The 115343-nt window shown below is 31.2% G+C and carries 114 protein-coding genes, 2 tRNA genes, 1 other RNA gene, 7 pseudogenes and 1 riboswitch (1 of these 125 running past the window's edge); of the genes and pseudogenes, 13 read left to right on the forward strand and 111 right to left on the reverse strand.

Annotated features, from left to right (window positions below; all coding sequences use genetic code 11):
- Positions 1–661, reverse strand: a 661-nt coding sequence (locus tag CJ192_RS02955) for a GTP-binding protein (RefSeq protein WP_146001766.1), incomplete at its 3' end; no start/stop codon positions are given.
- A 136-nt stretch (positions 662–797) separates the two neighbouring features.
- Here CJ192_RS02955 and CJ192_RS02960 point away from each other — a divergent pair.
- Positions 798–873: transfer RNA gene (locus CJ192_RS02960), tRNA-Thr, on the forward strand.
- Between the two features lie 255 nt (positions 874–1128).
- On the opposite strand, the gene uraA is transcribed toward CJ192_RS02960, so the two are convergent.
- From uraA to CJ192_RS02995, 7 genes are all read right to left on the reverse strand, one after another.
- Entirely contained in the window at positions 1129–2394 is a 1266-nt protein-coding gene (gene uraA, locus CJ192_RS02965; RefSeq protein WP_102197714.1) for a uracil permease, read from the reverse strand.
- Positions 2395–2546: 152 nt separating this feature from the next.
- On the reverse strand, positions 2547–2723 hold the full coding sequence (locus tag CJ192_RS02970; RefSeq protein ID WP_004813856.1) for a 4Fe-4S ferredoxin: 177 nt from the start codon (positions 2721–2723) through the stop codon (positions 2547–2549).
- Positions 2724–2826: 103 nt separating this feature from the next.
- Positions 2827–3645, reverse strand: coding sequence for a PSP1 domain-containing protein (locus CJ192_RS02975; protein ID WP_102197715.1), 819 nt, complete (start codon positions 3643–3645; stop codon positions 2827–2829).
- Positions 3617–4444 (reverse strand): DNA polymerase III delta subunit-related protein, encoded by an 828-nt coding sequence (locus CJ192_RS02980; RefSeq protein ID WP_102197716.1) that lies wholly within the window; start codon positions 4442–4444, stop codon positions 3617–3619. Before CJ192_RS02980 ends, CJ192_RS02975 begins: the two co-directional genes overlap by 29 nt.
- A gap of 1 nt (position 4445) precedes the next feature.
- Positions 4446–4775 carry a cyclic-di-AMP receptor gene (locus CJ192_RS02985; protein WP_004813861.1) on the reverse strand — a complete coding sequence of 110 codons (330 nt, stop codon included), beginning with the start codon at positions 4773–4775 and terminating at the stop codon, positions 4446–4448.
- A complete protein-coding gene (gene tmk, locus CJ192_RS02990) occupies positions 4772–5401 on the reverse strand; it encodes a dTMP kinase (RefSeq protein WP_102197717.1) in 630 nt (209 codons plus the stop codon). The genes CJ192_RS02985 and tmk overlap by 4 nt, the downstream gene beginning before the upstream one ends.
- A 95-nt stretch (positions 5402–5496) precedes the next feature.
- Positions 5497–6141, reverse strand: a complete 645-nt coding sequence (locus tag CJ192_RS02995; RefSeq protein WP_102197718.1) for a 50S ribosomal protein L25 — start codon at positions 6139–6141, stop codon at positions 5497–5499.
- Positions 6142–6295: 154 nt separating this feature from the next.
- On the opposite strand from CJ192_RS02995, the gene tpx reads away from it, so the two are divergent.
- A complete protein-coding gene (gene tpx, locus CJ192_RS03000; protein ID WP_004818296.1) occupies positions 6296–6808 on the forward strand; it encodes a thiol peroxidase in 513 nt (170 codons plus the stop codon).
- Between the two features lie 100 nt (positions 6809–6908).
- Here the strand turns inward: tpx and CJ192_RS03005 are convergent, their stop codons facing one another.
- From CJ192_RS03005 to CJ192_RS03065, 13 genes are all read right to left on the reverse strand, one after another.
- Positions 6909–7535, reverse strand: a complete 627-nt coding sequence (locus tag CJ192_RS03005; protein WP_102197719.1) for a lipid II:glycine glycyltransferase FemX — start codon at positions 7533–7535, stop codon at positions 6909–6911.
- Positions 7536–7553: 18 nt separating this feature from the next.
- Complete coding sequence (locus tag CJ192_RS03010) at positions 7554–8765, reverse strand: carboxylate--amine ligase (protein ID WP_102197720.1); 1212 nt, start codon at positions 8763–8765, stop codon at positions 7554–7556.
- Positions 8766–8838: 73 nt separating this feature from the next.
- Positions 8839–9633, reverse strand: a complete 795-nt coding sequence (locus tag CJ192_RS03015; RefSeq protein WP_102197721.1) for a bifunctional 5,10-methylenetetrahydrofolate dehydrogenase/5,10-methenyltetrahydrofolate cyclohydrolase — start codon at positions 9631–9633, stop codon at positions 8839–8841.
- 48 nt (positions 9634–9681) lie between these two features.
- Positions 9682–11442, reverse strand: a complete 1761-nt coding sequence (locus tag CJ192_RS03020) for a C40 family peptidase (RefSeq protein ID WP_102197722.1) — start codon at positions 11440–11442, stop codon at positions 9682–9684.
- Between the two features lie 281 nt (positions 11443–11723).
- Positions 11724–12059, reverse strand: an RNA gene (gene rnpB, locus CJ192_RS03025) — RNase P RNA component class A.
- A gap of 38 nt (positions 12060–12097) precedes the next feature.
- The gene (locus CJ192_RS03030) at positions 12098–12865 is read right to left on the reverse strand and encodes a Nif3-like dinuclear metal center hexameric protein (RefSeq protein ID WP_102197723.1); all 768 of its coding nucleotides are present in this window, start codon (positions 12863–12865) and stop codon (positions 12098–12100) included.
- The gene (locus CJ192_RS03035; protein ID WP_102197724.1) at positions 12855–13538 is read right to left on the reverse strand and encodes a tRNA (adenine(22)-N(1))-methyltransferase; all 684 of its coding nucleotides are present in this window, start codon (positions 13536–13538) and stop codon (positions 12855–12857) included. The genes CJ192_RS03030 and CJ192_RS03035 overlap by 11 nt, the downstream gene beginning before the upstream one ends.
- Positions 13539–15377 carry an RNA polymerase sigma factor RpoD gene (gene rpoD, locus CJ192_RS03040; RefSeq protein ID WP_102197725.1) on the reverse strand — a complete coding sequence of 613 codons (1839 nt, stop codon included), beginning with the start codon at positions 15375–15377 and terminating at the stop codon, positions 13539–13541.
- Positions 15378–15402: 25 nt separating this feature from the next.
- Positions 15403–17064: a DNA primase gene (dnaG, locus tag CJ192_RS03045; protein WP_102197726.1), complete on the reverse strand. Its 1662-nt coding sequence runs from the start codon at positions 17062–17064 to the stop codon at positions 15403–15405.
- A gap of 287 nt (positions 17065–17351) precedes the next feature.
- Positions 17352–18725: an aldehyde dehydrogenase family protein gene (locus CJ192_RS03050; protein ID WP_102197727.1), complete on the reverse strand. Its 1374-nt coding sequence runs from the start codon at positions 18723–18725 to the stop codon at positions 17352–17354.
- 87 nt (positions 18726–18812) lie between these two features.
- The gene (locus CJ192_RS03055; protein WP_102197728.1) at positions 18813–20681 is read right to left on the reverse strand and encodes a PTS fructose transporter subunit IIABC; all 1869 of its coding nucleotides are present in this window, start codon (positions 20679–20681) and stop codon (positions 18813–18815) included.
- Complete coding sequence (gene pfkB, locus CJ192_RS03060) at positions 20672–21586, reverse strand: 1-phosphofructokinase (protein ID WP_102197729.1); 915 nt, start codon at positions 21584–21586, stop codon at positions 20672–20674. Before pfkB ends, CJ192_RS03055 begins: the two co-directional genes overlap by 10 nt.
- On the reverse strand, positions 21583–22272 hold the full coding sequence (locus CJ192_RS03065) for a DeoR/GlpR family DNA-binding transcription regulator (protein WP_102197730.1): 690 nt from the start codon (positions 22270–22272) through the stop codon (positions 21583–21585). The genes pfkB and CJ192_RS03065 overlap by 4 nt, the downstream gene beginning before the upstream one ends.
- A 111-nt stretch (positions 22273–22383) precedes the next feature.
- Here CJ192_RS03065 and CJ192_RS03070 point away from each other — a divergent pair, with 111 nt between their 5' ends.
- On the forward strand, positions 22384–22725 hold the full coding sequence (locus CJ192_RS03070) for a phage holin family protein (protein ID WP_004818294.1): 342 nt from the start codon (positions 22384–22386) through the stop codon (positions 22723–22725).
- A 30-nt stretch (positions 22726–22755) separates the two neighbouring features.
- Here CJ192_RS03070 and CJ192_RS03075 read toward each other — a convergent pair whose 3' ends face one another.
- Positions 22756–23022, reverse strand: a complete 267-nt coding sequence (locus tag CJ192_RS03075) for an acylphosphatase (protein WP_102197731.1) — start codon at positions 23020–23022, stop codon at positions 22756–22758.
- 111 nt (positions 23023–23133) lie between these two features.
- On the opposite strand from CJ192_RS03075, the gene CJ192_RS03080 reads away from it, so the two are divergent.
- The 3 genes from CJ192_RS03080 (at position 23134) to CJ192_RS03090 (ending at position 26435) form a co-directional block, all read left to right on the forward strand.
- Positions 23134–25671 (forward strand): heavy metal translocating P-type ATPase, encoded by a 2538-nt coding sequence (locus CJ192_RS03080; RefSeq protein WP_102197732.1) that lies wholly within the window; start codon positions 23134–23136, stop codon positions 25669–25671.
- On the forward strand, positions 25671–25943 hold the full coding sequence (locus tag CJ192_RS03085; protein WP_004818286.1) for a metal-sensing transcriptional repressor: 273 nt from the start codon (positions 25671–25673) through the stop codon (positions 25941–25943). Before CJ192_RS03080 ends, CJ192_RS03085 begins: the two co-directional genes overlap by 1 nt.
- A gap of 72 nt (positions 25944–26015) precedes the next feature.
- Positions 26016–26435 (forward strand): Asp23/Gls24 family envelope stress response protein, encoded by a 420-nt coding sequence (locus CJ192_RS03090; protein ID WP_004815317.1) that lies wholly within the window; start codon positions 26016–26018, stop codon positions 26433–26435.
- A 41-nt stretch (positions 26436–26476) separates the two neighbouring features.
- Here CJ192_RS03090 and CJ192_RS03095 read toward each other — a convergent pair whose 3' ends face one another.
- Positions 26477–26977, reverse strand: a complete 501-nt coding sequence (locus CJ192_RS03095) for a QueT transporter family protein (protein ID WP_004818284.1) — start codon at positions 26975–26977, stop codon at positions 26477–26479.
- Positions 26978–27149: 172 nt separating this feature from the next.
- Here CJ192_RS03095 and CJ192_RS03100 point away from each other — a divergent pair, with 172 nt between their 5' ends.
- The 3 genes from CJ192_RS03100 (at position 27150) to CJ192_RS03110 (ending at position 29067) form a co-directional block, all read left to right on the forward strand.
- The gene (locus CJ192_RS03100) at positions 27150–28043 is read left to right on the forward strand and encodes a C39 family peptidase (RefSeq protein WP_102197733.1); all 894 of its coding nucleotides are present in this window, start codon (positions 27150–27152) and stop codon (positions 28041–28043) included.
- Positions 28044–28099: 56 nt separating this feature from the next.
- A tRNA-Lys gene (locus CJ192_RS03105) sits at positions 28100–28175 on the forward strand.
- Between the two features lie 154 nt (positions 28176–28329).
- Positions 28330–29067 carry an ECF transporter S component gene (locus tag CJ192_RS03110; protein ID WP_102197734.1) on the forward strand — a complete coding sequence of 246 codons (738 nt, stop codon included), beginning with the start codon at positions 28330–28332 and terminating at the stop codon, positions 29065–29067.
- A gap of 40 nt (positions 29068–29107) precedes the next feature.
- On the opposite strand, the gene CJ192_RS03115 is transcribed toward CJ192_RS03110, so the two are convergent.
- The 15 genes from CJ192_RS03115 to CJ192_RS03185 form a co-directional block, all read right to left on the reverse strand.
- Positions 29108–29413 carry a DUF4298 domain-containing protein gene (locus tag CJ192_RS03115; RefSeq protein WP_102197735.1) on the reverse strand — a complete coding sequence of 102 codons (306 nt, stop codon included), beginning with the start codon at positions 29411–29413 and terminating at the stop codon, positions 29108–29110.
- Between the two features lie 82 nt (positions 29414–29495).
- Positions 29496–30434 carry an L-lactate dehydrogenase gene (locus tag CJ192_RS03120; protein ID WP_004817662.1) on the reverse strand — a complete coding sequence of 313 codons (939 nt, stop codon included), beginning with the start codon at positions 30432–30434 and terminating at the stop codon, positions 29496–29498.
- An 86-nt stretch (positions 30435–30520) separates the two neighbouring features.
- Positions 30521–31048, reverse strand: a complete 528-nt coding sequence (locus CJ192_RS03125) for an NUDIX hydrolase (RefSeq protein ID WP_102197736.1) — start codon at positions 31046–31048, stop codon at positions 30521–30523.
- An 88-nt stretch (positions 31049–31136) separates the two neighbouring features.
- Complete coding sequence (locus CJ192_RS03130; RefSeq protein WP_004815304.1) at positions 31137–31934, reverse strand: formate/nitrite transporter family protein; 798 nt, start codon at positions 31932–31934, stop codon at positions 31137–31139.
- Positions 31935–31989: 55 nt separating this feature from the next.
- Positions 31990–32253: a DUF1294 domain-containing protein gene (locus CJ192_RS03135; RefSeq protein ID WP_102197737.1), complete on the reverse strand. Its 264-nt coding sequence runs from the start codon at positions 32251–32253 to the stop codon at positions 31990–31992.
- Positions 32243–33130 carry an alpha/beta fold hydrolase gene (locus tag CJ192_RS03140; protein ID WP_102197738.1) on the reverse strand — a complete coding sequence of 296 codons (888 nt, stop codon included), beginning with the start codon at positions 33128–33130 and terminating at the stop codon, positions 32243–32245. The genes CJ192_RS03135 and CJ192_RS03140 overlap by 11 nt, the downstream gene beginning before the upstream one ends.
- Positions 33131–33248: 118 nt before the next feature.
- Complete coding sequence (metF, locus tag CJ192_RS03145) at positions 33249–34100, reverse strand: methylenetetrahydrofolate reductase [NAD(P)H] (protein ID WP_102197739.1); 852 nt, start codon at positions 34098–34100, stop codon at positions 33249–33251.
- Positions 34084–36351: a 5-methyltetrahydropteroyltriglutamate--homocysteine S-methyltransferase gene (metE, locus tag CJ192_RS03150; protein WP_102197740.1), complete on the reverse strand. Its 2268-nt coding sequence runs from the start codon at positions 36349–36351 to the stop codon at positions 34084–34086. Before metE ends, metF begins: the two co-directional genes overlap by 17 nt.
- A gap of 129 nt (positions 36352–36480) precedes the next feature.
- Positions 36481–37392 (reverse strand): LysR family transcriptional regulator, encoded by a 912-nt coding sequence (locus tag CJ192_RS03155; RefSeq protein WP_102197741.1) that lies wholly within the window; start codon positions 37390–37392, stop codon positions 36481–36483.
- 21 nt (positions 37393–37413) lie between these two features.
- A complete protein-coding gene (locus CJ192_RS03160) occupies positions 37414–38604 on the reverse strand; it encodes a cation:proton antiporter (protein WP_102197742.1) in 1191 nt (396 codons plus the stop codon).
- 47 nt (positions 38605–38651) lie between these two features.
- A riboswitch (Fluoride riboswitch) is annotated at positions 38652–38724 on the reverse strand.
- Between the two features lie 23 nt (positions 38725–38747).
- A complete protein-coding gene (gloB, locus tag CJ192_RS03165; protein WP_102197743.1) occupies positions 38748–39434 on the reverse strand; it encodes a hydroxyacylglutathione hydrolase in 687 nt (228 codons plus the stop codon).
- 241 nt (positions 39435–39675) lie between these two features.
- Entirely contained in the window at positions 39676–40575 is a 900-nt protein-coding gene (sdaAA, locus tag CJ192_RS03170) for an L-serine ammonia-lyase, iron-sulfur-dependent, subunit alpha (protein ID WP_102197744.1), read from the reverse strand.
- The gene (sdaAB, locus tag CJ192_RS03175; protein WP_004817657.1) at positions 40575–41240 is read right to left on the reverse strand and encodes an L-serine ammonia-lyase, iron-sulfur-dependent subunit beta; all 666 of its coding nucleotides are present in this window, start codon (positions 41238–41240) and stop codon (positions 40575–40577) included. Before sdaAB ends, sdaAA begins: the two co-directional genes overlap by 1 nt.
- Positions 41241–41363: 123 nt before the next feature.
- Entirely contained in the window at positions 41364–42095 is a 732-nt protein-coding gene (locus tag CJ192_RS03180) for a YwaF family protein (protein WP_102197745.1), read from the reverse strand.
- Between the two features lie 78 nt (positions 42096–42173).
- Positions 42174–43121, reverse strand: a complete 948-nt coding sequence (locus tag CJ192_RS03185; RefSeq protein WP_102197746.1) for a serine hydrolase — start codon at positions 43119–43121, stop codon at positions 42174–42176.
- 154 nt (positions 43122–43275) lie between these two features.
- On the opposite strand from CJ192_RS03185, the gene CJ192_RS03190 reads away from it, so the two are divergent.
- Complete coding sequence (locus CJ192_RS03190; protein WP_102197747.1) at positions 43276–44283, forward strand: potassium channel family protein; 1008 nt, start codon at positions 43276–43278, stop codon at positions 44281–44283.
- Positions 44284–44501: 218 nt separating this feature from the next.
- Here CJ192_RS03190 and CJ192_RS03195 read toward each other — a convergent pair whose 3' ends face one another.
- The 3 genes from CJ192_RS03195 to CJ192_RS03205 all read right to left on the reverse strand — a co-directional run bounded on the left by CJ192_RS03195 (position 44502) and on the right by CJ192_RS03205 (position 52512).
- On the reverse strand, positions 44502–45461 hold the full coding sequence (locus CJ192_RS03195) for an alpha/beta fold hydrolase (protein ID WP_244897272.1): 960 nt from the start codon (positions 45459–45461) through the stop codon (positions 44502–44504).
- 204 nt (positions 45462–45665) lie between these two features.
- A complete protein-coding gene (locus tag CJ192_RS09260) occupies positions 45666–51197 on the reverse strand; it encodes an InlB B-repeat-containing protein (RefSeq protein ID WP_102197748.1) in 5532 nt (1843 codons plus the stop codon).
- Between the two features lie 709 nt (positions 51198–51906).
- Positions 51907–52512 carry a CadD family cadmium resistance transporter gene (locus tag CJ192_RS03205; RefSeq protein ID WP_102197749.1) on the reverse strand — a complete coding sequence of 202 codons (606 nt, stop codon included), beginning with the start codon at positions 52510–52512 and terminating at the stop codon, positions 51907–51909.
- A 1836-nt stretch (positions 52513–54348) separates the two neighbouring features.
- Here CJ192_RS03205 and CJ192_RS03215 point away from each other — a divergent pair.
- Both CJ192_RS03215 and CJ192_RS03220 read left to right on the forward strand, forming a co-directional pair.
- Entirely contained in the window at positions 54349–54798 is a 450-nt protein-coding gene (locus CJ192_RS03215; protein ID WP_102197750.1) for a CopY/TcrY family copper transport repressor, read from the forward strand.
- A gap of 19 nt (positions 54799–54817) precedes the next feature.
- Positions 54818–56920 (forward strand): heavy metal translocating P-type ATPase, encoded by a 2103-nt coding sequence (locus CJ192_RS03220; RefSeq protein WP_102197751.1) that lies wholly within the window; start codon positions 54818–54820, stop codon positions 56918–56920.
- 204 nt (positions 56921–57124) lie between these two features.
- On the opposite strand, the gene CJ192_RS03225 is transcribed toward CJ192_RS03220, so the two are convergent.
- The 40 genes and pseudogenes from CJ192_RS03225 to CJ192_RS03395 form a co-directional block, all read right to left on the reverse strand.
- A complete protein-coding gene (locus tag CJ192_RS03225) occupies positions 57125–58801 on the reverse strand; it encodes a recombinase family protein (RefSeq protein WP_102197752.1) in 1677 nt (558 codons plus the stop codon).
- 91 nt (positions 58802–58892) lie between these two features.
- Positions 58893–59054, reverse strand: coding sequence for a hypothetical protein (locus tag CJ192_RS03230; RefSeq protein ID WP_035111374.1), 162 nt, complete (start codon positions 59052–59054; stop codon positions 58893–58895).
- Between the two features lie 682 nt (positions 59055–59736).
- Positions 59737–59823, reverse strand: a pseudogene (locus tag CJ192_RS09425) (phage replisome organizer N-terminal domain-containing protein); the annotation flags it as partial.
- Positions 59824–59894: 71 nt separating this feature from the next.
- Entirely contained in the window at positions 59895–60827 is a 933-nt protein-coding gene (locus CJ192_RS03235) for a helix-turn-helix domain-containing protein (protein WP_102197753.1), read from the reverse strand.
- Positions 60824–62215: an ATP-binding cassette domain-containing protein gene (locus tag CJ192_RS03240; protein ID WP_102197754.1), complete on the reverse strand. Its 1392-nt coding sequence runs from the start codon at positions 62213–62215 to the stop codon at positions 60824–60826. The genes CJ192_RS03235 and CJ192_RS03240 overlap by 4 nt, the downstream gene beginning before the upstream one ends.
- The gene (locus tag CJ192_RS03245) at positions 62209–62904 is read right to left on the reverse strand and encodes an energy-coupling factor transporter transmembrane component T (RefSeq protein ID WP_102197755.1); all 696 of its coding nucleotides are present in this window, start codon (positions 62902–62904) and stop codon (positions 62209–62211) included. Before CJ192_RS03245 ends, CJ192_RS03240 begins: the two co-directional genes overlap by 7 nt.
- On the reverse strand, positions 62904–63485 hold the full coding sequence (locus tag CJ192_RS03250; protein WP_102197756.1) for an MptD family putative ECF transporter S component: 582 nt from the start codon (positions 63483–63485) through the stop codon (positions 62904–62906). The genes CJ192_RS03245 and CJ192_RS03250 overlap by 1 nt, the downstream gene beginning before the upstream one ends.
- Before the next feature lie 10 nt (positions 63486–63495).
- On the reverse strand, positions 63496–65217 hold the full coding sequence (locus CJ192_RS03255; protein WP_102197757.1) for an ABC transporter ATP-binding protein: 1722 nt from the start codon (positions 65215–65217) through the stop codon (positions 63496–63498).
- Entirely contained in the window at positions 65214–66962 is a 1749-nt protein-coding gene (locus tag CJ192_RS03260) for an ABC transporter ATP-binding protein (RefSeq protein ID WP_102197758.1), read from the reverse strand. Before CJ192_RS03260 ends, CJ192_RS03255 begins: the two co-directional genes overlap by 4 nt.
- Before the next feature lie 380 nt (positions 66963–67342).
- A pseudogene (locus CJ192_RS09365) lies at positions 67343–68077 on the reverse strand (phage replisome organizer N-terminal domain-containing protein).
- 84 nt (positions 68078–68161) lie between these two features.
- Positions 68162–68773, reverse strand: coding sequence for a class I SAM-dependent methyltransferase (locus tag CJ192_RS03270; protein ID WP_102197760.1), 612 nt, complete (start codon positions 68771–68773; stop codon positions 68162–68164).
- 203 nt (positions 68774–68976) lie between these two features.
- Entirely contained in the window at positions 68977–69504 is a 528-nt protein-coding gene (locus CJ192_RS03275) for a PcfB family protein (RefSeq protein WP_102197761.1), read from the reverse strand.
- A 183-nt stretch (positions 69505–69687) separates the two neighbouring features.
- A complete protein-coding gene (locus CJ192_RS09270; protein WP_167627190.1) occupies positions 69688–69861 on the reverse strand; it encodes a hypothetical protein in 174 nt (57 codons plus the stop codon).
- A gap of 511 nt (positions 69862–70372) precedes the next feature.
- A complete protein-coding gene (locus tag CJ192_RS03285) occupies positions 70373–72103 on the reverse strand; it encodes an ABC transporter ATP-binding protein (RefSeq protein ID WP_102197762.1) in 1731 nt (576 codons plus the stop codon).
- Positions 72104–72117: 14 nt separating this feature from the next.
- Entirely contained in the window at positions 72118–73839 is a 1722-nt protein-coding gene (locus CJ192_RS03290; RefSeq protein ID WP_102197763.1) for an ABC transporter ATP-binding protein, read from the reverse strand.
- A gap of 9 nt (positions 73840–73848) precedes the next feature.
- Positions 73849–74430 carry an MptD family putative ECF transporter S component gene (locus CJ192_RS03295; RefSeq protein WP_094202952.1) on the reverse strand — a complete coding sequence of 194 codons (582 nt, stop codon included), beginning with the start codon at positions 74428–74430 and terminating at the stop codon, positions 73849–73851.
- Positions 74431–74448: 18 nt separating this feature from the next.
- Positions 74449–76614: an ATP-binding cassette domain-containing protein gene (locus CJ192_RS03300; RefSeq protein WP_102197764.1), complete on the reverse strand. Its 2166-nt coding sequence runs from the start codon at positions 76612–76614 to the stop codon at positions 74449–74451.
- 4 nt (positions 76615–76618) lie between these two features.
- A complete protein-coding gene (locus CJ192_RS03305) occupies positions 76619–77245 on the reverse strand; it encodes a TetR/AcrR family transcriptional regulator (RefSeq protein ID WP_072537644.1) in 627 nt (208 codons plus the stop codon).
- A 98-nt stretch (positions 77246–77343) separates the two neighbouring features.
- Complete coding sequence (locus CJ192_RS03310; protein WP_219721365.1) at positions 77344–77826, reverse strand: DUF4368 domain-containing protein; 483 nt, start codon at positions 77824–77826, stop codon at positions 77344–77346.
- Positions 77796–78026 (reverse strand): annotated as a pseudogene (locus CJ192_RS03315) (recombinase zinc ribbon domain-containing protein); the annotation flags it as partial. The pseudogene CJ192_RS03315 and the gene CJ192_RS03310, both read right to left, overlap by 31 nt.
- A 52-nt stretch (positions 78027–78078) precedes the next feature.
- Positions 78079–78252: a hypothetical protein gene (locus CJ192_RS09275; protein WP_180960882.1), complete on the reverse strand. Its 174-nt coding sequence runs from the start codon at positions 78250–78252 to the stop codon at positions 78079–78081.
- Between the two features lie 73 nt (positions 78253–78325).
- Positions 78326–79960 (reverse strand): MobQ family relaxase, encoded by a 1635-nt coding sequence (gene mobQ, locus CJ192_RS03320; RefSeq protein WP_102197765.1) that lies wholly within the window; start codon positions 79958–79960, stop codon positions 78326–78328.
- Positions 79961–80353: 393 nt separating this feature from the next.
- Positions 80354–80644, reverse strand: coding sequence for a DUF3847 domain-containing protein (locus CJ192_RS03325; protein WP_002840797.1), 291 nt, complete (start codon positions 80642–80644; stop codon positions 80354–80356).
- 84 nt (positions 80645–80728) lie between these two features.
- The gene (locus tag CJ192_RS03330) at positions 80729–81223 is read right to left on the reverse strand and encodes a hypothetical protein (protein WP_035137264.1); all 495 of its coding nucleotides are present in this window, start codon (positions 81221–81223) and stop codon (positions 80729–80731) included.
- Between the two features lie 130 nt (positions 81224–81353).
- A pseudogene (locus CJ192_RS09565) lies at positions 81354–81458 on the reverse strand (DUF3847 domain-containing protein); the annotation flags it as partial.
- Between the two features lie 143 nt (positions 81459–81601).
- Entirely contained in the window at positions 81602–81991 is a 390-nt protein-coding gene (locus CJ192_RS03335; RefSeq protein WP_060790067.1) for a bleomycin resistance protein, read from the reverse strand.
- Positions 81992–82010: 19 nt separating this feature from the next.
- Positions 82011–82169, reverse strand: a complete 159-nt coding sequence (locus CJ192_RS09370) for a CD1845 family protein (RefSeq protein ID WP_002841074.1) — start codon at positions 82167–82169, stop codon at positions 82011–82013.
- 102 nt (positions 82170–82271) lie between these two features.
- Positions 82272–82604: pseudogene (locus CJ192_RS03345) on the reverse strand (23S rRNA (uracil(1939)-C(5))-methyltransferase RlmD); the annotation flags it as partial.
- Positions 82605–82667: 63 nt separating this feature from the next.
- Positions 82668–83147 (reverse strand): Csac_0668 family 2Fe-2S cluster-binding (seleno)protein, encoded by a 480-nt coding sequence (locus CJ192_RS03350; protein WP_102197767.1) that lies wholly within the window; start codon positions 83145–83147, stop codon positions 82668–82670.
- Positions 83148–83290: 143 nt separating this feature from the next.
- Positions 83291–85135 (reverse strand): heavy metal translocating P-type ATPase, encoded by a 1845-nt coding sequence (locus CJ192_RS03355; protein ID WP_244897274.1) that lies wholly within the window; start codon positions 85133–85135, stop codon positions 83291–83293.
- 15 nt (positions 85136–85150) lie between these two features.
- The gene (locus CJ192_RS09550; RefSeq protein WP_003145146.1) at positions 85151–85372 is read right to left on the reverse strand and encodes a cation transporter; all 222 of its coding nucleotides are present in this window, start codon (positions 85370–85372) and stop codon (positions 85151–85153) included.
- Between the two features lie 145 nt (positions 85373–85517).
- Positions 85518–85886 (reverse strand): ArsR/SmtB family transcription factor, encoded by a 369-nt coding sequence (locus CJ192_RS03360; protein ID WP_003145044.1) that lies wholly within the window; start codon positions 85884–85886, stop codon positions 85518–85520.
- Between the two features lie 165 nt (positions 85887–86051).
- Positions 86052–86147, reverse strand: a pseudogene (locus tag CJ192_RS09435) (DUF1413 domain-containing protein); the annotation flags it as partial.
- Between the two features lie 386 nt (positions 86148–86533).
- Positions 86534–86833, reverse strand: coding sequence for a hypothetical protein (locus tag CJ192_RS09570; RefSeq protein ID WP_316071357.1), 300 nt, complete (start codon positions 86831–86833; stop codon positions 86534–86536).
- Positions 86834–86950: 117 nt separating this feature from the next.
- Positions 86951–87142, reverse strand: a pseudogene (locus CJ192_RS09575) (recombinase zinc ribbon domain-containing protein); the annotation flags it as partial.
- Positions 87143–87157: 15 nt separating this feature from the next.
- Positions 87158–88099: a recombinase family protein gene (locus tag CJ192_RS09580; RefSeq protein ID WP_425319619.1), complete on the reverse strand. Its 942-nt coding sequence runs from the start codon at positions 88097–88099 to the stop codon at positions 87158–87160.
- Positions 88089–88505, reverse strand: a complete 417-nt coding sequence (locus CJ192_RS03380; RefSeq protein WP_102197769.1) for a recombinase family protein — start codon at positions 88503–88505, stop codon at positions 88089–88091. The genes CJ192_RS09580 and CJ192_RS03380 overlap by 11 nt, the downstream gene beginning before the upstream one ends.
- Positions 88505–90061: a recombinase family protein gene (locus tag CJ192_RS03385; RefSeq protein ID WP_102197770.1), complete on the reverse strand. Its 1557-nt coding sequence runs from the start codon at positions 90059–90061 to the stop codon at positions 88505–88507. Before CJ192_RS03385 ends, CJ192_RS03380 begins: the two co-directional genes overlap by 1 nt.
- 59 nt (positions 90062–90120) lie before the next feature.
- Positions 90121–90330, reverse strand: a complete 210-nt coding sequence (locus CJ192_RS03390; protein ID WP_102197771.1) for an SHOCT domain-containing protein — start codon at positions 90328–90330, stop codon at positions 90121–90123.
- A 167-nt stretch (positions 90331–90497) separates the two neighbouring features.
- Positions 90498–91343 carry a SinI family restriction endonuclease gene (locus CJ192_RS03395; protein WP_219721366.1) on the reverse strand — a complete coding sequence of 282 codons (846 nt, stop codon included), beginning with the start codon at positions 91341–91343 and terminating at the stop codon, positions 90498–90500.
- Between the two features lie 113 nt (positions 91344–91456).
- Here CJ192_RS03395 and CJ192_RS03400 point away from each other — a divergent pair, with 113 nt between their 5' ends.
- Positions 91457–92836 carry a DNA cytosine methyltransferase gene (locus CJ192_RS03400; RefSeq protein WP_102197772.1) on the forward strand — a complete coding sequence of 460 codons (1380 nt, stop codon included), beginning with the start codon at positions 91457–91459 and terminating at the stop codon, positions 92834–92836.
- 141 nt (positions 92837–92977) lie between these two features.
- On the opposite strand, the gene CJ192_RS03405 is transcribed toward CJ192_RS03400, so the two are convergent.
- The 30 genes from CJ192_RS03405 to CJ192_RS03545 form a co-directional block, all read right to left on the reverse strand.
- On the reverse strand, positions 92978–93787 hold the full coding sequence (locus CJ192_RS03405; protein WP_102197773.1) for an N-acetylmuramoyl-L-alanine amidase: 810 nt from the start codon (positions 93785–93787) through the stop codon (positions 92978–92980).
- Positions 93788–94189 (reverse strand): phage holin family protein, encoded by a 402-nt coding sequence (locus CJ192_RS03410; RefSeq protein WP_102197774.1) that lies wholly within the window; start codon positions 94187–94189, stop codon positions 93788–93790.
- Between the two features lies 1 nt (position 94190).
- The gene (locus CJ192_RS03415; protein WP_102197775.1) at positions 94191–95549 is read right to left on the reverse strand and encodes a hypothetical protein; all 1359 of its coding nucleotides are present in this window, start codon (positions 95547–95549) and stop codon (positions 94191–94193) included.
- 4 nt (positions 95550–95553) lie between these two features.
- Positions 95554–97410 carry a hypothetical protein gene (locus CJ192_RS03420; protein ID WP_102197776.1) on the reverse strand — a complete coding sequence of 619 codons (1857 nt, stop codon included), beginning with the start codon at positions 97408–97410 and terminating at the stop codon, positions 95554–95556.
- On the reverse strand, positions 97410–97772 hold the full coding sequence (locus tag CJ192_RS03425) for a hypothetical protein (RefSeq protein ID WP_102197777.1): 363 nt from the start codon (positions 97770–97772) through the stop codon (positions 97410–97412). Before CJ192_RS03425 ends, CJ192_RS03420 begins: the two co-directional genes overlap by 1 nt.
- Entirely contained in the window at positions 97772–100999 is a 3228-nt protein-coding gene (locus CJ192_RS03430) for a phage tail tape measure protein (protein ID WP_102197778.1), read from the reverse strand. Before CJ192_RS03430 ends, CJ192_RS03425 begins: the two co-directional genes overlap by 1 nt.
- Positions 101000–101081: 82 nt before the next feature.
- Positions 101082–101435 (reverse strand): hypothetical protein, encoded by a 354-nt coding sequence (locus tag CJ192_RS03435; RefSeq protein WP_102197779.1) that lies wholly within the window; start codon positions 101433–101435, stop codon positions 101082–101084.
- Positions 101435–101812, reverse strand: coding sequence for a hypothetical protein (locus tag CJ192_RS03440; protein ID WP_102197780.1), 378 nt, complete (start codon positions 101810–101812; stop codon positions 101435–101437). Before CJ192_RS03440 ends, CJ192_RS03435 begins: the two co-directional genes overlap by 1 nt.
- Before the next feature lie 77 nt (positions 101813–101889).
- Positions 101890–102054, reverse strand: coding sequence for a hypothetical protein (locus CJ192_RS09280; protein WP_002834868.1), 165 nt, complete (start codon positions 102052–102054; stop codon positions 101890–101892).
- A 17-nt stretch (positions 102055–102071) separates the two neighbouring features.
- Positions 102072–102428 (reverse strand): hypothetical protein, encoded by a 357-nt coding sequence (locus tag CJ192_RS03445; protein WP_102197781.1) that lies wholly within the window; start codon positions 102426–102428, stop codon positions 102072–102074.
- Positions 102428–103024, reverse strand: coding sequence for a major tail protein (locus CJ192_RS03450; protein WP_102197782.1), 597 nt, complete (start codon positions 103022–103024; stop codon positions 102428–102430). Before CJ192_RS03450 ends, CJ192_RS03445 begins: the two co-directional genes overlap by 1 nt.
- Complete coding sequence (locus CJ192_RS03455; RefSeq protein ID WP_102197783.1) at positions 103017–103343, reverse strand: hypothetical protein; 327 nt, start codon at positions 103341–103343, stop codon at positions 103017–103019. The genes CJ192_RS03450 and CJ192_RS03455 overlap by 8 nt, the downstream gene beginning before the upstream one ends.
- Entirely contained in the window at positions 103336–103716 is a 381-nt protein-coding gene (locus tag CJ192_RS03460; protein ID WP_070611488.1) for an HK97 gp10 family phage protein, read from the reverse strand. Before CJ192_RS03460 ends, CJ192_RS03455 begins: the two co-directional genes overlap by 8 nt.
- Entirely contained in the window at positions 103713–104045 is a 333-nt protein-coding gene (locus tag CJ192_RS03465) for a phage head closure protein (protein ID WP_102197784.1), read from the reverse strand. The genes CJ192_RS03460 and CJ192_RS03465 overlap by 4 nt, the downstream gene beginning before the upstream one ends.
- Positions 104045–104317: a head-tail connector protein gene (locus CJ192_RS03470; RefSeq protein ID WP_102197785.1), complete on the reverse strand. Its 273-nt coding sequence runs from the start codon at positions 104315–104317 to the stop codon at positions 104045–104047. Before CJ192_RS03470 ends, CJ192_RS03465 begins: the two co-directional genes overlap by 1 nt.
- A 10-nt stretch (positions 104318–104327) precedes the next feature.
- Positions 104328–105518, reverse strand: coding sequence for a phage major capsid protein (locus CJ192_RS03475; RefSeq protein ID WP_102197786.1), 1191 nt, complete (start codon positions 105516–105518; stop codon positions 104328–104330).
- A 4-nt stretch (positions 105519–105522) separates the two neighbouring features.
- Positions 105523–106209: a head maturation protease, ClpP-related gene (locus tag CJ192_RS03480; protein ID WP_102197787.1), complete on the reverse strand. Its 687-nt coding sequence runs from the start codon at positions 106207–106209 to the stop codon at positions 105523–105525.
- Positions 106196–107308, reverse strand: coding sequence for a phage portal protein (locus CJ192_RS03485; protein WP_244897275.1), 1113 nt, complete (start codon positions 107306–107308; stop codon positions 106196–106198). The genes CJ192_RS03480 and CJ192_RS03485 overlap by 14 nt, the downstream gene beginning before the upstream one ends.
- A 209-nt stretch (positions 107309–107517) precedes the next feature.
- The gene (locus CJ192_RS03490; RefSeq protein WP_060802115.1) at positions 107518–107703 is read right to left on the reverse strand and encodes a DUF4177 domain-containing protein; all 186 of its coding nucleotides are present in this window, start codon (positions 107701–107703) and stop codon (positions 107518–107520) included.
- 325 nt (positions 107704–108028) lie between these two features.
- A complete protein-coding gene (locus CJ192_RS09590; RefSeq protein WP_102197789.1) occupies positions 108029–108274 on the reverse strand; it encodes a glycine zipper domain-containing protein in 246 nt (81 codons plus the stop codon).
- On the reverse strand, positions 108259–109848 hold the full coding sequence (locus CJ192_RS03500) for a terminase large subunit (protein ID WP_102197790.1): 1590 nt from the start codon (positions 109846–109848) through the stop codon (positions 108259–108261). The genes CJ192_RS09590 and CJ192_RS03500 overlap by 16 nt, the downstream gene beginning before the upstream one ends.
- 97 nt (positions 109849–109945) lie before the next feature.
- Positions 109946–110233 carry a transcriptional regulator gene (locus tag CJ192_RS03505; RefSeq protein ID WP_102197791.1) on the reverse strand — a complete coding sequence of 96 codons (288 nt, stop codon included), beginning with the start codon at positions 110231–110233 and terminating at the stop codon, positions 109946–109948.
- Between the two features lie 14 nt (positions 110234–110247).
- The gene (locus CJ192_RS03510; protein WP_102197792.1) at positions 110248–110622 is read right to left on the reverse strand and encodes a DUF7698 family protein; all 375 of its coding nucleotides are present in this window, start codon (positions 110620–110622) and stop codon (positions 110248–110250) included.
- A gap of 85 nt (positions 110623–110707) precedes the next feature.
- Positions 110708–110938, reverse strand: a complete 231-nt coding sequence (locus tag CJ192_RS03515; RefSeq protein ID WP_102197793.1) for a DUF4314 domain-containing protein — start codon at positions 110936–110938, stop codon at positions 110708–110710.
- A 45-nt stretch (positions 110939–110983) separates the two neighbouring features.
- The gene (locus CJ192_RS03520) at positions 110984–112321 is read right to left on the reverse strand and encodes a DNA cytosine methyltransferase (RefSeq protein ID WP_102197794.1); all 1338 of its coding nucleotides are present in this window, start codon (positions 112319–112321) and stop codon (positions 110984–110986) included.
- Complete coding sequence (locus CJ192_RS03525; protein ID WP_102197795.1) at positions 112314–113549, reverse strand: site-specific DNA-methyltransferase; 1236 nt, start codon at positions 113547–113549, stop codon at positions 112314–112316. Before CJ192_RS03525 ends, CJ192_RS03520 begins: the two co-directional genes overlap by 8 nt.
- Positions 113546–114328, reverse strand: coding sequence for an S-adenosylmethionine synthetase N-terminal domain-containing protein (locus CJ192_RS03530; protein ID WP_102197796.1), 783 nt, complete (start codon positions 114326–114328; stop codon positions 113546–113548). Before CJ192_RS03530 ends, CJ192_RS03525 begins: the two co-directional genes overlap by 4 nt.
- Before the next feature lie 104 nt (positions 114329–114432).
- Positions 114433–114900, reverse strand: a complete 468-nt coding sequence (locus CJ192_RS03535) for a P27 family phage terminase small subunit (RefSeq protein ID WP_425319620.1) — start codon at positions 114898–114900, stop codon at positions 114433–114435.
- Between the two features lie 195 nt (positions 114901–115095).
- A complete protein-coding gene (locus CJ192_RS03540; RefSeq protein WP_004816384.1) occupies positions 115096–115302 on the reverse strand; it encodes a helix-turn-helix transcriptional regulator in 207 nt (68 codons plus the stop codon).
- Between the two features lie 9 nt (positions 115303–115311).
- A protein-coding gene (locus CJ192_RS03545; protein WP_244897277.1) for a DUF6442 family protein crosses the window boundary here: on the reverse strand, positions 115312–115343 show its 3' portion. The gene runs 292 nt beyond the window's last position; only the last 32 of its 324 coding nucleotides appear in the window; its start codon lies off the right edge, out of view; it ends in the stop codon at positions 115312–115314.

The raw sequence follows: 115343 nt of genomic DNA on the forward strand, positions 1-115343 counted from the left end.
CGTCTTCTACTGGCATTAGGAATGGTTGGTCGTTATCTCTTTCTGGGATGTCGAAGTATTCGTCTACTTCATCCATTAATTGAAGGATTTTGTCTGACCATGGGCCTTCTCCACCTTCTTGTAGTGATTTTAATGCAGATCCTACTACTACTGGTGCATTGTCTCCGTCGAATTCATATTCTGATAGTAAGTCTCTTACTTCCATTTCTACTAATTCGATTAGTTCTGGATCGTCTACTTGGTCTTCTTTGTTTAAGAATACTGCTATTTTTGGTACTCCTACTTGTCTTGCTAGTAAGATGTGTTCTCTTGTTTGTGGCATTGGACCATCTGCAGCTGATACTACTATGATTGCTCCGTCCATTTGTGCTGCTCCTGTGATCATGTTTTTAACGTAGTCAGCGTGGCCTGGAGCGTCTATATGTGCGTAGTGTCTTTTTTCTGTTTCGTATTCTACTACTGATGTGTTGATTGTGATTCCACGTTCTCTTTCTTCTGGAGCTTTATCGATGTGTTCGTAATCTACGTATTCACCTGTTCCGTATTTTTTGTTTAGAGCTTGTGTGATTGCTGCTGTTGTTGTTGTTTTACCGTGGTCAACGTGTCCGATTGTACCAATATTAATATGTGGTTTACTTCTTTCAAATGTTTCTTTACTCATTATTTCCTCCTAAATATTATAAGATTACTATACCATAAATTTTATAAATTTACTACAATTACCAATATTATACCGTCTATTATGAATAATTAAAAATTATTTGCAAAATTATTATTAAGTAGTATACTATTTTTATGCCACTTTAGCTCAGTCGGTAGAGCGCATCCATGGTAAGGATGAGGTCCTCAGTTCGATCCTGGGAAGTGGCTCCATTTTTTTGCCCATTTTTATTTTTTAACTTTTACGATTAATCAATTTTTACAATTTTCTTATAATTAAGTATTATCGTAAATTATGGTATATCTTAAAAAAATTATATATATTTTTTTCACTTATTTTTATAATTAGTTATGGATTTTCTATATTATTTTTACTTATAAATTTTTCATTTTTATAATTTTTCAAGTATTTTTTTATATAATCTAAAATAAAAAAATCAAGCCATAATATAGCTTGATTTTAAAATTTTATTGGTTTATTAAATTTAATTTTTTTAGTAGGGTCATAAAGGCTGATAGTAATACTGCTACTACTGATGCTAGAACCATTCCTTGTAGTTGGATTGATCCGAATTTTACTGATAATCCTGAGAGGCCTGCTATAAATATTACTGATGTTAAGATTAAGTTTATTGATTTTGAGTAATCTACTTTTTGATCAACTAATAATCTTATTCCGCTTGTTCCTATCATTCCGTATAATAAGAAGGTCACTCCTCCTATTACATCTCCTGGTATTGTTTGAATTAGGGCTGCTAGCGGTCCAAAAAATGCCATTATTATTGAAATTACTGCTGCCATTCCTATTACTTGCACTGAATATACTCCAGTGATTGCCATTACTCCGATATTTTCTCCGTATGTTGTTGTTGGAACTCCTCCTACAAATCCTGAAAGTGCTGATGAGAAGTTATCTGCAAATATTGACCTGTGAAGACCTGGGTCTTTTAATAAATTTCTTCCTATTATGTTACTTGTTACTACTTGGTGAGATATATGTTCACTTGTTATTACAAGTATTACTGGAAGCATTGATAGAATTGCCTCTATTGAAAATTTTGGTGCTGAAAAATTTGGAAGGGTGAATAATTTTGCTTGTAAGACTGGTGTAAAGTCAACCATGTCAAAAAATATTGCGCTTATATATCCAACTACTATTGCTATAAGGATTGGAATTGTTGAGAAGAATCCTTTAAATGCTACAGATCCTATGATTGCTGTAAAAAGTGTGATTGCAAATACTATGTAATCTTTGTAATTTGCAGAATCTGTCATCAAGTTTGCTCCGATTGATCCACCTGTTACTGTATTTCCTGCAAGTTCAAATCCTATTAAGGCTACAACTGCCCCCATAGCTGCAGGTGGTAATACTACATCAATCCATCCTATACCAAATTTATAAATTATATAGGCTAATAAACATCCTATAAGTCCGACCACAATAAAAGCACCTTGAGCATATTGAAATCCTTGACTTGCAATAATAGCGGTTCCTGGTGCTAAAAATGCAAATGATGATCCCAAATAAGCAGGTGCTTTCTTTTTGGTAAATAATATAAATAATAATGTTCCTATACCATTCATAAATAGTACAATTCCTGGATTAATTTTAAATAAAATTGGAACTAAAACACTTGCTCCAAACATTGCAAATGTGTGTTGGATAGAAAGTGGTAACAACAATTTAAACGGTAACTTATCTTCTACATGGTAAATTTTTTTAGAATTTTTCATAATGCCTCCTTTTTTATACATCAAGAGATATATTAGCAAAAATTATATGTCTTGTCAATTAAAATTTATAAGAAAATTTTTAGATATATATTATTTTTTTGCAAAATAAAAGACCCAATAAATTGGGTCCTCGTCTTTTATATGTATATATTTTATTCTGCTGGTGAGATTGCTTCTACTGGACAAACAGCTGCACATGATCCACAATCGATGCATGCATCTTCGTCGATTTCGTAAGCTGCGTCTCCTTGTTCAATTGCTTGAACTGGACATTCACCTTCACATGATCCACATGATATACATGTATTTTCATCTATTCTATAAGCCATATTATTACCTCCTAATTTGTTATATTATTATTATAGTAGTTAAATTAGTTAATGTCAAATGATATTAAATATCAATTTTCCCTCTATTTTTTAGAAGACTTTGTTAACTATTTATTTGCTTAATATCTTTTGGACAATAAGATTTTTCGACTTCTGTATCATCTTCTTCAATTTTTACCCTAATCTTGCATTTTTCTTTTACATAATTATTTTCAACAACTACACCAATACCATCTTGGGTTTGAACTTTTTGGCCTACTTTTGGCATAGCCTTTTTGGCAATTTTATAATTTTCATTTTCATATGATAGGCAGCACATAAGCCTGCCGCATAAGCCAGATATTTTATTTGGATCGAGGGTAATATCTTGCTCCTTTGCCATTTTTATGGACAAGGGCTTAAAATCATCTAGAAATCTAGCACAACAACATTTTTGGCCACAAAGACCTACACTTGCCACTAATTTGGCATGGTCTCTTACTCCAATTTGCCTTAGCTCAATTCTATTTCTATAAATAGCCGCTAATTCTTTTACAAGTTTTCTAAAATCAACCCTATTATTTGATGAAAAATAAATCATCAATTTTTTTCTATCGAAAGTAAATTCAGCTTCTATAGCATGAAGATTTAGACCTAGTTTATCTGCTTTTTCCTGGCAAATTTTTACAGCCTCTTTGGCATCTATTTTATTTTTTTCATCTTCTTTTAGGTCATTTTTATTTGCTATTCTTATAATTGGACTTAATTCACGGTCAAATTCATCTTCACTTATTTCTTTTATAGGCGTTTTTACAGTTCCTATTTCAAGACATGAGTTTGAATTTACAATGACCTTATCATCAATTTGTAAATTAAAGTCTAATGGATTGAAATAATATATTTTTCCTGCTTTTTTAAAGCTTACTCCTACTACTTTCAACATTTATCCCCTCTCTATAGATAAAAAATACGAAATTTTCAATTGCCAAATCAAAATTTACGTTATTTTTAAATCCTTTTGTTATTTCTTCTGTTTTTCTTATAATCCTATCAATAGAATCAAAAGGTAATTTTTCTATCTTTTTCAAGTAAAATAATATTTTTTTATTTTCAATAGAAATTTCCCTATAATATTTTAATTTTATCAAATTATTGAAGAAATTTGAAATTTCCATAAAAAATTCTTCCTTATAATCTTTAGCCTTATTAAAAAAATCTTTGTTTTTATAATAAAAAGATAGGTTCCCAGAAATTATTTCACTTAAAATATTGGATAATTCTTCCCTATCAACAAATTCATTTTCTTTTTCACTTTTAAAACTTATAATTTGACATCTAGACCTAATAGTCTTTAAAAGACTAAAAGAATTATTAGTAGTAAAAATGATAAGTATATAGTCTTTTGCCTCTTCTATGCTTTTTAAAAGAGCATTTGAACCTTCATGGCTTAATCTTTCACTTTCATCTATTATATAAATTTTAATTTTCCCGTTACTGGGCCTAAGATACATATCGTTTATCAAGAGCCTAACAGTTTTTATACTTATATTTTTTTCCTTCTCATCCCTTTTTATTATCTCAAAATCGGAATTTTCAGATAGCCTTGTATCTAAACCATAAGATTCAAAAACTTTTTTAGAAAATTCCAGCGCCCTATCCAAATTATAGGTTGAATTTTTAGATTCAAAGATATAGGCACTGGATAGCCTCTTGTTTTCAATTTGATTTTCTAAAATCTCCATATTAAATTCTTATATATTGGTCAACATCTAAAATAAAAATAGTAGCTCCCCCAACATTTACATCTACAGGTGCGCTAGTGGCAAGTAGTGGTGAATCAGCTGTTGGATTTATAACTGATGATTGGGTTGTTCTTTTTTTACAATTATCTTCAATTATTTTTTTTACTTCTTCAAGATTTTCTTCTTCTATACCTATAAGTAAGGTTGTATTTCCCTCTCTCAAAAATCCACCAGTTGTTGCAAGTTTAGTAACCCTATATCTCTTTTCTGTTAGTGAGTCCATCAAAAAGTTTGCATCTGCATCTTGAACTATAGCAATTAAAAGTTTCATTTTTTCTCCTTTAAATAAGTCTTAATTACATCTAAACAATTATTAACAACTGTTTCTACATCTTTATTAGCATCTATTTGGATAATTTCATCCTTAAATTTTTTAGATAAGTCAATATAACCTTCATAGGTTTTTTTGTGAAAAGAATCATCTTCATTTTCCAATCGGTCAGAAACAAAGTTTTTCCTTTTTCTATCTATAGCAGTTTTGTAATCAATATTTAAAAACAAAGTTAAATCTGTTTTTATTTCTCCAATTGCAAAATCATTAATTTTTTTAACCTCATCAATTCCAAGCCCTCTCCCAATGCCTTGATAAAGCATAGAACTTAAAACAAACCTATCACAAAGGATGATAGATCCTTTTTCTAAAAGAGGCCTTAATTTTTCATCAATTAATTGGGCCCTACTTGCAGCATAAAGCAAAGCTTCACACCTTGCTGACATTTTTATATTGTCATTATCTAAAATAATTTCTCTAATTTTTTCTGAAATTTCCGTTCCACCTGGTTCTCTAAACTTATAAATATCATAACCATCACTTAAAAGTTTATCATAAACTTTTTCCAAGACAGTAGTTTTTCCAGAACCATCTGGACCTTCAAATACAATTAATAATCCATTCATGTCTATATTATACAATAAATTGTAAAAAGAATAAAATTTCAAAAATTTTAAAAATTTGTAAAAAAAAAGACCTTAACGGCCTTTGTTTCTTAGACTTATTCTTCGTCTTCTTTTTCTTCAGTTTCATCAACAGTTGGTACGTCAGCTGCAGATTCACTATCTTCTTCTTCAACAACAACTTCTTCTTGAGGTTCTTGAAGTGAGCATACAACTTCGTCATCTTCTAATAAGATATTGATATTTTCATCTTTAGCGATATCAAGATCAGCTACTGTGAAAGCATCACCAATTTGCATTTCTGTTACTACAACTTCTGCATATTGTGGAATATACATTGGTAAACATTCAACTTCAACTGTATCAATATTTTGAACTAACACTGATGGTTCAACCCTAATATCATCTCTTCCACTTAAGTAAACTGGAACTGTAACTCTGATAGCTTCTTTAGCATTAATTGCTTGGAAGTCTACATGGAAAAATTGAGATTTGAATGGGTGCATTTGATAATCTTTAATAAGTACTGGTACTTTTTCACCATCTAAATCTAAGTCAATAATTGTAGATGTACCTGCTTGAGATAATACCTTATCAAAATCTCTTGATGTAAATTGTACATTTATATTTTCTTTATCTTTACCATATACAACACCTGGTACAATAGCTTGTTGTCTAAGTTTATTAACTTGATTTTTTCCGACAGCTTCTCTTTTTTCTGATTTTAAAACTATATCTGCCATTGTTTCCTCCTTATATAATCTAACATTTCATACTGATTAATTATACCTTATTTCAAATGATTTGACAATGTTATTCTTCTTATTTGAAAAAAATTAATAAAATATAAAAAATGGGTATATAAATATAGAAAGAATTTTCATTTAGGAGGTATAAATGACAGAAAGAAAGAAAAAATTCGGTGAAGAAGAAATTACTGTAATTGGAGAAGAACTTAAAGTAGGAGATACAGCTCCAAACTTCAAAGCTATAAATAACGACTTATCAGAATATGATTTTTACAAAGAAGAAGAAGGAAAAATAAAAATATTATCAGTAGTTCCTTCACTTGATACATCAGTATGTGAAATTCAAACAACAAAATTCAACAAGGCTGCAGCTGATATAAGCCCTGATGTTTCAATTGTTACAATTTCAAATGACCTACCATTTGCTCAATCAAGATTTTGTTCAGCAAAGGGTATAGATCAAGTAAAAACTGTTTCTGATTATAATTATTTAGATTTTGCTGACAAATATGCAACTTTAATAAAAGAATTAAAATTACAAAATAGGTCAGTATTTGTAGTAGACAAAGATAATAAATTAGTTCATGTTGAATATCTTGAACAAAATACCGAACTACCAGACTACGAAGCTGCACTCGAAGCCGCTAAAAAATTAGTTTAATAAAATAAAATCTTTAAAATCACTAATAGCTAGAGAGATCTAGCTATTTTTTTGTGAAATTTTATATAAAAAAAAGAAAACCAAAAGTTTGCTTTTAGATTTATTTTTTTATTAAAAATTTTTCATAAAGGTCCCTATCATAAACAACATCAAGTTCTCCAATATATGCTGTATATTTATTTGGATGGCAGAAATGTTCTTTATACCTATAAAGACCATCTTTTTTATCAAGTGAAAATACCCCACCAAGGTCTAATGATTTGTATACATTTTTTACACCATACTTAATTTCTTCCCATAGCATATTATAATTTGGCATTTTGTTTCTTTTTTCATTAGAACTTGCAGCATACAAGTATGTTAGGCTATCTTTGTATGGTACTACAATAGATGAGCACAAAACTTCCCCCTCATAATATGATGAGAAAATTTTACATCCATAATTTTCAACAAGCCTTTTATGATATTCTTTTGGCCTATAAGTAATGCCTTGTCTTTTGACCATAATTTCAGTAAGTTGGTAAAAATCATCTAAAGTTTTTTCATTTGTTTCTATATTAGTTTCAATTCCAGCTTTAATAGATTTTCTAATATTATATCTTCCCTTACTAGAAAAATTTTCAAATATTTTTTCTTCATCACCAAGAGACAAGTCAATTATCATATTATATCTTGGTTGGGTAAAGCTATGGATAGGATCACAAACTGACCTAAAATCATAACCCATTTTTTATATATAATTTATCTATAAGTTTTTATTAAAGTATTTAGGATAGTACTTAAGGGTAGAAATTCTTCTTCTCATATAATGTAAATACCTTTTAAAATTTTTATCCTTATCATACCATGTTGTAAATACATACCCTTTTTTTAATAATTTTAAGGCTAATTCTTTATCTTTTTTATTTACGTACTTTTTTAATACAAGGGGATCTACATAAAGCCACAGTCCTCTTTCATGTTCAAAATAACATTCTTCATATCTTTTAAAAATCAGATCATCTACTATATATTTAAGAAAATTATTGCTAGTAGAATTCATGTAAAAAGATGACCTACCCTGCCTAATATTTATTTCAAAAACTTTATACTTTCCGTCTCTCTCATCGTATTTTAAGTCAAAATTTGCAAAACCCTTATATGAAATCTCTTCCAAAAATTTCTTGTATTGCTTATAAATTTTATCATTACCAAAAGTTGCCAAAGCATTATAGTTTCCTATATTTAAAGGTAAGACTTCATCCAATAGACATTTACCAAGGCTCATCATCCTAACTTTTGATTTCGAATCAACATAAGCATTTAAAACAACCATATTAGAGCTATCACCTGGTATAAAATCTTGAACAATCATTTCACCACAGTAACCAGCCTTGTAAATTTTATCTAGGGTTTTTATAAGTTCATCTTTATTATAAATTTTATAGGCTTTTCTCTTATCTTCAAAGTAAGTATTATAATAATTTATAGAATCATTAGCCTTCAAAGCAAGTGGATAAGAAAGTTTATCCTCAACCTTTTTTATATCTTTATCAGACTTACCTTCAATAATTACAGTATCAGGATAAGCTAAATTGTATTTTTCACAAATTTCATAGAAATCTTTCTTATTTTCTAATTTTTCCTGCATATATTTATCAACACAATTTATTAAAAAATAATCCTTTAACTTATCTTTATTATTAACAATCAAAGAAGTATATTCATCAGAACAAGGTATTAAAATAAGTTGATAATCTAAATATTTTTGTTTTATTTTTATTAATTCATCAACAAAAATATCATCTTCTTCAAAATTTTCCTTTATATGTACTTCACATATTTTAGAATCTCTTGTGTCTCTCAAAGGCCTTACACCCATGCATACTGACTTTATTCCATAAAGCTCATGAGCACTCCTAGCTAGTCCATAAGCATTTAAATCTGTGCCTAATATAACTATCTTAAATTTTTTCATATAAATCTGTCCTATATCCTAATCTATCTTTAATTACTTCAATATTTATACCATAAAGAAAAATATTTTAAATTTAACTATCAAATAGTAAGCTTTCTATTAGGGACAAGGTTGTAATTGACCCTACCCCATTTTTGCAAGTAACAATATCAATATTTAAGTTTTCTAAACTATCATAATCTATGTCTCCGTACATTTTCCCATCAACAAAACTTGTACCTGCATCTATTAAAATTTGACCATCTCTAAAATAGTCTGAATTATAAAAATTTGCTTTGCCTATAGCTGAAATAAATATATCAGCCCTTTTTATTTTTTCTTTTTGATTAATAGTCTTAGAATTAAATAAAGTAACTGTAGCTTTCTTATAATTTAAATACATAGATAGGGGCTTACCAATTACATTAGTAGAGTTTGCAATTATTATATCTTTTCCCTTTAAATCAATATCCATATAATCAATAAATTTAATGATAGACCTTGCTGTTTGTGGCAAATTTTTAAAATTTTTTCCCATTATCTTTCCTAGTGAATCATACCTAAATCCATCGAGGTCATAAAAAGGCATATTTTCTCTAAGATATGCTAGGTCTGTATTGATTGATAAGGGTTGTAAGATGATAAAACCACCTATATTTTTCAAATTATTACAGTAATTCACTATATCAAGATGATTTTTATTATCATCAAAATTGCCATCTACATATTCTATACCAAATTCACTACATCTTTTTAAAATAGCATTTTTATAACTTAAAACAGAAGGATTTTTCCCTTGAGAGATTATTAATAATTTTTTATTTTTCTTAGCTATATTTATTTTTTTTATTAATTTGTTTTTAATATCTTTTGAATTTATAATTTTCATTTTATCCACCTAAAAAACACCCCGAAGGGTGTTTTAAATTTATTTTACTTAAAATATTCTTCTTGCTCCAACGCATACAGATTGATACCAAGGATCATATACGTTTCCTGTAATAACCCCTGTACTTGGATTGGATGCGTGTACAAAGTTTCCACTAGAATCTGTTACTATTCCAACGTGATCAACTGATCCACCATATGAGAATAATAAAATATCTCCTGCTTGTAAACTTGATAAACTTACAGAGTATCCATTAGTTGCTTGCTGTTGACTAGTTCTAGATATATTTACACCTACTTGCCTATAAGCATATTGAACTAACCCTGAACAATCAAATCCACTTGGTGAAGTTCCACCCCATACATATGGAGTCCCTATAAATTGACTAGCAATATTTGCAGCAGCTTGTCCACTACCTGATGCTTGTGGAGCTGGTGCTTGTTGTTGTGTTTGAGCTACAGTTTTTTGAGCTGTTACAGTATTATTTTGTTGACTTCTTTCTTGGTTGTTTGAATTATTTTGAACAACTTCTTGTGGCTTAGCTACTTCAGAATCTGATAATAAATCAGCACTAATATAACCAGTTTGTCCATTATAATTAACTTTTAACCATCCGTTAGCTAATTGTCCGCTAACCTTATCCCCCATAGTGTAATTTCCTATTACATTGTTTGAAGTTGATGCCCCATTTCTTACATTAAGGGCAGCTGTGTTAACCCAACCTGTATAAGCTTGAGATTGAACTTTATTTTCTTGTTTTACGTTAGCTGTTCTGTTTTGTGCTTGTTGATTAGTAGTTTCTTTTTTACTTTCTTCTTTTTTCTCAACTACAGTTTTTTTAACTTCTGTATTTGAAAGAAAATCTGCTGAAATATAAGAAACTTTTCCATTGTTATTAATTTTTAACCAACCATTTTGAAGTGTTCCTGATACCTTGTCTCCCTTTGTAAGAGCTCCTATTATATTAGAATTTGAATTAGCATCACTTCTAACATTTAAAGCATCAGCATTTACCCAACCAGTATAGGATATTGCTTGATTTTCTTGAGCTTTTACTTCTTCAGTATCTTGAACCTTTTCTTCTTGGGCTTTTTTAGCTTCTTGTGCCTTTAATTCTTGAGATTTTTTAGCCTCTTCTTGAGCTTTTACTTCCTCAGCCTTTTTAGCCTCTTCTTTTGCTAAGATTTCTTCTGTATTTTGTTTTTTGGTATCTTCTATAAAATTATCAGCTAAAAATTCAAGTTTTATGTAACCCTTGTCTGTTTTTAACCAACCATCTTCAACTCTTCCGCTAACCTTATCGTTTTTGTTTAAAACATCTATTACATTGTTTTCTTGGTCTGATTTAGAAGATCTTATGTTTAAAGTATCAACTGCTACAAATTTTTCTACAACTGGGCTTTCTTGTAAAACTTTATCTACAGTTACTTCTTCATTTTTCTTATCTTCTTCTTTATTTGATTGTATTTTTTCATCTACAGCTTTTACTATAGCTTCTTCACTTGATGATTCAAAAAGTGTAGGATCTGCTAAATTTCTTGATTTAGATAATTTTGCATCTTTTTTATTATCTTTTTTGTCATTAGATTTTTCTGCAAATTTTGTATTGCTAACTTCATCAGCATAGTCTTTTTTTACTTTTTTTGCAGTTGATGCATATTCTTTATCAATATAAGATACATTACTATCTAATACTTTTTTTGATTGATCTTCTTTATCTAAATTATTGATTGTTGAAGCGTAAGCTGTTGCCCCGATAGTTACTGCAGCTAACACTCCTATTGTCGATCCTATATTTTTCTTACTCATTGTATCCTCCGTCTTTAAAATTAATTATTATATCTGTTATGAAATCTAGAATAATAATATATCTTTTTGACAAAAATGTCAATAATTAGTTACAAAAAAATTACACTTTTACCTTGTATTTTTATTTTTATTTATATATTTTACAAATTATTACCAATTTATATAAAATTGTATCTTTTATTTTTTATTAATCGTTACTTTTTTTAATTTTTTATTTTATTAGTTACAAAAAACCAAATAAAAAACTACCCTTAAATATTTAAGGATAGTTAATTTTCTTAATAAAGAGTAAATCTGTAAGCCGTGTTCTGTTAAAAATAATCATCTATCTAGGCTAATTGTCACCAATTAGCTCAAGCGAACTACCATACTGGACCGTTTCGAGTAGAAATCCTAATGTCCCTTTTGTTCTTGCACCGGATGGGGTTTACACAGCATAATTATCACTAATTATCTGGTGAGCTCTTACCTCACCGTTCCACCCTTACCAAAAAATTTGGCGGTATTCTTTCTTTTGCACTTGCCTGAAGGTCACCCTTACTAGACGTTATCTAGCATCCTTACTCTGTGGTGCACGGACTTTCCTCGTCATTTGACGCGATTATTCAATTTACTCCTTAATGTATTTTATCACTTATTTTTCTTTTGTAAAGATTTAAATAAAAAATCTATATGCTTTCTTTGGTGTATTTGTGTAAATTCTAGTTGCAAAATGATTATCTAATAATTTTTCTAACATATAAATTATATGGTTTTCGCTTGCAAAATGACCTGGATCTATTATTACTATATCTTTAGAGTTATCTATTGCCTCATGGTATTTTACATCGCTTGTAACAATTACATCACATTTTTTTTCAATAGCATCTTTTATAAAATCACTTCCAGCTCCCCCACAAAGGGCAACTTTTTTTATGATTTTTTCCTTATCTCCATATAAAATCAGGCCCTTACAAGCTAATTTTTCTTTTACAAATTCTGCAAATTCTTTTGCATTTTGCTCTTTAGTATAGCCTAATCTTGCCATAGGATGGTCATTTTTTGTATCCAAAAATTCAACTCTTTCAAGCTCTAAAACTTTTGCAAAATTATCATTTACACCACCTTTAGCTGTATCTAAATTTGTGTGCATAGCAAAAACACTTATATCATTTTTTATTAATTTTTCTATTTTTTTATTATAAGCATCGGATAAATCTATTGATTTTATTGGAGAAAATATAAAAGGATGGTGGTTAATAATTAAATTACATGAATTTTCTATGGCGCTTTCTATAGCTTCATCTGTTAAATCCAAAGAAATCATTATATCTTTTAGGTCATTTTCAACATTTCCTATTTGTAAACCAGAATTATCCCACTCTTCTTGTAAATCTAGTGGAAATTTGTCTTCTAAAAATTTTATTACCTCTTTAATTTTCATGATTTCTAACCTCCTTTATTGCTTCAAGTCTTTCATTTATTAAATCAAGACCTTCTTTATCTTTAGAATATTTTTCTATATTTTCTTTAAATCTTATATTTTTCTTATAAATTTGGTCAATTCTTTTCATTACAAGGGGATTTTTTTCATGGTATATAAATTTACCAAAATAAATTTCTCCAAGGCTTAATTTTCTGTCTTTTCCATTTCTAAACCTAATTATGTCATAATGTTTTCTGCCATCTTTTATAAGAAAATCTTTATCTATATAAAAATCATTTTCATTTAAAAACTTTCTAAGTTTTTCATTTCCAATATTTCCTTCACAGATTACATAATCAAGTTTTCTTACCTTTTCTATATTTTTGGTCAAAATTTCAATTATAGTAATAGCTCCCATTCCTGCAATTACAGCAATTTGATTTTCTTTTATTTCTACCTTATCTAGCCCATCACATACTTTGGTTCTTATTGTGTTTTCTAAATTTTTATCAATCTTATCTTCTAGTTTTTTAAGGCTTTTGGCAGATATATCTGTAGCTAATATATCTTTTGATATATTATTTTTTGCTAAATATAAAGGGACTAATCCATGATCAGTCCCAATATCTATTACCCTTTTTCCTTCTTCGACTAGATTTGCAATTTTTTCTAATCTTTTAGTAATTTTCATTTATAAAAAGTCTTTCAATAATTCACTCTTATTAGGCGATTTTAATTTTCTTAATGCCTTTGCTTCTATTTGTCTAATTCTTTCACGTGTTACATCAAATTCTTTTCCAACTTCTTCAAGAGTTCTTGGAGTTCCATCAATCAAACCAAACCTTAATTGTAAAACTCTTTTTTCTCTTGCACCAAGGCAAGATAAAACATCATTTAATTGGTCTCTAAGCATAGAATAATTTGCTGCATCATCTGGATTTATAGCTGTATCATCCTCTATGAAATCTCCCAAATGGCTATCTTCTTCTTCACCAATCGGTGTTTCCAAACTTACTGGCTCTTGGGCAATTTTTCTTATTTCTTGAACTTTTTCAACTTCAATTCCCATTTGTTCTGCAATTTCTTCATTTGATGGATCACGGCCTAAATCTTGAACTAATTGTCTTTGAATCCTGACTAATTTATTTATAGTTTCAACCATGTGAACAGGAATCCTAATTGTTCTTGCTTGGTCTGCTATTGCTCTTGTAATAGCTTGTCTTATCCACCAAGTTGCATAGGTTGAAAACTTAAATCCTCTATTATAGTCGTATTTATCTACTGCCTTCATAAGACCCATATTTCCTTCTTGAATTAAATCCAAAAAGCTCATTCCGCGTCCCACATATTTTTTTGCAATTGAAACTACAAGTCTTAGGTTCGTTTCAGCAAGTTTTTGCTTTGCTCTATTTGCATCGAATATAGCCCTATTTAATCTTTTTACATCATCAGCATCAAATCCTTGGTCTTCAAAAATTTTCTTGCAAAGCTCTTTAGTTTTTTCAAATCTTTCCAAATCTTTTATAGTTGATTCTGATAAGGGTCTTTTTTCTGAAACTTGTTTAGCCTTGTTTGCAAAATTCATTAAATCATTTATCAAAAGTCTATCATTTGTTTTAAATATTTCATCCTCAGCTCCTTTTTTATAAAGGTCTGAAAATGCTAAATAAATTAACGATACAATATCATCTGATTCTTCAGATGAAACAAGTTTTCCAAAATTATCAAACAAATCACACAAGATATTAGCTTCTTTTTCGCTTAATTCTTTATCAGAAATAGATTTTTGAGCAATATTACAAATTAAAATTTTAGATTTTATAGCTTCTAATTGCTCATCAGTCAATTCTTGATTTAACATATTTTCAAATTGATTTCCAATTTCTATCAATGAATTAAGATTTGTTTGTATTTCTTCATCTATCTCCTTATTTTCAAGAATCATCTTATTAGCGCGTAATATAGTTATGGAAATATCACCATAAAAAATATCAAGGGCAAGCTTCATCTTGTTTTGCTTGGTTAATTTTCTTCCATTTTTGCTTCTTAAAGCAATATCTCCAAGCTCCATTTTCTTAGCTAAAAATATTTCCTCGTGAGCATCTAAAAGTTTAACTTTTCCAATTTCTTTTAGATACATTTTTACAGGGTCATCCAACTTTATACCAGTGATAGTTTCTTCTTGAACAATTCTTCTTTCAACTTTTTGCTTTTTAGATACTTTTTTCATATGATCTTCAAGCTTTTCATCAGAAAAATCTTCGTCTTCATCGTCAATATCATCAATTATTTCATCATCGTCTTCTTCATCCAAGACAGTTCTTTCTTCTTCAACGATTTCTATTCCATTAGATATAATTTGGCCTATAACATATTTTTTGCTTTCATCTTCCATTTCTTTAAAAGTCTCAAATGTGTAAACTTGCTTATAAGTTACAATACCATCTTGAGATTCACTAATAGATTTAAACTCATCTATTATTTCTTTTAGAAGATCATCTTCTAGCATTTTCTCGTTATCACTAGTCATAAGTCTCCCCTCCACCTTGAAGTGATTAGTCTCTATTTCTTAACTTTTTTAATAATTTCCTTCTATTTTCTAAATTTATCTTATCTTTTAACTCATTAGCTACAATTTTGTTAGACTTATCCTTTATATAGTCAATTATAAATTGATCCTCGTTTGTAAAATTTTCACTAATTTTTTCCATACCATTATTTTCTATATATGCTTTAATTTTTAATATATTTTCATCGACTAAAACTTGGTCAAAGAAATCTTCAAATTCTTTATAATCATCCCTTTGATTTAAATATAATCTTAAAGTTTCAAGTTCATTTATAGGTATAGAATATTTTTTTCTTTCTAAAAGTACACTTTGATTTTTATTATTTTTTTTAAATGAACTTTCATCAGAAAACTTCTTATTAAAAGTCTTTTTGTAGTTATCATTATACTTTAAGACAGATTCTTTTAAAGTAGATTTGTCTATATCAAAAAGTTTACTTACATTATTAACAAAAATTTCTCTTGTAAGATCCGACTTAATCGAAGCTAAAAATTCTATAAATAAATTTAATTTTTCAAATTTTTCATTTTCTTTACTTGATGCATATATATCAAGAATCTTATTATACTTGTAATTATAAACATCACTAGCTTCATCCATTTTTTTAATAAAGGCATCCCTACCATATTTTTTTACAAAATCATCAGGATCAAGACCCTTTTCAAGGCTAATAATATTGGGCTTTATTCCCTCATCTAAAAGTATTTCAATGGCCCTATCTGTAGCTTTTATTCCAGCATTATCCTCGTCATAACAAATAAATACATTTTTTGCATATCTTTTTAATAACTTAGCCTGATCGTTTGTGAGACTAGTTCCAAGGCTTGCAACAGCCTGATCTATTCCTTGATTATTTAAACCAATTACATCCATATAACCTTCGACCAAGATAATATCTTTATTAGATTGCTTTTTAAAAATATTTAAGCCATATAAGTTATATCTTTTTTTAAAAACTTCACTTTCTGGAGAATTTAAATATTTGGGCATAGTAGAATCAATACTTCTACCACCAAAACCAATAACTTTACCATAATGATTAATAATTGGAAAAATCAACCTATTTCTATACTTATCATAGTATTTTCCATTTTGGGATTTTTTAATTAAACCAAGATTTTCAATATCATCTAAAAGATAATCTTTTTCTTTAACATAAGATAGTAAATCATCCCAGGAATTTTTTGCAAAGCCAAGCATAAAAGTATTTACTATATTTGACCTAAACCCTCTGTTTTTTAAATAAATTTGTCCAGCCTTATCAGTCAGTAAATTTTTATAAAAATACATCATTATATCTTTGTTGATATCATATAGCCTATTTAATCTCTTATTTTCCCTACTAGATTTTGAATCATCTATTTTAATACCTGCCTTACTAGCCAAATATTTCATAGAATCAATATAAGAAAGACCTTCTTTGTGCATAATAAAAGAAACAACATCACCGCCTTCGCCACAGCCAAAGCAATGAAATAATTGTTTCTTGTCATCAACCGTAAAAGATGGTGTCTTCTCATTATGAAAAGGACACAAACCCTTATAGGAATTACCAGATTTTTTCAAATCTACATAATCACCAATAATCGCCACAATATCTGAATTTTCTAAAATCTCATTTTTTTTATCATCAGATATAAAAACCATTAAACCACCCCTTGATTATAGGAAATATTATACTTTTATATTTTTTTTCTTCAATAAATTAAAATAAAAAGAAAAAAGTCCTAAAAACTTAGGACTCAGGCTATTGAAAAACTAAAAAAATATCCATTTCGACTGAATGCAGTGAGCGTAGAAATCTCGTGAGATCTCTCCGTGCGTTCGTTTCACTCACTTAGTCGAGATGGTATATAGCTTAATTTTTATTTTTAAATAAAATAATGATCTACATTCATACTTTGTCTACACTCTGAATCCTAAAAACTTAGGACTTACTTAAAAATTTTTTTAATTATTTTTTCTTGAACTCTTGAATAAGGAGGATATTTTATATTTACATCAATATTATTGGACCTTATCATAATAGATTTTCTATTTGAAAAATTCATAAAACCAAATTTCCCGTGGTATCCGCCACTTCCACTTTCTCCAACACCACCAAATTCTAAATTAGGATTTGATAAATGCATAATAGTATCATTGATACAAACACCACCAGATGATAAATCATAAGTTAATCTATCAATATGGTCTTTATCCTCACTAAAAATATACATTGCCAAAGGTTTATCCATAAATTTTAATTTATTTATTAGCTTAAAGATATCATCATATTCAATTACTGGAAGAATCGGGCCAAAAATCTCCTCTTTCATAATTTTATTTGAAAAATCTACATTATTAATAATAGTAGGCTCTATCTTTAAAGTTTTTGAATTATAAAGGCCACCCGTATAAATATCTTGACCTTCCATCAAAGAAACTAACCTATCCAAAGCTTTTTTATCAATTATTCTTGGATAATCAGGATTGTCAATCGCCCTATCACCAAAAAATTCAAAAATCATTTCTTTCATAAGCCTTAAAAGTTTATCTTTTACATCCTTGTGCACTAATAGATAATCTGGAGCTACGCAAGTTTGTCCACTATTTAAAAGTTTTCCCCATATAATTCTTTTTGCTGCAAATTTTAAATTTGCACTTTCATCAACTATACAAGGAGATTTTCCTCCAAGCTCCAAGGTAACTTTAGTCAAATTTTTGCTTGCTTTTTCCATGATTTCTCTTCCAACTTTTGAAGATCCTGTGAAAAATATGTGGTCATACTTATAAGATAATAGTTCTTCATGACTTACCTTTTCATTATCTACACAATAAATAAAAGACCTATCAAAATTTTCATCTAATAATTTTTTTATAATTTTTGATGTATAAACAGCCTTTCTTGAAGTTTTTAAAATTATAGTATTTCCACTTGAAATTGCATTAACTATTGGATCTATAGCAAGTAAAAATGGATAATTCCATGGAGATATTACTAAAGTTATCCCCAAAGGTTCATATCTAGTAAATGATTTTGCGGGAGCTGCCTCTATGTTGGTAATCTCTCTTGTATCTTTCATCCAATATGATAAATTTTTTAAGGCAAAGTCTATTTCCCCATATACATTTGCAATTTCTGAAATATATGACTCAGTAGTAGACTTATTAAGATCCATCTTTAGGGCATATAAAATATCTTCCCTATATTTTTTTATTGAATTTTTTAATTTTATCAGAGCCTTTTTTCTAAAATCTTCTGTATTTGTTCTTCCTGTTCTAAAAAATATATTTTGTTCATCGATAACTTTTTTTAATTCACTCATAAAAAACCTCTCTTTGTCTTTTCTATACCCAATTTTTTCAAATTAAAAAACACCAGCCTAAGTTATCTTAAGCTGGTGAATATATAATTAAATTTCTTTTTTCTTAAAGATTCCTAATAAAATTGCTGATACTATTGAACCAATTACAAATGATCCAATAAAGAAAAGTGCTTGGTTTAATGATGACATTGCTGGTAAAACAAATATTCCACCGTGTGGTGCTGGTACACTTACATTAAATAACTGTGTAAGTCCTCCCGCTATAGCACTTCCCACAATAGATATAGGAATAATTAATTGTGGTTTTGCTGCTGCAAAAGGAATAGCTCCTTCTGTTATAAATGAAAGACCTAATAAATAATTACTTACTGCTGATTTTCTTTCATTTTCTGTAAATTTATCTTTAAAGAAAGTTGATGCAAGGGCAATCGCAATTGGAGGAACCATTCCACCTGCCATAACAGCAGCCATAAACGCCCCATCATTTGTACCAATAAAGGCACCAGTTGCAAAAGTATAAGCTGCTTTATTTATTGGGCCACCCATATCAGCAGCCATCATTCCACCTAATAAAGCTCCAATCAATACTTTATTTGTAGCTCCCATATTTGTTAACCAATTATTTAAGCCATCATTTATTCCAGTAAAGACAGGATCGATAATGAAAAACATTAAGGCGCCAGTAATTAATAAACCAAAGACTGGATAAATCAACATAGATTTTACACTATTAAGTGATTTTGGCATTTTTTCACATATTTTTTTAAGGAAGTTAATTATTAATCCTGCAAGAAAACCTCCAATTAAGCCTCCCAAAAATCCTGCACTTTCGCTAGCAAGAAATCCTGCAACCATACCTGGCATCAAGGCTGGCCTATCTCCAATTGAATAAGCAATGTATCCTGCTAAAATTGGAATCAAGAAGGAAAATGCTCCCGATCCTATTTTGTTTAAAAATGTAAAGGCAAGGGACTTATCTCCCAAGAATCTTTCTGCCAAAAATGATATAGCCATCAAAATTCCACCACCAATTACAAAAGGTAGCATGTGGCTTACACCATTCATCAAATCTTTATAAATTTCTTGTTTTAGACTAGTTTTTTCTGTAGAAACTTCTTCCACCTTACTATCACTTCCACTTGCGTGGTAAACTGAAAATTTTCCATCAATTGCATCTTTTACTAGCTCTTCACTCTTTCTAATCCCATCAGAAACTGGTCTTTGAATTAATTTTTTGCCATCAAATCTTGCCATTTCTACTTTTTTATCAGCTGCTATAATTACTGCGTCGGCATTTTTAATATCCTCGCTAGTTAGTCTATTTTTAACTCCGTCTGATCCATTTGTTTCTATCTTAATTTTTGCATTTAATTTTTTTCCAGCATTTTCTAATGCTTCCTGAGCCATATAAGTGTGAGCAACCCCATTTGGACATGCTGTTACACCAATAATGTATTTTGAACTTTCATTCTCTTCTACTGGTTTTGAAACTTCTTTTTCTTCTTCTGAATATGAATCAATTATTTCATAAACTTCATCAGGACTATTTGCTGCTTTTAATTTATCTATAAAGCCTTCTTTCAAAATCATTTTTGATAATTTCGCAAGAGTTTGAACGTGAAGATTATTTTCCCCATTTGGTACAGCGATTGAGAAAAACACAAATGAATCTTCCCCATCAAGAGCTTCATAATCTAATCCTTCTGCTTTTTTCGCAAATAAAACTGCAGGTTCTTTTACAGTATCGACTTTTGCATGTGGCATTGCAATACCTTCACCCAAGGCAGTTGAAGTCTCGCTTTCTCTTTTAATCAAGCCTTCTTTAAATTCCTCTTTACTTCCAACAATTCCCTCATCGAAAAATTTTTGAGCAATTTCATCAATAACATCCATTTTGCTTGATGATTTAAGCTCCATAATCATCAGATTTCTTTTTAATAAATCTTTTATTTGCATTCTTCTACCTCAACTTTTTCTAATATTTGATAAATTAAATTTTTTTCTGCAATATCAGGACTAAATGCTGTTGCACTTCCACAAGCAATTGCAAGTTTATATGAATCTATTTTTGAAAGCCCCTTCATATATCCATAAATATATCCTGCAACCATGCTATCTCCACTTCCTACAGAATTAATTAATTTTCCCTCAATTGGTTTTGCCTTATAAGCCATATTATTATCAACAAAGATTGATCCATCTTTTCCAAGAGATACAATTACATTTTCTGCTCCCTGATCAATCAATTTTCTAGCATATTTTATTATTTTTTCATCACTATCAATGCTATCTTCAAAAATTTCACCAAGCTCATCCTTGTTTGGTTTTACCAAGAAAGGCCTATAAGCAGATAAGTTAAATAATTTTTTCCCTGAAGTATCAAGGGCAAATCTTACATTATTCATCTCAAGTAAGTTTACAATAACTCTATAAAAATCATCTCCCAAAGATTTTGGAATTGATCCTGAAATTACTACAAAGTCATCTTCATTGAGATTATCCAAATAATTTAAAAATTCTTCAATTTCTTCTTCCTTTATTTGGGGTCCTTGAGCATTTATTTCAGTTTCTGTATCATATTTTAGTTTTACATTTATTCTTGAATCATCAGAAATTTTTGTAAACTCTTGGTCAATCCCTAGATTTTCTAATTTATTTTTAATAAATTCTCCTGTAAAACCACCTAAAAAACCAATATTTATAGACTTCGCTCCAAGATTCTTCAAAAGTTTAGAAACCATAATTCCCTTTCCACCAGGATATTTTTCTTCGCTTTTACTTCTTATGGTTTGTCCATCATCAAATCTTTCAATTCTCAAAACATAGTCAATAGATGGATTTAAGGTAAGTGTATAAATCATAGCTCCTCCGTAATTAAATCTACATCTTCAATATTACATATTTTAGAAAAATAAACCTTGCCAAACTTTGACTTATCAAGCAAAATTATAGATCTTTTAGATCTTTTTATGGCAGTATTTTTAATTATTGCTTCATTAGGATCATGGGTTGTAAATTCGCCGTTACAATATCCATTTGCCCCAACAAAGCAAAGGTCAAAATTATACTTTAACAAATTATCCAAAGTTTGCTCACCAACTACAACATTTGTTCTTGTCTTAATATTTCCACCAAGAAAAATTGTTTTTATATTATTTTTTCCTAGTTTTTCCAAATGCATAATTCCATTTGTAATAACAGTACAATCTTTTGGCAGATAATCTATAAGTTGATTTATAGTTGTTCCCCCATCAAGATAAATATATTTGCTATCAAAAATTTCTTTTGAAGCCTTCTTGGCAATTTTTATTTTACTTTCAATACATGACACAACATTTTTATCATAAGATTTTTCTTCAAATTCAATATTAGAAAGAACTGCTCCCCCATGAACTCTTTTGATATATCCTCTTTTTTCTAGATAATCCAAGTCCCTTCTTAGAGTTGATTCGCTAACATTTAAATTTGATTTTAAAATCTTATTAGAAACTTGTCTTTGTTTTTTTAAAATATTTAAAATTATTTCAATTCTTTTTTCAAATATCATTTGCTAATATTATAACGCCCTTTCATTCAAAGTCAATCATTTTCATTCATTTTCTTTCAAATGTTGACTTTATTCCATTTTCCCGTAAAATAAAAAATAAAGGAGATAATTATGAAATTACTTATTCAATGTCTAGTAAATGCTATAAGCCTATATATACTTGACCTTTTATTTTCTGGTATAAGTTTTACAGAAAATAAGGCTTTTATAATCACAGCCATACTTTTAATACTTGTTAATGCGATTATAAAACCAATTTTAAAACTTTTGTCACTTCCATTAACTATAATAACTTTTGGATTATTTTCCTTTATAGTAAATGCAATAGTTTTGGAAATTACCTTTAATCTATCAAGTGGGGCTAGTATTGATTCATTTTCTACAGCAATTTTTGCATCAATAATTCTTGCAATTATTAACCCTCTTATAGAAAATATATTTAAAAAAGATTAAGGACCTTGTTCATTCAAGGCTCCTTATTTTTTATGATAATTTAAATTTTTTTTCATCATTCTTTATTTCTTCTTCCTTTATATTTACCTTATCAATTCTAATAAACCTATCATGAGAAAGTCCATCTAAAAATATATCAATTTTTTCTTGTTCTCCTTGAACATTTACTTCAACATCTCCATCATACAAATTATAAACATCTCCTGTAAGTCCTAGTTCATTTGCAATCATAAATGATTTGTACCTAAATCCAACTCCTTGAACTCTTCCCTTAAAAATCATATTATATCTTTTCATTTTTTACTCCTTTGTAAATTTTTACCCGAAAATTTTAAATTTCTTTACAAAAAAAAAATTTATAATATAATAAAAGTATACACCCCCATAGGGTGTTAGTAAGGAGGTAAAATGAAAGAACGATTTAAGGTTACTGGAATGACTTGTGCATCTTGCCAGGCCAATGTTCAAAAGGCTGTAGAAAAACTCGGTGTTAATAGTGTAAATGTAAATCTTGTTAGCGAAACAATGAATGTTTCATATGATGAGAAGAAAATTTCCAAAGACGATATTATAAATGCAGTTGAAAAAATAGGCTATGGTGCAAGTCCAGTTAATGAAAAAAAATCTGAGGATAGTTCAAAAAATAATAATGATGAAAAAAATGTAAAAAATAGGTTAATTATTTCATTTTTATTTATGATTCCTTTGATGTATGTTTCCATGGGACATATGATTAACCTGCCCCTACCACATTTTTTACATGGTGTAGAAGGTAGCGTAAATTTTGCTTTTGTGCAATTTTTATTAACAATTCCAGTTATATTTGTAAATAGAATTTTTTATATTTCTGGGTTCAAAGGACTTATCAACAAAGCCCCAAATATGGATACCCTTGTAGGGCTTGGTTCTTTTGCAGCTGTTGTTTATGGAATTTTTGCAATATTTAGGATGGCTTATGGCCTTGGTTTTTCTAAATTAGATATTGTAGAAATGTATAGGACAAATTTATATTTCGAATCTTCTGCCATGATTTTGACTTTGATAACTCTTGGAAAATATTTTGAAAAAAGATCTAAGGGCCAAACCAAAAAATCTTTGGAAGCTTTGATGGATCTTGCTCCCAAAAAGGCAAGAATTTTACTTGATGGAGTGGAAAAAGAAATCCCTGTAGAAGATTTAAAAAAGGGTGACTTGATTATTGTAAGGCCTGGAGAATCAATAGCAGTGGATGGAATCATTAAGGAAGGATCATCCCTTGTCGATGAGTCTGCCATAACTGGTGAATCCATGCCTGTAAATAAAAATGTTGGCGACGAGGTAATTTCTGCAACAATTAACAAGCAAGGTTCATTTGTTTTTGAAGCTTTAAAAGTAGGAGAAGATACAACTCTTTCAAAAATAATTGAACTTGTTAATGAGGCAAATGAAAGTAAGGCACCAATCGCAAAACTTGCCGATAAAATTTCAGCAGTTTTTGTTCCGACTGTAATGCTTATTTCTTTAATTACTTTTATAACTTGGATGTTTTTGGGATATGGATTTGAATTTTCTTTAAACCTTGCAATATCAGTTTTAGTAATTTCTTGTCCATGTGCTTTGGGACTTGCAACTCCTATGGCAATTATGGTTGCAACAGGAAAAAGTGCAGAATATGGTTTACTATTTAAAAATGCAGAAAGTTTAGAAAATCTTCACAAGGTAGATACAATTTTACTTGATAAAACAGGGACAATAACTGAAGGTAAACCTCAAGTTACTGATATTCTTACAGATTTAGATGAAAATGAATTTTTAAAACTTGCATCATCTATGGAAATCAAAAGTGAACATCCCCTTTCAAATGCCATAAATGAATTTGCAGAAGAAAAAAATATAGAAAATATTGAAGTTTCAAATTTTGAATCAATAAGCGGAAAGGGAATTAAAGCAAGCTATAAAAATAAAATTTATTATGGTGGAAATATTTCCTTAATGAAAGAAAAAAATATTAACTTAAAATCTTACGAAAAAAAATCAGATAAACTTTCAAGCCAAGGAAAAACTTCCATGTATTTTGCTAATGAAAAAGAAGTTATAGGGATAATAGCTGTCCAAGATAGGCCAAAATCCTTATCAAAAGTTGCCATTGATGAGATGAAAAAATTGGGCTATGAAGTTAGAATGATCACCGGAGATAACGAAAAAACTGCGGAAGCTATTAGAAAATCTTTAAATATTGATTACAAATATGCAGAAGTTTTACCAGAAGATAAGGAAAAAGAAGTTAAAAAACTTAAAAATCAGGGTAAGAAAGTATTGATGGTTGGTGATGGAATAAATGATGCACCAGCTCTAGCTAGAAGTGATGTGTCTATGGCTATTGGAAATGGTACAGATGTAGCAATAGAATCTGCAGATGTAATTTTAATAAAAAACAATATTTTAGATATTGTATCAGCCATAAAACTTTCAAAAGCCACCATAAAAACAATAAAAGAGAACTTATTTTGGGCATTTTTCTATAATGTAATTGGAATACCTCTTGCAGCAGGACTCCTATATCCAAGTTTTGGCATAAAACTTTCACCAATGTTTGGAGCCTTTGCAATGAGCTTATCATCAGTATTTGTTTGCCTAAACTCACTAAGACTTAGAAATTTTAAGGCTAACTTTGAAAATGATAAAAAAATTAAAGAAATTATAGAAAATGACAATAATAAAATAAAAAAGGAGAATAAAATGAAAGAATTAAACAAAATGATAGTAAAAGTTAACAATATGAGCTGTAACCACTGCAAAAATCGTGTAGAAGAAACCCTAAAATCAATTGCAGGAATTGAAAATGCTGAAGTAAATTTAGATGAAAAGCTTGCAAATGTTGAATTTTTTGGATCAATTGATGAAAAAGAAATAGCTGATAAAATCAATGATGCAGGATATGAATTTGTTGGTATAGAGTACAAATAATGAAGGCTGATAAGGATAAAACTTTAAGGAAATTAAAAACTGTAAAAGGACAAATTGATGGCCTAATAAAAATGGTAGAAAGTGATAGGTATTGTATAGACATATCAAATCAATTAATGGCATCAATTTCTATATTAAAGAATGTGAACACCGATGTCCTCTCCTCCCACCTTGAACATTGTGTTTATCATGCCGTTGAAAACGGAAGTAAAGATGATGGAATAGAAAAAATTGAGGAAATCGAGCAAATTATAAAAAAACTATCCAAATAAATGTTTGTTTAAATATATTTAGGGTAATTATATAAGGTAATCGATTAAGATAAAAATTAAAAGGAGAAAATAATGGATAAAATTGAAAACAAAGATGTTCAAGCTGAATATGCTAATGAAGTAAGTGAATATACAATAAATGATAATGTAATTGCAAAAATCGCAAAAAAAGTTTTGGTAAAAACTGATGGTGTTTTAGAATTGAAAAAAAATGTATTTTCATCAATAGCTGATAACTTCACAGACGGAGAAAATACATCAGGAATCTCAATTGATGTTGATGATGCTAAAAACGCTGTAGTAAACACAAAAATCATCCTTGAATATGGAAAAAAAGCTCAAGAAGTTTTCGCTTCTTTAGATAGAAATATTAAAAAAGAAGTAAACTCTCTTACAGGAATAAAAGTTCAAGCTGTAAAAGCTGAAATTGTTGATGTTCTAACAAAAGAAGAATTTAAAGAAAAAAATTCTAAAGATGAAGAAGAAAAATAAGTAAATTTAAAAAGAGTGCTTAATTGCACTCTTTTTTTAATTTAAAAATTTTTAATTATATTCATAAAGCCAGTATTTCTTTCAAGAATTTTAAAAATAATAAACCCAATTACAGATACTACTATAAATTCAGAAATCATAAATTGAACTAGCATTATTATAAATGCAGTTGATGAATCTAATAGTAAATATGTACCAATAGCTGGTATAAACATAAATAAAACCGGAAATAATGATGCTATAAACAAATTTTTTTGCCTAATAATTAAGGAAAATGCTAAAAATGAAGCAAAAGTTCCAAAAATTACATCAAATACTGCAATATCTGATGCGAAATTAGCTAAAAAACATCCCAATAAAAGTCCTGGTATAAATCTTCTATTATAAAATACCAATAAAACCATAATTTCACTTAACCTTAACTGGATTGGACCATAGGCTAGTGATGGGAGCATCAATGTAATTACTGCATATAAAGCCGCAACTACAGCCGACTTAACTAAAAAATTCGTATCTTTAAAATTATATCTTTGATCAGACATATATACCTCCTTGATTTTTTTCGGATGGGTCCCAAGTAAACATCCTTTTGATATTATAGCATAAATTATATTTTTGACAAAAAAACAAAAATATAAGATGATTTTTTTATAAAATTTAAATTAATAGATTTTTAATTTTCTGATATAATAATTGATAAGAAAAGGTGAATCAATGAAAAAAATTATTTTAACATTAATCTTTATTTTTACGCTCTCTTCTTGTGGCAAAGATGAAAGCCAAATAAAAAATGAAGATTTTTCTAATACATTAAGAGACGTAGAAAAAATCACACAAAAACATATAAAAGTTGATCAAAATGCCAAGGCTAATATGGTTTCTATTATGAACGATAAAAATAATTACCAGGCGAAAATAAGAACTACTGATGAAAATGAGCTCAAATCTTATATAAATAAAAATATTCATAAAAACAAGAAATTAGAATGGGCCTTAAAAAATTTCGATAAGCTTAATCATATCGAAAAAGTTTTAATTGGAAATGATACAGATACCGTTAATTTTATTTATAATCTAAATCATGGCAAGACAAACTTTAATTTTTTTGAAGGTCAAAGTATAAATCTTGGTAGAAAAACCCCATATTACGTTCAGTGGGATGACAGGTGGGCCTATGATAAAATTATTGAAAGTGAAACCATTGGAATTTCTGGCTGTGGTCCAACTTCTATGTCCATGGTTTTATCTAGACTTTTAGATGATAAAAATATAAATCCTAGAATAATTGCCCAAGATGCAAAAAATTATATTACCCACGAAGGGATTGCTTGGAGTTTTTTTAAAGCTGAATCTGATAAGTACGGCATCAATGTTAAAGAAATAAAAAATGATGAAAAAGAAATTAAAAATGCCCTTAAAAAGGGACCCTTAGTTGTTTCTGTTCGCCATGGTTACTTTACAAATAGCGGTCATATTATGGTAATTGATTCTTATGAGGATGGGAAATTATTAATAAATGACCCAAATTCTATTAAAAATACTAAAATCAAATGGCCTTATGAAGATATTAAAGATCAAATAGCAAATGTCTGGGCATTTAGCAAATAAAAAAAATTGTTGACAAATTTATTTTGAAATGGTATTATAAATAAGTCAGCAAGTTAGTGCCATTAGCTCAGTTGGTAGAGCACCTGACTCTTAATCAGGGTGTCCAGGGTTCGAATCCCTGATGGCGCACCAATTTTAAAACGTAGATTTTTATCTACGTTTTTTTTATACTTTTTATTTTTCTACTTTTAAATTTTTAGGTTATTTTTTAGACATTTATTTTTTTTATCATATAATATTAATAGGATATGAACGACATCCATTAGGAGTTGTATCAGGAGGTAATATGAATAATAAAGAAAAAACACGTAAAATGGTTACTGTTGCAATGCTTGGAGCTATTACTATAGTTTTAGGATTGACTCCAATGGGATATATTCCCTTAGGTTTAATTAATATAACCACCATGCACATTCCAGTAATTATAGCAGCAATTTTAGAAGGCCCTTTAGTTGGTGGACTTGTAGGATTTATTTTTGGTCTTTCATCAATTGCTAATGCAATGCTTAGACCAGGTCCAATTTCATTTGTATTTTATAATCCTATTGTTTCTGTTTTGCCAAGAATTTTAATAGGAGTTTTTGCAGGACTTACTTTTAAAGGATTAAAAGATAAAAACAATGAGAAAATTAGAAAAATTTCCTTAATTTTGTGGACAATTCTTACAGGATTTTTGATTTATTTAGTATTTTATAATTTCACAAATAATGCAAAAGTTTATCAAATTGTCTTATCTATAATTATTACAATTATAGCAATTTCAATGCTTTTTTTAACTTACAAAAATAAAAATTCAAACTTATCAGTTTCCATAGCATCCTTTGTTGGAACTATGACTAATACACTTTTTGTAATGGGTTTTATTTATTTATTTTATGCAGAAAAATATGTAAAAGCCCTAGGAATTTCAGTAGATGCTGCAAGAAGCACAATTTTTGGAGCAATAATTACAAACGGTCTTCCAGAAGCTATTATGTCAATTGTTTTGGTTTCAGCAATTGTTAGGGCTGTTAGAAGAAAATAAAATTATCCCTCAGCAAATAAATGCTGAGGGATTTTTAAAATTAATTATTTTTAATTATCTTAGTCGCAAGTTCAAGCATATCTACTGCCAAATAATAATTATCACCTAGTAAATCATAAACTAAATCTTCTGAAAAAATTCCCTGACTTATTTCTGAGTCAATTTTTCCTTGGTTTGATTGGTCCAAATCATCCATATACTCTTGTGATGAATAATAATCAGAAAGTTTCTTAAAATCTTTTTGACTTTTTTTAAATTTTTCTAAAGCTTTTCTAAACTCTTCAACAGCCTTGGAATTTTTATTTAAAATTTCTTCCATTTCCTTAATTTTTTTTATATCTGCCATATTTATCTCCATCCTTTAATATTGTATTTAAATAATATACCCATAAATAAAAAACTGCCACATAATTTGTGACAGTAATTTGTTATAAGTTTGATTTATCAATTATATCTTTTAAAGTTTTGGCACTTGCTTGCATTCTTTCATTTTCTGTATCTGTAAGTGGAACTTCCAAAACCCATTTCACCCCATCTTTTCCTATAACTGATGGGACTCCGATATAAATATCATTTAGACCATATTCACCATCAAGATATGATGATGTTGAAAATACAGAATTTTGATCGTTAATAATTGCTTCAACTATTCTTGCAAGGGCCATGCCTATTCCATAAAAAGTTGCACCTTTTTTATCAATTATTTCATAAGCTGCATTTTTTACCTTATCAAATGTATCCAAAAGTTCCTTTTCATCAGTTTCGCTATGCATTTTTACCCATTCATATAAAGGCATACCACCAACATTTGTGTGAGACCAAACTGCAAATTCACTATCTCCATGCTCTCCCATTATAAATGCTTCAACACTTCTTGGATCAATTCCAATTAAATTTGCAATTTCTTTTTTAAACCTTGAAGAATCAAGAGTTGTACCTGTTCCTATAACTTTATTTGCTGGGAAATTTGAATACTTCCAAGTTGCATAAGTTAAAATATCAACTGGATTTGATGCAACCAAAAATATTCCATCAAAACCACTATCTACGATTTGTCCAATCATATCTTTAAAAATTTTAAGATTTTTTTCTATTAAATCAAGCCTAGATTCACCAGATTTTTGTGGAATTCCAGCAGTAATAACTACCACTTCTGCATCCTTACAATCACTGTAATCTGCCTTGTAAATTTGTTTCGGATTTGTAAAAGAAAGAACATCAGAAAGATCCATCGCATCTCCCTCAGCCTTTTTTTCATTTATATCAATTATTCCCAATTCTCTTCCAATACCAAGAATTGTAGAAGCATAAGCAAAAGAACTTCCTACAGCTCCATCACCTACTAAAATTACTTTACTGTCTTTCATTTTTCCTCCTTTAAAATTTATTCCTAGTCTTTTACTATGAATTCTATATTATTATACACCTTTTTAAAGGAAAATGATAATTGATATTAATAATTTTCAAATAAATTTGTATTATCTCTTAAATAAAATAATAAATTAATGTAATCTTTTTGGTAAGGAACAAATTCTCCCCTATCAATAATTTCTAATAATTGCTTTAAATTTACAAACTTGGCATCAGAAACTTCTTCTTCTTGTAGTTTTAATTTTTTTAAGTTGATATCCTTATTTTTTATGATATAAACATCGTCAATCCTAAAGCCAGTATTTATTGAGATATTTGGATAAGAATTAGAAAAATCATATTTTATACCAAGCTCTTCAAACAATTCTCTTGATGCAGAAATTTGAGAAGTTTCCCCACTTGATACAGCTCCTGAAACTGTTAAATCCCACTTATTAGGCCAAGATCTTTTGCTTTTTGTTCTTTTTTGAATTAATAACCTTCCCTTTTTGTCAAATATCAAAACGTGAATAATAAGTCTGAATAAGCCCTTAGGAACTATATCTCTTCTTTCTATAACTTTTCCAGTTTTATTTCTAAAATTATCATATAAATCTACGTATTCTTTCATAATCTTCTCCTTTGCCACTTTTCTATACTTACCCTTTTTTCAAATTTAAAAGCGGCAATATTTCTTGCCGCTTTGTAAAATATTTTTATTAATCAACAAATTTAGATTTAGTATCGTTTAGCCAAGCATATAATAGGCCTATGCAAATTCCTCCACCAAGATAGTTTCCTAAAAATGCAAATATCCATTGTCTAAGTACATTTGCCAAGGTGAAATTTTCTTTCATATTTCCAGAAAATTGTACTAGAGAAAATAATCCAAAATTTGCCACAACGTGCTCAAGTCCTATATATACAAACATAAATACAGCACTCATTATCAAAAATCCTTTGAAAGCTTGATTTTCTACAAGTACAAATGATAAAACTGCTAAATTTACAAATACATTTGCCAACAATCCTGCAAATAAAATATCCATACTTGTCTTATCTAATTTTGCACTAACAAGGCTTGTTAGAAAACTATTGGCGTCAAAGGCATTTATTGCTGAAGTAAGACTTGTCACAAATGAAACCAAATATGCCCCAATTAAATTTCCAAGAGTACAAACTAATAAAATAATAATAGCCTTTTTTAAACTAATATATTTATTATAAACTCCTGCTGTCAAAAACATCATATTTCCTGTTGCAAGTTCTGCATTTAAAAACAAAACATAACAAAGACCAATTGCAAAAATTCCTGCAAAAGCTGGCTTTGCCATAACAGGACTTAGCCCTGATAAATGATCTGCTGCTATTAAACCTGCAAGGGTTGTTAAAGTTAGAAAAATTCCTGCAAGGGCTGACCTAAAAATATATTTTAATATACTTGAGTCAAATAAATCTTCCTTCTTATTGCAAGCAGCCTTTACTTTCTTATTAAAATTACTGTTTATATTTTCCATCTTCCATCCTTTTTTCTTTATTTACCTCTAATTTTATAAGAAATCTAACAAAAAATCAACGAAATATATAAAATATTATAAATAACTGACAAATTATTATAATAGGAAGAGAAATCATAAATTTTTTGTGGCGGGTTTTGTGTTTAATGAGTCTCATAGTAATATACATAGAAAGACTTCCACCAATAAAAGCAAAAAATAAAAGTACATTTTCCCTAATTCTATTTCTCTTAAACTTTTTAGAGGCTATTTTATCATAAATTGTCAATATAAGTGAAATTATAGAAATTATAATAAAATAAATTACTTTAATTTTCATTTTTTATTAAATCTTCAAATATTTTTATAAACTTTTCTTTTTCATCAACAAAAATAGCATGACCAGAATTATCAAACTTTATAAAGTCCACCTTATTTGGAAAATATCCTATACTTTCAATAGCATCATCGATTGGAACTACCATGTCCTTATCTCCATGAATCCAAGTTACTTTTTTATCTATTTTTTCAATAAGTCCACTTCCACCCTTATTTGTATTATTATATGTAACCATAGCTAAAAGAGATTCCAAAAAACACCTTTGTTTCAAAAAATCTTCTGCCATTTTTCTCAAATCGTCGGGATTAGGATCATTTACATTATATATAGTTTGCCTAAACAAATCTTCAAAAAAATCTATATCCTTATCTTTTATTCCATTTAAAATCGGAACTGTAAAAGAATGGTCGTGTTTTATATTAAAATTTTTTAAAAAATTAGGTAGTTTTAACTTACTATCGTCATCTTTCGCCTGTTTATCTTTCGGCATTATAAATCCCTTAACACCAACAGAGGCTATCAAAATCAAATTCTTTATCAAATCAGGATAAAGACCGGCAAAATCCATAGCAACATGGCCTCCCAAAGACCAACCAGCCAGGCTGAAATTTTCTAAATTTAATTTTTGAGAAAAATATTTTAAATCTTTGGCCCAATCTGCCATTTCCTTGTGCTTATTTTCATAAGAACTTTCCCCATAACCAATTAAATCCGGGGCAAAAACTTCAATATTTTCATCAAGACTTTCCAACAAATCTTCAAAAAATTGGGAAGATGATTGGAAGCCATGAATTAAAATCACCTTATTTTCCCCTTTACCTACATGCCTATAGGCCATAGTTTCACCGTTTTCTAATTTTACTTTTTCTATTTTCATTCGATCACCTTCTATAAAAAACTATTATTATTATATAAAGAATAATAGTTTTTATCAATTTTTTAAATTCTATAAAAAAATTGCTGCAAATTTATTTTTGCAACAATTTCTTATGGGCTTATAATTTTATTAAATTTTTAATTGACTCGTGAATTTTTTCTGCTATATAAGGATTATTCATTGTATAAAGGTGGATCCCCTCAACTCCTGAGGAAATAAGATCTACTATTTGATCTACTGCATAGGCAATTCCACAATCTCTCATAGCAATTTTATCACCTTCATACCTTTTCATAATTTTCAAAAATTTTTTTGGAAGTTTTATGCCATTTAAACTTATCATTTTCTCTATCTGTTTTTTATTTATTACAGGCATAATTCCTGCTTGTATTGGCACATCAATTCCTGCCAAGTCACACATATCCCTAAACCTATAAAAATCTTCATTATCAAAAAATAATTGAGTAACAAGACTATCACAACCTGCATCAACTTTTTTTCTCAAATTTTTTATATCTTCTACTAGATTTGGACTGTCAATATGACCTTCTGGATAGGCTGCAGCCATTACATAAAAATTTCCCTTTTCTTTTATAGACCTTATTAAATCAGATGCATGGTCAAAATCACCTTTTTCATATGAAAATTTTGGTATATCTCCCCTCAAGGCTAATATTTTATTTACATTTTTTTCCTTTAAAATTTTTAATTTTCTTGTAAGTTCATCTTCACTTAAACCTATAGAAATTAAATGGGCTACTGATTCTACACCATGTTTTTTTATTTGCCCTGCAAGCTCAAAAGTTCTTTTGCTCGTATCATTTCCTGCTGCCCCATAAGTTACAGAGATTGATTCAGGTTTTAAATCTATTAACCTATCAATAGTATTATAAATTGACTCTATGGGTAAATTTTTTCTTGGCGGGAAAACTTCAAAACTTAAAACACAATCTTTACTTCCTATATTCATCTCTAAGCTCCTTACTTGCCCTTACCAAATTTTCAAGAGCCTTTACAGTTTCTTCTTCTCCCCTAGTTTTTAGACCACAATCTGGATTTACCCAAAGCTTTTTATAGTCAACTTTCTCAAGAATTTTTCTTAAAGTATTTTCAATTTCTTCAACAGAAGGAACTCTAGGTGAATGAATATCATAGACCCCAGGTCCAACTTGCGTCCTAAAATTATTTTCTTTTAAGGAGTCAAGTATTTCAAGATTTGACCTTGAAGCTTCAAAACTAATTACATCAGCATCCATTTGATCAATAGATTTTATTATGTCTGTAAATTCAGAATAGCACATATGGGTATGGATTTGGGTATTTACCTTGCAAGCTGAATGAACTAACCTAAATGCTGGAATTGCCCAATCTAAATATTGGCTGAACCAATCAGATTTTCTTAGTGGTAATTTTTCCCTAAGAGCTGCCTCATCTATTTGTATAATATTTATTCCTGCTTTTTCCAAGTCTAAAACTTCATCCCTAATTGCAAGGGCTATTTGATAAGTTGATTCTTTTACAGATATATCTTCTCTTGGAAAAGACCAATTTAAAATTGTTACAGGACCTGTTAGCATTCCTTTGATAGGTTTTTCTGTCAAAGATTTTGCGTATGATGACCATTTTACTGTAATTTCTTCTTCTCTTTTTATATCAGACCAAATTATTGGTGGTTTTACACACCTTGTACCATAAGATTGAACCCAGGCTTTTTTTGTAAACAAGTATCCTGATAAATGTTCACCAAAATATTCTACCATGTCATTTCTTTCATATTCACCATGAACCAAGACATCTAGACCCAAATCTTCTTGTAGCCTTATACATTCTTCAATTTTTTTATAATTAAATTCTTCGTATTCTTTTTTTGTTATTTGCCCATTTTTATATTTTTTCCTATTTCTTTTTACGTCTAAAGTTTGTGGGAAAGATCCTATGGTTGTTGTTGGGAATAATGGAAGATTTAATTCTTCTTTTTGTACCTCTTCTCTTTTTTCAAAAGAATCACATCTTACAAAATCTAAATCTTTTAGATTTTCTATCCTATCTTTAACCTCCCTATCACAAAGATTTTTTCTATCTTCAAAAAGTTTTTTATTATTAATAAAATCTTGATCCTTTTTATAATCTAGATCTGCTAATTTTTTCAAATCATTTAATTCTTCTAGCTTTTCATAAGCAAAGGCAAAATGTTTTTTATATTTTTCATCCAATTCATCTTCAAAATCTACCCTATAAGGAACATGAATTAAAGATGATGAGGCTTGGATTACAAAGTCTATTTCTTTTTCCTTTAATTTTTCAATTATTCCTAAAGTTTTTTCATATGAATTTCTCCAGATATTTTTTCCATTTATAAGTCCTGCAAATAAAGTTTTGCCTTTTGCAAATCCATATTTTTCAATTAAGTCTAAAGTTTTTCTTCCTTCTACAAAATCAAGACCGATTCCATCAAAGTCTAGTTCTTGCAATTGTTGGTAAATATCTCTAATATCACCAAAATAAGTTTGAAGTATTATTTTAATAGAGCCTTTTTTAGCTAAGATTTTTTGGTAAACTTCTTTAAACAAGTCAATATCTTCCTTGCTTAAATCATAAACTAGGTAGGCTTCTTCAAACTGAAGAGTTTTAAGACCAAGTTCTTGGAATTTTTCTATATAAGAAATATAAGCCTTTACAAAGTCATCTTTAAAATCATTAATATTTTTTTCTCCCTTATAATCCAATAATTTCAAAAATGTAAAAATTCCTACTATAGTTGACTTTGTTTCATAACCTAAATCTTTGGCCTCCTTGTATTGGTCAAAGGCTTTTGTAGAATTTAATTTTATTTCAGTATCATCTTCAATTTCTGCAACCATATAGTGGTAATTTGTGTTGAACCATTTTTTCATTGAAAGAGCCTTTACATCAAGTCCATCTTTTTGATAACCTCTTGCCATTGCAAAGTATGTATCGATAGCAGATAAGTTTAATTGCCTATACCTTTTAGCTATAACATTAAAGGTAAAAGCTGTATCTAAAAATAAATCGTAATATGAAAAATCATTAGATACTATGTAATCTAAGTCTTTTTGTTTTTGCAATGCATTTTTTCTAATTTCTTTTCCAACATTTTCAAGTTCAGAAAATTTTATTTCATTCCTAAAATATTTTTCTGTTGCGAATTTCAATTCTCTATTTTCTCCAATTCTTGGAAATCCAATAATAGATGTTTTCATTTTTATCTCCTTTTTGGCTAAAAAAATAAGCCATTGCTTTTTTTATTCTTTCATAAAGTATAAAGCAATTTGGCTTATTAGTGTTAATACTTATTTTCTATTATTAGATATAGTTTTTTTCTATAGCACTTATTTAGAAAAATTTTCAATATATTCTTTTAAATATTTAATATAGGATTGGCTAATAAAATCTAGTGGTCTATTTTTTAGGGAAATATAACCAATATCCATCTCTTCATTAGCATCTAATTTTTTGGCAATAATTCCTGTCCCATTTAAATCCTCTGATAAAACCCCAGATGTAATGGTGTAACCATTAAGGCCTATCATTAAATTAAAAATTGAAGCCCTATCTGTTACTACAATATTTTTGGGACTGTACTCAGTAGGAAATAATTCTTCTGAAAAATAAAAGGAATTATTTTTATCTTGCTCATATGATAGTCTAGGATACTTTTTTAAATCATCAAGTCTAATTACATCTTTTTTTGCAAGAGGATTATCTTTACAAATAAAAATATGGGGACTTGCCTTAAATATTGAATGAAATTCTAAATTTTCTCTCTCCAAAATTCCCAAAATAATATTCCTATTAAAATTTGAAAGATATATTATTCCAATTTGACTTCTAAGAGTCTTTACATCCTCAATAATTTGAGAAGTCGTAGTCTCTCTTAAAGAAAATTCATACTTTTCTTCCCCATATTTTTTAACAAGCATAACAAAGGCATTAACAACAAAGGCGTAATGTTGACTTGAAATAGAAAAAACTCTTTTGAGAACTTCTTTTTTCTTATAATTATTTTCCAAAAAATCTGCCTGTTCTACCACCGACCTAGAATAGGCCAAAAATATTTCTCCCTCTTCAGTTAAATTAACTCCCCTGTTATTTCTAGTAAATATTTTTATTCCCATTTCTTTTTCCAAATCAAACATAGACTTTGATAAGGAAGGCTGGCTTACAAGAAGGGCCTGGCTTGCCTTTGAAATTGACCCTTCCTCTGCTATGGCAATTAGATATCTTAATTGTTGTAAGGTCATAAAAACTCCTTAAATTTAAAACTAAGCTAGTAATTTTTTATAAAAATTATCGATAAAAATCGCTCCTATTGGCGCTGTTATCAAAATTCCCAAAACTGCCATTGATAAAATTATATCCCCACTAGAAAGACCATTTGCAAGTGGGACTGCACCAATTGCTGCTTGGACAGTTGCCTTTGGCATATAAGAAAAAACTGTAAATAATTTTTCTTTTTTATTTAGGCTTGATCCAGAAATTGAAATTATTGTACCCACTGACCTAAAAATTAGGGCTAAAAATACAAGAATTACTGCCAATAAACCAAGATTTGATATATAGGAAATATTTACTTCAGCTCCAACCAAAACAAACAATAATATTTCGGCAAAAATCCATAATTTTCCAAATTTTTCTGAAAGTCTACTAGAAACCTCGTCCTTTGCTTTAATTTTAAAGACACAGCTCATAGCAATAACAGCCAAAAGACCTGAAAAAGCAATCCTATTTTTCAATAAATTTTCCATAGCAACAAGTAAAAATGATATAGCAAGAATTACTATAACTTTAGTAGAATTTCTAATTAAAAGGTCTTTTTTATAAAAATATTCAAAAATATAGTATAAAATAAAGCCTATTATAGACCCAAATAAAATCCCTAATATTATAGAAACTGGCACATTAAGAAGAGAAATCAAACTTACATCTTCACCCTTTGCCATGGATAAAAATGATGAGAATAAAACCAAAACAAATATATCATCACAAGATGCACCAGCAAGAATCATTTGTGGGATTGATTTATCTACCCCTCTTTTTTCTTCAATTAATTTTACCATTCTAGGAACAACAACTGCAGGAGATACTGCAGCAAGAACTGACCCCATTAATAAGGCATCTATAGGACTTATTTTGAAAAAAATCCTTGCAAAAATAAAATATCCTAAAATTTCAAAACTTGCTGGAAGAAAGGACAACAAAACTGCAGATTTTCCAGCTTTTTTTAAATCAGAAATATCTAAAGAAAGTCCTGCCTTAATTAAAATAATAATAAGGGCAATTTGTCTAAGTTCAGCAGATATGGATAAAGTTTTAGGATCGATTAAATTTAGGACGTGGGGACCCAAAATAATTCCTGTAAAAAGCATGCCGATTAGAGCTGGTATTTTTATTTTTTTACAAATAAATCCAAGTATAAGGCCAATGATAATTATTAGGCCAAGTGATATTAACATAAATTCCTCCTTTTGGGACAAAAAAACTGATGAAATCTGTCCCTTAAATAGTTACAGAAGTCATCAGCATAAATGCGGTTTTAGATTTTTCTAAGGGAGAACTTCATTCCCTTCTAATATTATAAATTTTTTTAAATTTTAAGTCAATTTTTAATTCTTATAAATTCCTTAAATTCGTCCAAATCCTTTGCCATAAAAAATGGATTTATCAAAAATTCTTTTTCAACGCTTGTTGGAAGACTAGAAAGCCCCTTTGAAATTTTTTCCTTAGCCTCATCTATTGCCTCATCCATAATTTTATCCTTAATAATTTTTTTTGATGATTTTAAACAATCGACAGTATATTCATGGGCTGGATAAAACAAAGTATTCTTATCTAAATTTTTAATTTTTTGAACAGATTCAAATGAACTTTGATAATCTCCTGTAAATACCCTTCCACATCCTGAAGAAAATATAGTATCCCCACAAAAAAGGTTATTTTCTACTAAATATGATATATGTTCTTCAGTATGGCCATTTGTTTTTAAAACTTTAAAAATAAATCCTAGAAGTTCAAATTCATCCGAATCTTTTAGAGTTTTATCATTTAAATTTTCAGTTTCAATAGGTCCATAAACTGTAGCGTTTTTAAATTTTTCTTTCAATTCTTTTACCCCACCAACATGGTCCATATGTTTGTGGGTTAGTAAAATTGCATATAAATTTTTATCTTCTAAATATTTAAAACAAGGATAAGCCTCGCCTGGATCAATTAAAATTACATTTTTTCCCTTTTCAATTGTCCAAATATAATTATCTTCAAAAGCTCTAATAAAATTAATTTTCATATAAACTCCTCTCAAAAGACTTATACCCAAAAATGAAAATAAAAAAAAGTAGGCAAAGGCCTACTTATAGTTTTGTGATAATATCTAGTAATTAAAAATTTAAAAATAAAATTAAGCTTAACCTATCTCGACCGACCAGAGGTAGTGGAGAGATCTCTTAAACTCTTTTACTCCCTCATCTATATTCTATCAAGATATAATTTCTTTACTTTGTAAATATTTTAATATAAAATCTAATAATTTATTTATTTTCTTTTGTAGCATCATTTCCTAAAGAGAAAAATTTCTTTCTTATTCTCCTTCCGGTTTCTGTTCCTGCTATCCCACCTATTCCTGTTTCTCTTAAAGATTCTGGCAAGGTTGCTCCAACATCTCCTGCTGCCTTACAAACTTCATCAAAGGGAACAATACTTGTAATTCCTGCCATTGCCATATCTGCAGAAATAAAGGCATTAACAACTCCAGATGCATTTCTAAAAGTACAAGGATATTCTACAAGTCCTGCTATAGGATCACAAACAAGCCCTAAGACATGTAAAAAGGCAAAACTTGCTGCGTGAAAACAAACTTCTGGGCTTTGATCATATAGATAACATGCTGCAGCAGCCCCCATAGCGGCTCCCGAACCTGTTTCTGCTTGGCATCCTCCTTCAGCTCCTGCAAAGGAACCATAAAATCCAATTATTTTTCCAATTCCAATAGCTGTAAGCATGGCATCAACCATTTTTTCATCAGAAAATCCCTCTCTTTTTTTGAGAGAATATAAAATTGCTGGCAAAATTCCAGAAGATCCTGCTGTTGGGCTTGCTACAATTTCACCCATGGCTGCACTTATTTCAAGAGTTGAAAAAGCCATGGCCATAGCCTCAGTTATAAATGATCCTGTAATAGATTTTCCATTTTGAGAATATGTGTTCATTTTTTTTGCAAATCCATCGATCATTCCCATAGCTGTTTTTGTTTCATGATTTAGATTTCCAGTTGCAGACTCTTCCATTACCTTAAACATTTGCCTTAAGTTAAATAAAATATCATCCTTGTTAATTTGCGATGATTTTAATTCTTCTTCTAAAACCAAATCCTTAATATGAAGATTTCTTCTTTGACATTCTTCTATAACTTCTCCAGCTTTTCTAAACATTATCTAACCCCTTCTATATAATTTGCATAATCGTACCTATCATCATTTATAATTTGTTCAATAATACTTTTTTCAAGTTTTTCATTCAATTCAACAATTAAGGTTACCTCATCATCTGATTTAACAGTTTTCATACTTTCAATATTGTAGTCATTGGTTGCCAAAAGTTTACTGACCTTATAAATTACACCCTTTTGTTCCCTATACCTTAAAATAATTGTTGGGAATTTTCCATTATATGAAATTGCCACATCGTTTATCTCAATAATTTCAATATTTCCACCACCAATTGAAGAACCCGTTACTGATGATGTAGTTCCATCTGGATAATAAAAAACTATTTTTGCTGTATTTGGATGTACTGTTCCCAAATCATCTTTTATAAAATGATATTCAAGTCCTCTCTCATCTGCTATTTGAAAAGAATCCCTAAGTCTTTTATCATTTGGTCTAAATCCCAAAACTCCAGCGAGAAGAGCCTTATCTGTTCCGTGTCCCTTATAAGTTTGGGCAAAAGATCCATGTAAATGAAAATCTACCCTAGTAAAACCATCTTTTACAATAGAAATTGCAACTTGCCCAATTCTTGCAGCTCCTGCTGTATGAGATGAAGAAGGGCCAATCATAATCGGTCCAATTATATCAAAAACGCCGTATTCTTTCATAATACCTCCTAATTTTTCATAAAAAACCTTTGCATGCTTTATAAATATTAATAAACTTGTCATTATTATAGTACTCTTTTTCTCAAATAAATAAAAGCCAATTGATTTATTTTTCAAAATAGATCAATCGGCTAATTTTAATTTTTTAAGTATATAATAATTTAAAACAATAGAAAAATTATACAAAATCACAAGCAAAATAAAATAAATAAATCCTGGCAAAATTTCTAGTCTAGATTTAAAAATCGGACTATAAGACAAGTAGGCGTAATTTAAATTGAATTTTAAATTAACTATTTCTGTAACTAGCAAAAATATATTTACAAAATAAAACATGAATTTTAAATTTTCTTTTTTTATCTTAACCTCATCTACGAACAAAAAGAAAAGAGAGGTCCAAAATACCAAATAATGAGTTAAAAAGAAATTTACATACATTATATGTGGCCAGGAATAAGCCATTAAGTCTGGGTATATTAGTCCAATAATTCCCCCAATTAACCCCCAAAATATAGTCAAAATTTTAAAATTCTTTGAATTAAACAAAAAAGCAAAAATACCACTATAAATACTAATCCTGCAGGTATATAAAGGCAGCCCTTCGCTAATTCCATCTTTTCTTATAAAAAAGATAAAATATAAAAAACTTATTTGCTGAAAAAACAATAAAAATGTAAGTATATATTTTACTAACCTATATAGTTTTTTATTTTCTTGAATTTTTCTCCTATAAAAATAAATCAAGCTACCTACAAGTATGAATACCAAAAATAGGACAAGGTGGACCGATCCATAAGAGTTAAAAATAAATCCGTCTTCGTTTTTTCTAAAAAAATTTTCTAAAAATATTTCCATGATATCTCCTAAATATAATATAAAATATCATATAATAAATTATAAATTTAGTCTAGAAAATTTTAAACATATAATACCTTATTCATATTCCATGAAAGCCTCAGAAATTCTTTGACCTAAATTTTGCATACAAGTAAATTGTGGACCTTGGCCATGGTTAACAGGATATGGATACTGACTTAAAAAAGAAATAGCAAAAACTTTTCCACCAATACTTATAATAGCTATATCATTTTCAACCCCCTTATCAGGTATTTCTCCAGACTTTGAATATACCTTAGCATCTTTGGGTAAATTTCCTAATAATTTAAATTTTGATGTGGTATTATTTTCTCCCATAGCCTCCATCATTTTATTAGCATGATCTTTATTTACAAATTTTCCAAAATAAATATCCCTAAGAGCCATATTTAAATCTCTAGCACTTGCCATATTTTCCTTTCCTTCATGGAGCATCTTCCTATATAGTCCCGTTTTATTTTCTCCAGTAATTTTTTTTATTGTATCATTAATTTTTTGACTAGAAACTTCCATGTCATAATTTCCAATCAAATCAATCAGCCTATTTGCAGACTCATTATTAGAATCTTTTAACATCAAATAAATATCATTTTCAACATTTTTTTCATCCAAAATCCCCTCTTCAACCTGCCTATAAGCCTCAAGAGCTAGGAAAATTTTAATGGTTGATGCAGATGGAAGGCTTTCTATATTAGAATTTGAACTTTTATAAATAGAAATATCAAAATCACCATCTAAAGAATCAACAGCCACCTGCCAATCCCCTTCCAAATTTCCACACTCCTGATCGATAATTTCTTCTATTTTTTCTGATAAAGTTTTATCCTTACCTACTTCATCATCTTTTTCTTTCTTCTTCTTTTTTACATAATTATTACTGTTTTTTTCATCAATAATTATCCTCTTATTATTTTTCTTAATATTTTTATTTGTAGAATTTATAATAAAAATTGACACAATTATGATTAAAAAAATAATAAATAAATATCTTAACTTGTTTTTCATATTCTCCTCAAATTTTTTTTAATATCTAATTAAATGCTAGACTATATAAATCTAAGTGTCAAATACAATTATTTTTAAAATATTAATAACAGTTAATAAGTATTTTAGTATTTTCTAACAAATTATATTATAATCAAAGTAACGAGGAGATATTATGGAAGAGAAAAGAAAACTTAAATTTATTTTTTATGCCTTTGTTCTTTTGTTAATTATTGGCATAATTGGTTATATGAAATTATTAGAAATAGACTTTGTTGATGCCTTATATATGACAGTTATAACTATATCAACTGTAGGTTTTACTGAGTTAGGAAAAACCAGCAACCAATCTGAAATTTTTTCGGTAATAATGATATTTTTGGGAGTTGGTATAGTTGGTTATGCATTTACAACAGTTGTAGCTATGCTTGTAGAAGGAAAGTTTTTAGATTTATGGAAGGGAAATAAGATGGAAAGAAAAATCGCAGCCTTAAATAACCATTATATAATTTGTGGGTCTGGTGAACTTGCAGAAGTAATTATAAATAAATTTATAGATGAAAAATTAGATTTTGTTGTTATAACAGACAAACATGAAGACCTTGATGATTATAGTCACCATAATATTTTAGTTATAGAAGGCCATTCTACTGAAGAAGAGATTTTAGAAAAAGCCGGAGTTACAAAAGCCAAAGGCCTAATTTCAACTTTGGATTCTGAAGTTGATAACATAGTAACAGTACTTACAGCAAGAAATTTAAACAAAAAAATATATATAATAGCAAATTCTATCACAAAAGCAGGCAGTAAAAAATTATTAAAAGTTGGTGCAAACAAAACCCTATCAGCAGTTGAAATTAGTGGAAAAAGAATGGCATCTTTAATGATAAAACCTAATATAATTTCATTTTTAGATGTGGCAACAAGAATTGGAGATGTAGAACTCGACCTTGAAGAAGTAATTATAAAAAAAGACTCCTACCTTGAAAATAAAACCATACTCCAAGCTCAAATCCCCCAAAAAACAGGACTTATAGTTCTTGCAATCAAAAAATTTGAAGATAAAGAAATGATCTTCAATCCACCTGTAGACTATACTTTTAAAATTGGAGATGTTCTTATAGTTCTGGGTCGAGAAGAACAAGTTGATAAATTAAAATATTTAGGAGAAGAATTAAAATAAGGCTATTAATAAAAAAATATCCTCAGAGCGTAGAAAAAGTCAGTTTAATAATTAATCAATGATTTAAAAATAAAATTACGCTAAAACCTATCTCGACTAGATGATTGTACCTTGAGTTGGTACAATCATCCCTAAAAATTAGTGTGAGTGAAACGAACGCATGGAGAGATCTCATTAGATTTCTCCGCTCGTTGCACTCGGTCGAAATGAGAAAATTTTTAGTTTATCAACAGTCTGAGGCTATTAATAAAAAATAGCCTTTTTCTATAAGAATTCATCCCTAATAATTTTAGAAATTTCCATAAATTATCCCTAAAAATATAATGGCTTCCTTCAAGCAAATAAATCTTCCCATTTTTATTTAAAAAAGAATTTTTAGTTTCAATATATCTCCAGTCCTTCTTCCCTTTCTCTTTTTTAACAAGAATAAATATTTTTTTAATATTTTCAGGATAGGTTAAATTTTTGATCCTTTTCCAATTTTTCTCAAAATTTATCCCCTCATTCAAATTATCTTCATTTGCAAAATCCCTATAAAGCCTATAGCTTAACTGATTTTTAATCTCTTTATTATAATAATTATTACTTGCAATAAAAAAATCAGATTTAAATAAGGATATAAGCCTAATAAATCCTAGTTTATTTGCCCATTTTCTAAGATTTGGAAAAAATATATTTCCAGTATATTTTAATTGATTAGGAACTGATGTATCCATGCCAATAAAGCCAATAACTTCATCCTTGTACTTATTTAAATAATATAAAGAATAAATACCCGAAATTGAATGAGAACACAAAATATACTTTCTAAATCCCAATATTTTTATAGTCTCATGAAGTTCAGATGTAATATTTTCCACACTTCTAGATCTCCCACTTATATCAGAATCCCCATATCCAAAAGGCTCAATTGCCACCACATGAAAATCTTTAGATAATTCATCAATCAAGGGCAAAAAATCAAGTCCAGGACCAATAGTCCCATAACCAGGACTTAAAATTATTATCTTATTATTTTCAAATCCTTTTTCAACTACATTTATTTTCTTACCAAAAACTTCAATATTTTCCCCATAGTCTTTTATTTTATCTTTTTCCTTAAACAATAAAAATTTATTAAGTAAAAAATTCAAAAAAATAAAAATTAATATTATTAATAAAAGTTTAAAAATCACCATAAAATTCACCCTAAAATATATTTCTAAAAATTTTATACCCAAATTTAAAAGTATAATATGACAGATTTTCCTAAAATTAATCTAGTATATTAATTATTATTATACTTATATATTTTTATATAAATTTAAAATAACTTAAAAAAAGCGATGAGTAAGATAGACTAGCTAGCTTACTTCATCGCTTTTCTCATTTAATAAAATTTATTATTTTTTTCTTTTTTTACTTGCAAACAAACCTGCAATAGCTGCTGATAAAATTCCTCCTATTTTTCCTAAAGACTCTACTCCTGTTTGAACATTTTCTTTCACATCATTTGTCCTAGTTACTTGAACTTTTCTATTATTTAAAGAATTTTCTTTATTATCTTCAGGTTTTTTAGTAATTTTATCATCACTTGGATTTGTTTTAGAATTATTTTCTCTACCATTTGGCTTTGTACGAGGTCTTGGATTTTCTCCTGGTTTATTTCCTTCGCCCGGTCTTGTTCCCGGATTATCTGGATTATCTCCTTCACCTGGTCTTGTGCCTGGCTTATCTGGATTATCTCCTTCGCCTGGTCTTGTGCCTGGTTTATCTGGATTGTCTCCTTCGCCCGGTCTTGTTCCTGGATTTTCAGGATTGTCTCCTTCGTCTGAATTTGTGCCTGGGTTTGGACTTACTTCTATATCTTCCCAAATGGCTGTTACTGTTGTATTCTCATTTACAGTGATTTCTTCACCTTCAGCGTATTCTCTATCACCTATTTTCCATGCTTTGAATTTTTTGTTTGCTGGAGCTTTGAAACCATTAGTTGATAAAGTGTATTTTGAACCTTTTGTTAGTTCTACTCTATCCATTGAACCTGTTCCTTCGCCTGGTTCATAGCTTACTTGGACTTTTTCTGTAACTGGTGGGGTGATTTTTATATCTTCCCAGATAGCTGTTACTATTGTATTTTCATTTATAGTGATTTCTTCACCTGCAGAATATTCTTTATCACCTATTTTCCAGCCTTTGAATTTTTTCTTATCTGGAGCTTTAAAGCTATTGGCTAATAAAGTGTATTTTGAACCTTTTGTTAGTTCTACTCTATCCATTGAACCTGTTCCTTCGCCTGGTTCATAGCTTACTTGGACTTTTTCTTTGGCTGGTGGGGTGATTTTTATATCTTCCCAAACAGCTGTTACTGTTGTATCTTTATCTACTGTGATTTCGTCACCTGCAGCGTATTCTGTATCACCTATTTTCCAGCCTTTGAACTTTTTCTTATCTGGTGCTTCGAATCCATTGGCTGATAGAATATATTTTGAACCTTTTTCAAGTTTTGCCCCATTCATTGTGCCTGAGCCTTCTCCTGGATCATAGCTTACTTGAACTTCTTCTTTGGCTGGTGGGGTAGTTTCTATATCTTCCCAAACAGCTGTTGCTGTTGTATTCTCATTTACTATGATTTCAGCACCTACAGCATATTCTGTATCACCTATTTTCCATGCTTTGAATTTTTTGTTTTCTGGAGCTGTAAAACCATTAGCTGATAAAGTGTATTTTGAACCTTTTGTTAGTTCTTTGCCTTCCATGCTTCCACTTCCACCATTACTCTCGTAAATAACTTTTACTTTTTCTGTAACTGGTGGAGTTTCAGGTGTTTTATTTTTCCAGATAGCTGTGATTACGGTGTCTTTGTCTACAGTGATTTCTGAGTTTGGAGATAATTTTTCTCCATTTACTTCCCATCTATCGAATTCTTTATTTTCTGGTGCTGTAAATGTATTGGCTAGGAGTTTGTAGGTTGAGCCTTTTGTTACTTCTGCTCCGTCCATTGTTCCGCTTCCACCATTGGAATTGTAGCTTACTTTTACTTTGATATCTTTCCAAATTGCTTTGACTTCTGTATCTTCATTTACTGTTATTTCTGCATCTGGGGTGTATTCCTTATCACCTATTTTCCAACCGGCAAATTCTTTGTTTGTTGGAGCTGTAAATTTGTTTGATGAAAGCTTGTAAGTTGAACCTTTTGTTAGTTCGGTGCCATCCATACTTCCTGAACCACCGTTTGCATCATAACTTACTTTTACTTTGATGTCTTTCCAAATTGCTGTTACAGTTGTATCTTCATTTACGTTGATTTCTGTATCTGGTTCGTATTCTGTTTCGCCTATTTTCCAACCGGCAAATTCTTTGTTTTCTGGAGCGGTGAAGCCATTTGCTGATAGTTTGTAGGGTGAACCTTTTACTAGTTCTTTACCTTCCATACTTCCAGTTCCACCATTACCATCATAACTTACTTTTACTTTGTCATCTTTCCAAATTGCTATAACTTCGGTATCTCCATTTACAGTAATTTTATCACCTGGATTTTTATCTTCATTTCCAATTTTCCAGTGACTAAATATTTTGTTTTCTGGAGCTGTAAACCCATTTGCAGGTAGTTCATATTCATTGCCTTTTTTTATTAATTTTTCAGGCATACTACCCGTTCCTGTATTTCCATTGAAAGTAACTTTGTATTCAATGTCTTTCCAAATAGCTTTTACTATTGTATCTTTATCTAAAGTTATTTCTGCGTTAGGAGCTAATTTTTGACCATCTACTTCCCATGTATCAAATTCTTGGTTTTCTGGAGCTGTGAAAGTATTTGAGGATAGGGTGTATTTTGTGCCTTTCTTTTGGATTGCACCCTTCATTTCTCCACTTCCACCGTTTGGTTCATAGCTTACCTTTACTTCTATGTCTTTCCAAATCGCTTTTACTACTGTATCCTTATCTAAGGTTATTTCGCTTCCAGGTGCTACTTCTTGTCCATTTACTTCCCATATTTTGAATTCTTGATTCTCGTTAGGTGCTTTAAATGTATTGGCTAATAATGTATATTTTGAGCCTTTGTTTTGTGTTGCTCCAGCCATATTTCCACTACCACCATTGGCATCGTAGCTTACTTTAACTTGGATCTTTTTCCAGATGGCTTTGATTACGGTGTCTTTGTCTATTTTGATTGATGTTCCAGCTGCTACTTTTTCACCATTTACTTCCCAAGTGTCAAATTCTTGAGTTTCGTCTGGAGCATTAAAAGTATTTTCTAATACTGTATAGTTTGAGCCTTTGTCTACAGTTTTTCCAGCCATTGTTCCTTTTCCACCGTTGCCATCGTAAGTTACGTTGACTTGAATCTTTTTCCAGATGGCTTTGATTACGGTGTCTTTGTCTATTTTGATTTCTGTTCCTGGTTCTACTCTTTTACCATCTACTTCCCAGGCATCAAATTCTTGAGTGTCATCTGGAGCTGTGAAAGCATTTGGTAATACTGTGTAGCCTGATCCTTTGTCAACTTCTTCACCTGTCATGTCACCAGACCCGCCGTTACCATCGTAGATTACCTTTACTTTGATTTTTTTCCAAAGAGCTTTAACTACGGTGTTATCATTAACTTTGATTTCTGTTCCTGGTTCTACTCTTTTACCATCTACTTCCCAGGCATCAAATTCTTGAGTGTCATCTGGGGCTGTGAAAGCATTTGGTAATACTGTGTACTCTGATCCCTTGTTAAGCACCTTGCTTTCCATATCGCCGGTGCCAGAGTTAGGGTCGTAGCTAATAGTGGCAGTTTCAAGCGTCTTAGTTGACGGTTCTGAATCGAGCTTAGTGGTGTCGCCCTCAAGGCCACCATTATCCTTTGCGGTTGCCTTGATAGTTCCACCAACTTCGATGTCTTTCACACTCAGAGTAATCATACCGGTGTTCTCATCAACGCCAGGTCCGCTCCATATATTTTTATCCAAATCTCGAGTCGCAGTAACGGTTTTCTCCGCTCCTGATGCGTCCTTATAGGTGACGGTGTAGGACGCCAAGTCGGTATCATCACCCGGCTTTTCATAGGCAGGCGGAGTGATAGTGACTTTGCCGGTATCCGTATCTACCGCAACTGTAGGTGGTTTTGGTTTAATGTTTTTTACTAGGTCTTTGGCTAGAAATTTAGTTACGTTATTTTCTCTACCGCTCTGTAGTTTATAGGTTCCATCGGGATTTTTTTCATATATCGGATTGCCGTCACTATCCCAATCAACTTCTACATCATTTGGACTGATTATTGTAACATTGCCATCTTTGTCAAATTCTATAAAGGCTTTATCTGAAATAAATCCTGTTCCGTCAGGTAGTTTTGATACTCCACCTTCTGTTGTGTTTGCATCTCTAATTGCCTTATCAATAGCTTTCTTCTCTTCTTCTGTTAATTTGTGAGGATCTCTCACGTCGACTTTGGCGGGGGTTGTTAATACCGGCTGAGATATCGCGCAAGAACGGAATTTATGCGGTTCTTTAACTACGATACCGAAATTTCTTCCGAGTTCTAAATCATCAGCAGCATTAATTTGGAAAGTAACTTTTTTACCGTCCACAGATACTGCTTGAGACATATCTTGTGAGGTAGATTTGTCCACTTTACACTTTCCTTCTTCGCAGAAACCCTTGTCCTCTCCGTCTGTAAATTGTTTGACAAAATAAAATTTAGTACCTGCGGCAACTTCTTTTTCAAGTGTAACGATAATCTGTCCGTCTGTTACTTGGACTTTTTCAATTGTTGGAGCAGCAGATGTTTCCGTTACCGTTTTGATTTTTAGGTCCGTAGCTTCAACTTTTCCGGAAGTTGATTTATCGGTATAGGTCACTTCATAGTAGGCATGATCAGTACCGTCAATAGAAAATTCAACAGATTTAATATCTCCAGCTATTTCAGTGTTTGCATCTTTCAACATTTGAACAGCTTCTGCTTGCTCATCAGCGTTAACTTGGTTGGATGAAGTTTGTTCTATCCAAATTTCTCCACTTGGCATTGTAAGAGTAACTGAAGATGCCTTAGATGGTTGTGCGTTTGCAGTTGTCTCTGTAGATTGTTTACCATCAAATTCTTGATAAGCAGTAACCACATCTCCTTCTGCAACTTTTACTCCTTGAGGTAAATTTACAGTCCATATTGTTCCACTTGTAGGTGTAACGGAAAGAGTGGCTTTAACAACGCCGTCTTTATCCTTTAATGTGACATAAATTGTTCCTCTTGCTGTCTTGCCACCTATTTTTCCTCTGTGTACTTTGCCTCCAGAAATCGTTGTAGCGTCATAAAACACCTTACTAATTGTTGGTGCTTCTGGTATTGTTGCTCTTTCTTCACCAGCAGGTTTGATTTTTGGTGTGTTTTTAACAATAGCTTCTTCAATAAGTCGAGCCTTAGCTTCTTCATAATTTACTGAAGGATCATCCTTGGCTTTTCTAAGTTCAGCCTTTAATTCTTCTACCATGTTGTCATTAAAGTAATAGTCGTTTTCTAGTGAATCTGTCCTAGCTCTAATGGCTTGAATTTCATCAGCTGTAAGAAGTTCTTCATCTTTATCTTCTATCTTACTATCAGAATTTTCTTCCTTTATTATGCCTTCTTCCTTATTTTGACCATCTAGGTTTTGGACTGAAAGATTTTCTTCGCTATCAACTTTGCTATCAGTCTGATCATTTAAAGGTGTGACTTCTTCTTTTTCTTCTTGAACAAAATTATCTTTTTTATCTGAAACTTCAACTTTGTCTTCAACTTGTTGGTTTGTTGAAATTGTATCTTCTTCGCTTGCTTTTGATGTTGGCAAAAACATCATAAAGCCAAGCATGCAAGATACAAGTCCAACGGATAGTTTTCTTGTACCATAAACAGGTTTTCTTTTTTTATCAAAAACCTTCTCTTCAAATATGACTCTATTTTTTTTATATTTTTTCATACTTATCCATTCTTTCTTTTAATATATAAGACGTTCTTTGTTATAATAATACCCCCATCTTAAGCTTTTAAAAGTATTTTTTAAATTTATTTTATATATTTCTCAAAATACATTTTAAAATATTTGTTTCATAAAAAATCTAAATTTTTAATCTTCAATTTAAATAATTTTATAGCAATTTTCTTTTTGTTCATATAATAAAAAAAAGAGTAGCTTTAAAAGGCTACTCTAATATAAATTTATTATTTTTTTCGTAATAAGGCTACAGCTTCCACATGGCTTGAGTGATCAGTATTGATAAATTTTAATATTTAAGTAAGTGTCGTATGTGAGAATATATCCATAAGTATATTTCTTATATTTTAAATTATCTCTAAATCTAAATTTACTTATAAAATATGATTATCATTTGTATAAATAAAATACTATAAATATAGTAGACGAGATTTATCGAAATTTATTTATTATTTTTTGTTTTGCTATTACATAGTCTTTTGAGTGTTCTTCAAATAGAACTTCTTTTTTATTGTTCAGTCTTCTATTAGCATAATTTACCTCTCATATCACAGGCAAGAAAATAACACTTATTTTTAACATCCTACACAATTCCTCCTTCTCATATTTCTTTGGACAGATAAGAGAATTTTAAGTAAACAAAAAAGACCTACTAAAGATTTCCTTTAATAGGTCCGAATATAAAAATAAACTATTAACTTGTAATTAGGGATATGAAATAATTAATCGTTCCATTTTCAGTTAATATATATAGACCGAGTCCAATAAACACGACTGGTACAATTATTTTTTCGTACTTTTCTACAATCTCTCCGATAGCAGAAATTGAGGCGAGATTTTGAGATAATTTGCATAGAACTAAAATCCCTAAGACAAATATTACTAAACTTATACTAATCTCAATCAAACTCTTTCCTGTAAAATAGGGGATATAAATTCCTAAATTATCTCCACCCATTGCCACTGTTAAACTTGTAAATGCTAAGATTTTTGATCCATTTCCAGTAATTTTTCCCTCGATGTCTTCTTCATCAATATCTTCATCCACAAAAATTGCTCTTATACCAAGACCTAGTGGAATTAGACCAAGAAGTCCGATAATCCAATCTTGTGGAATAAAATTTAAAAAGTAAGCGGCAATAAGACTAACCAGTACAAGCAGTCCTGTACCTATATACTGTCCTGCATAAATTGATTTCAAACCTTCCTTGCCTTGAATGGCGAATAAAATAGTCAAAACAACTAAGTAGTCAATTGATGTAGAGACAAAAACTAATAAAGCGGATACTATTGTTTCCATTATTTCTCCTTTCAAAATGTTTAATTTTTTAGACAATCAAAAATTGACTGCAAATACATTGTGCCTTGGCAATTGCCAATGGAGACATTCGAAGAAATAACTTCACAATTTTCCCACCTTTCCTTTTAATATTAGTTAAAGTATACTAAAACAGTCGGATTTTGTCAATTATGCTGATAGATATACAAATTTATGGATATTCTTATCATTGTTCCATTACCTTTAATTAAATTTACATCACATAGGTGTTATAGTTATTTTAGAGTAACAAGATATTTATAATAAAAGGCACAATATTATTAACTGATCTCTAAAAGTTTGACTTAAAACCAACTAATAGTTGATAATTTATTTAGTTTAATTTATTTTAATATATTATATATGATTATGCTGTATATACACCCCTAAGATTTTTACTATTGATATGTTCCCGTAAGGTATCTTCCAAATAGAAAAATGGCTTTTAAGATTTCTTCTAAAATCCTAAAAGCCATTGGTTTCAACAGTTTTATAGCTTGTTATTCTATTTTTTTGACATCAATACTACACTCTCGACGTGGCTTGAGTGGTCAGTATGGATAAAATTTGAGATTTTTCAAAAGCCTCGTTCTTGGGAATATATCTACTCCTTTTATTCTTTCTTCTTCACTACCTATTAATACTGAATATTTTAAGATATCAGGGTGGGACCACCCTTCTATCTCTTCTTTCCAAGTATATCTGGCAACTCTTAATGGTACTATGATTAAAACTTTAGAATTGCAAAAGCATCAAAGAATAAATCTTTTATAGCCATTAGGCCTATAACCACCTTGTCTAAACCCATATCTAGTAAAAGTGACGATTTTCTATTTTCTTTTATAAATTCAGTAGGATAGTTTTTATATTTACGTAGAGTGTATTCTAAGTTGTCATCTTCGATTCTCTTTATTATTTCATCGATATTTTCTTTAAAATCAAGAACATAAACATTAATTTAATTTTTTAAATGTCCTTATCCTTTTTTTGAATTGGTCTTGGTTCTCTTCCAGGTCTTTTTTTTTCAATAAATTCAATCTTTGCTTTTGGCAGAAGTATTATCCTATCTGGTATTCCTGTCATTGATGGGGATGTAGCCGTCTATTCACTTTTATCTTATCAACTAAACTTGATTCTATCACCTTTTCTTACATTGATATTTCAAGCTTCATAGTTATTGTGTGAAGATTTCTCCTATAACCTTTATATAAAGACAAATTTTAAATTCATTACTATATAGCCTTCGAAACTTGCACAATAACCAATTTACATAAAATCACTTTTTAATTTTAGTCCTTGATTCTTAACACCATCTCAAAGTTTTAGCCCATTAATTCCATTGGATAAAAGTACAGAATAAAAATCGGTTGTAAACCTTACATAGTCACTAATTTTAAAAACAATAGGCCCTATATTCTTGTGAGAAACTTCTACAGATTTTTCTTAATAAGATGAATCAATTGCACAACTTTCATTTTAATAAATCTACAAATTTTGAGTAAAGTTCCTGAAGTGAATTAAACAAACTACCATAAAAAATAAAAGGGTAGAATTTGTGAAATTTATAACTATATATTTAGCTAAACAATAAATTCAGAAAAGGTATCATCATATTTATCATATTATTAATAATAAGGAATTAAAAGAGCGATAAATGTAAATCAATGATAACCTTATAAATCGTACTGGGAAGAAATTGGAAAATACGTAATAATTGTTGATTACATTTATTAAAAATACTTGACAAGATAAGTTTACAAGAGTAAACTTATTTTAAGTATTAAGTCTACAATTGTAAACGGAAAGGAGGGAAAGAAAATGGATGCAATAGTATATAATACTCATATCACAGATGCTGAATGGGAAGTCATGCGTGTAGTTTGGGCAAATGATCGAGTAACTAGTAAAAAAGTCATTTCCGTATTGCAAGAAAAAATGGACTGGACACAATCCACTATCAAAACGATCTTAGGTCGATTAGTTGAAAAAGGCGTACTAAATACTGAGCAAGAAGGTAGAAAGTTTATTTACACTGCCAATATTGAAGAGAAAGAAGCCGTAAAGGATTATGTAGAAGATATTTTTAACCGTATTTGCAATAAGAAAGTCGGAAATGTAATAGGAAGCATCATTGAAGATCATGTTTTAAGCTTCGATGATATAGATCGATTAGAAAGAATATTAGAGATGAAAAAATCTTTCGCAGTAGAAGAAGTGGATTGCAATTGTCCAGAAGGACAATGCAAATGTCATTTACATCATCATTAAGAATAAGGAGGAATTTAAAATGAACAATAACAACAAACATTCATCCCACAGTCACCATAATCATGGCGATATGGATCATTCAAAACATGAGCACGTAAGCACGGAAGAACATGGATACCATAAGGATAAACATCAAGAACATCATGCTGGGCATGATCACAGCGGACACAGTGGGCATGACCACCATCATCACGGTAACTTTAAGGAACTTTTCTTAAAATCATTGCCACTAGGAATCATTATTATGCTCTTATCCCCTATGGCTGGGTTTGACCTACCATTCCAGTTTACTTTTCCATATTCTGATATTGTAGTAGCTATTTTATCTACTATATTAATTATTTATGGTGGACGTCCATTCTATCAAGGGGCAGTTGACGAATTTAAACAAAAAGAACCTGGAATGATGGCTCTCGTTTCTTTAGGATTAAGTGTTTCATATTTATATAGTATTTATACTGTAATAGCAAGCTACGTAACAGGTGAACAAATTATGGATTTTTTCTTTGAATTTGCTTCATTACTATTAATCATGTTATTAGGTCACTGGATTGAGATGAAAGCTATTGGAGAAGCAGGAGACGCACAAGCAGAATTGGCTAAGTTAGTGCCGAAAGATGCTCACGTTGTATTAGATGACGATTCAATAGAAACACGACCAGTTGCTGACTTAAAGGTAGGTGATTTAATTCGAGTTCAAGCTGGAGAAAATGTGCCAGCAGATGGAACTATCGAGCGTGGCGAATCACGTCTAAATGAAGCTCTTTTGACTGGAGAATCAAAAGCAGTTAAAAAAGGTCCTGGCGATGAAGTAATCGGAGGCTCAACAAATGGAGAAGGAGTTCTTTATATTAAAGTGAATGAGACAGGTGATAAGTCCTTTATCTCTCAAGTTCAGAATTTAATCAGCCAAGCTCAAAGTCAGCCTTCCAGAGCAGAAAATATTGCTCAAAAGGTTGCAGGATGGCTCTTCTATATTGCTGTTATTGTCGCGCTAATTGCTTTTGTAACATGGATGGTTATAGAAGATGTGCCAACGGCAGTTATATTTACTATTACTACATTAGTTATAGCTTGTCCTCACGCTTTGGGTCTAGCTATTCCATCGGTCACCGCTCGTAGCACAAGCTTAGGGGCAAGTCGTGGCTTACTAGTAAAAGATCGAGAATCTTTAGAAATAGCTCAAGATGCAGATGTGATGATTTTAGATAAGACAGGTACTTTAACAACAGGTGAGTTTAAAGTATTAGATGTAAAACTTTTTAATGAAAAATATACAAAAGAAGAAATAATTTCACTATTGGCAGGTATTGAAGGAGGGTCTAGTCACCCTATTGCTCAATCAATTATAAGCTTCGCCGACCAAGAAGGTATAAGTCCAGTATCCTTTGATTCCATTGATGTAATTTCCGGTGCTGGCGTAGAAGGTAAAGCAGGTGGGCACCAATACCAATTAATCAGTCAAAAAGCATACGGACGTAATCTAGATATGGATATTCCAAAAGGAGCAACCCTCAGTGTCTTAGTAGAAAACGATGATGCTATTGGTGCTGTAGCTTTGGGGGATGAATTAAAAGCAACCAGTAAAGAGTTAATAGAAGCTCTTAAAAATAACAATATAGAGCCAATTATGGCAACAGGTGATAATGAAAAAGCAGCTCAAGGCGCGGCAGAAGATTTAGAGATTGAATATAGATCAAATCAATCTCCACAAGACAAATATGAGTTAGTAAAAACACTTAAAGATGAAGGAAAAAAAGTTATCATGGTAGGTGACGGTGTTAATGATGCCCCTTCTCTTGCCTTATCAGACGTTGGTATAGCTATAGGAGCTGGAACCCAAGTGGCATTGGATTCAGCTGATGTCATATTGACTCAATCCGATCCAGGAGATATTGAATCATTCATTGAATTAGCACACAAAACAACTCGTAAAATGAAACAAAACCTCTTTTGGGGAGCCGGTTATAACTTTATAGCTATCCCTCTAGCTGCAGGAATTTTGGCTCCTATTGGTATCACATTAAGCCCTGCATTAGGAGCAATCCTAATGTCTGTGTCAACAGTCATAGTCGCCATTAATGCTATTTTATTAAGTTTAGATCCAAAAAATAACGGTTAACAGATCGAATGATTGAAACTTCTTAAAGTATCAAGATACAATAGTTTTACAGGAGAAAAAGAGATGTAAGTACTGGCTCTTTGCAAAATCGTGTTGATAGAAGTAGACGATTTTTCTACCAACACGATTTTTAATTTATTATAGAACTGATTTATTTTAAAATCCTAAAAGTCACCTATTTCGACAGTTTTATAACTTGTTATTCTATTTTCTTGACATCAATACTACACTCTCAACTTGTTCATCATTGTCCAAACTTATATTTAGGTCATCGTCTATAATTGGGAGCTTGAAAGTAATTGATTTTAGCCATTGTCCGTTAGGTTGTTTTTCTTCATAAACTTGAATTTCAGAAATCAAAGCTGTAATTAACTGCCTACGCTCTATATCATTCATGACTTTATAGAGTTTATCAAAATAGATCAGAACCTTATATATGTTATCTCCTGTGAGTTTTTCAGCTTCAATAGTCTGTTTCTTTGCTTTCGCATCAATTAGTGATGATTCTAATTCATCTATTTTATCATACATACGATATAGTCTATCATCTAAATCCTGTTTCCTTCTCTTATAATGCTTATCTTCAACATCTAAATTATCTATTTCCTCAATTAGCTTAAACTTTGTAGAATGACTCTTCCTCAATTCCTTTTGGTAATTATCTATTTCTTTTTCTATTTCAGAGGTGTCCACCTTCATGTTGATTTTTTCTTGCATCATAGAAGCAAATTTCGGGTTACTTACAATCTTGACAATTACCTCTGCAACAGCATCATCTAACAATTCTTCTCTAATTTGCTTACGGAAAGTACACTTATGACCTCTTATCATCTGCCTATGTTTACAACCATAGTAATAAAAATCTTTATATTTTGTGCTATCTTTCTTTTTCTTGGCACACTTGTTTCCAAACATTCCCACTCCGCATATCGGGCATTTTACAATTCCAGAAAGCAAGTGTGTACGTGTATCTTTTCCTTTATTCACATGCTCATATTTCTTTGCTTGAGATTTTAACTTAACTTGAGCAGCTTGCCAAACTTCGTCGGAAACTATAGCTTCATGTATCCCTTCTGATATTAGATATTCATCTTGTTCAACCTGCTTATATTCATTTCTTGTACCACGAACTTTTTCTAAAGTTCTTCTTCCAAATGCTATTTTCCCATTATATACAGGATTCTTTAATATCTTTCTTATAAGACCTGCATCAAACAAAGGATTCTTACCATTCTGTCTTGGGATTTTTCTAATTCCATGATTCTCTAAGTATTTAGATAGCCCATTGGCTCCTATCGTAGTGTTTACATACTGGTCGAAAATCGTTCTTATGGCAACTGCCTCTTCTTCATTTATAAACAGCTTGCCGTCTTCAAGTTTATATCCATACGGAGCAAAGCCGCCATTCCATTTTCCTTCCCTTGCTTTTTGAATGCGACCTTCCATTGTTTGAATACGTATGTTTTCTCTTTCTATTTCAGCCACAGCTGATAAAACAGAAATCATTAGTTTCCCAGCATCTTTAGATGAATCAATGCCATCTTCAACGCAAATAAGATTAACTCCATAATCCTGCATTATCTGAAGTGTAGAAAGAACATCAGCGGCATTTCTTGCAAATCTTGATAACTTAAACACAAGAACAAAAGATACTCCATCTTTTCCAGATTTTATATCTTCCATCATTCGATTGAACTGTTTTCTACCTTCAATAGACTTGCCAGACTTTCCGGCATCTTCATACTCTCCAACAATTTCATAATCGTTGTAAATAGCAAAAGATTTCATTCGTGATTTTTGTGCCTCTAACGAATACCCCTCTATCTGTATTGATGTAGATACTCGTGTATAGAGGTATACTTTTATTTTTTCTTTTGACATAGCATTAACCTCAATATAATTTTTCTATATCATATATAATTTTTTGAATTTAAGTTTGGACTATCATTTCAAGTATATTATAATACTTTTATTAGTTCGTCTCAACTTGTGTTTTTGCCTTGTCAAAACTATTTTTCATCTCTTGATTTTTTGCTGGCGTTAGATCGGGCAGATTATCTAAATCTAAGGCACCAGCATATTTTGCAATCAGATTTGCTATTAAATCAGCCAATCCATTCCAGTCATTGTCCAATATATACCTCCTCTAAAGTTTTATATCTAATAATTATTTGTTTAATTAAGTTTTACGACATTGACAAGTGCCTTGGATTAGCAACATAGGAATCTCACCTCCGCCTCTATTCCGGATGAGCCGGCTTCAACCTTAGAAGTATCATTATCCTCATTTTCTTCATAGCGGATAGGGTATCCCTCCCTATATTCAAACTCTTACTTATCGCCACTTTCTTTTTGCTTAGCAGTACTTGTTTTGCCGAATTATTCAGCAGAAAGATCTTGGCGGATAGGTTATTACGCTCCAAAAATAATTAATGTCTTGTCATGGTCTATTCAATTGTTAAGGTTCAAATTTTATCGAGAGTTATTAATCTTTTTAAAATTTAACCATCAGAAAATACTTATCTTGATGAAACAAAATTGTTTAAAATTACCCTCTTATACTTAACAGTGAAAAGAAGTATTTCTTGGTAACCAATTTTGAAATAGAATTGCTTATGTAAAAAGGTCCAATTCACACTGCATGAGTAACAGTGAAAATTGGACCCTTTTCGTATCTATCATCTAAAAGTATTCTGGCATTTCTTTAATTTTCTAATCGCCTTTTAAGTATCATATTTATATTTTTTTATCTCTGGCATACTTTTATACCTTTTTAGACTTAAAGTCTTTAATAATGCCTTTCCACCTCTTTTTACCTATAAAGATTCTCCTACATCATAGTTCATTTTTTTATTTCCTCCTTGATGTCTTAATTTATCTTTATCTTCTTTATACCATTTTATATTTAGAAATAAAAAATAGATGAGATTTTTTGGATTCTGTTATGAAAAATCTAAAACGAACCTAAATTTTATTATTCAGGTTCGTTTTGTTTTCTATATTGGCTAGGACTAAGTCCTGTGAAATCTTTGAATGCTCTGTTGAAGTTAGATGGATTCTGAAAGTTTAGATCATTGCTTATTTCTAGTATGGATTTATCTGTGTTTATAAGCAAATCTTCTGAATATATTAGTTTTAACCTTTGGATATACTTCATCGGCGTGTATTGAAAGGATCTTGTGAATTTTGTGTTTAGAGTAGATTTTGATATTTTAAATTTTTTCGCTAGATGATCTAAGTTTAGATTTTTATCCAGGTTTTCTTTCATATATTTCTCTACTTCTTCCATTAGTTTATCCCCTCCGGGCGTGAAATAATTGGTCTTACTTGGATTTATGCCAACTTTTCCTATTCTATATATGAGTTCCAAGGATTTTAATTTTATAAATAGCATATCCCTTTCTTTAAGTGCTTGAATTAATTCATTTGCAAGTTTTACCAAATCTTCGTTTTTAATGGCACATCCCATGTCTTTTACATTTTTAAATTTATATATAAATTCTCCAATGTATGGAAAGTAGGGGGAATTTTTATCCAAGATTTTATCTGCTATTACTATGTTAAATGCCGTGGTTCGATGACTTGTTGTGGAAGAAAATTTTGAATTTGGTATTGATCTTCCTACGAATATTTCGTTTGTAGTTATGAGGACCTTTGTATTGTTTATGTAGGTGAAAAAGTTGCCTTCATAGCCGTATGCTATCCTGTAGCCTCTATTTCCATCCGCAGAAGAATTATTAGCGTTGTATTTCTTCTTTAGACTGATGTAGAGTACAAAGACCCCCGGAAATATTTCGTAAGAGGTCATCTTATTTTCAGGGCTTTCTAAGCCTATATAATTTATAATTCTAGGATCCTCTGTGGGAAATTCTTCGAATCCCCAGGATTTAAGTCTATTCTCTTTCATACAAACTCCACTATATTTTCTTTCGAATTTTTTATAAATTCATAGTCATGACTTATGACGATTATGGTCTTTCCCGCTTCTTTCATCTCTTTTAATATTCCGATTAGTCTTTTCATATTTTCAAAACACAGTCCAGATGTAGGTTCGTCGAGCACCACGATTTCCTTAGGACTTGCCATTGCTAGTCCTAGGGCGAGTCTCTGTTTTTCTCCTCCAGATAACTTCTGTGGGTGGCTTTCTCTTCTATTCCAGAGTTCTAGTTTCTTTAATATTTCTTCAATCTTTTTTTCGTCATCTGTTACTATTTTCATCTCCGTTAAAACGGATTCTGTAAATAACTGGTAGTTGACATCCTGCATCACTAGAGAAATATAGTCTCCATGGTTTTTTATTCTTTTATTTTTGTAAAATACTTCTCCCTTTTGCTTCTTATTAAGACCGCAAAGATTTCTTATAAATGAAGATTTACCAATTCCATTTGCTCCTATTATGAAATATATTCCCGGGTCAAAGCTCATTGAAAAATCAAATAGCTTTGGATTTTTTTCATATTGGCAGGAAAATTCTCTACATACAAGTGATTTTTCTTCATCAAAACTGTGGTCGAATAGGTTCTTCACTTCGTAGCTTTTACTTATAAGTTCTTCTTTTTCTATGTCTTTAAGGGTTCTAAGTCTGTGCTTTTCAAGTATTTCTTCTGATATTCTATCTTTACTATAGGATAAAATTTTCCGATTTTCAATTACAAGTAGTCTGTCCATTATTTCTTTTAAATAGTAGAGCCTGTGCTCAGCGATGATTATTATCTTGCCCAAGGATTTTAAAACCTCTAGGCAGTGGGCCAATTTTTTTATGGATTCTCTGTCTAGGGATGCGGATGGTTCGTCGAAAATATATATTTCATTGTCCATAACCGCCACAGAATTTATGGCTATTAGTTGTTTCTGCCCTCCAGATAGTTTGAATAAATCCTTGCCCAAAAGATCCTGACTATTTAGTAGTTTTGAAAAATATTCTATCTTTTCATAAATTTTATCCCTAGGAACATTCCTGTTTTCTAGCGCAAATGCGATTTCATCTAGGGAATTAATGGCGTAGAATTGATTTTTTGGATTTTGAAAGACTGTTGAAATGAATTTTGACCTTTCAGTTATATCCAACTTCAAAATACTTTCTCCATCAAATAAAAGATCCCCTTCCATCTTTGCCTTATCCACTTCCGGTATAATTCCATTTATAGTCTTGATTAGAGATGATTTACCACATCCAGATCTGCCTGTGATGACATTTATAGATCCCTTTTCAAATTTTAAATTTATATCTTCAAGTATTCTATTTTCTCCCTCATCTTCTTTGAATGAAAGAGAAAAATTCTTAAATTCTAGCATATTTTTATCCTTATAAATAATATTATTATATAAATTCCGAAACTTAGTAGGACATAGTCCGCCGTTTTAAGCTTTGCACTTGATATGGAAGACCTCTCTTTATTCATTTTCATGCCTCTTGTCATGGCAGATATTGCAACATTATCCGCTGTTTGAGATACAATCATAAGTAATGGCACAAATCTATATTCCAGTATCTTCGCTGGATTTTTAAAGAAGTTTTTCATCGTAAGTCCATGCATGTACATAGCTTCCCCGATGATTTTGTAATCTTCTTTTATAGAATAGAAAAATCTAAACATGACAGAAATTGGTATGATTATATAGTCTGGAAATTTGATTTTCTTTAGTGAATAGACGAGATCGCTCATCTTTGTAGTTGAAACGGTGTAGTAACCCATCATCACTCCGGGAAGTATTCTAAGTATTATTCCGCAGTAGAGATTAAAAACCATCCCTAAATAAGAATTTGGATACTTGGATGCTACTATCTGTCCTACTACCGCTATCCCAGTATAAAAAAGTCCCTTACCAATAAGGGACCATTTTTTATCTAGGATGGCAAGCAGGTATGGAAATATAGCTAACAAAATTCCAAGGTATTTATAATTCATACTAATGGAACCTTCTGTGGCAGATAATCCTATGATAATTGTTAAGAATAATTTTGTCCTAAAATCAATTTTCATTAAGCCATTCCCGCTTTTTTAAAATGTTTATTTAAGATTTTAATTCCAATGGTACATCCTATGTATCCACCGAGCATACCTAGTAGAACTACAGGTATAAAGGACCAAGTTGGCATAACAGATAACATTTTTTCTGCATATTCAGCCCCATAATTTTTATCGATTAAGGATTGTACAAAGGCATCTCTAGCAAAATAAATTGGTATTAAATTTACAGCTCCAAACAGCATAAATACCATGTATGTTAGTCTTGCAGTTTTTATTGACTTATAGCCACCTTTTTTTAATATCATCTCACAAATTAAGGACATTACAATTATGGCAGGAAGAACTACCGCTCCATGGCCTGACATTGAAAATACAAGTCCAAATACTATTCCCATGATTAAGACCATTCCAAATTTATCTATCTTTGTTGAATAAAGCATAAATACTGGTCCTGAAAATAAACCGCAAGCAAATGGAACTAGAGGCATAAGTACAGGCATAAAACCTATCATACCTCCACACCAGGTTGCCATTAAAATTAAGAGTGAAAATACTCCTGCATTTATTAAATCTCGAATTCCAAATTTATTCATTCTTTCCTCCTTAATATATAAATTCTTCAGATTTTTTAGATGATTCAATCATCTTTTGGTAGGTTTTGCTACTTTTTAAAAGTTCATCGTGTTTTCCAAAATCTTCTATCTTTCCATCTTTCATAACTATGATTTGATCTACATTTCTGATTGATTTCATCCTATGGGAAACTATCATCACCGTCTTATTTTTAATTAATTTATTTAGAGATTCTTGGATATATTTTTCATTTTCCACATCAAGTGATGCTGCAATTTCATCTAGTAGGATTATTTCTGCATCCTTTAAAAATGCTCTTGCTATGGATATTCTCTGTCTTTCTCCTCCAGATAAGTTAGATCCATTTTCGCCTATCTCCGTATCGTATCCATTCTCAAGTTTCTTTACAAACTCGTCACAGTTCGCTAGCCTTGCAGCTTCTAGCACTTCTTCGTCACTGGCACTGGACCTGCCCAGCCTAATATTTTCCATTACTGATCCATTAAAGAGGGTTACATCTTGAAAGACCATGGAAATATGTTTAAATAAATCTTCTGTTCTCGATTTATTTATTTCTTTTTCATCTATTAAGATTTCTCCTCTGTCATAATCATAGAGCCTTGCCACCAATTTTATTAGAGTGGACTTCCCGCAACCAGATGGACCAACAAGAGCAGTAGTTTTTCCCTGCAAAGCCTTAAATGAAATATTATCTATGACTTTTTTGTCATCGAGATAAGAAAATTCTACATTCTTTCCTTCTATGTCAAATGATTTAAATTCTGTTTCTATTCCCGGTTGGATTTCTTCTGATCTAAGTGCCTTTATCTTTTCTATTGGCGAATCGATATACATTAACTCTCCATAAAATTGGTTAAAGGCAGCAACTCCATCAATTAATCTTGCTGAAGCAAATAGGTAGCCTGCAAAATACAAGATATTTATTTCTCCATTTATCAAGCTATTTAATCCTACATATATTGCAAGGGCTAGGGATAAGTTTGCCACAACTGTTGCAGAAACAATGGGGATAACTTGTCCCAGTTCTGACTTAATGTGTTTCTTTTCTAAGGACCTAACAAAGTCAATGCCACTTTTTTCCTTTTCTTCAGTCAAATTGTAGGATTTGATTTCAGTGGATAGATCTATTAGTTCTTGGAACATCTTAGAAGACTTTCTCTGTTCTTTGTAGTAGGTCGCCGTCGCTTTCTTTTGCATCTTGGTGGAAGTCAAATTCAAAATAGCAGAAATATAAATGGGAACTATAACTGCAAGACCAAGCTTTACATTTCCAATTAACAACAAAATGGAAATAATAACTAGGTTTATTATAAAGCCATAAAAACCTGAAACTGCATGAGAAAGACCATGCTCCATTGCCTCTACATCCTTCATAATCGTTTGAGAAAAGTCAGTTAAATCTCTTTTTGAATAGAAACTAAGGGGAAGATCTTTTATAATTTCAGAAAGTTCAATCCTTAAATTTGCAGATTCTTTATAGGTTTCATTATAGGTTGTGATGTAATCTCTATTTATTACAAACATCATTATAAGGGCAATTACTATATATGCGATGACAGAAATCTTGAGATTAAACTTGCCCAGCCCCAAGAGACCTTGCATGACATACATAAGAAGAAACATAGGAAGCATGTAGGATAGACTCTTTAAGGTAGAATATTTAATCGCAACAATGGTTCCTTCTGCACCTTTGTCTGTAAGTGCAAATCTATCTTTTAAATAGTTTTTCATAGATCAACCCTCCATTCATTTGCTTCATTGTACATTTCAATAAACTTCTTGTACCTGCTGTCTTCCTTCATGAGTTCATCGTGGCTTCCTCTCTCTAGAATTTTTCCATCTTCTACCAGTAAAATTTCGTCTACTCCACGAATCGAAGAAAGCCTATGAGCAATCATAATTGTCGTCCTATCTTTTATAAGTTCCTTAAAGGCAATCTGTAATTCATATTCATTTTCCGGATCTGCAGCAGCAGAAGCTTCATCAAGGATAATTATCTTTGGATCCTTCAAAAATATTCTCGCAATGGAGATCCTCTGTTTTTCACCACCGGACAGATTTATCCCTTCAGCACCTATTATCGCATCGTACTTGTCCTTGAATTTATCTATAAATTCATCACAGCGGGCAAGCTTTAAGGCTTTGTAGACCTCTTCATCATTTGCATCTTTATTTGCGAGTTTTACATTTTCAAAAATCGAAATTCCTTGGAATAGTTTAGGATTTTGAAAAACTATGCCGATATTCTTCATCAAGCTTTCTCCATCGTAGGAATAAATATTTCTGTCGCCGATTAAAATTTCTCCAGAATCTACAGGATATAGTCCAGAGATTAACTTAGCAATGGTAGACTTACCAGATCCAGAGCTACCTACAAGAGCATATACTTTGTTCTCGTCAAGATTTAAAGAAAAATTATGTAAAATCTTATTCTTGCCATCGTATGAAAAATCAACATTTTTAAAGATTATATTCTTCTTTTGTAAATCTTTTTGTGTACCAAAAACTATTTCTTTTTCTTTCATCTCAGTGAACAGATTTTCAAGATTATCTACAGCAGAGTTAGCTTGAAAAACAAACATAGATACATACATAATTTTCATTGTGTTAGAAAAGAATATCCCCATGAATAGAGTAAAAAATAAAATTTTTGCCGCCCATACATTGGGATCTTGTCCTTTTGAAACCATGAATATCGCTAGAAAGACTGGCGTGATTATAAAAATATTTAAAAGCCATTGAAACAATACGTATGGAATCCTGCAGGACATTGAATATTTATATACCATGTCCTTATAAATTAGGATCGAATCATAAAGTTTTTTAAAACCAATTAGTGGTGCATTAAAAATCTTTACTACAGGCATAGCCCTTACATACTCAACTGCACCTGAGTTCATTTCATCAAGCATATCCATGTACTTCTTCATAAAGGACTGATCACCCATCATATTTTTTACAAGTACTAAACTTATTAGGACAATGAGAATAAAAAATATTCCAAGGTATAAATCCAATACGAAGGTCAAGATAATCATAAGTATTGGAGTCAAAAATGCAGCAGTTTGATCCGGAATTAAATGAGCCACAATCATGTGTGTTTGTTCCACGTTGTTGTCGATTATTTTTCTTACCTCACCAGAGTTATGGGTGTCAAAAAAAGTATTTGAAGCCCTAAGTAGATGGCTAAGTCCTTTTTCACGAAGCCTAGTTTCAAGCCTAAATCCAGCTAAGTGACTCATCCATGTTCCGCCAAAGTAGAAGAGACCACAGGAGACGAAAAGAGCTAGAATTTTTATAGAGAAGTTTTTAAGATCCATTAGATCTTCTCCACAAAATACATTTCTAAGCAAGATCCAAATTAAATAATAAGCATAAAACTGCAATAAATTCCCAACTGCAGCTAGCATCGCCGCAAGTATTCCATGAATTTTTCTTTCAGGCATATAGGAAAATAATTTCTTATAAAGTTTCATATTAACCTTCTTTCTATGTGCTATTTGATAATCAATATCAATATATCATCTTTTTTTTTTATCGTCTAGTCGAAAAAAATTATTCTGTCATAAATTTTAAATAAAATATGATGGTCTTTAAATTTTTGTAAGAGACTGTGTAAAATGCCTTTCCCCTAGGGGAAAGAGATATGTGATCAATTTTTTACTATATGTGGACCACTTTCCGATAATAACTGTGGACCATTTTGGGGTTGACATTTACATCTAAAAGTCTTCTGGCTTTTCTTTAATTTTCTAATCGCCTTTAAAGTGTCATATTTATATTTTTTTATCTCTGGCATACTTTGATACCTTTTAGACTTAAAGTCTTTAATAGTACCTTTCCACCTCTTTTTTATCTATAAAGATTCTCCTACATCATAGTTCATTTTTTTATTTAAACCTTTCTGTGTTAGTTTATCTTTATCTCCTTCATACCAATTTAAGATTGTTGCATAGTGGTTTTGATAGGTCTTTCCACTGCTTTTCATGTATCTTGATAGTTTATTTATCATTATTTCTGTGTGTGAGTTTAGTTTTTCTTTTAGATTTTTATATTCTTCTTTGCTTAGCCTTACATTTTTGAATTCTCCATAAAAGATGGGGGTGGACTTTTTATCTTTTTATATCTCTCCCTCTCTCTCTTTATCTATCTCTATATCTTTCTCTATCTCTATCTCTTGTCGGACATGTGTTGGACTCATTAAGGACAATGTCCTCTGTTTATTTTGTCTGTATCTTCTTTTTTTCTCTGCCCATGCTGTTTCTGATCCGATTAAGTTTGGTATTTCTGTTAAATAGTATTCATCATTTTCTGTTACAACTTCTAGTAAGCCTTGATTGATTAAATAATTAACTGTAACCATTACATCATCGTCTGTTTCATCTATGGTTAGTGCTAACTCTTTTATAAAATCACTTTCTACTCCATCATAATAGAGTTTGCCCCCATCTTTTAGACTTAGTAATAAAAGTTTTAGATAGATTATCGTGTAGGTATCTCCTCCCGATATTCTTCTTAATCTTTTTATCCTTTTGTCTGTGAAAAATTCTTCTTTTAATTTTATCCAATAATATCTTTTGTTTATTGCCATTCTAATCCTCCTTGCAATAAAAAAAGAAGCAGATTTTTTCTCTACTTCTCCTTAAAATTTATTTTTCATTATTCACAAATTTTTTTATAATTTTCTAGCTAAAAATACTAGATGCTCTTTCTCGTCCAGATGGTATTCGCATTTAAAGCCTATCTTATTCAATGTTTCTGTGAGATATTCGGGAGAATAAACTTCAAAATCTAGCATATCCGCCCATTTTTTTATATTTTTATGTTCTCTATATGCTCCTTCGTTGCATATTAGAAACTGACCGTCCTTAATTAGTACACGATGAATTTCCCTAAAAGATACTTCTATATTCTTCCAAAAATAAATGGTTTCAAAGGCAGTTACTATATCTATGGATTCATCTTCAAAAGGTAACTTAGCCACGTCTGCTTCAATAATTTTACACCTGCCATCTCTTATAGCTTCGCTATTTACTGAACTTGCTATATCTACACTTGTTTTAGAGTAGTCCATTCCATATACTTTTTCAGCCTTTGTTAAGAAGTATTGAACATTACGTCCACCACCACATCCTAGATCTAAAACTACATCCGAGGTTTTAATATGCAGAAAGGATCTGCCCCATTTCGCCAATTTTTCGTGGCCAACGTTCATTCCTTTCACCATGAAACGACCACCGAAATTATTTTTAGGATTTTTTACATTTTCAAAAAATTTTTTTAACATTTTCATCTCCTATTGATAACAATTATCAGTGTCATTTTATCATAAATTTTACATTTATTCAATTTTATATCCTATCTACATTGATGTATTCAAGATTTTCGATAATCGAAATTCTTGATTTCCGATTTTCGGAATTCTGGACTTCTGCTTTTCGGAAGTCTTGTTATTTTGGGTATCTAAGGGTGTAACTTTTCGTTACTCCCTTAGATTTCTCTGGTCATATCTTTTTTGTTTGGTTTTACTTTTTCTTTTACTTTCCTTTTGACTTTTTCTTTTGTCTTATCCTTGTTCTTGGATAGGTCTTTGTATTTCGTTATTTGTTTTAGGATACTTTCTTTTTCTTTTTTATTTTCCTTGGCTATGACTTGCTTAAAAGCATATTCCATTACTTTTATGTCTTTGGCTTGGAAGAATATTTCATAGTTTTTAGTTTCTTTGTTTTTCATTACTGAAAAGTTTACTCCAAGTTTGTTTAGTTCTTTTTTTAAGTCTTTGAGGTCGCTTTGATCTATGCTTATATTTTCTAGTTGTCCTTTTTTGTAGAGGTCTTTTATTTTCATTTCATCGCCCATAAGACTTTTTAAGTTTCCATTTGCTTTTTCTAAAGTACCATTCATCTTTTTTCTTATTTCTTTTTCAAGATTTATTGATTCCTTTGCTGCCTTTATTGTGTATGTTATTATGGTTTGTGCTGCTTGACCTGCTTCTTTGCTTATTTCTTCGTTTATCATGTTTTATCTCCTTTGTTTGAATTAAAAAAAGGGAAGTATAGGCTTTAATTTTTCTATACTTCCCTTTGCTTGTTTTTATTTTATTGTCGGTGATGGTGGAATGCTTTATTTTGATGTTTTTATATATTACTTAGGTCTTTGTACCTTTTATTGTTTTTCTGCTCTTATTTTGCTTTTCCACCTTTAGTAGTTTGTGTGCGTTCTTTTGTCTGATAGATAGTTTTTCATATTGGAATATATAATCTGTATTTCCTCATTGTTCATTGCTTTTATTTCTTCTGTGCTTTTATATGTTTTATATGTTCCATCTTCGTCTGCTTTTATGAGTTCATCTATTAGCTCTTGCCTTTTATTCATATCTATTACCTCCTAGATCTGCCTTTATTTTCTTGGTCATATTATAGCTTGGATAAGATATTTTTACCAGGTCTTATCTTTCTTGATAATAGTCTTTGACTGATTGTCTTTTTTTATTAAACTTATCACTATCTTGCTTATATTCTTTTATCTTTTCTATGATACTTTCTTTTTCTTTTTTATTTACCTTGGCTACGGCTTATTTAAAATCATATTTCATTTGCTTTTTCTAAATATTATTCACCTTTTTCTTATTTCTTTTTCAAGATTTATTGATTCTTTTGCTGCCTTTATTGCGTATGACATTATGGTTTTCTGAGGATAAAAAAGGAGGACTTCTACACTTTGGCGTAAAAAGTCCTCCGAAAATAACAATCAAATTAACTCTTATTGTTATTGAATTATTTAATTTTTGTGTTAAAAGTTACTTTCAAAAACTTTTATTATCAAAAAACATCGTCATCTCCCATTAAATACTCATTTATTTAGTCAAACATCAAAATGGTTGTATTTACTTAAAACTCCATTTATTTGCTCGCTCTCTTATTGAAATGAATGATTTATATATCCCATCTTGAGTTATAAGCTCATTATGCGTTCCTTCTTGTGCTATTTCCCCTTTATCTAAAACAATGATGTTGTCTGCTTTCTTAACAGTTTCTAATCTGTGTGCAATCATAATAACTGTTTTATTCTGTACTAAATTATCGATGGCTTGCAAAATATGGCGTTCATTTTCTACATCTAAAGCACTGGTAAATTCATCTAAAATCACAATGGGAGCATCTTTGAGTATTGCTCTAGCTATCGCTATTCTTTGTTTTTCTCCGCCGGATAAAGTGCTACCCGCTTCGCCAATTTTAGTTTCGTATCCTTTTTGCAAGCTTTTTATAAAGTCATGACAGCGCGCTTTTTTTGCAGCAGATATAATATCCTCATCACTGGCATTTGGCTTTGCCAAACGAATATTATTCATAATTGTATCTTCAAACAAATACACATTTTGAAATACCATACTTATATTTTTCATCAATTCTTCGGTGGAGATATTTGTTATTTTTGCTCCACCAATCAGAATTTCTCCTTCGCTTACATCATAAAATCTCGGTATAAGCTTGCAAAACGTTGTTTTTCCTGAACCTGAAGGTCCGATAATCGCTGTAAGTGTGTTCGGTTTAAGAGCTACTGATATCCCCTTTAAAACTTCTCCTTTTCCGTAAGAAAAACTTACATTTTTAAATTCTATTTCATTGGATTTTATATTTTGAATAGGTGATAATACCTTTATTTCTTCTGCATTTTCCATACTGCTTATATCCTTTAGTGAACTATCTAAAAGCCCAATCATAGAAAGAATAGAACCCGCTTGACTTACAGACTGGAATATTACAAAGCTCATAATCAATAAATTAATGGCTTTTTGAGGAGAAATTTCTCCACTATTCCACATAAAAAACGCATAGCTAATAATCATAATTTCAAACAGCTGTATCGTAAGACCGGCACCTATGCTTGAGGGAATAGATTTTTCGGATAAATTTATATTATTAACACAACTACCATCTATATCTTTTTTTACTCTTTCATCTTTTTCTCCCATACCAAAAGCCTTAATTACGCTTATTCCCTGTATAAATTCAATAGCACTTTCCGTTAATTTTGTTTGTGCTAATTGTCTTTTGGGAGCTTCGCTTCTTGAAATTTTCATTTGATAATTAACTACAAACAAATATGTTAATATGCCTGCAAATATTACAACGGCAACTTGCCATTCATAGTAAGCAAATCCTAAAACTATTGATATAGCAGATAAAATTCCACCTATTACATGAATTAAAATGATTGGTGCAACTTGTTCTACAGTTGAAATAGATGTAGTCAGTGTTGAGTTTATATTTCCTACTGAATTTTTGCTAAAGAACCCTAAATAGAGTTTTTTAAATAATGAGCCAAAATATAACCTTTTATCTTTCGCCATCTCAAATCCAACGGATACAGAACCCAGTTGTGTGAAATAACCAAAACCAAATACGCCGATGATACATACAATTCCGAGTATCATTACCTTATAAATATAATTGTCCATCAAATTGCTATTAAACATGGCATTTACCGCTAAAATTATTGCTATCATTTTCAGCATAACGAATATGCCTTCTATAAATGATAGAATTAAAATTTTGACTAAACTGCCTTGCCTTTTATCACTAAAGTTCCATACACTTTTTATAGCTTCAAACATATTCTCACCTCCATTCAATTTGCTATTTCATATAAATGCTTATACGCAGAACACGACTTAATAAGTTCTTCATGTTTTCCATCGCAAATGATTTTCCCATTTTCCATATATATGATCTTATCTGCATTTATGACAGTTTTAATTTTATGTGTAATAACAATTAGTGTTTTTCCTTTGGTAAACTCCAGTAACGCTCCTTGAATTTTTTCTTCATTTTCAATATCTGTACTTGCAGTTGCTTCATCTAATATGATAATTGGAGCATTTTTTAGAATTGCTCTGGCAATAGCTATTCTTTGCTTTTCTCCGCCGGATAACCTATCCCCTGCGATGGTGTCATATCCATCAGGCAAAGTTACAATAAAATCATGGCAACCGGCTCTTTTAGCAGCTTCTATCACCTCATCATTCGTTGCATCTTTTTTACCTATTCTAATATTTTCCAAAATAGTATCATCAAATAAAAATGTATTTTGATCCACATAGGAGATAAGAGTATTCAGATCATTCATTGAAAGGTCTTTTACCCCTATACCACCTATTTTTATGTTTCCTTTCTCAAAATCCCAAAATCCGGCTAAAAGTTTCATTAGAGTTGATTTTCCTGAACCTGAAGTACCAATAATTGCAGTCATAGTTTTTTCTTTAATGGTTAAATTCACATCATCAACATCATTTTTTGTCCCATCATAAGAAAATTGTAAATTTTCAAACGCTATGTCGTATGTCATTTTTTCTTTTAAATTAGAATTCTCACTTCTCTTAAGTTCCGGATAATCTAAGATTCCTTTTATTTCCTTAGCAACAGTTCCCATCTGTGCCAATTGGTCAATATAACTGGACGCTTTAACAATCGGTTTAAATATACCAAGAGAAATCATCATAAACAAAAATAAACTTTGCTCAGTAATAAACCCATTATTAAAAAGTATCAATCCCACAACAATTGTTGGAAATATAGATACAGGAGCTATGCTATAGGAAAGAGACGCATAAATCTGTGAGCTTTTCATCCAGTTTATAGCATACTCCGCATGGCGTATGACTGCATTTTTATATTTGGCATATGAACTATCTTCCATATTGAAAGTTTTAATTACCTCAATCCCATTGATATACTCTATAACCGCTTGATTCATATTCTTTTGTGCCTGTACTTGTCCCTCATATTTTTTCTTATATCCAATCATCATAAGCATTCCGATTGATAGTCCAAATATAACCCAAAGAAATATAATCCCGGTAAGCTTAATATTAACTGCAAGCATCCAAACAATCATAGCAATAGGTATCAATAAATTTGCAGTCATCTCCGGAAGTAGATGCGCTAATGTTTTTTCTATATCTTCCACCCTGTCTACCAATATAGTTTTTAATGTTCCACTAGGATTCATATCAAAATATCCCATCGGCAATCTAACAAATTTATCACAAATTGCATATCTTAAGTCCTTTAGCGTTAAGTATGCTGCTTTATGAGATATAAGTGTTGAAATATTTGAAAGCAGCACCCCTGATATTTTGCAGATTATAGTGAAAATCAAGACATATATCGTGTTGTTTCCATGAAATCCTTTGAAGATATATCCAGCTAAAATTCCAACAAAAGCATAGGATAACAGTTCGCATAGAACAGAAAGCATACTTAGCATAACAGATAAAATATATCTTTTTTTGTATGTCTTTATAAACGAATCCATTTCTTTAAAAAAGTTTGGTTCTTTCTCTTTTTTCATGACTTCACCCTATGAATTAGCTTCTTTTTCTAAAATATGTTTCCTTACGACCTTGCTACCTATATAAGCTCCTGCGATTGCTGAAACTATAACTAAGGCAAGTAAGATCAGCGTTCCCCAAGAAGAAATCATTTTGCCTGCCGCTGTAATATTTGAAGCTAACTCCTTTTCTTTCATGGCTCCTATAGTTTTATTCAAGGCTATTGTATATGGATAAATTACACTTCCAATTGAAGCCAAAGTTTGCTGAATAACATAGCTGATTCCAATAACTTTTAAATTACCATAACCTTTTTTATATAATAAGAACTCTGCTATCAATCCTGAAATTACAAACATCAAAATATATGGTGGATAGAATGCTATCACTCCTTGAATAAGGGAATATATAAAAAACGCTCCTCTTTTTTTCACTTTCACTCCGATAACATAGAAAACAATGCCCTGTAATAATGAGTATAGCACCGGTGTTAAAAGTATGGTAATTGGTGTTGCATACATGAATGTTCCTATCGAAAATATCAAAATGTTACACAATGATAATAAAGTAACTGTAATGATATCTTTCGCTTTCAATTTGTTTTTGTTCATGATTAAGTCCTCCTATTTTTATAAAATATTTATCATCAAAATTACTATCATTCCAATCATCAATATGTAATCGCATAAATTAAACTGTAAAGTAACATAAGATGATTTTTTATGATTTAAAGCAATTCCTCTTGTTTCTGCTGAAGCTGATAAAGTTTCGCCTATTCTTATCACTCGAAAAATGAGTGATACAATCAGAGCCTCAAGATAATCTATTTTTTCTTTTATTATATTTTTATGCTTGCAACTTCCTCTATTTCTAAGCACTTGTCTAAGTAATTTAAAATCATTCCTTAGCACCGGGAAAAACCTGAAAGAAACTGCAAGAATCAATAATAACTTCTCAGGTATTCTTATTTTTCTAAGTCCCGCAAGCATATTTGTTGTCCCTCTACCTCCAAGAATAATAGGAAATAGTAGAAATATTAAAATAAATCTAGGAAACAAATTTGCCGTAAATATTGTAATTTCATTCGGATATATGATTTCAAGACCGTAAATAAGCCCTATAATGACAGAAGTAATTCCTAAGGTCTTGTATCTTCTATTTGCAAGAGAAAAAACGAGAGCTAATAAATTGCATTCAAAAATCAAACTTTTATTGTCGATTCCTACTGCAACCATACAAAGAAGCCAAAACAAAATATTTGTTCTCGGATCTAAAAGATTTTTTTCTCTTTTTGCCGGGGGTTGATGTTCTAAATCTTTTTCAAATATACTTTTAATGCTTTCAATATCTCTATTCTCTTTTACTTCACAAATCCTTTGTATCGTTCCATCATCAAGTTCCAAACATTTATCCGCAACTGATGAAATAAATTCTAAGTCATGGCTAATTGTTATCACGATTTTTTTCTTTTTCATATCGTTTATCAATCCCACTACAGTATCTAAACTTCTTTTGTCCATTCCTGAGGTTGGTTCATCTAAAATAACCACACTTTTATCCGAAAGATACGCCATCATTAATGTTAATTTTTGCATTTGCCCACCTGAAAGAGAAAATGGATGTCTATCACGATATTTCCACATATCAAACTTTTTAAGTAGAGCTTCTATCTCATCATATTTGTTTCGATTTACACCGTACTTCAGTTCAGATAATACAGAATTTGTAAAAAATTGAAATTCAGCTTCTTGCATAATAAAGAGGCTATCCTGCGATAGCTGCCCATGGCTCATTTCTTTTCCCTTTAGAAAAACTCTTCCCTTTTGTGGTTTCAATAGTCCACATATACATTTTCCTAAGGTGGTTTTACCTGAACCATTTTTGCCAATCAAGCAAGTCACTTCTCCCAAATAAGCTGTAAACGACAAATCATTTAAAATATGTTGTTTTTTATATCCAAAGGATATATTTTTCACCTCTAATTTATCATTGACAACATTAGAACACTTCTTCTGAACCTCAATCTGCTTCAAATCCGTAACTCGTAAACACAAATTATTTAATTCATCCTTAGAAAATATCTTAAAATCGTCCTTATCATACTTTTCATAAAAGCTTCCATTTTTTATCAGCCAATATTCATCAGCCAACTCTTTCAAATAGTAAAGCCTATGTTCACTGATTATTAGAGTTTTTCCATCTTCTTTTAGAAGCAATAAGATATTTTTCAGTTTTTCTATGGCTAAATAATCTAAGTTTGCAGTTGGCTCGTCAAGTAAAATAATATCCGTATCCATTGCCCAAGCAGACATAATCGCTATTAGTTGACGCTCTCCGCTTGAAAGTTTGAATACTTCCCTGTTTTTCAAATACTCCAAGCCAAATTTTGAAAAAGCTTCTTCTGTTCTTCTTTTTATTATTTCATGGCTTAACCCTTTATTTTCAAGTCCAAAAGATACTTCCGTATCGCTTTCCATTGTAAAAAATTGACTTCTTGGATCTTGAAAAACGGACGAAATCAATTCTCCAACTTCTCCAATGTTCTTGTTTTCTATATTGTTGCTATTTACCAAGATATAGCCATTAAATATCCCATCATAGAACTCCGGTATTAAATGGTTTAAGCACCTAAGTAATGTTGATTTTCCACATCCACATTCGCCACAAAGAACTATGCAATCTCCTTTTGATATGCTGCCAATTACATCATCTAACGACTTTTCCTTTTTGCCTTCATAGGAAAAATCTATTTTAAAATCTAAAATATTTTCGTCCTTCTTACCTTTATCGTACATAAATTCAATACCTATTTATAATTTCATCAAATATCTTTTCCCAACCCGCCCCAATAAATTCGCCAAGCATTTTTGTGTACTCGATTGTCTCCTCTTTGCTATATCCTTTTTCAATCACTAATTTAAAAGCACTAAATTGTTGATTCATTAAAAGCTCTACCAAATCTAATTTCATCTCACTTATATTCGGGTCTATATTTTCCCTTATAAATTGTTTTGTTATGGAAATTTTATTATTCATCATTTCACGAAATATTGCTTCTACAGAACTGCCTTTACTTGAGCAAAGTATTAGTTTGCACTCCTCGTAATATTTAAATAACACATCTACATATCCTTTGGTTTCTTTCTGAATGCTACGCAAAAAATGATCAAAGTTTTTATCTACGCAATATTCCCTATACGAGTATTCGTTCTCTTTTCTTTTCACACTTATAGCTTCTAAAAATTCTTTTATCAAACTATAAAAAAGTTCATCTTTCCCTTTATACCTTGTATAGATTGCTCCCGTTGTAACTCCCGCTCTTTTAGCAATATTGCCTATTGAAGCAGCCTGAAATCCATTTTGCAAAAACTCTATTTTAGCAGCTTCAATGATTGGTTTATCAAGTTCATGGTTTCTATTTGCCATGTCCATTCCTCCATTCTTACCAAACTTTATTTTAATAGTATAATCAATAATCGAATTATCAATAATGATATTATTGATTATACATCAGTTAGTGTTATCTAACAATAGTTGTAAGATATTTTTTTAGAAAATTTACTGATTTCCATATTTATTTGTATGAAATAAAATAGTCGGTGCAGTTTTAAAACTACGCCGACCACAAAGTCATAATTTTTTTCCATACTAGCTTTTTTCTTTTTTAAATATCTGTAATTATACTCTCGCTTCTTCTCTCTCTTTTTCCTTAGCTTCTCTAGTTCATCAAGTTCCTCTTGAGTAAGTTCTTTAGGTTCTTCTTGTGGCAATTCAAACTTGCCAATAAAGTTCAGGTATACTTCAACTTCCTGTGTTCTTTCATAGTTATCCCATTTACCCTCGTGAACCAGTATCTTATCTACAAATTCATTTATCATTGGAGTTGTAAGTTCGCTAAAATCAGTATATTTCTTTACAAGTGATATAAACTTATCTGCTCTAATATTATCTTCCTCAAAGTTTTTTAATATACTTTTTAAATGTTCAATGGATTTTTCCAATGCCATTTGCTCTTTTGAGGTTGAGTACACTTTTTTATGAATTCTTCTTCATTCAACTTTACATACTCGCTTACTTCTTTGATAGTCTCTAAAACTAATTTATTAAGAACTTCGTTCCTGATATAGTGTGATGAACATTTTTCTTCAAAATTCCCTTTTGCTAAGTTATATGTTGAACAAATATATTCATCTTTAGGGGGACGCCTTTTATCTGTTTTTCTGCCTAACCAATCTCTTTTAAATCCAGCTTTTCCACCTTTAGTAGTTTATGTGTGTTCTTTTGTCTGACAGATAGTTTTTCATGTTGGCATATATAATCTGTATTTCTTCATTGTTCATTGCTTTTATTTCTTCTGTGCTTTTATATGTTTTGTATGTTCCATCTTGATCTGCTTTTATGAGTTCGTCTATTAGCTCTTGCCTTTTATTCATCTCTATTACCTCCTAGATCTGCCTTTAGTTGTTTGGTCATATTATAGCTTGGATAATATATTTTTACCAGGTCTTATATTTCTTGATTTTTGTAATAGTCTTTAGTCATTTGTCTTTTTTTATTAAAGCTATCACTATCTTGTTTATACTCTTTAATCTTTTCTATGATACTTTCTTTTTCTCCTCTCTTAATTGCCTTGTCAATTTCTATTGATAGGTCAATATCATATTCTTCATTGACTACTTCTACTGCATATTTAATATGATTTATTTCCTTGTATCTTTCCCTTATCTTTTCTGACTCTGTATTTAATTTACTGATTTCGTCTTCTAGGTTTTTGATTTCTCCTAACCATTCTTTTTCTCTTAAATTTTTCTTTCCGCTGATTTTTTCAATTAAGTTTCTTGCCCTTATATGTTGGTCTATTTCCTTTTGATTATTCTTGTAGAAACTTTCTTTGAATATTTTCTTGCTTTCATATTCTTGGTAGGTTGCTTTTGTTTTTCTTACAGTCTTTGCATAGGCTAAGCACTTATTAAGGTCTTCTATCTTTTGACTATTTTCTTTTATAGTCTTATATATTTCAGAGTTTTTACTTCTTAAGATATTTATATGCCCTTGTAGGTCTGATATGGTTTTTATTTTATGTTCTCTTAGATAATTTATTCCACTTGCATATCTTTTTAGATCATAGATTGCTTTGTTTCTTTTCCCATAAAATGATAATTCAGCTCTATTATTTTCTTGCATTTCTTGATTGAAGCTTAAATATTCATAGAGGTTAAATAGTCCTGATTCATTTTCGATTTGCTTTTTACTTTGGTCTTTATATTCCTTATATGATTCTTTTAGCTTATCTTTAAAACCTGCTAACCATGATGTTATCTTCTTTATTTCATTGCCTATGTTTTTTAATAGTTCATTCTGTTTTTTTATTTCACGATTTATATCTCCTTTTTCTGTTCTTATTCCCTTTCTTTCCATTGCACTAGCACTTGATCCTAGATGTATTGTTGGTATTTGTTTTATGCCTTGCCTTTTAAAACTCCTATGGTCTACTCTTTTTTCTATCTTGTTTTTTGCTAGATATTCATTGCAAAGGTCTGAAAAATTTTCTCTCCATTTTTCTACATTGCCCTTATCATTCCAGGTTGTTAGTTCTACTTTTCTCGTCTTTAGTTTTCCATTTTTGTTTAATACTTTTTCTCCATTTTCATCTAGGATATATTCTTTTTTTGACTTTGCTAAGAACTCTCCTTTTTCGTTTATGGGTCGCATTATGGTCATTATATGACAATGGATATTCCCATTTTTATCTTGACTCTCATCATGAATTGCATAATCTACTATCATTCCTTGTGATGTTAGATTTTCTTTTATAAATCTTTCAACCAGGCTTTTATTTTCACTTAAAGTTAATTCTTTTGGTAGTCCTATTATGAATTGTCTTGCTAGTTGTGCATTAGAATTTTTTTCTGCCATTTCTACTTTATTCCATAAGGTAGACCTATCATTAAATTCTTTTGGTATATGATCAGGCAATATTATATTTTTTACTAATACTTTTTCTTTTCTTGTATAGTCATGGGTTACTCCGTCCCATTCATTTTTTATTTTTTCTCCACTTATATATGCTGCACTTGCTACTGCACTTTTACCTTTTCCTCTTGATATTATGTTTACTGAAAAATGAAAACTGTCTGCCATTTTTATCACTTCCTTTCTTTTTTTGTTGTTTTAGGTGGAGGCTTAATAGATTTTTATATCCTCTTTGTGAATGAGCGTTTTGAAATGATAGAATAGAAAAAGCCGACTACTGAATTTTCAACTCTTGTTGTTTCAGTGTGTCGGCTTACCGTCTGATTACGTTTCAAAATTTTAATGTCAAGGGCTGAGCGGTAGCGAAGTGCATTTTACCCTTGACATTGAAAAAGCGAACGATTATTTTTCGTTCAGCTCCTCGGATAACATCAAAGAAAAAATGCTTCAGCTTTTTTCTTTACTCCCGGTAGGGCAAAAGCACCGCAGGTCGCAAGCACCCTTTAGGGTGTATAATTGCGCCCTTAGAAATCTAAGGGAGATTTAATTATTTTATTTTTCTTAATTTTCTCTCATTATTTTTAGTGTTTCTTTAAATTCTTTTGTTTTTGTTGCTTCTTCTAGTAGGATTTTTATTTCTTCATCTGTTAGTTTTTCTGCATTTTCTATAAGGCTTTCTAAGATTGCTCCTCTTGTTATGAGCCTATGAGTTCTTTCTTTTCTTCTTTTTACTATGTCTTGTTTTAATATATTCTTTTCTTGATTTTTTAGTTGCCTTAATCTTTCTTCTTTATCGTCAATTTTATCTTTTATTTCTTTTGACTCTTGTCTTATTTGTTCTAATTTTTTCATACTAATTTCCTTTCTTGTAATAAAAAAGACGACTAGATTTTTACTTTTCTAATCGTCTTTTTTCTAAATATTGTAAATTTCTATTTAAACCAGAATGGTCAGTAAATATGCCAAAATTAGACTCATGAAAAAGAATATTATAACTTTTGTAATCTGACTTTTCGCATTAAACCCAAAATTATCATATCCCTTGGCACCAATCGTCTGTGGATAAACTTTAGTCGGTAATTTTAACTTGGTAAGCATGAGGTAATCAAAAAATATAATATCAAAAAGCTTATATCCTTCAAATAATATTAAAAATCTAACAAAGGCTTGCTGAAAAGTTAAACTAAATTTTACTGTATCAACAATTGCCCAGACTAGAACAGCTATAATGGCTAGCAATCCAAGTATCATGATAAGTCCGCCGATTATATTGACCCAAATCGGTTTATCTGGCAACTTACTCATCATAACTTTGATATCATCAGGTGCGCCGAAATGCTTCGAGCCAAATTTCGGTATAATAAGTATTAAATTTACCATCATAATTGATGCTGTTAAGCAGATAATGACTAACATAATAAGTGTTTTCATCAATTTAGTTTACCTCCTCTCTCAACGTATAGGTCATTACACAAATGGAAAAATATTGTCTTAGTTGTGTCAACTAAGTTGGTGCAAATCTTCTTAGTATAATTCTACTTGATAATCAATACTCGATGCAAGTTCTTTCTTTTCTTCTTTTCTCCATGTCTTGTTTCAATATCTTCTTTTCTTGATTTTTTAGTTGCCTTAACCTTTCTTCTGTATGGTCAATTTTATCTTTTATTTCTTTTGATTCTTATCTTATTTGCTATAATTTTTTCATACTTATCTCCTTTCTTTAAAATTAAAAAGACGACAGAATTATTACTTTCTATCGTCTTGTATCTTTGGTATTCAGTTTTATTTAGCTCGACAAACTGGTATTTGTTAATTAGTAAATCTTAACAAATACCCATTGGGATCTTGAATTAAAAACTCTATTTGCATTTCTTCTATTTCATTAACTTGATATGTGTTTCTGGTTAGTTCTCTGTATAATTCTATATTCAAATTATTCACTAATTGATACAGTTCTTCAATATCATCGACAGCTATTGAAAAATTTATTCCTCTTCCTAAAGGATATACTAGCTCACCTATATTCCAACCATCATCATGAATTTGTTCGAACATAAACTGACTTTCTTGAAAAGACATGAAAACGAATTTATCTTCAACACGTTCATATTCAATTTTAAATCCTAATTCACTATAAAATTTTTTAGTTAGATTAATATCAAAAACTGATAATTCAGGAATCATCCTACTAAAATCCATATTCCCTCCTTGACAAATACTAATTTATCCAAACCGCTTTAATTTTATCATTTATCAATTCAATAAACGCTATCACAGTTACTCCTACTATCGGAAGTCCGTAAGGACTAAATAGGAAACCAATAACCAAGCCAAAAATACCTATTCCGACTTCTCCTTGAATAAAAGAAGATAACACCCAAAAATAAGCAGAACACCATAATGATATACAACAACGCTGTTACAATACCAAGTAGGAATGTAATAAATGCAGAAAGTCATATGCTGTCATTCTTTTCTATTAAATCATTTTGAAGTGTCTCAAGGCATCCATGATGGCTTCTTCTTTTTCAGGTGTACACTGTGGAATAATTTGTTTCTCCTTTTTAGACTTGTTGTAATGTTCTCGTAATTCTATTCCACATTTCCTTTTTATCTGTGCAATATATAATGTCGAAACTTTTAATTCAAATTTATTCCAAACATATTCTTTGATTTGAGCATATGTTGCTTTGCTCTCCGCACTTGTCAAATCCATCTCATCCAACTCAATTTCAACACTTATGTGCTTATCGACATCGAGTTTGGACAAAAGTGCTACCGTCTCAACCCCTATGGTTATGGGGAACATATCCACGCTCGTAGATGGAAACATATCAAAGATTGGCTCTCGTTTGTAGGAACATATCGACTGTAATTATTTCATTTTCAAGCCTTTATCGATAGCTTCCTGAATAATCTTATGACAACAAACTCCCAACGGATTGTTTTCTTTACAATTAGAATTTTTCATTGCCCCAGTGATGGCATTTACTTCTTTTACGGATTTCGCGCCATGCTTTACAACTGCTTCAATCACCTGATTTTCTGTGACTTCGCTACAATAACAAGCATACTTAGGATCTGCATCTTTCTTAAACCAGATAGGAACTCTAACTTGGTCTTTCAAGAATTTTATTTCATTATCTAAGTTATAGTAAACAACGTCGCAGTCCTCGTTCATGCAAATCTTATATTGATCTCCATCAACGGCATTACGATAATCATCTGTCACCAAGTGTTCAACGGTTATCCTACTAACTGTTACTCCTTCATTATTACAGACAGGGCAACTCTCCTTTGTTCTATTTAAATTTTGTGTGATACATTCACAGCAACATTCATCAATAACTTTCAATTACATAACCTCCATATCTTTAAAACCATTTAATTCAAGGTAAATCCCAACCAATTTTCATTTATAGTTTTTAAATTAAAAAATACCCCTTGATTGTATCGTCAATTATCGGTATCATTCAAGGGGTGAATAGGAAAAATAGTTTATAGATTCCTTACATTCAAAGCTCTAAAAGCATTTAATACTGCAATGATAGTTACACCTACATCTGCAAATATAGCTGCCCACATAGTAGCTATTCCAAAAGCACTCAAAATAAGAACAATTATTTTTATTCCAATTGCAAATACTATGTTTTGATGTGCAATTTTTAGTGTCTTTTTAGAAATCTTCATTGCAGTAGCAATTTTCGATGGCTCATCGGTCATAATTACAACATCAGCAGCTTCAATGGCCGCATCAGAACCTAAACCACCCATTGCTATTCCAATGTCTGCACGAGCTAATACAGGTGCATCATTGATTCCGTCACCAACAAAGGCAAGCTTACCTTTTTTAGATTTTTGCGAAAATAATTCTTCTAGTTTTTCAACTTTGTCTGCTGGCAACAGTTCTGCATAAACCTTATCAAGACCAAGCTCTTTAGCAACTTTTGAACCAATACTTTTATTATCACCTGTCAACATAACTGTTTGTTTAATATTAGCTGCCTTAAGTTCCTTGATTGCTTGTGCTGAATCTTCCTTTACCTCATCGGCAATTACAATGTAACCTATATATTTGTTATTAACAGCAACATGTACAATAGTACCGATCAGCTCTCCCTTGAAATAAGGGATATCCATCATTTTCATAAGTTTGATATTTCCTGCCATAACCTTTTTGCCATCTACTGTTGCAATAACACCATGACCTGATATCTCTTCTACATCTGAAATACGTCCATTGTCTATTTCTTTGCTATATGCACGTTTCAGTGAAAGTGAAATCGGATGATTGGAATAGCTTTCCGCATGTGCAGTTAATTCTAGTAGCTCTTCTTTGGAAACTCCTTCTGGATGAATTTCCTGTACATTAAATACACCTTTCGTTAGTGTTCCAGTTTTATCAAAAACAACAATTTCAGTTTCTGCTAATGCCTCTAAATAATTACTACCCTTGACTAAAACACCTTTTTTTGAGGCTCCACCTATTCCACCGAAGAAACTCAAAGGAATTGAAATAACTAAAGCACACGGACAGGATACCACAAGGAATGCTAGTGCTCTATATATCCAATCACTAAAAGTCGCCCCGTCTATAACAAGAGGTGGTATAATAGCTAGAAAAACTGCAATTATAACCACAACCGGTGTATAATATCTCGCAAACTTCGTAATAAATTGTTCTGAATTGGATTTTTTACTACTTGCATTTTCAACTAAATCAAGAATTTTACTTACAGTAGATTCTCCAAATTCCTTGGTAACCTCTGCTGTAATAACCCCATTAATGTTGATGCACCCACTTAGGATATCACTTCCAACTTCTACTTCACGAGGAACAGATTCGCCTGTTAGTGCCGATGTATCAATCATTGAACTTCCCTCAATTACCTTGCCATCAAGAGGAATTTTTTCTCCTGCTTTAATTACAATAATATCTCCAATTTGTACTTCATCTGGGTCAACTTTGACAAGTTCATCACCTTTTTTAACATTTGCATAATCTGGTCGAATATCCATAAGGCTTGCAATTGACTTTCTCGACTTGCCAACTGCATAGCTTTGAAACAGTTCTCCAACTTGATAAAACAGCATAACTGCAACACCTTCAGGATACTCACCAATAAAAAATGCACCAATTGTTGCAATACTCATTAAAAAACTTTCATCGAAAACTTGACCTTTAAAAATATTTTTTACAGCTCTTTTTACAACATCTCCACCTACAATAATGTAACTTATTATAAAGAGAGCAATCTGTAACCATTCGTTATTTAAACTAAGCAATACTGCTGTAGCTAACACGGCTGCACCAATAATTATTCGCCATAGTCGTTTTGTCATACTAAATAGCCTCCTTTAAGCCTTTTTCATAGTTGTATCGGGTTCGATTTTTTTAACTATTTTTTCGGCCTCTGCTATTATTGTTGGCATTTTTTCATCCTCACCATCAATAACGAGTTTTGTGGTCATAAAGTTAACAGTAGCTTCTTTCACTCCATCAAGCTCATTAATAGCCTTTTCCATTTTTGCCGCGCAATTTGCACAATCTAAACCTTCAAGTATAAATTTCTTTTTCATTATTAAATCCTCCTAAATATTATTTGTAATTTTATTTTGAATACTACAAGTCTTTTTCAAATTTTCTTGAAGCATTGCTCATTTGAAATGAAGACTTAAATATATTCCCAAATATCTTCAAAAAATATTCTATTCTACCGCATTACTACTTCTCGTTGATATGGATTAGACCTTGGTCAAATATTTCTCTTACATGATCATCAACTAATGAATAATATACTACTTTGCCTTCTTTTCTGTTTTTCACTAAATTAGCTTGTTTTAAGACTCTCAGCTGATGGGAAATTGCTGATTGTGTCATGTTAAGTAATACAGCGATATCACAAACACACATTTCAGCTTCATGTAAAGCCCATAATATCCTGATTCGTGTTGAATCTCCAAATACTTTAAATAATTCTGCTAGATCATAAAGGCTTTCTTCTTGAGGCATTTTATCTCTAACTTGATTTACAATATCCTCATGAATTACATTGCAGTCACATCTTTCAATTGAATTAAATTTTTTAGTCATATTATGACCTCCTTTTAAACCATTTCATCTGAATACTTGGACAATCATTCATATGTTGTATATTTATTATATTATTGTTTTTCTCTTGTGTCAATAGTTATATGAGCATTTATTCAAGTGTTCTTTTATATTATTTAAAATATCTCAAAAACATCTACTAAGACATTAGTACAGTCCTTTCTTTCTCGGTATCCTGTTCCATACATATCCTTTAAACAAATCCTTAAAAATAAAGACTTCTCCTTCGTACAAGTTTTCGGTTTCTTTAACAGCTTATTACATCACTCATGTGGTCAACTCCTTATCAATAACCTTATAAACAACATTTTTGATAATATCACATGTATAAATCATGTAAAAGTCAATGCAAAAACCGCCAATCAAGAGAACCTAACTCTTAATTGACGGTTTATATTAGTATTAAATCATACTTCCATTTCAATTCCAGATTTAAAGCATATTACAAAGTGGTCATCATAAACACTAACATTCTGGATAATCTTCCTTACTAGGGTATCATCATATGTTTAAAATATAAAACGAAATTTATTCAAACAAAACCATAAACTGAACTTTCAATCCAATCTTGTAGTAGGTCATATGTCATGTATTATATAAAGCAAAAACAGCCCTATATCTAGAGCTGTCTATTTGCTAATCTCGAATTCCAATCCTGATTTGAATATCACTTTAAGCTTCTTTTCATATACTACTATCTTGTCTACTAGTTTCCTTACTAAATCTTTATCGTACCTTTCTATTTCTAATTCTTGATTGTCTAAAAACTCTTCTAGTTCCTTTAGTCTACTTTGTTCATTCTTATCTTCCGCCATTTCAAGGAGTACCTTTTCTTTCTCATTCCTTAATTCTTCCACTTTGTCTGCAAGCTCTGTATAATCTTTCTTGGCATTAGCTACTTTTAAAAGTTCTTCTTGCACCTCAAGCATTTCTTTGTCTATTTCTTCTATCTGCCTACTTCCATCACCTGTGATGGCTTTTTCTATATTCTCTTTAATTATTTCTTTTAATTCACTACTTTCCGATATAAGCTGATTGATGGCTTCTACGACTGCCTCTTGTAGGTCTTCTTCTTTTATGGTTCTTGCTTCACATGCTTCTGGTCCATGGGTTACTCTTGTACAACATCTCCAAACAGTATATTTCTTTCCTCTATTATTCCATGCTATTCTCCTGTAAATATCCCCACATTTAGAGCAGTAGACAATACTTGAAAGAGCGTATTTGCTGGAATAAATTCTTCTTTTTCCTTTTCAGCTCACCATATTGGCTCGCCTAGCCATTTCTTCTTGGACTCGCATGAAGATTTCTTTAGGTATGATGGCTTCATGGCTATTTTCTACATAATATTGAGGTGCTATTCCATCATTTTTTACTCTTTTCTTATTTAGAAAATCCACTGTATAAGTCTTTTGTAAGAGGGCATCCCCCATATATTTCTCATTAGTTAATATTTGATTGAGGTTTGATACATGCCATTTCTTATTTCCTGCTCCATTTACTATCTTATCTTTTTCAAGTCCAACTTTTATGTCTCTTAGGCTTGCTCCTTCTAAATATTCTCTGTAGATCCTTTTTACTATTTTTGCTTCTTCAGGAACAATGATAAGTTTTCCATCTTCGTCTTTTGTATAGCCTAAAAATCTATTATGGTTTACCTGGACTTGGCCTTGTTGAAATCTGTATTGAAAACCTAACTTCACATTTTGTGATAAGGACTGACTCTCCTGTTGAGCAAGAGATGCCATAATGGTAAGGAGAACTTCTCCCTTGGCATCCATGGTGTTGATGTTTTCTTTTTCAAAGTAAACTGGGATGTTGTTTTCTTTTAGTTTACGAATATACTTTAAGCAGTCTAGTGTGTTTCTAGCAAACCTAGATATGGACTTTGTAATGATGTAGTCAATATTTCCTTCCATGGCTTCTTCAATCATTTTATTAAAGCCAGCTCTTTTCTTGGTATAAGTTCCACTGATTCCTTCATCAGAAAAAACTCCCGCAAATTCCCAATCTGGATTTTTCTTAATATAGTTTGTGTAGTGGTCTACTTGAGTGTCATAAGAAGTTGCCTGTTCATCACTGTCTGTCGATACCCTTGCATAGGCTGCCACCCTTAGTTTCTTCTTTTCTGATTCCTTGATGGAATTTCCTTTTTTCTTCTTCGCTGGTATGACTATAACCTTACTATTCATCATCTACCACCTCGATTAACCTGTACTTATAACTCGCTCGTTCAAAGGGGTCTAGTGGTAGAACTCCTTCTTCTCTATATCTAAACTTACAAGGAACTTTAATAATCTTCTCTTCCTTTTCCCAAACTCGTCCCATGGCTACTGCCCTTTCCTTTAAAATTTGACCTGCCTTTTCAAAACTTTCTCTATCTATTATCTTCGGATAGATTTCATTTCCTAAATACTTTTTATTGGTTAGGATTCTTTTAACGCTGGAGTTATTTTTCTGTGATCCTGCAAGTTCTGCCGACTTTATAAGGGCATTTCCAGCAAGATAGTTTTTAAAGATTTTTCTTATATTCTCCGCTTCATTTTCTTGAATTTCTAATCTTCCATCTCTTATGGTATAGCCATAACATAACCTAGACATTATTTTTTCACTTCCTCTCTAAGTACAAGTACACACTTTAAATAAAAATCAAGAGTCTCTCTATTAACAACTTGAATGTTGTCAATGATTTCTTCAAATAAGTCCACTTCAAAGTGATCTATCATTTTGCTTTTATCTAAGATTCCTATTAGTTTTTCAAGCTCTCTTATTTCTTCATCATTTCCAAGGATGGCTTTTTTGCTTCTTTCCTTTTCCTTGAGTAGGTTTCTTTCTTCATTTGAAATCTCACTAATTTCTTTGGTATAAATACTTGTATCTAAAACTCCTGATGTTATCAGTTTGTTTAAGACCTCTTTTCTTTCCTTTAATTTTTCTAAGCTTTCTTCTATTTTTTCTATCTTCTTGACTTCTTCTCTGCTGTCCACTCTTTTTAAGGATTCTAAGAGTGGTGTAAGGATTTTATCTTTTCCAAAGATTAGCTTATTGACTAAAGTTACAAAAGCTAGTTTTATGTCCCTGTCTTTAATAAACTTCATGGAGCACTTGTTGATATCTTTTAGGTGTTCACTACAAGTCCAAGCTATATATTTTTCTTTTCCATTATAGTGATGTCTTCTCTTAAAGCTTGAACCACACTCGCCACACTTGATTTTCCCCGATAGGCTATATCTATTTTGATATCTTTTAGTGTCTTTTCCGTTTCCTTTTGCTATAGCCCTTATCTTTATTAATTCTTGTACTTTGCCAAAGTCCTCTCTACTTACTATGGCTTCATGGTTATCTATTATCTTATACTGGTCTTCCTCTCCCTTATTTTTATGTCTATTATAATTTTCATCTGTATAAGTCTTTTGATAGATGACATCACCTATATATTTTTCATTTTTTAAGACTCCATTTATAGTCGACCCATGCCATTTTGCTCCTTTTTGTCCTTTAATCTTTCTTTTATTTAGGTTCTCTGCTATTTTGTGTGTTCCCTTACCTGAAAGATACTGTTCAAATATTTCTTTTATGATTTTTCCTTCTTCTTCATTCACTACCATCTTTCCGTCTATATTCTCATAGCCATAGGGTGGGCTTGATATAATAAAAGTTCCATTTTGAAATCTCTTCTTTATGGACCACTTATTATTTTCTGAAATAGACCTGGACTCACTTTCTGCAATGGATGAAAGTATGGATAACATCAACTCGCTTTCCATGGTTCTTGTATCAATGTTTTCTTTTTCAAAATAGATACCAATATTTAAATCAAGGAGTCTTCTTACGATTTCCAAACAGTCTGTTGTGTTTCTTGCAAGCCTTGAGATTGATTTGGTTAGGATAAAGTCTATTTCCCCTTCTTCACAGTCTTTTAACATTTTTAGAAGTTCATCCCTGCATTCTTTCTTTGTTCCTGTGATGCCTTCGTCAAAATATAGACCTGCAAAAGTATATGACTTGTTCTCTGCAATCATCTTTTCGTAGTGTGCTTTTTGCGTTTTAAGACTCACAAGCTGAGCTTCCTCATCTGTCGATACTCTTGCATAGGCAGCAACTCTTAATATAGATTCTTCTTTTTGATTTGATTCTATTTTTGTTATCTTTTTCATCGTCTCACCTCTCTTTCTCTTAGTGCTATATTCCCGTACAAATGAGTATATATCAAGTCTTATAGCAATAATTCTGAAAGAATAGGTCTAAATTTTTTTATGTTTTCTCTTCTAATTTTCCTATATTCTTCAAGGCTAATTTCATCTAAAAGAAAGAGATCCTGGATGAACTTATCTGATAGATAGAAATTAAGCTCTGCTTTTAAATCTCTTTCTGTATATTCAGTTTTTAAAATTTCTTTTCTACCTTCAAACTTTTCTACTCTCATGCTCCACCTCCTATATCACAGGCAAAGAAATCAAGGCTATTTTTAACCTTAGTTTTCTTTTCTCTATATTCCTTAAGACATATAGAGGGGTTTTGAGTAAGATTTCTAACAAAAAAAAATAGAGGAACATTTCCTCTATTAACATAAATTGCAATATTTTTTAAATATTATATGCTCTCAACTTCAGTGGATGAGTTTGCATGAATAAATTTAAGATACAAATTTTCATTTAATTTTTCTACAGCCGAATTTATTTTTTCAACAGTAACTTGATCAGTTATCTTTGTGTGAGTTAATACTAGTTCTTTTAAACTTTCCCAATTTGGAATTGGCTTACTTAAATCTACACTGTCTGGTCTATTCAACCTATTCCACTTTATAATTGTAGTTCCACTCCTAATTGCAGAGCTAGAGCTATTTTCAGTGTTGTATTTATTCTTTACCTGTAGCATAACAGAATCATTTTTACTATCATCATAATCTAACAAACAAAAATCAATGGCTCTAAATACAGAACCAGAACACCAAATCCATCCTATAGGCTCTAAAATTATAGATAAATACTCTTCTAAAATTGCTCCATTAAAGTTTTCTGCACTCATATAAATAGCATGTCCATAGATATATTTTTCTAAATCATCAGCTGATGCCTTTGTAACTTTTTCAACTCTAGTTGTTAATGCAGCATCTCTTTCCATATAAGTTTTTAATTTCTTTTCTGTAGAAGGCTGTAATCTCTCATTTATAAATCGTCTTATCCATTTTTTAAAATAATCCTCTGATATGTCATCTATATCTATATTATGATGTAAAGACACAAAGAGTTCAGGATTATAATTAATAGCATAGCTAAAAAGCTCATCTATAGATTTTAGCCATGACTCCTTAATTTGTATTTTGTTTTTTGAATATTCTTCTTTTAGACAATTTTTTGCTTTTTGAAATCCTTTCCTTGCTTGCTCAATTGTAATATTTTTATCTTCCATTGTTTTTACGTAAGTTTGCTGTACCATTAAATTCCTCCTAAAGTCACAATCTAATCAAATTATATCAGATTTAATGCTAAACCGCTAAAAATATGGTATAATGATATGGGTCTAAAAATAGTTTCGTTGAGGAGGCTAAATTGATATTTAATACAAAAGAAGCTTCTGATAAATTAAAAATTTCAGAGCAATATGTTAGAAAACTTATTAAAGATAAAAAATTAAATGCTTCAAAAGATGAAGATAAAAATTGGATTATTTCAGAAGAATCAATACAAAATCTTTTACAGGAAAGAACCTTTGTTGTTAATCCTGATAATTTTATTAGAAAAGAGAATTCAATACCTAAAGTAACAGCAATCTCATTCTTTTCTGGAGCTATGGGCTTGGATATAGGGCTTGAAAATGTTGGAATAAAACCTTTAATAGCTGTTGAAAATAATAAAGAAGCAAGAGCTACCATCATAAACAATCACAAAAATATAGGTTTATTGGACGATATTAATAAATGTGATAGAGAATTGATATATAAATATGCAAACCTACCCCAGAATCATAAGATAGATATATTCGTCGGCGGCCCACCCTGCCAAGCTTTCTCAACTGCAGGGAATAGAAAAGGCTTTGAGGATTCTAGAGGAAGTGTGCTAATAAAATACGTTCAATTAATAAAAGAAGTAAAACCAAGGTATTTTGTTTTAGAAAATGTACGTGGGCTATTGACTACAAAAGCTATACTGCCCGAGAACAATAACGTACCTATAAAAGGTGCAGCACTACACTATATAAAAGATACACTGGAAAAATCTGGATATTCTATATCGTTTGAGCTATACAACGCCATGTATTTTGGCGCCCCACAAAGTAGGGAGAGATTTGTGATTATTGGTAAGCTAAATGGATCTAAACCAGAATATCTTACCCCCACTAATTCAGATGATAAAAGTTTAGGGCTTAAACCTTTAGTAAATTTATCAGATGCAATTTCAGATATACAAGAAAAAGAAATGAACTATGTGGAAATACCAAAAGCCAGAAAAGAATGGTTTAAAAAAATTCCTGAAGGAGGAAACTGGAAATCATTAAATGCCGATGACCAAAAAAAAGCTATGGGCAATAAATATAATATGGGTGGCGGAAAAACTGGATTTTTTAGGAGATTAAGTTTCGATAAACCTAGTCCAACTTTGGTTACTTCACCAATAATGCCAGCTACTGATTTGATTCATCCTACAGAACTTAGAGCACTATCTATAGAAGAATACTCTCGAATACAAGGTTTCCCCGACGATTATAAATTTTTTGGAAGCATTATGGAACAATATAAACAAATTGGAAATGCTGTACCTATTAAATTAGGAGAAGCTATTGGAAAAACTATCCTCAATGATATGAATGGTTTAAAAACTAATAAATATAAAAATTTTAGATATTCTAGATATAAAAATACTTCCGACGAAATATTTGAAAAACTATACGTTGATAATTTAAATAAAGAGTTTACAATATTCAATCTTTAATTTTAAGTTGAACAATCCCTTATAAATTTAATACGAAAGAATATTCTTTATGTATTATTTAAATCTTTCTTTATATAGTCAAAAACATTGAAATAGCAAAAATGCCTGTACTATAAATTGGCACAGGCATTTCTTGTTATATTAAACTAGTTGATTTACTCTTCTCTGAATAACATAATAATCATATCCAGCTTGAGTTAACCCACTTTTTCTTTCTTCTCCATTTCCCCATTTACCATTTATAACTTCTTTTGCTAATTGGTCGATTGTCTTTCCAACTGGATGTATTATCTTGCCATTAGCATCGAATACTTTCAGTCCAAATCTATCTGCACATCTTTTGGCATTTTCTAAATTTTTAAATGCTCCTTTTTGACTTTTAGAATCAGACCATGATTTTCTAACTCTATATAAAACACCTACTGGTTTACTAGCAGTCTTATTGCCTCTTAGTCTTTTATTAACCTCGCTTGCTATATATGGAAACTTGCTACCTAGATATGGTCCTGGACAATTTGTGTTTGAATACCACTCATGCTTTTGAAGAACACCATCTTTTCCTCCTGTATAGGTGCAAGGATAAATTCCATTTCTTTTACATATGTCTGTTACTAAATCAATTAGTCTATTTAAAACGTAATCAGAAACTAACCACTGAGGTCCTCTAGTAGAGTTTCCTACTTCAATTGTTACTGCTTGGTTGTCACACCATCCAGATGAGGTTGTCCATGCTCTATTGCTTTCATCAACTCCTAAAACAATAACTCCGTCTGAACCTAAATTATAATTGGCAGATGCTTGTCTTGATTTTGGAACAAAAATTCTCGCTAGATTTCTGCCACTTATAACCCCAGCCGCATGATGTATAGCTATTTTTGTAATCTTTTGATTTCTTCTTCCACTATGGTTTGGTGAGAGAATCGTTGCTTGTATTAATGGGCTATTACTCATTTATTTTTCCTCCTTGAATTGTTTTAATATTTCCTTTAATTTTTCTGGTACTGGCAAGCCTAGAGCCACGGAATTTTCTAAAATAGAAAGTCCTTCATTTGCGATATAAAAAAAGATGATGGCTGTTCTTATCATTGTTCCATCACCTTTAATTAAATTTACATCACATAGATTTGCTATGCCTACAACTATAAAAATCATAATCTTTTTTGCTATCCCTTTAAATCCTATGGATGAGGATAGCTTTCTTTCGACACCCGCTCTTAAAACTCCTGTCAAATAGTCAGCTATTACAAAAGCTAGTAGTGTATAAATAAAAGCATCAACGCTTCCAAGAAAAAATCCTAGACATCCTCCAATCGCTGTAAATAAAACTTTCATTGTTTCTAATACTTTATTCATGTCATTCCTCCTCTGTTAAAGTATATGTTATTTTCATTGTCTTATCTGCCGTCTTTAGTATTGGACTTGATAAATTATTGATAGTTCCTAGATATGGAGTATGAAGATATAGTTCTTTAAATAAATCATTACCGCTACCATCATACCCAACACAAAAAACTCCAACATTTATTAATGGCGCTCCAGATGACAGTAAATTAGAGTCTTTAATTACAGTAGCTTGATCATTTTTATCTACTATATAATGTCTAGAGAAAATAAAATCTCCAACTTTACCCATTTGCCCATACGAACTTGTATATTCTTCGTACAAATCTATTTTTGATATGTCAGCTGGGTTATTAATATTAATCTTAATTATATGCTGTTGTCCATATTCTAATGCATATAAGTATCCATTCCTAACAACACTATGTTTTGATACTGAATTTGATCTTAAATCATAACTAGCTAAATTAAACATCTCGATTCCATCTAAAGTCCAATAATCTATTTTAAAAGAATAATCATCTTTTTTTATCTTTACTCTATTAAGATAGGATTTATTATCTCTATTATCAGAAATAAAACCGTAGTAATAGCCATCCTCCCCATCAAAAAAATTAACATAACAATTATCTCCAAAATAAATATTTTTATAAAAATCGTCAATTTTTATAGTTGTTTTTTCTATATTTTTTTTGCTTTTTATAATGATCTCATCACTTAAACCTATACTAGATATAGGTTCATCAATTTTAAGAATTTCAATTGATTTATCTTTTAATGGCCAAATAGAAATTATTGTATTTTCTTTAACATTGTATTCTACGATCCCTAAGTATGAATGTAAGCAATCATAACTTAAACTTACTTTTTGTGTCATATTAAGTTTTTCACAACAACACGACCCCTGGCTATCTCCATAGTAATGCTTACCACCCAAATAATGTGTCAGTGCTAAAGATGATATTTTACCATTTGCTTGACTAGTAGAAAAATCCCAAATAAATTTATATCCATTTTCTAGTTTCATTGTTTCAACAAGGTTTGCTGAGCCCCTTTTCTTTTCATCAGTAGTATTTACATTATTAGATGCATAACCTGTTATAGGATTACTCGCATCAGCGAAGTATTTATTAGCATCTTCTTCTAATCTATCTTCAAAAAGTAAAATCCCACCATAACATTTATTTGCTATAGGAAAAATTTCATCACTTAAAATATAATAATTCTCTTTATTAACTGGATACATTAATCCAGAAGGATTTAAACTAAGTAAATCTCTAACTGCATTTGTTACTAGATTTTCATCTTCATAAGTCTCTTTTTCATTAGTATTTACATTAGTTAATTCAATAACTGACTTCCCTTTAAGCATAACTTTATACCTCCTTATTTTTAATTTCAGTAGTTATTTTATCTTTGTAATTTCCTAATTTAATACCGTTGAACTTAAATCTTTCTACTTTTTCCTTAAATTCAGTTTTAGTTGGTTCTTGTTTTTCAACCTTATAGTAATCTAACAAATTACTAAATAAAAATAAATTAGAAAAAGTAAATTTCTTCCAAGATTCTTCTATTTTAATTTTTCCATCCCAAGCCTCTGTAGAACCTAGAGATTGACCAGATATAGCTGCAATAGCATTATCTTTACTTATCATAGCTTGACCTGATTCAAGCCTAATTAATACTGAGAAATTGTTCATAGTTTTCTCTTGTAGTTTAGTCAATGGATAAAAAAGATTTAGAATGTGGTCACCACTGAGGTAGGTTTCTTTTGGAATGTGATGTTCTATTTTCGTATCATTAAAAACATAAGTAATAACAAGCCTTGTTGGTATTTCTATATTTTCAATATAGTTTAATTCCTCTATCTCTTCTTTTCCTTCAAACTTTGGAGGGTTATATGATTTACCTTCATTATTTAAAATCTCTACTTGTTTCTTAACCTTCCTTGATATCTTTCTAGTCTTTTCTTCGGTATCACAAATTATATTTAACAAGATAGACGCATTAAAAATTGCCTCCGTTTCTTTATTGGAGGCAAATTCTATACGAATTATTGGCGTGTCAGTGGTAGAAAGATTGAAGGCAGTGTAATTAGAATAGGCATGAACTACTAATTTTTCAGATTCAATCTGATTTAACAGCCCTACTATATTCTTATCATTCTTGCTTTTAGCCTTTGATAGATATGGATTCTTCCCAACTCCTAAAATTCTGTGCTTACCATTTATCTTGTATTCAATGTCAGTAGTAAGCCCTTCAATCTTTTCTTCTTCGTAAGAGATAGCTATCCTATCTCCAACATCAAGGCTTGGGTCTCCTATAGTTACCATGTCAAAAGGTGTGTGATGAATCTTACAAATTTCAGTAAGAAGAACCTCACACATTCTTTTTCTTTTTTCTGGAAGTCCTAATTGCATAAGTGGATTTATTCCAAGATTCATAGTTAGGCCATCATCATTTTCTAAAGAATAGTATTCAGCTATTTTAGTCTTAGCATTTGTTGAATTGATAGCTGTATATCTTGTCTTAAAATCTGATATTGATGAAGAAAATCTTTCTCTCGTTTTAATTTCTGTGGATATACTTTCTGCATATTTCTTTAAAATTAATTTCCCATCACGACTAATCCCAGCAAAAGCACCTAGTGTCGATCCTATATAGTGAATAAAGTCCCTATAAGTTTCTATATCATGGTCTTGATAAATTGCTAAGACTTCCTCTCCATTTACAAAAGCTTTTACCTCATCTTCTGTCATACCTAGTTCTACCTTGCACTTCTCACATGATAGTGTAAGTAATTCAAAAGCTGTACCAAAAGTATCCGTAACTGGAAAGTTCTTATCAAACCTAAGCATATAGTCATAGCCTTTTAATTCTAAAATTTTCTTAGACCTATTTGCCTCAGTAACATCAAATATTCCCATCGGTATGGTTTCAATCTTTTTATTTTCTAATTCTTGATGATAAAAAAGTTCTAATTTGGAATCCTCTAAAGAATACCTATCTATATCTGAAAAAAGGCTGATTCCAAACTCCCCTGCATAAACTGTACCTATTTCAAGTTCAGAAGATCCAGAGCAAGAACGATGGATGTACCCAGAACCTTTTAAAATATCCTTATTATTAAAAGGAATTGTCGTTCCATCTTCTAATATGATGTTTCCCGTCCAGTAAAATTTACGAGAGTTCTTTTTTATAACTGTTTTATATTCTTCACTTGTTGGATACATTAGTACTCCTCCAATGAAAAAGATACTTCCCACAATCCTTTATAAGAAGTATCTTTTATTAATTTGACTTGAAACTTGTCTATATACATTTGTGTCTCTTTAAGTTCCAATGTTTCTGTATCTAAATATTTAACTTTAAGATTAGACTTATTAGCAAAACTGCTTAAGGTCTTTACAAGTTTAGGGCTACATGAAAAACCTACAGATATACTTGCTACTTTATTTCTAACAATATCCCTCTGAATTGTACCTGCCTCTGTCTCTCCTCCAGTATCTGCCTCTATGTCTCTAAAACCTAAATCATAAGAATTTGGTAGAGGCATATCTACTCCTTCAATAATTAAATATGATTGATATTTCATTACCTACCTCCACTCCTTAAATTCTTACGCATTGATGCATTGACAATAACTTCATCAAGGAGTGTACCTCCAAGATAAACTGGGATGACAAGATCTCCAGTATTTTCAGATTTTAAATTGATATTTGCAAGTGCATCGGATATTTGTCTTCCTATATCAATTCCGTTTAAAGCTGATTCTTTATAATATCCACCCATACCAACAGCTGATATATTTGGACTTAAAACCATATCGCTTGCCACATTTTTCATAGAAGATTGAACTATTCTCCTACTCTTTTCAATTCCTTTTGATAAGCCTTCCATAAAGTCTGGCATCCATGATTCGTAGTCGGTAAGTGGACCAACATCTGGTACTGAAAAGTGTAAGTAAGATCTAATTGTTGATGCAACATTAGATACAGCAGATATTACATTACCTATTGCATTTGAAATCCCTCTAGCAATTCCATTAATCATATCGGCTCCCCATGTGTAGGCTTGTGATGCAAGATTTCTAATGAAGTTCACTGCATTATTAAACCCATTTCTTATACTAGATAAAATATTCGACATACTAGAAGAAATAGCTGACTTCATTGAATTAAATGCAGATGAAACAGCTGATTTTGCAGAATTAACTGTTGATGAAATAGTAGCCTTGATGCTATTCCAAATATTAGACACTAATGACTTAATTCCATTTAAAACTCCAGATATAAATAACTTTATAGCATTCCAAACATTCATAACTATTGATTTAATAGTATTTAAAACTGATTGAATTACTGTTTTTATATTATTCCAAGATGTGGATATAAATGTTCCTATGGCAGTGATTACTGTAGTCAAGAACGTTTTTATCCCATTCCAAATAGTCTCAGCCTTTACTTTAATAGCATCAAGAACTGTTGAAATTAAAGTCTTTATACTTTCCCAAATAGTCCTAATAAATTCTCCAACTGCTGTAAATACTTCTGTTGTTTTAGTTGATATAGATGTCCATATATTGGTAAAAGTAGTTTGAATCCCAGTCCAAAGGCTTGTAAAGAATTCTCCTATACTTTGCCATAGACTCTTGGCTCCCTCAATGAAGGTATTCCAAGATTCAGTTAGAAAAGTTGTTATTGTAATCCATATACTATTCCAAGTTTCTAAGATTCCACTCCATAGATTAGCAAAGAAATCTTTTACTCCTTGCCAAAGTGTTTTTATGCCTTCTACAAAAGCAGTCCATAGTTCAGAAATAAAAGTCGTAATATTTGTCCATGCTGTAGACCAAGACTCAGATATTCCTTGCCATAGATTTGTAAAGAAATCTTTTATACCGTTCCAAATTCCAGATACTCCTTCAATAAAGCTAATCCATAAGCTTGATATAGTAGTTGTAATAGTAGTCCATATAGCATTCCAAGACTCACAAATTCCATTCCAAAGATTGGCAAAAAACTCTTTAATTCCTCCCCATATTTCCTTACAGGATGATACAATCGAGTTCCATGTATTAACAAGAAATTCTTTTATTGTATCCCAATTTTTTATGATTAAGGGAATAAGAATCGTCGCAATAGCAACGATAGCTGCTACTATTGGATGAGCCATAATAAGTCCACTTAAAGCAGTAAACGCTCCTTTCAAAACACCAAACACTTTAGCAAGTCCAAGCATCGCTGGTGTCGCACCAGTTGTTATTCGCCCAGAAAGAATAGACATAGCGCCTGTCACTGTTCCAATAACCGCTGCTACTTTTGAGATAATAAGCAAGACTGGACCAATGGCAGCAAGAATTCCGGCAAATATTAAAATGAATTTCTGAACTTCTGGAGGTGCATTTGAAATTGCTGTTATAACATCAGTAATCTTTTCTACAAATTTTGTAAGTGCCGGAACAACTAAATCTCCAAAACGAACAGATAGAGTTTCAAGTGCCCCTCCTAATGCCTCAATCTTTGATGAAAGATTATCTTGCATCACATCAGCCGTTTCTTTCGCAATTCCACCTGCGTTTTTCATAGATGCTGATATTTTGTCATACTCTTCTTGACTCATATTAAGAAGTGAAAGTAAACCTGCTTGACCTTCTTTGCCAGCAATTACTGTAGCATAATATGCCTTCTGCTCATCGCTTAAACCAGAGAATGATGTTCTCATTCCTCTTAAGATTTCATCAAGAGACTTAAACGATCCATCTTGATTGGTTATCTTGATACCTAACTCATCCATAGCACCTTGCATATCTTTAGTAGGTTTAATCATATTTGTTAAAGAGTTTTTAAGTGAAGTACCAGCTTGTGAGCCCTTAATACCGGACATGGACATTGCTGTAATTGCAGAAGTTACTTCTTCAATATTAAAGCCCATAGAATTTGAAAGTGGTGCTATATATTTAAAAGACTCGCCTAGGTCATTTATACCTATTGTTCCAGCATTGGCCGCTTGAGTTAATACATCAGCTACTCTTCCAGACTCAGATGCTTTCATATTAAATCCAGATATGGCATCAGCTACAATGGTTGCAACTGAACCAAGATTTTCTCCAGATGCAGCTGACGCATCAAGTACGCCTCCTACACCTGTTAATATATCCTTAGTAGACCATCCTGCCTTTGCCATTTCAGTCATAGCCTCTGTTACCCCACTAGCGCTAAAAGAAGTAGACTCACCAAGTTGAAGAGCTTTTTCTTTAAGTTGAATTAGGTCCTCACCAGTTGCACCTGTTATCGCCTTTACAGAGGACATTCCCTTTTCAAAGTCTGCTGCTGTTTTTAGCCCCAAGGCCCCTACGGCCACAATTGGTGCTGTAACCTTGGTAGTCATTTCTTTTCCAACTTCTCCTGTAACCTTAGATATCTTCATAGAAGAGTCCGAGATGTTCTTAAAGGCTTTACCAGTTTTTGATGCTTGTTGCTCTAGAGATTTCAAGGAGTTTTCAGTTTCAATAATTTCTCTTTGAAGGGCATCATATTGAGCTTGAGAAATATCACCACGAGCAAGAGCTGCATTTGCCTGTTCACTTGCAAGTTTAAGGGACTCTAACTTTTCTTTTGTTTCTTGAATAGATTGAGATAGAAGTTTCTGCTTTTGTGAGATAAGTTCAGTATTTCCTGGATCAAGTTTAAGAAGTTTACTAACATCACGTAATTCTGACTGAGTGTGCTTTATTTCTGTATTTACAGATTTAAGTGCGTCTTGAAGTTTGGTAGTATCCCCACCAATCTCAACAGTTATCCCTTTTATTCTATTTGCCACTTGACCGCCTCCTTCCTAAAAATGGACATGAAAAAAACACCTACTATTTTGTAAGTGCTTTTTGAATTTTCTTTAAACTATTTTATTTTCTGAATAATTTTGATGCAAAAGTTAGTATGTCTCTTGCTGTTTCAAAACTATCTTTCTCAGTATCATTTTGACCGTCATCCCAATGTCTTAGGAAGTCTCTATCAATACGAATACCGTTCTCATCAGAATGAAAAGTATATGTATCTTCTTCATTCACACGATATGTGTCTTCCGAATCAAATGATTTGTAAGATGACCTATATGTCTTAGTCGTTCCATCAAGCTTTTCTCTGTTTTCAACCAGATACTCTAAATCTTCAATTTCATGATCCTTAAACCTACCATTAGCTAAATTAACATATTTGCTTAGTTTCTCTTTTCTTGACTTTTTTTCTTTCTTATCCATTACAAAGTACCTCCCTCACGAAAATTTAATTCATCATTCCAATTTTCCTCAAGTATCTCTTTTAATTTCAGTTTTAAAGATTTAGAAATCTTATACGAATTTATTTTTAACAATATAGATTCCTTAGTTTCACCTTTTTTTACTAATTCTTTAACTACTTGAACAAATATCTTTTCAAATCCATATTCAGAAATAGCTTGAGATATTAGTCCAATTAATCCTAATGTTGCTATTCCTCCTATCATACCAAAAGGGCCAATTGCACACAGGGCTGCTGTGATTGCTGCCGCTCCCACATATCCAGTTGCTCCTATAGCTAACAATAGCACTAATCCAGGAACTCCCAAAGCAACAATTTTTGAAACGATTTTATCCATGAACCTTGCTCCTATAGAAATTCAAATTTATCTTTTATATACTACCCTTATTATACCATGTCTACTCAAGGTTTAAATTAAAACTTATCGAAGTCTTCTTGTGTGGCTACTTCCTTGTATTTATATTCATCGTTATTTTTTTCTGTGAACATATCATTTACAAGTCCAATTGTTAGTAGGGATAAATCAGAAACAGAAAGACCAAGTTCCACTGCCCTTAATAAAAATAAGGGTGTAGTCATTGGTCTTTCTGTTGGTCTTACTTTTTTTTAGGAATTTCTTCCGACTTTATGTTAAGTCCCCATAACTCAATTAGCTGAGGGAGAATTTGATAAATGGAAAAGGTTGAGAAATTATCTAACCATTCTTCTGGACTATCTGGCACAGATTTATCTCCATGTTTTGCCATTACATAGGCTATATTTTCAAATAGTTCTAATGAACCTATGTCAAGATTAGATTTATCTTTATCATTTTTCTTCATAGACTTTTCTAGTTCCATCAAGTCTTTAAAGATGTCTCGACCAAACTTTAATCTATAGATTCTTGGAATAGCTGCCGATGCACGAAATATAACATCTTTTCCATCTATTTTTATAGTTTTTGTTAATGCCATTATCTACTACCTCCTGTTGTCCTTGCCACAGAAGATGAAGTTTCTATTGGAAGATAAACTGATTTATACCAACCGTCATAAGTTTCCTTAGTTGTCTCATCACTTGTTCTAGCCTTTACATTTCCATTTGGAAGTGGTCTTGCTTGAATAGATAAAGTTTCTGGTTGAACTTCTCTTGATTCCTCATTTGTTTCTCCTTCAAGAGTAGGTCTTGCTGCCGAGCAGTTATACATGACATGACGGATTTTCTTTTGGTCTCCATCAAACTCAAAAAGAAGTGCAAAGTTTGCAGTTTCAGAATTTGAAGACTCAATAAGAACTTTGTTAGAGTCTGATTTTTCCATCAAAACATCAGTCCTAAAAGATTCAGGAATAAGGGCGATTTCTAAATCACCATCATAGCCCATATTGTTTGAAATAGTGTAGTATTCAATTCCATCTGCATAAAAGCTTTCAGGCTCTCCATTTGGATCTAACGAAATTGATACAGCACCAGGCATTGGCACTGGTGCCTTATATTTAATAACGCCCTCTTCAGCTTTATCGAATAGAGCGTAGTGAACGTTACAAATATTAAATTTAACTTTATTAGCCATTTTTTACCTCCATAGTAAATTCATAGCGAACTTCATAGAGTCTTTCTGACTCAATCCAAACTTCAGATTTTTCATAATAAATTTCTTCTCTATCAAGTATCTCTTCTATTTTTTCTTCTAGTTTTAAATCTTTCTTATCAGTATAAAGTTCTAAGTCTATCTGTGTGTTTTTATAAAAAACCACTCCATCTGCACCAAAGTGTTTATTCTTTGGAAATAGATATACCATAAATGGTGGATCTGGACTTTCTCCCTCAGCAAAGTGCGAATATGCAAAGGGAAGTCCTATATCTTCAATTATTTTTAATAGCCTATCCATCTTGTAATTTCCTCATTATGTTTTCTTCCAATTCTCTAACTCCTTTCTCTTCAGCTGGTCCAATATGAGGTTTAGCAGACACTCTTCCACCCTGTCTTAGTACATGTCCTTTCTCTAGCAAATGAGCCAGTTGGTATCTATTTCTTGAATGGACTACGAGTTCTATTGAGTTTGAAGTTTCTTTCATAGTTTTTACAGACCAAGACTTAGAATATTTCTTTGTTTCTCCTACAGGTGCATTTTCTTGTATGTCTTTTCTAATATTGCTACCAGCTTTTTTGACTTCCTTTTTGACTTCATCTGTTGCCATATCAGAATATTCTTCTAAGCCTTTCATTATTTCACTGGCAAGGTTTTCAATTTTTACATTCATCTACTCACCTTCCTACACCTAAACTTTATAAATCTATTTTTATAGTTCATAAAGTCAATTGAGATAATATTGTATATTTCATCTTCAAATATAATTCTGTATTCTGAAGTGTTAATATTCTTTAACCTATTTTGAAATCTCACAGTAAAAGAAATATCCGACCTGTCTACTTCCATCCCAAGAAAAACTTCTTCTCCTTTACCTTGAAAAGATATATAGGCTGAAGTTTCTAGATATTCTGTCCATACTGATTTATGGTTACCAATTTCATCTACCTCAACATTTTTATTTTGAAAGGTTATTTTTCTATTTAAATCCGATATCTTCATTAGAATTCAGCCTTTCTCATTCCAAATAATAAAGCCCTTAGAGTTAAGTTTAATTCAGCATAATCTGCCTCTTCTCTATGCTCATAAAGATAAGCAGTCATATAGAGGACGGCTATCTTTCCATTTGGATTTTTAGAAAGTTCTTCTTCACTATCAACCCTGGCTACATCCATGGAGTGCTTTATTGATGATTGGATGAGAGAATTAATTATCTCATCCTCATCATCAAAATCCACCCTTAAATATGATTTTGCCTCCTCAAGAGTAATCATAATCTACTCCTTAGGCAGTAGCACCAATTTTTAAAAGTTTAACTGCTTCTCTTAAAACTAAAATTCCATCTACTCTTTCTTTACCTAAGAAACCAACCATGCCATTACCAGCAAATAGTTCCTTTAAGTCTTGGAAAGATCTATTTCCCCTATCTCCAATCTTGTAATATGAAAAATCGCCAAAGGCTACTGCAAGTTTTCCTTTATCAGCTTTTGGTGCAAAGGCAGATGTATAAGCAGGATATCCTAAAAGTCTATCTGATTCTCCATCTTTAAGAGATGGTTGCCAAATATATGCACCATTAACATCTTTAAGCTTTCTAATCTGAGCAACTGTTGCATCATTTAAAATGAAAGCTGCTCTCTTTCTATAAGGTCTGTCTAATGAGTAAACTAAATCAATTAGTTCATCCGCATTAATTATTTGAGTCTTTGTTGTCACACCAAGTTCTCCACCCTTTTTAGAGTCAAAAATTCCTGTAGGCTTATTTACTCCATCGCCATTTAAGAAAGCGTCCTCTTCAGCATTTGCTAGTGCTCTAGTAAATTCTTCAGTGATGTATTTTTCTAAATTAAAGGCTGCATCATAGAGAAGTTCTTCAGTTACTTTAATACCAACATGAAGTTTGTGTGCATCAAGAGATACTTGGTCGAATGTACCATCTCCAAAGGTAAGTTGACCACCTTCTTCTACCCATAGAGCAGCAGGCTTTGTAGCTGCAATATTAATTTTATGAAGTCCAGAAGTTTGAACTTTTGTAGCTAGTTTTCTTACAATATTTTCATCTTCAAGACCATTTACAATATCTACTTCCATTTCTTCTGGAACTAAATATCCACCACTTTCATCTGTACCTACTTTTAATTCATTTGAAATATCTCTAAAGTTAGTTCTTAGTGCTTTCATCATAGATTTCTTATAGACATTTCTTGCTCTCATTGGCTTTTCTTCTTCATTAAAAGTAGCAGGTTCATTTGTTAGTGCTTGAGTAGTAGGTTTTTCTAAGGATTTATCCATTTCTTCTTCCCTCTTCTTTCTTTCAATTTCACGAGTATAATTCTCGATAGTTCTCTCCATCTCTTCATATGTCTTAAAGTCTTCATCAGACATTAGACCCTTTTCATCTTTCTTAGATTCAGCAAATGCCTTTGCCTCATCCCAAGCTTTAGTTCTCTTTTCCATTAGATCTTTTAAGTTCATATCTTTACCTCCAAGTGTTTTTAATTTTGTTTAATCTTTCTTCTACTTCACTAATTGAGTGAGTCTTTACTTCTTTATTTATCTTTGTTAAGAGTGAGTTTGTAACTGCTCGCCTTGAAAATACCATGTTCGTAACTTTTTCATCTTTTCTTTTATCAGTGAGAGTTCCGTCACAAAAGCCCATCTCAATGGCCTTATTCTTATCAAACCAAGTCTCTCCATCCATTAGATTTGAAATCTCTTCTCTGGATAAACCCGTTTTAATCTCATAGGCATTGATGATTGATTCCTTAACTTCCTTTAACATATCTATAGCTTTTTGCATTTCTTTTGAGTCACCAATGGCTACAGTTAAGGGGTTATGAATCATCATTAATGATGTTGGACTCATCAATACTTCAGTTCCTGACATGGCAATGACAGATGCTGCTGATGCTGCAAGTCCATCAATCTTAATGGTCACATTTCCCTTGTGTTCTAAAAGCATGGTGTAAATTCTTGATGCTGCTATACAGTCTCCACCAGGGGAGTTGATCCACACAGTTATGTCTCCACTTTTATTTTTTAATTCTTCAAAAAAGAGCCTTGGCGTGATTTCATCATCAAACCAAGACTCTTCTGCAATTACTCCATCTATATAGAGTTCATTTGAATCCTTATTCCAATTCCAAAATATTTTATTGTTCTTCATTAGGATTTATTTCTTCTCCTTTCTGCTGATAAAAACTACCTGCTTTATCAAGTGGTAGCATATTTCCATTTACAAGGTATAAGTCACCACCTTCTTCAGCTGATATCCTATCTAAATTTTCTAATTCTCTTATGTCATTTGCACTCATCCAGCCATTCTGTCTTCCTACAGCATAACCATTCATTCTTGATTCATAGTCTCCTCTTAGAAGTCCGTCAAGGTTGAATTTAATAAAGTAGGATTCCTTTTCTTTCTTTGTTAGTAGTGCTCTTTCTAAGGATTGCTCCCAACGAACGATCCAAGGGTCAAGAGTGTATTTAACAAATTCAAGCGACTGCTGTTCTATATTTGAAAATGATGACTTCTCCAAGTCGCCAATCATATGAGGTGGTATTCTGAATATCCTTGCTATCTCATTTAATTGAAACTTTCTAGTTTCCAAAAACTGGGCCTCACTTGGTGCGATGGCTATGGGTTGGTATTTCATCCCTTCTTCAAGTACAGCCACTTTGTTGGCGTTTTTAGGGCCTTGAAAGGCAGCATTCCATGACGCTCTAACTCTTTCTGGATCTTTAATAATACCTGGATGCTCTAAAACCCCACCTGGTTGTGCTCCATTTTGAAAGAATGACGCACCATAATCTTCACAAGCCATAGCCATACCAATTGCATTCTTTGCCATTGTAATTGGTGAATATCCAATAAGTCCATCAAACCCAAGTCCAGGTATATGAAGGATATCTTCTTTTAAAAGGTAAACTTCTTCAGATTTATGATTGTATTTATAAAAGATTTCTCCATCTTCACTTCGCATAACAGCCATTTTATTTGGCATTAGTGGGTAGAGTCCAATAACCTCATTTCTTCCATTACGAATTATCTGAGCATAAGCATTGCCCCACAATAAAAGATGGGTCATTAGTGTCTCTCTAAATACAAATGAAGTCATCTCAGTATTTGGCTCATCGTGTAAGAGAAAATATATGGCGTGGTCTTTTGCTTTTTCCTTTGAGTTTGAATTCCCTCTTTTATATAAGTGAAGAGGAAGTCCTGCTAAGATTTCAGCAAGAACTCTCACACATGAATAAACTGCTGTCATCTGCATGGCAGTAAATTCGTTGACATTTCTTCCAGCTGTTGTTCTCCCAAATAAAAAAGACGATGAAGATATCCTCTCCCCGTCTTTAGGTTTGTCTCTCGACTTAAATATTAAGTTTAAAATGTTTATATTACCACCTCCTAAAAGTAGGTATAAGAAAAGCACCTACTTTTGTAGATGCTAAAGTATTTTAATTATCGCTGTTGAATTCATTTTTCAATCTCAAATATTAAATCCATTGTTATAATTTTTCCATGATCTGTCATATCAGTAGGTATAAAACCAACATATCTATAGCCTTTTTCTGCATACTCATCAATAATATCTCTATGCTCATCAGATTTTGCACCAATAAACTTTCCGACTTTAATAGAAACATACTCATATCTTTTCATTTATTTTATCCCCTTTTTTATCTTCAAATTTTAAAATAACTTCGTTATTCTATAGTTTTTAATATTGCTATATCATTTCTCAATTCTTGTTTAATATGAACTCATAATTACTCTTATTATCCTTAAAAAGTTTACCAGTAAAAGAAATTTCATAAGAAATTTTTTTGCCTATATGTTTAAAATCTATGAAGACTTTACTATTTTTTTCTTCAAAATTGAAATCTTCTATTTCATTTCCAGGAATTAGATAGAAATCAGCCTTATCAGAATTGGATATTTCTTTTTCATAAATCCCTTCTTAGTAGATGCTAAGTTTTATAACTATTTATTCCTGTTTTTTGCTATTCATTCCTATTATCATACCTAATAACATACCAATAGACATTCCAACGGCTAAGTTTTCTTTACCTAGAGCTATTCCAACTGCAGTTCCTAGACACATGCCAATGGCCATACCTTCAGACATATTATTTTCATCTTTTTCTTTATCTTCGTCAAATTTATGTCTCTCTTTTTTTTTAGCACTACAAACTACATAAACAGCAAGTACGCATATTAAAAAACGATCAATCCCCTATCGTCATAAACCGATTCACTCGTATCATTGCCACACCTTATAGCCCTATCAAGTGCCATAATTGTAGCAATTACACCATCAATCTTTTCTGTAGATTTTTCCTTATCTGCTTTTATATTTCCAGCAGGGTCAGTTCGTATAAAAATATTATCCATCATCCACCTTAGAACTGGATGACCCCCATGGGCTATTTTTCTTTCGAGAGTTAGTTTCATGAGTTCTTTTGTTGGTGGAGACATATCTTTAAATCCTTGACCAAAAGGAACAACTGTAAATCCCATGCCTTCTAAGTTTTGAACCATCTGAACTGCTCCCCATCTATCAAAGGCAATTTCTCGGATGTTATATATCTCACCTAAGTCTTCTATAAATTTTTCTATAAACCCATAGTGGACTACATTTCCTTCTGTTGTCATAATATAGCCTTGTTTTTTCCATAGGTCATAGTTTACATGGTCTCTTTTTACTCTTAGATCGAGATTGTCTTCTGGCAACCAAAAGTAAGGTAATATTTGATACTTACCATCTTCGTCTATTGGAGGAAAGACTAAAACAAAAGCTGTAATATCAGTAGTGCTTGATAGGTCAAGTCCGCCATAGCAAACTCTACATTTTAGTTCTTCTTCATTAACAGCAAAATTACATAAGTCCCATTTTTCCATAGGCATCCATCTAATTGCTTGTTTGACCCATTGATTAAGTCTTAGTTGTCTGAAGGCATTTTCTTCAGTTGGGTTTTGCTTAGCCGATTCACAAGCTTGTCTTACTTTTTCTATTGGAACTGTAATTCCAAGAGACGGATTTGCCTTATGCCATACTTTTTCATCTGTCCAATCATCTTCTCTGTCTGCTCCATAAATAATAGGATAAAAAGTTGAATCAGTTTTTCTTCCTTCAAGTATGTCGACTGCCTTTTGATGCGTTTCATAGCAGATTGATTTCGTATCTGTTCCTGCAGTTGTTATGAGGAAATATAAGGGCTGAGTTCTCGCATCACCAGACCCTTTTGTCATAACATCAAATAATTTTCTATTAGGCTGAGTATGAAGTTCGTCAAAGACGACACCATGAATATTAAATCCGTGTTTGGAATAAGCCTCTGCAGATAAAACTTGATAGAAAGAATTGGTCGGCTTATATATCATTCTCTTTTGAGATGCTAGAATTTTTACTCTTTTAGATAGGGCTGGGCTCATCCTGACCATATCAGCTGCAACATCAAAGACAATGGTTGCTTGTTGTCTATCAGCAGCACATCCATAAACTTCTGCTCTTTCTTCTCCATCACCACAAGTTAGAAGGAGTGCTACAGCAGCTGCAAGTTCAGATTTTCCCATCTTCTTTGGTATTTCAATATAGGCTGTATTAAATTGTCGATACCCTGTATCTTTCACAATTCCAAACAAGTCTCTAATGATTTCTTCTTGCCAGTCAATAAGCTTGAAATCTTTACCTGCCCATCTACCTTTTGTATGTTTAAGGCATTCTATAAAAGTGACAGCATAGTCTGCTTTGTTTTTATCATAGTGAGATGTAGGTAACATAAATTTTGTTGATTTATATTTCATGTGACTTCCTTCCTCTAAAAATTGGCATAAAAAATAGCCACTTGCTAGTGACTTCTACTACGACAAATAGAGCCTAAACTCTATTTAAATTTTATTTTTATCTTTGTCTTGCTATGTTTAATTCTTTGTATGCCTTCTTAAGTTCTCTTTCTAGTGTTTCTGATTCTCCAAAAAGTTGGAACTCTTCGTCTGTTAAATTTCCTTTTGATACTTCCCAAAGTTCTTCATGAAGTTGGTCTGCGCATTTCTTTGCTGTTTCTGCTATATCTAAAAGGCTAATTGCTGATCCAATATTTCCTTCTCTTGATTTTCTTATTGAGTTTTCAGCGTATCTCTTGCAAGCTTTGACTTCTGTTTCTAATCTTTCTAAAAGGTCTTTTTTCATTGTTTTGTTCTCTCTTATTTTTGAATTTTTCTTAGAACTAAAGCTGGCTTTATTTCTTTTTCGTCTTCTTTTGCCTCAAAATTCCAGTTTGTTCTTCCTGTTTCTTGTTCGATTAGGTCAACTATGGAATATCCCTTATTTTTGAATGCTTGCAATTCATTCATAAGTGCTGTGGATTGGTCTGAAATTGTAAATTCTTTAATTTCAAATCTCTCAATGTTTTCTATAATTTCTAGGTAGTCTTTTTCAAATCCTAATTCTTCAAAGTCTAGTCTTTCAAGTCCTGCTCTTTTAGCTTTTTCGTAGGCCCAATAAAAGCTGTAGTTGATTTTGTTTTCTTGGAAATCTTCGTTTGTTTCAAGGTTTTCTAAAATTTCAATTTTTTTCATTTTCTTTATCTCCTTATCTCTTTTTGTTATGTACATATTCCCGTACTATCGAGGATAAGTCAAGTAATTTTTACTTAATTAACGGCTATTTTTCAATCTTTATCCGATATTTTTCTATAATATCTTCCTTGAAAATCACATTTAATGTCGAACCATTATCCCATTTTACTAGGATTGACCCAATAGAATCTACCCCATAAACTGTACCTAGAGTTCCTTTTGGTGGTGCTTGTAAATCTTCCATCTTAATTAGTTTAATTCTTGTTCCATCTGGATATACTTCTTTTAATTTTTCTATAATTTCCCTTGAAATCATCTAATCACCTCTTACATACATATATTGCTCAAATACTGATTTATATCAAGTCTTGTTTGCTGTATTTACAAGGCTTTTAAAAATATATATTGCACATGGAAGAGCGATGCCATTGCCCCACATTTTATATTCTGCGGAATCACTATGGGGGTTTTTAAGCCATTTTAATATCTGCTTATCCGTTTTCTTCTTTTTAAGACCTTTTATTTTAGCATCCTTATCAAAAACTTCTCTCCAAAATTCCAAGTCCTTATATGTTGGATTTTCTATTCCTAGATTATCACACCAGTAATCTGGAAATCCTTGTAATCTTCCACATTCCTTTGGTATTAGTCTCCTTACTATTTTTTGATTGACTACAGGTGGTTCTTTATAATCAGTAGCAAGTAAAGGTGACGATATATTTTTATCTGCTTTTGTAAAATATGAGTTCTTACTCATTGAATAGGTATCTTCTACAATAGCTACCCCTCCTTGATTTCTTGTAGGGGTATTCCCAGATGTGTCAATGGTTCTTGAAACGTCACACTTGTAAATATTGTGTCTTTCATTTTTTGTTTTTTCAGAAGTTTGTCTTATATCATAAACAAAAGGAGGATTACCTGCCTTGGCTCTTAGTGTTCCAGATAATTCTTCCGATATATCCATCCTTTGACCACCTTGGTCATTTAAACAGATTGTTTTATTAAAGCTTTCTTTAATGGCTCTGGTATTTCTTTTCCCTTTCTCGCAGCCCTCTGAAGTATCCCTTGACAAGCTTTTTTGCTCAAATAATATTTCTCTGGAACTTCCTCCATCAAGATCTGCGACAAGGAAGATTCTTCTCCTTCGTTGGGGCACTCCGAAGTATTTAGAATCAAAGACTCTCCAAGCAAGGGAAAAATTATCTCCCAGGATTTCTCCTGCACTTTGCCATCTCGAAGGTTGAGAAAGTTTAGCTTTGGAATCTTTGATTCTTGTAATTTCTTCAAGGACGCATCTAAAGTCCTCTCCTTTGTTTGATGAAAAGGCTCCTGGCACATTTTCCCATAGTAGGTATCTTGGATACTTACCATTACTTTTACACCTCATTTCTTTTATAACTCTTATTGCCTCATAAAAAAGGTTAGATTTTTCTCCTTCAAGTCCTGCCCTTTTACCAGCAATAGATAAATCTTGGCAAGGACTACCGAATGAAATGATATCGACAGGTTCGATTTCAGACCCGTCAATATCTTTGATATCTCCGAGGTATCTGACTTCAGGTAGGTTCTTCTGCGTAACTCTTATTCGAAAAGGTTCAACTTCTGATGACCATATAGGTTTTATCTCGCAAATAAGAGCTGCTAGAGGAAAACCTCCACTGCCGTCAAATAGTGAACCTAATGTCAGTTCTTTATTCATCTTTTACTACCTCAGAGTATTTATACTCTTTTCCATTTTTTAAAAGTCTTACATCTTTATCACTGCCAACTAATTCAATAAATCTATTTACAATGACATCTACAAATTTTTCATCAAGTTCTATCATCCTACAAATCCTATCAGTCTGTTCACAAGCTATTAGTGTACTCCCACTTCCACCAAATGGATCAAGTACAATGGAGTTTGTCATTGATGAATTTTTAATCGGATAAGATAAGAGTGGAATAGGTTTCATAGTAGGGTGGTCGCCATTTTTTCTTGGTTTATCAAATTCCCAAATGGTAGACTCTTTTCTTCCTGTGTACCAGTTGTGTTTTCCTTTTTTCTTCCAACCATAAAGGATGGGTTCATGTTGCCATTGATATGGACTTCTTCCAAGTACGAGAGACTGTTTCTTCCAAATACAAGTACCAGATAAATAAAAGCCAGCATCTTGAAATGCCTTTCTAAAATTTAGTCCTTCTGTATCAGCATGGAAAACATAAATCGATCCATCATCTGCGAGGAACTTTTCCGTATTTAAAAAAGAGCTTAGTAAAAATTCATAGAATTTACACTGCTCCATATTGTCATTTTTAATTTTTCCTGCTGATCCTTCGTAGTTTACATTGTATGGAGGGTCTGTGATGATAAGATTTGCTTTTGATTCTCCCATTAATTTCTTGTAGGTTGTCTCATCTGTAGAATCTCCACAAATAAGTTTGTGTTTACCTAATGTCCATATATCTCCAGCTTTAGAAAAAGTAGGTTTTTCCAATTCTTCCTCTACATCAAAGTCATCATCTTCTGTATTATTTCCTAAGTCAAAAATATTAGATAGTTCATCTTGTGAAAACCCAGTAAGTTCTACATTAAAACCATAATCTTCTAGGGATTCAATTTCTACTCTTAGTAATTCTTCATCCCAACCAGCATCAAGAGCCATTCTGTTATCAGCTAAGATATAAGCTTTCTTCTGTGCCTCATTTAAATGGTCTGCAAAGACACAAGGTACTTCTTTTATACCTTCTTCCTTGGCTGCCATAATTCTTCCATGACCTGCAATAACTCCATAGTCTTTATCAATAATTACAGGATTGATAAAACCAAACTCTCGAATTGATGATCGTAGTTTATTAATCTGGTCTTGTGAGTGAGTTCTTGCATTATTTACATAGGGAACAAGTTTTTCGATATCAACTAATTTCATTTCTTTTGCTGTAATCATATTAGCCCCCACTTTGCAAATTCCTCAAAACCACCAATAGAGTTAATGTAGTTTCTAGCAATTTCTACAATTTCAGAATATGGTCTACCATCAACAGTTTCATCTCCGATTGCACAGGATAATTCAATCTCTCTATTTTCTTCTTGTGCCTTTAGGTGAGCATAAATATTAATTGATACATCAGCCTTGGATAGGTCTTTACCATGAAGACCTCCACCAGTTACTGCTCTTCCCATATCAGAGCCGAGTTTTCTATTTGTGGCCCCAGTATCAACATTAAATCCTCCAGTCCAATCCCCTAATGGGTTTATGATTGCTCTTGGATAAATTGATTTTAAGATTTCTGTAGATACATTTGACTGACAGATGATGAGTTTATCTCCATCAAGAATATATTTCCCATCGTAAGGATAATTAGAATAAATTTCACGAGCAATTAAAGATAGTTTCTTTTCTTCTTGAGATGTAGGCACTCCTTTAAAGATGCCATTATCTCCACATCTTATCTTTTCTTTTTGATTCTTTGAAAGATGGATATCCTGTTCTACTATTTGAATATCTGCTATGACATCTCCAGCTATTCTCTTAATTGCTGATCCAATTTCTTTTTTATTTAGATTGCTGTCTGTTTCCATAATCACATGACAATTTCCATGCCCCAGCAAAACTTCAACTGCTATTTTAGGATTTTCTTTTTCTTTATATGCTAAATCTACAATTGCACCTGCAATGCAATCTGCTATTTTATCTGGATGCTTTGGATTTACTTTTTCAAACATTTTCTTCCTCTCTTTCTTTTAATAATGAAAATGTACTCGTGCCAAACGATAGAAACAAAGAAATCTATGATTTCGTCTTGTTTCATCGGAAGGGTGCAATACAATTACCTCCTTTGCCTTAGTAATTTTTCCATCATATCTTCTCCATAGTCTTCATAAACTTCTGTGCAGTTTTCTTTCACTATGTCATAAATTTCATACCATAAAAGATTTGCTGTCTTTTGAAACTGACTAGACATCTGTACAAATGGAGATGCTATAACTCCACCTGTTGTTGGATGCTTTCCTAATAGTCCAAATTGACTTATTGCCTCTTCACATTGAATGTATCTTGCAAAAGCCTGAGAATAGGATTCTAATAATCTTGGATTTACTAAGTTCTCACAATTTCTTTGTTTTAACCAGTCCCAAGTCTCTTTATATATTTCATCAGCACCAAGTGGTATCCCATTTTTTTGCTTTGCAGATAGATAATCGCTTGGTGTAGGCATATCCGTTCCATCAAGAACTGCACCATCTGGTAAATCAACTGCATCTATTTCTTCTGGAGTAAATGTTGGAATATCATTCATTAGTATTTTTACTTTTTTACCTTTTTCTATTTTTTTAGCAGCAGACTGTGGTTTACCCCCTGCTTTTACTCTTCTTCCACCTCTATATGTTCCGTCTTTAGCGATAGTATCACCTCCTATTACTTAAATATAAAATCTCCCTTCAATAAACAATATTGTTTACTGTAGGGAGATTTTTAGTTTAACTATGTTTGTCTAAAAATAGAAAAGATCTTCAAATTTCTTTTCTAAAGCAATGCAAAGTATCAAAGCTAATTTAGCAGTAGGGTTAAATTGACCAGTTTCAATTGAGCTGATTGTGTTTCTTGAAACACCCACCTCATCAGCTAACTGTTGTTGTGAATAGCCTTTTTCTTTTCTAACTTCTTTTAAATGATTTTTGAGAACTAGTTTATCATCCATAATCCATCACTACTTCAATGTTATAAGGTTAGCTACAAATA

Source organism: Anaerococcus hydrogenalis (assembly GCF_002871895.1).
In the GTDB taxonomy this organism is placed as follows: Bacteria; Bacillota; Clostridia; order Tissierellales; family Peptoniphilaceae; genus Anaerococcus; species Anaerococcus hydrogenalis.

Bases quoted from the DNA above. Each gene is read 5' to 3' on its own strand.
- CJ192_RS03450 (WP_102197782.1), bottom strand. From the start codon at position 103,024: ATGGCTAATAAAGTTAAATTTAATATTTGTAACGTTCACTACGCTCTA.
- CJ192_RS03260 (WP_102197758.1), bottom strand. From the start codon at position 66,962: ATGAAACTTTATAAGAAATTATTTTCCTATATGCCTGAAAGAAAAATT.
- CJ192_RS02970 (WP_004813856.1), bottom strand. From the start codon at position 2,723: ATGGCTTATAGAATAGATGAAAATACATGTATATCATGTGGATCATGT.
- CJ192_RS03220 (WP_102197751.1), top strand. From the start codon at position 54,818: ATGAACAATAACAACAAACATTCATCCCACAGTCACCATAATCATGGC.
- CJ192_RS03055 (WP_102197728.1), bottom strand. From the start codon at position 20,681: ATGCAAATAAAAGATTTATTAAAAAGAAATCTGATGATTATGGAGCTT.
- CJ192_RS03425 (WP_102197777.1), bottom strand. From the start codon at position 97,772: ATGAAATATCAATCATATTTAATTATTGAAGGAGTAGATATGCCTCTA.
- CJ192_RS03245 (WP_102197755.1), bottom strand. From the start codon at position 62,904: ATGAAAATTGATTTTAGGACAAAATTATTCTTAACAATTATCATAGGA.
- CJ192_RS09570 (WP_316071357.1), bottom strand. From the start codon at position 86,833: ATGCTTGAGGTGCAAGAAGAACTTTTAAAAGTAGCTAATGCCAAGAAA.
- CJ192_RS03275 (WP_102197761.1), bottom strand. From the start codon at position 69,504: ATGATAAACGAAGAAATAAGCAAAGAAGCAGGTCAAGCAGCACAAACC.
- CJ192_RS03090 (WP_004815317.1), top strand. From the start codon at position 26,016: ATGGATAAAATTGAAAACAAAGATGTTCAAGCTGAATATGCTAATGAA.
- CJ192_RS03015 (WP_102197721.1), bottom strand. From the start codon at position 9,633: ATGAAAATTATAAATTCAAAAGATATTAAAAACAAATTAATAAAAAAA.
- CJ192_RS03135 (WP_102197737.1), bottom strand. From the start codon at position 32,253: ATGAAAATTAAAGTAATTTATTTTATTATAATTTCTATAATTTCACTT.
- CJ192_RS02995 (WP_102197718.1), bottom strand. From the start codon at position 6,141: ATGGCAGATATAGTTTTAAAATCAGAAAAAAGAGAAGCTGTCGGAAAA.
- tmk (WP_102197717.1), bottom strand. From the start codon at position 5,401: ATGAATGGATTATTAATTGTATTTGAAGGTCCAGATGGTTCTGGAAAA.
- CJ192_RS03115 (WP_102197735.1), bottom strand. From the start codon at position 29,413: ATGGCAGATATAAAAAAAATTAAGGAAATGGAAGAAATTTTAAATAAA.
- CJ192_RS03155 (WP_102197741.1), bottom strand. From the start codon at position 37,392: ATGACCTTACAACAATTAAGATATCTAATTGCCATAGCAGAGGAAGGG.
- CJ192_RS03440 (WP_102197780.1), bottom strand. From the start codon at position 101,812: ATGGATAAAATCGTTTCAAAAATTGTTGCTTTGGGAGTTCCTGGATTA.
- CJ192_RS03445 (WP_102197781.1), bottom strand. From the start codon at position 102,428: ATGGCATTAACAAAAACTATAAAAATAGATGGAAAAGATGTTATATTT.
- CJ192_RS03420 (WP_102197776.1), bottom strand. From the start codon at position 97,410: ATGTATCCAACAAGTGAAGAATATAAAACAGTTATAAAAAAGAACTCT.
- CJ192_RS09580 (WP_425319619.1), bottom strand. From the start codon at position 88,099: ATGATGAATAGTAAGGTTATAGTCATACCAGCGAAGAAGAAAAAAGGA.
- CJ192_RS03405 (WP_102197773.1), bottom strand. From the start codon at position 93,787: ATGAGTAATAGCCCATTAATACAAGCAACGATTCTCTCACCAAACCAT.
- CJ192_RS03095 (WP_004818284.1), bottom strand. From the start codon at position 26,977: ATGTCTGATCAAAGATATAATTTTAAAGATACGAATTTTTTAGTTAAG.
- CJ192_RS02975 (WP_102197715.1), bottom strand. From the start codon at position 3,645: ATGTTGAAAGTAGTAGGAGTAAGCTTTAAAAAAGCAGGAAAAATATAT.
- CJ192_RS03205 (WP_102197749.1), bottom strand. From the start codon at position 52,512: ATGGAAACAATAGTATCCGCTTTATTAGTTTTTGTCTCTACATCAATT.
- CJ192_RS03540 (WP_004816384.1), bottom strand. From the start codon at position 115,302: ATGGATGATAAACTAGTTCTCAAAAATCATTTAAAAGAAGTTAGAAAA.
- pfkB (WP_102197729.1), bottom strand. From the start codon at position 21,586: ATGATTTATACACTTACCTTAAATCCATCTATTGACTATGTTTTGAGA.
- CJ192_RS09280 (WP_002834868.1), bottom strand. From the start codon at position 102,054: ATGACTACACCCTTATTTTTATTAAGGGCAGTGGAACTTGGTCTTTCT.
- CJ192_RS03285 (WP_102197762.1), bottom strand. From the start codon at position 72,103: ATGTTTGAAGCTATAAAAAGTGTATGGAACTTTAGTGATAAAAGGCAA.
- CJ192_RS03390 (WP_102197771.1), bottom strand. From the start codon at position 90,330: ATGAGAGTAGAAAAGTTTGAAGGTAGAAAAGAAATTTTAAAAACTGAA.
- CJ192_RS03335 (WP_060790067.1), bottom strand. From the start codon at position 81,991: ATGGATTTTAGTAGGATGATTCCTGAATTATCAGTTTTTGATATTAAT.
- CJ192_RS03030 (WP_102197723.1), bottom strand. From the start codon at position 12,865: ATGAAAATTAAAGAGGTAATAAAATTTTTAGAAGACAAATTTCCACTA.
- CJ192_RS03515 (WP_102197793.1), bottom strand. From the start codon at position 110,938: ATGATTTCAAGGGAAATTATAGAAAAATTAAAAGAAGTATATCCAGAT.
- CJ192_RS03360 (WP_003145044.1), bottom strand. From the start codon at position 85,886: ATGACTAAAAAATTTAATTCAATTGAAAGATGTGACTGCAATGTAATT.
- CJ192_RS03325 (WP_002840797.1), bottom strand. From the start codon at position 80,644: ATGAAAAAATTAGAACAAATAAGACAAGAGTCAAAAGAAATAAAAGAT.
- CJ192_RS03100 (WP_102197733.1), top strand. From the start codon at position 27,150: ATGAAAAAAATTATTTTAACATTAATCTTTATTTTTACGCTCTCTTCT.
- CJ192_RS03415 (WP_102197775.1), bottom strand. From the start codon at position 95,549: ATGCTTAAAGGGAAGTCAGTTATTGAATTAACTAATGTAAATACTAAT.
- CJ192_RS03225 (WP_102197752.1), bottom strand. From the start codon at position 58,801: ATGTCAAAAGAAAAAATAAAAGTATACCTCTATACACGAGTATCTACA.
- CJ192_RS03070 (WP_004818294.1), top strand. From the start codon at position 22,384: ATGAAATTACTTATTCAATGTCTAGTAAATGCTATAAGCCTATATATA.
- CJ192_RS03160 (WP_102197742.1), bottom strand. From the start codon at position 38,604: ATGTTAATATCACTTGGCCTAATAATTATCATTGGCCTTATACTTGGA.
- CJ192_RS02985 (WP_004813861.1), bottom strand. From the start codon at position 4,775: ATGAAACTTTTAATTGCTATAGTTCAAGATGCAGATGCAAACTTTTTG.
- CJ192_RS03465 (WP_102197784.1), bottom strand. From the start codon at position 104,045: ATGAAGATATCGGATTTAAATAGAAAAATAACCTTTCAAAATAAAAAT.
- CJ192_RS03235 (WP_102197753.1), bottom strand. From the start codon at position 60,827: ATGAAAGAGAATAGACTTAAATCCTGGGGATTCGAAGAATTTCCCACA.
- CJ192_RS03435 (WP_102197779.1), bottom strand. From the start codon at position 101,435: ATGGATAAGAAAGAAAAAAAGTCAAGAAAAGAGAAACTAAGCAAATAT.
- CJ192_RS03195 (WP_244897272.1), bottom strand. From the start codon at position 45,461: ATGGTGATTTTTAAACTTTTATTAATAATATTAATTTTTATTTTTTTG.
- CJ192_RS02980 (WP_102197716.1), bottom strand. From the start codon at position 4,444: ATGGAGATTTTAGAAAATCAAATTGAAAACAAGAGGCTATCCAGTGCC.
- CJ192_RS03085 (WP_004818286.1), top strand. From the start codon at position 25,671: ATGAAGGCTGATAAGGATAAAACTTTAAGGAAATTAAAAACTGTAAAA.
- CJ192_RS09260 (WP_102197748.1), bottom strand. From the start codon at position 51,197: ATGAAAAAATATAAAAAAAATAGAGTCATATTTGAAGAGAAGGTTTTT.
- metF (WP_102197739.1), bottom strand. From the start codon at position 34,100: ATGAATATAGGAAGTAAAGATTGTGTTTTAAGTTTTGAAGTTTTCCCG.
- CJ192_RS03110 (WP_102197734.1), top strand. From the start codon at position 28,330: ATGAATAATAAAGAAAAAACACGTAAAATGGTTACTGTTGCAATGCTT.
- CJ192_RS03250 (WP_102197756.1), bottom strand. From the start codon at position 63,485: ATGAATAAATTTGGAATTCGAGATTTAATAAATGCAGGAGTATTTTCA.
- CJ192_RS03005 (WP_102197719.1), bottom strand. From the start codon at position 7,535: ATGGGTTATGATTTTAGGTCAGTTTGTGATCCTATCCATAGCTTTACC.
- dnaG (WP_102197726.1), bottom strand. From the start codon at position 17,064: ATGGTTTTTATATCTGATGATAAAAAAAATGAGATTTTAGAAAATTCA.
- metE (WP_102197740.1), bottom strand. From the start codon at position 36,351: ATGAAAACATCTATTATTGGATTTCCAAGAATTGGAGAAAATAGAGAA.
- CJ192_RS03485 (WP_244897275.1), bottom strand. From the start codon at position 107,308: ATGACAGCAGTTTATTCATGTGTGAGAGTTCTTGCTGAAATCTTAGCA.
- tpx (WP_004818296.1), top strand. From the start codon at position 6,296: ATGACAGAAAGAAAGAAAAAATTCGGTGAAGAAGAAATTACTGTAATT.
- CJ192_RS03500 (WP_102197790.1), bottom strand. From the start codon at position 109,848: ATGAAATATAAATCAACAAAATTTATGTTACCTACATCTCACTATGAT.
- CJ192_RS09270 (WP_167627190.1), bottom strand. From the start codon at position 69,861: ATGAATAAAAGGCAAGAGCTAATAGATGAACTCATAAAAGCAGACGAA.
- CJ192_RS03035 (WP_102197724.1), bottom strand. From the start codon at position 13,538: ATGAAAATTACTAAAAGATTAGAAAAAATTGCAAATCTAGTCGAAGAA.
- CJ192_RS03295 (WP_094202952.1), bottom strand. From the start codon at position 74,430: ATGAACAAAAACAAATTGAAAGCGAAAGATATCATTACAGTTACTTTA.
- CJ192_RS03410 (WP_102197774.1), bottom strand. From the start codon at position 94,189: ATGAATAAAGTATTAGAAACAATGAAAGTTTTATTTACAGCGATTGGA.
- CJ192_RS03125 (WP_102197736.1), bottom strand. From the start codon at position 31,048: ATGAAAGAATACGTAGATTTATATGATAATTTTAGAAATAAAACTGGA.
- CJ192_RS03470 (WP_102197785.1), bottom strand. From the start codon at position 104,317: ATGATTACTCTTGAGGAGGCAAAATCATATTTAAGGGTGGATTTTGAT.
- CJ192_RS03505 (WP_102197791.1), bottom strand. From the start codon at position 110,233: ATGAAAAAAGACCTTTTAGAAAGATTAGAAACAGAAGTCAAAGCTTGC.
- CJ192_RS03010 (WP_102197720.1), bottom strand. From the start codon at position 8,765: ATGAAAAAATTTAAGATAGTTATATTAGGCACAGATTTAAATGCTTAT.
- CJ192_RS03480 (WP_102197787.1), bottom strand. From the start codon at position 106,209: ATGAAGAACAATAAAATATTTTGGAATTGGAATAAGGATTCAAATGAA.
- CJ192_RS03255 (WP_102197757.1), bottom strand. From the start codon at position 65,217: ATGAAAAACTATTTAAAAGATAGATTTGCACTTACAGACAAAGGTGCA.
- CJ192_RS03240 (WP_102197754.1), bottom strand. From the start codon at position 62,215: ATGCTAGAATTTAAGAATTTTTCTCTTTCATTCAAAGAAGATGAGGGA.
- CJ192_RS03300 (WP_102197764.1), bottom strand. From the start codon at position 76,614: ATGTACGATAAAGGTAAGAAGGACGAAAATATTTTAGATTTTAAAATA.
- CJ192_RS03290 (WP_102197763.1), bottom strand. From the start codon at position 73,839: ATGAAAAAAGAGAAAGAACCAAACTTTTTTAAAGAAATGGATTCGTTT.
- CJ192_RS03395 (WP_219721366.1), bottom strand. From the start codon at position 91,343: ATGGTACAGCAAACTTACGTAAAAACAATGGAAGATAAAAATATTACA.
- CJ192_RS03530 (WP_102197796.1), bottom strand. From the start codon at position 114,328: ATGTTTGAAAAAGTAAATCCAAAGCATCCAGATAAAATAGCAGATTGC.
- sdaAB (WP_004817657.1), bottom strand. From the start codon at position 41,240: ATGAAAGAATACGGCGTTTTTGATATAATTGGACCGATTATGATTGGC.
- CJ192_RS03510 (WP_102197792.1), bottom strand. From the start codon at position 110,622: ATGAAAAAAATTGAAATTTTAGAAAACCTTGAAACAAACGAAGATTTC.
- CJ192_RS03305 (WP_072537644.1), bottom strand. From the start codon at position 77,245: ATGGCAAATAGAAACCATGAACTTGATAAACCAATCATTGAAGCTGCT.
- sdaAA (WP_102197744.1), bottom strand. From the start codon at position 40,575: ATGTTTAGAAAAGCTGGAGAAGTTATAGAAGAATGTCAAAGAAGAAAT.
- CJ192_RS03120 (WP_004817662.1), bottom strand. From the start codon at position 30,434: ATGAAAGACAGTAAAGTAATTTTAGTAGGTGATGGAGCTGTAGGAAGT.
- CJ192_RS03475 (WP_102197786.1), bottom strand. From the start codon at position 105,518: ATGAACTTAAAAGATCTAATGGAAAAGAGAACTAAAGCTTGGGATGAG.
- CJ192_RS03380 (WP_102197769.1), bottom strand. From the start codon at position 88,505: ATGTCTAGGTTATGTTATGGCTATACCATAAGAGATGGAAGATTAGAA.
- CJ192_RS03190 (WP_102197747.1), top strand. From the start codon at position 43,276: ATGGAAGAGAAAAGAAAACTTAAATTTATTTTTTATGCCTTTGTTCTT.
- CJ192_RS03050 (WP_102197727.1), bottom strand. From the start codon at position 18,725: ATGAGTGAATTAAAAAAAGTTATCGATGAACAAAATATATTTTTTAGA.
- CJ192_RS03215 (WP_102197750.1), top strand. From the start codon at position 54,349: ATGGATGCAATAGTATATAATACTCATATCACAGATGCTGAATGGGAA.
- CJ192_RS03140 (WP_102197738.1), bottom strand. From the start codon at position 33,130: ATGAAAATAGAAAAAGTAAAATTAGAAAACGGTGAAACTATGGCCTAT.
- CJ192_RS03490 (WP_060802115.1), bottom strand. From the start codon at position 107,703: ATGAAAAGATATGAGTATGTTTCTATTAAAGTCGGAAAGTTTATTGGT.
- CJ192_RS03355 (WP_244897274.1), bottom strand. From the start codon at position 85,135: ATGACAAAACGACTATGGCGAATAATTATTGGTGCAGCCGTGTTAGCT.
- CJ192_RS03385 (WP_102197770.1), bottom strand. From the start codon at position 90,061: ATGAAAAAGATAACAAAAATAGAATCAAATCAAAAAGAAGAATCTATA.
- CJ192_RS03535 (WP_425319620.1), bottom strand. From the start codon at position 114,900: ATGAATGATATTCCAACATTTACTCCAGAAGAAATAGATGCAGTTGAT.
- CJ192_RS03520 (WP_102197794.1), bottom strand. From the start codon at position 112,321: ATGAATAAAGAACTGACATTAGGTTCACTATTTGACGGCAGTGGAGGT.
- mobQ (WP_102197765.1), bottom strand. From the start codon at position 79,960: ATGGCAGACAGTTTTCATTTTTCAGTAAACATAATATCAAGAGGAAAA.
- CJ192_RS03525 (WP_102197795.1), bottom strand. From the start codon at position 113,549: ATGATTACAGCAAAAGAAATGAAATTAGTTGATATCGAAAAACTTGTT.
- CJ192_RS03080 (WP_102197732.1), top strand. From the start codon at position 23,134: ATGAAAGAACGATTTAAGGTTACTGGAATGACTTGTGCATCTTGCCAG.
- rpoD (WP_102197725.1), bottom strand. From the start codon at position 15,377: ATGACTAGTGATAACGAGAAAATGCTAGAAGATGATCTTCTAAAAGAA.
- gloB (WP_102197743.1), bottom strand. From the start codon at position 39,434: ATGAAAATTAATTTTATTAGAGCTTTTGAAGATAATTATATTTGGACA.
- CJ192_RS03455 (WP_102197783.1), bottom strand. From the start codon at position 103,343: ATGGATAGGCTATTAAAAATAATTGAAGATATAGGACTTCCCTTTGCA.
- CJ192_RS03185 (WP_102197746.1), bottom strand. From the start codon at position 43,121: ATGAAAAACAAGTTAAGATATTTATTTATTATTTTTTTAATCATAATT.
- uraA (WP_102197714.1), bottom strand. From the start codon at position 2,394: ATGAAAAATTCTAAAAAAATTTACCATGTAGAAGATAAGTTACCGTTT.
- CJ192_RS09550 (WP_003145146.1), bottom strand. From the start codon at position 85,372: ATGAAAAAGAAATTTATACTTGAAGGTTTAGATTGTGCAAATTGCGCG.
- CJ192_RS09275 (WP_180960882.1), bottom strand. From the start codon at position 78,252: ATGAATAAAAGGCAAGAGCTAATAGACGAACTCATAAAAGCAGATCAA.
- CJ192_RS03310 (WP_219721365.1), bottom strand. From the start codon at position 77,826: ATGGCATTGGAAAAATCCATTGAACATTTAAAAAGTATATTAAAAAAC.
- CJ192_RS03020 (WP_102197722.1), bottom strand. From the start codon at position 11,442: ATGAGTAAGAAAAATATAGGATCGACAATAGGAGTGTTAGCTGCAGTA.
- CJ192_RS03180 (WP_102197745.1), bottom strand. From the start codon at position 42,095: ATGGAAATATTTTTAGAAAATTTTTTTAGAAAAAACGAAGACGGATTT.
- CJ192_RS03330 (WP_035137264.1), bottom strand. From the start codon at position 81,223: ATGAAAACACTTATTATGTTAGTCATTATCTGCTTAACAGCATCAATT.
- CJ192_RS03460 (WP_070611488.1), bottom strand. From the start codon at position 103,716: ATGAATGTAAAAATTGAAAACCTTGCCAGTGAAATAATGAAAGGCTTA.
- CJ192_RS03075 (WP_102197731.1), bottom strand. From the start codon at position 23,022: ATGAAAAGATATAATATGATTTTTAAGGGAAGAGTTCAAGGAGTTGGA.
- CJ192_RS03065 (WP_102197730.1), bottom strand. From the start codon at position 22,272: ATGATATTTGAAAAAAGAATTGAAATAATTTTAAATATTTTAAAAAAA.
- CJ192_RS03270 (WP_102197760.1), bottom strand. From the start codon at position 68,773: ATGTTAAAAAAATTTTTTGAAAATGTAAAAAATCCTAAAAATAATTTC.
- CJ192_RS03130 (WP_004815304.1), bottom strand. From the start codon at position 31,934: ATGGAAAATATAAACAGTAATTTTAATAAGAAAGTAAAGGCTGCTTGC.